The sequence below is a fragment of the Eilatimonas milleporae genome (assembly GCF_003688555.1).
In the GTDB taxonomy this organism is placed as follows: domain Bacteria; phylum Pseudomonadota; class Alphaproteobacteria; order Sphingomonadales; family Kordiimonadaceae; genus Eilatimonas; species Eilatimonas milleporae.
The window spans coordinates 1-112,737 of record NZ_REFR01000014.1; the positions used below are offsets into that span (position 1 = coordinate 1).

Here is a 112,737-nt window from a genome sequence, read left to right on the forward strand (position 1 = left end):
GCTCAAATCAAAACGCGCCATCATCCAACTCCTTCAAGGAGCTTGAAGCACAACCCACTCTATTTGGGAACCCTGTTTATGGGTACACTGCCTAGAACGCCGCCTCCAGACCGACCCGCCAGAAAGCCGGCTGTGCGATGGTCTCCAGCCCGGTCCCGCTGATGGCGGACACCACCCGCTCCCCCAGCAGATTGTCCGCGTCGAAACGGACGGTCAGGGTTTCGCCGACAGGTACGGACGCCCGCACATGAACGGTGGTTATGGCCGGCAGGCGCCGCGTGTTCAGGTCGTCGTCAAACTGGCTGGACCGATGACGCACTTCCCCCTCCAACCAGCCCCAGCGGGCCTGGCGCCGTGCCATCAGGGACAGGCTGTGACGCGGCGTCTGCACAGGGCGCAACCCTTCCAGATCCGGATTGCCGGGGAAATCCGTCACCCTGGCACGTGCATAAAGATAGCGTCCTTCAAGGGACCAGCCGGGCGCCAGATCAAGACCGGCGTCCAGTTCCACACCGTCCGTGATACTTTCAGCGATATTGGCGCGCTGGCGCAGCACACCGCCATCGGGCACGAAGCCGCCCAACGGGAAAAAACCGGGCCCGAAGCCGATTGTCACATTGCCCACACCATCCCGCAGCCAATTGCGGAAAGCCGTCACACTGACACGCAGGGTGTTGAGCGGCTCATAATCAAGGCCGGCTTCAATGCCATACAGCTTTTCCGGCTCCAGAAGCGCGTTGGCTTCGGTGATATCGTTCACGACCCGGAAAGGACGGTAAAATTCGTTAATCGTCGGCAGGCGCCAGCTTCGGTAGGCGCCGGCACGCATATCCAGCGCCCCGGTCAGGCCGTAGGACCCGCCGATACGGGCCGACCACTGCCAGTCGCCCCGGGCCGGGACCGTGTCCTCACGCACGACGGACCCGTCGGCAAGGTTGCGTTCAACCCGTGCGCCATTATAGGTCCGGAAACGGTCCAGCCGGACGTTCGCACTGACCGACCCCCATGGGAATGCACGGTCGATCCCGGCAAAGCCGCCGACAATCCACTGGTCCCCGCCTGCCACACGGGACCGGGTAAAGCCGTCGCCAAGATTGCGAAACCGTTCATTGGTTTCACCGCTCAACCGGCGGCCGTCAACGCCGAACTCGATATCGTTCAGGCGAACACGGGCCAAAAGCCCCGCCCCCCATCCCGGTACGTCCGTCTGGTCGAGAACCGGGCGGGCCGTCGTGCGGTTGTCGCGGACACTGGCAAAGGTGTTTTCAAAGGTGCGGTCGCGGTAATACGCCACCACCTCATACGCCGCACCGTCAACGGGATCATGAATGATGCTGAAAGACGCGTCGATCGCCTCCGTGCTGTTGGGGGCGGCGTCCAGGCCGTTGATCCGCTCTTCCTCGAAATAGGCGAGCCTGCCTTTCACCAGCGTATGGTCACCCAGCCGCGTCCCGCCCCGCAGTGACAGGCTCTGAACCTCGCTGGCGGCACGGGCGTCGATAGGGCCACGGGTGTCTTCGTCCACGATGAAGGGACCGTCCGTTTCAAAAAACTGTCCGTCGATGCTGAGAAACCCGCGCTCACCGGCCATATCGGCACCGGCCATGATTTCCACCGTATCGAAGCGTCCATAGGCGATGCGGGCGCGGGCGCCGCTGGTCTCGGGCCGGGTGCTGGTCAGCGCCACGGCGCCGGCAAGGGCCTGCGGGCCGAATGCACCGGCACTGCCCCCTTTCAGGACGGCCGCGCCGTCAAGTGTGTTGCCCGCCAGCGCCGACCAGTACAGCCACCCGCCGAAAGGATCGTTCAACGGGACCCCATCCAGGGTCACCAGCACGCGCCCGGCCGCATTGGCGCCGATTCCGCGCATATTCAGACCCTGAATGGTGGGATTGGCCGTCAGGCTGTCAGCCCGGCGGAAAAGACCGACCCCCGGCAAACGCGCCAGCGCCACGTCCAAACGCCGTGTATCCAGATCGTCCGTATCCAGGCGCACGACAGACTGGCCGCCGATGCCGATGGGCAGACGGTCGCCGGAGACCAGAACCTCAACCAGGCCGCCATCGTCAGCGGCGGCCGGAAGCCCCGCCAGGCCGGGAAGTGTCAGAAGCGCCGCGCAGGCGCTGAACGTCAGCGGCCGTCGCCGGGCCGCCCGTATTGCCGAAATGGGTTCGTACATAAGTCGCGATACTCGCAATATCCTCATCACTCAGATGATCGAAAGCCGGCATTTCGGCATTAAAAAAACTCTCGCCCGGCGGGACGGCGCTGCTGCCCATCAGGATCATTTCAATGACGCCACCGACGGGGCCACCGGCCCGTTCGCTGCCATCCAGCGCGGGCTGCATCATCGGCACACCGGACCCGTCGGGCAGGTGGCAGGTACCGCAATGCTCCAGATAAAGCCGCTGTCCCCTGTCACCGGTTGCCGAAACAGCCGCCGCCGAAACAGCCGCCGACAGGGTCATCACACACAGCAGACCGCAGAGCAAACGCGCCTTACCGGCCTTCATATGTGATCCGCCAGACACGCCCGCCGGACATCAGGCTTGAGATATACAATGCGCCGTCCGTTCCTTCGGCCAGCCCCGTGGGGCGATGTTCGGCATCGCGCGGACTTTTGACCTGTGCCGCCCCCGGAAACCCGTCGGCGAAGATAACCCAGTCACCGGTGACGGCACCGGCGGCATCCATCGGCACGAAGGCCACATTGTATCCCTGCTGCACGGGTGAACGGTTCCACGATCCGTGGAAAGCGATAAACGCGCCCGTACGCCAGTCTGTCGGCAAGACGTCCGTGCGCGGAAACAGGACGGCGTTGGGCGCCCAGTGACCGGGAAAACCGACCAGAGGCAATTGACCGTGATCGCTGACCGTGTTCCCGTCACCGCCATATTCGGGCATCACCATGCGCGCGCCCTTGCGCTGATCATAATAGCTGTAAGGCCAGCCAAGATCGGCGCCCTTTTCAACCCGGTGAAATTCCTCGGCCGGGAGTTCGGCGCTGTCCTCGATGGAATACAGATCGGGGAAAAACTGATGAAGCTGGTCGCGGCCATGCTGCACCAGATAAAGCCCGTCCGCATGCGGATTCCAGTCAATGCCCACCGCATTGCGGTGGCCGGTGGAATATTTGACCCCGTCCGTCCTGAAATCCTGATCCGTCGTATCGGCGTCGAACTGCCATATGGCACCGTGCCATTCAAGTTCGGGACAGGGACGCTGGCCGGGCGACCCTTTCGTGCGCACATCGGCCATGCAGGCATTGGAAGGAACGCCCACATTCACATAAAGATGCCCGTCCCCATCAAAGGCCAGGGGCTTGGCCGCATGAGCCCGTTGAACCGGAAACCCGCCGACGATCAGTTCCGGCTCGCCCTCGGGCACAGGGGCATCACCGCTCAGGCGCCAGCGGACAATCCGGGTATCGTCGCCGTAATAGAGCGCGTCACCGCGCAGCGCGATGCCCGTTCCACGAAGCCCCTTGCCGAAATAACGGATATCATCCGCCCTGCCGTCCCCATCGGTGTCCTTGAGGGCAACGGCACCGAAACCGCCGTCATAGGGGCGCATCAGGGCCACATAGACCCAACCGTCTTTCGAAACGGCCATATGGCGGGCGTAGCCGATACCATCGGCAAAAATACTGGCGCCAAACCCCGGCGCAAGGCGAATACCCGTTTCCGCATCGGGGGATGACCCTGGGTCCACGCCGCGCACATCGGCCTGCACCCCAAGACCCGCCAGGGCCGAAATCACTGCCGCTGAAAGAATTTTTCCGATCACGCCTTTCCTCCCCATGTCCGGTGGCTTAGCTATAGCCGAAAGACTGCCATACGCAAAGCGGGCGCCTTGGACACAAGACCGCCCCGGCGATCACATCTGTGAGAGTGAACATGAGTGAACCTTTGAACACACCATCGTCCGAGGCCTACACACTGTTAATGCGCCGCCGGTCGGTCAGGGCACGCGAGATGACGGGCCCCGGCCCCGATCGCACCACGCTGGAAAAAATTCTGGCGGCGGCAACGCGCGTGCCCGATCACGGCAAGCTGACACCATGGCGTTTTATCGTTCTGGAGGAGGACGAGCGGCGAAAATTGGGGGATCTCATTGTCTGTGCGCTTCTGGAGGAAAACGCCTCAAGCGAGAAAAACGCCGAAGCCATGCGCGGATATGCGACACAGGGTCCGACACTGGTCGTGGCCGTCTATTCCCCAAGCGACCGCAAGCCTATCCCCGAATGGGAACAGCAGCTCAGCATGGGCGCAGCCTGCCAGAACATGCTGGTTGCCGCCACCGCGCTGGGCCATGTGGGGCAATGGCTGACCGGATGGGCCACATACAGCCCGTCCGTCATGCGCGGACTGGGTCTGGGACCGCGCGAACGGATCGCCGGGCTGCTGTTTTTCGGCAGACAGGATGAAGCCCCCGCGGAACGTGACAGACCCGATCTGGACGATCTGGTCACATGGGGCTTTCCCGAAAAGGTCGACGCCTGATGCCGGCCGGTCCGAAATACCGCCCGGAGACACCCTTCACCGACCTGGGCGACGGCTTTGCCGACCCGGTGAACGCCGCGTCTTTTCCGGAGACGAAAATACGGTTCCGCAACGACCGCGCCGCCGCCGAGCTGGGACTGGATACGCTGACCGATGCGGAATGGGCCGCCCATTTCGGCAGGTTCGAACCCCTGGCCGGCAACCTGCCCAAACCGCTGGCACAACGGTATCACGGGCATCAGTTCCGCGTTTACAATCCGGATATCGGCGATGGGCGCGGCTTTCTGTTCGCCCAGATGCGGGACAGCCACGACCGGCTGATGGATCTTGGCACCAAGGGAAGCGGAACGACACCTTACAGCCGGTCCGGTGACGGGCGCCTGACCCTGAAAGGGGGCGTGCGCGAAATCATGGCCACCGAAATGCTTGAAGCCCTGGGGGCCCGTACATCGCGTACATTTTCCCTGATTGAAACAGGCGAAAAACTGCATCGTGGCGATGAACCGTCCCCGACACGCTCGGCCGTCATGGTCAGGCTGAACCATGGTCATATCCGTATCGGCACCTTCCAGCGCCATGCCTATTTCAGCGATACGGAGCGACTGGAAAAGCTGGTCGATTATTGCCTGAAAGTGTATTTTGATACTGAACCGAAAGGAAGTGTCTCTGACAAGGCCTGCCGCTTTGTCGACCTGGTATCGGCCGGTGTTGCCGCACAGGCCGCCGACCTGATGGCTGCCGGATTCGTGCACGGGGTCCTGAACACCGACAATATCAACATCACGGGTGAAATCTTTGATTTCGGTCCCTGGCGGTTCCTGCCGGAAACCAACATGGCCTTTACCGCCGCCTATTTCGATGAGACCGGTCTCTACAGCTTTGGCCGCCAGCCCGAGGCCTTGCACTGGAATCTGTACCAGCTTGGTGGTGCACTGATTGATATCGCCGGTGAAGATGCGTTGAAGGAGGTACTCGCTCCCTTTGCGGCCCGCTATGTGGCTGCCCTGCGCACCCGGCTTTTAAGGCGTCTCGGTGTGACACCGCAGGACGACACGGCCGATGATGCCCTTATTGAAAAGATCAATGCGTTCCTTGTGGAAACGGCAGCACCCTATGAACGTTTCTTTTTCGACTGGCATGGGGGCGGCGCCAGTGTGGACCGGGCCCGCAGGAGTCCCATGGCGCAAACCTATTTTCACCCGAAATACAGCGAGATGGTCAACCTGCTCTCGGCCCGCACGGCAGCGCGGCCGGACAGTCTGTCACATCCCTATTTCAAAGGGGACGATCCCTGCACCATGCTGATTGAAGAGGTGGAAGATATCTGGTCCCACATCGCCGAACGGGACGACTGGACACCGCTTGAGGATAAAATCGCCCGTATCAGGGAAATGGGGGATGCACTGCAAGCGGACTAGACACAATGCCACGGGTATCTATCCGGCAGCCTCGAACAGATCCGTCAGAACCTCGAACGGCAACATGACCGACCCGTGGCGCCCCGGATAGTCCCTGACCGGCGCCAGCACCGCCAGACCGGCCCATGGTTCCGGAAAATCCGGGGCCGCACCCTTGAGCATGTCGGAAAAACGATGATGGACATCGGCCAGTGTCACGGCATCCAACCCGATGACATTCTGTCCGACGATAGCGGCTGACGCCTGCCCGAGCGCGCAGGCTTTCACCTCCTGTGCGAAGTCCGTGATTTTGCCCGCGTCAAGGACGGCCTCCGCCGTCAGCCGGCTGCCGCAAATCCGGCTGGTGCGAGCCGCACTGACCTGCGGATGATCCAGCCGGCCCAGATGCGGAATACGCGTCGTCCAACGCAAAATATCCTTATTGTAAACGTCCATGCGCATCACATAAGGCCTTCGCCATACGCTGCCAAGAGGCCGTCTGAAAATCGCCTCTCCAGACGAGCCTGAACCCGCAAAATCGGTCAAGGCCTTGAACAATGTATGGAAACGCCTAATCTCTCAGAGGCGCCGGCGTCGGAATAATAATGTCATCCGGTGCAACAGTCGGAACGTAAATGACTATCGTGCGTGCAAGCACATCAAAGGAGCGCTCCTCCAACATTTTATCCAAAAGCAAAGGAACATCATATGGATGCCGTACTTGAAAAGGTCCATGACAATGACCTTGAACTGAAGGTATCCCGGCAAAACGCTGATGACCGCCCATCCCGGGCCGAGGCCGAAGCCGCGGTCCGTACCCTCATCCGCTGGGCGGGGGATAATCCATCACGAGAAGGCCTGCTCGACACACCCAAGCGTGTCGCAAAGGCATACGAAGAGTTTTTTGCCGGCTATGGGCAGGACCCTGCCGAAATTCTTGCCAAGACATTTGAAGACGTTAACGGCTATGACGACATGGTGGTAATGAGGGGCATTCAGGTCCAAAGCCACTGTGAACATCATATGGTGCCCATATCGGGTCTGGCCCATGTGGCCTATATGCCGAAGGACCGTGTCGTCGGCATCTCCAAATTGGCCCGTATCACGGAAACCTATGCCAAACGCCTGCAAACGCAGGAAACCATGACGGCGCAGATCGCCGATGCGATCGAAACCTATCTGAAGCCCAAGGGTGTGGCGGTTGTCATCGACGCCACCCATGCCTGCATGGGCTGTCGCGGTGTCAGGCACCCGGACGTCTACACGATCACCCGCCAGTTTCGCGGTGTGTTCAAAGACACGACTGTGGAGCAGAAATTCTGGACACTGGTGCGCGGCTAGGTCAGAACGGGCCCATGAACAATCAGGATGTCAGTCTTGTCATGGGCCCGCGCGATGACCGGAAAGCGATCGAGCATGATCCGGTTCTGGCCCTGAAATTCAATGACGACGGGCTTGTGCCCGTCGTCACCACGGATGCTGCAACCGGTCAGGTTCTCATGCAGGCTTGGATGAATCTGGAAGCCGTACAGAAAACCATTGAAAGCGGCGAGGCACACTACTGGTCACGCTCACGCCGGGAACTGTGGCATAAAGGGGCAACATCCGGCCAGATTCAGACCGTCACGGATTTCCGGGTGGACTGCGATCAGGACAGTCTTTGGCTTGTGGTCGAACAAGCCGGCGGCGGGTGTTGCCATGTCGGCTATGAAAGCTGTTTTTACCGCACCATCCCAACGGGCCGGACGGTGACCGGAACAGTCGCGCTCAGCGATGCCGGGGTGCCCAGAAACGGATCGTGACACCCCCGGTCACTGCCCGGTGTGCGGGGATCACGTCACGACCGCCGCATCCACTTGTTTTCTGAACAGTTTAAGATACAGCCTGTCACGGGCCGGCGCATCGGCCGGATGCACCCAGTCACGGCCCATACGCTTCCAGTCCGCGTCCTCGGGCGCAAGGCCGAGCGTGACGATAAAATGATCGTCCACCACCACGAAATCCTTGCGATAGGCCAGCAGAAATCCACTTTTCTCTCTGCGGATCGCATGGGCCTCTTCATAGGAAGCCAGCCATATATTCCAGTGCACCATGCACCGGTGCGGCACCAGGGCGGTTCCGAAATCATCGACCGGATCGCCGGACAGAACCGCTTTCGCATGCGGCCAGCCCCTGAAACCGGCATCGCCGGCAACGGCTGCAAGAGCATGGCGGCGCCTGACCGAAGCCGCATCCATAGGTCCTGTGAAACGGTTTGACAGATAGGCAAGCGCACCGTCATTGCCCGATGCGGCCAGACGGTGAAGCTGCTTTGCCCGCATTTTGAGGAAAGTCATCGCTTTCGACATAAGGGTTCCCCTTGCGTGTCGGATCAAACCGCTCCCTCAATGATCCGGGGGACCTTATCGAAAGGTCGACTGCATTTTCCATAACGGCAGGGTGGCATTGTCTTTCGGCGGCAGGCACCCCTGCGGCACCTGTCACCCTCTTACTATGGACCGGCATGCAAATGCAAACCCCACAGGAAAATGAACAACCGCTGGAATGCTAAAATACTGAACGCTCGTTTAAATCTATCACACGGCAAGGGAAGTATGATAGCAATACGCCCACCGGATCAGTATCTGGACGCTTAGGGGGCAGTCTTGAATTGGGCAGTTGGAGTGCTTGGCGGCACGCCTTCACGCAGGGCCGTGCAGTGCAGGGCTGAGGGATTTTGTCTTCCGGCAATTCTGATCCCGGCAGTCCTGTTCCTTGTCCTGACAGTTCTTCCCACCGGCCTTACCACTGGCGCGCATGCGGCGGATACAACGGATGATGCAGACTTCATCCCGCTGCGCGGAGAGGTCTGCGAACTGGGCAGCGAGACACGGCTTTTCCCGGAACAGCTCATCGCGCGCAGGGGCGATTTCGTCTGTCCGCCGGAACGGTGGGCCTCCACCGGCAGGCATCTGTATTTCAGGGTCCGCGACCCCGGCCTGCTCCGTCCCGGATCAGGGCGCTGGCATATTCTTTCGGAATTTGTACGGGCCGAAAAGGCAACGGTATCGGCCATCTACAATGACGGGCACATTGAAAGCCAAACCGTCACCGGCGGCGCCCTTCGCGGCCGCTGGGCCGCAGGCAATTATTTGGACTTTCCCTTGCCCGACCGGTCGGCGGGTTTCGCCCATATTTTCATCGGATATGAGAACGTCGCGGTGCAAAGCGGCATGATCCGCAAAATCAACGCTGCGCGCGAAGAGCGGTTTCTCTCGGATCAGCGGATGCTGTTCCTGCTGTACGGCCTGCTCAGCGGTATTCTGTTTGCCGTCTGCGTCTATAATCTGGCGCTTTACGCCTATATCGGAATGCGGTTTCAACTGTATTACTGCCTGACCGCACTGGCATTTCTGGCGCATGGCTCAAGCTGGTCCGGCATTATCGTCTATTTCATACCGGACTACAGCATGGCCTCTCTGGTGCGCACCGCATTCGTGTCCAGCGGCGCAGGCGTATGCGCCAGCACATTCTTTTTCATTCATTTCCTCGAAGACGGCATGTTGCCGCCCTGGATTGTCCGCAGCCTGAAGGTCATGGCACTCGCAGTTTTGTCGCTGACCAGTTTCGCCGCATTCGCTCCGGCGGGCCTGACCATCCTCGGCGACCGGTTGAGCAGCGCGTCGGTTCTGGTGCTGATGGCTTTCGTCCTGACCGCCTTTGTCATCGCATGGCGTGGCGGCAGCCGTGCGGTCTGGTTCGCCGCTGCGGCCTGGATACTGCCCATTATCGGCGGCATTCTCAGGGCGTCACGCGGCAGCGGTCTGCTACCGCAGACGGATATCATCGATACAAGCCTTTTTGTCGGGCTGGCACTTGAAGCCCTGCTGCTGTCCATCGGGATTTCGGACCGGCTCAACGTGTTGCGGCGCGAGGAAACCGCCGGCCGGTCCAATGGCGGCGGGCCTTATCGCCGCCGCGGCGGCTGACAGTCTTTGGGCGACACAGGCCCTGGATGACATGGGCGGTTTTAAAAAAAGCAAATCCGCCCTCAGTCGGCGGGCGTACCAATTGGCGTTATGAACAGTTTACCGCCACCCTCATCCGGTCGGATTTCGGCCCTGCGGCTTGCCGCCTACAGCACGCTGGCCTTTCCCCTGGCCGCGGGTGTGCTGGCCCTGCAGATCTTTGTGCCGACCTTTTACGCGGAAAGCCTGGGCCTCAGCCTGTCCAGCGTCGGACTGATCCTGTTGCTCGCCCGCTTATGGGATACCGTCAGCGACCCCGTCATCGGTGTTCTGTCCGACATCACGCCCATCTCGCTTGGACGGCGGCGCCTTTGGGTGCTGTGCGGGACACCGCTTCTGATTCTGTCGGCCTGGATGTTGTTCAACCCTGCGGGGCCTGTGACAATCTGGTATCTGCTGATCTGGACTGTCGCCATTTATCTGGCCGGCACCATGATGATCGTGCCCTATTATGCCTGGGGCGCGGAACTGACGCCCGACTATCATGAACGCAGCCGCATCAGCGGCGGCCGGGTTTTCACCGGCCTTGCCGCAACCCTCATCACACTGGGTCTGCCGGTTCTTCTGGGCGGGGACGCGAATACCCTGGGGCCGACGCTTCGGGGGGTGATCTGGCTGATGGCCGGCACATTGCTGCTGGCCGTTCTGGCGATCATCCTGTTTGTCCCGGACAGACCGCAAGTGCCGCAGGCAAGTGTCTCGCTTGCCAAAGCCCTGCGCCTGTTTCGAAGGCGTACGCCGCTCAGGCAGTTGCTGGCCGCCTATCTGGTCAACGGCATCGCCAACGCCATCCCGGCAACCCTGTTCCTCCTGTACACAACGCACAAGCTGGACGGTGGCGACCGTTCGGGACTGTGGCTGTTCACATACTTCGCCTGTGCGGCCGTATCGACCCCCTTCTGGGTGTGGCTGGCCGGCCGCATGGGCAAAGACCGTACCTGGCGCAGGGCCGTCATCTTTGCCTGTCTGACCTTCGTATGGACACCGTTTCTGGGGCCGGACGACCATCTGATTTACCTTGTGATCGTCATCCTCGGCGGTTTTGCGGCGGGCGCCGATCTGGTCCTGCCCATCGCCCTTCAGGCCGATCTTGTGGACTGGGACGCCGCCCGCACCGGAAAAGCCCGGCCCGGTATTTTTTTCGCCATCTGGGGGACGACAACCAAACTGGGGTTCGCGCTGGCCGTGGGCATCGCCTTTCCGCTGCTGGACCTGATCGGTTTCAGAACGGACGGCAGCAATACGGGCGCCGCGCTTGCGGGTCTTGGCATCATCTACGGACTTGTGCCCGTTCTTTTGAAGCTGATCGCCCTGTGGATCATGCAGGGCTATCCCATCACGCGGGCCGTTCATGACGGCATACAGCGCCGGCTTCATGCCCGCGGCATAGCCTGGTCGGCCCCCTGACGCCCACCTAGGCGGCAATCGGACGACAGGGGGCCCGCCCCGTGATATGGTTGCGGCCATGGCGGATGAAGTCAGACGCGCATGGCGTGTCGCGGCAATCCTGGTGTTCACAGTGATACCGGCAGGTTCGGCGTCCCTGACATCCGGTGCCGCGACCGTTCCGGCACGGGACGGACTGGGTTTTCTGTGCGGCACATGGGCCGCCGTGCAAGGTCCACGTACAATTTTCGAACACTGGTCCCCCTCGCGCGGCGGGCAACGTCTCGGCTACACCCAGACCATTGTGGACGGTACCGTCAAAACGTATGAGACCCTGCGTATCGACAGGCGGGACGGACAACTGACCCTGACAGCCAGTCCATCAAACCAGACGACAGTATCCTTTGCCCTTGCCCGTCAGTCGGAGGGGGAGGCGGTCTTCATCAACCCCGACCACGATTTTCCGCAACAGATCGCCTATCGCCTGAGGGACGGCAGGCTGATTGCCCACATTTATCGCACAGCGGCACCGGCGGCGGAGCCCGCAGCCAGCTGGCAATATGACCGCGTGGCCCCCTGCCATTAAAGCCGGACCGGAAAACACACCGGTCCCTTCACATCCACGATATATGCGGCATATGCACCGGCATGACGCACCGCGCCTGTCCATACCGGCGCGCAATGCCACTTTCACGGCGGTGCACATTTGCACATGGCCCCCGCACGGTTATAGTGGCGCAATCGGCAAGGGAGGGTCATGATGCTGGAGATTGTTCAACTGCCCGTCCTGCAGGACAATTATCTTTACCTGCTTCATGACAGGGACAGCGGAGAGACCGCCGTGGTCGATCCGGCCGTCGACCAGCCGGTCGAAGCGGCATGCGCCGAGCGCGGCTGGTCGCTCAGCCATATTTTCAACACACACCACCACTGGGATCATACCGGCGCCAATCTGAAGCTGAAGGAAAAGCACGGCCTGACAATTGTCGGCCCGGCGGCCGAGCGCGACCGCATTCCCGGCATTGATATCGCCGTCGGCGACGGCGACCATGTCCATCTGGGCGAAAGCTCCGCCCTCGTTTACGATGTCCCCGGTCATACCAGCGGACATATCGCCTACTATTTCGATGCGGATCAGGCTCTCTTTTGCGGAGACACGCTGTTTTCGATGGGATGCGGGCGACTGTTCGAGGGATCGCCGGAAACGATGTGGACATCCCTGTGCAAGCTGATGCAGCTGCCGGACGAAACGCGGATTTACTGTGCCCACGAATACACGGAGGCAAACGGTCGTTTCGCCCTCAGTGTCGACCCCGCCAATCACAGCTTGCAGGATCGCATGGCCGAGGTACGGGCCCTGCGTGCCAAGGGACATCCGACCATCCCGTCAACGCTGGGAGTGGAAAGAGCGACCAATCCCTTCCTGCGCGCAGCGGATGAAAATTTACAGACAGCACTTGATATGGTGGGGGCGCCGCCCGTGCGAGTTTTCGCCGAGACACGCCGCCGCAAGGATCATTTCTCATAAATGCGAGGGCCACACCCAACGGCCCGGGGGGAGAAGAAAATCATGACACAAACAAAGCCGTCCATACCGGACCCATGCCGCCTGATAAGCCGTCTGATGACCGGCCGGCGCTCCGTCACCCTGACAGCCGTGCTTGCCGCCATGCTGGCGGCATGCGGCCAGCCGGAACAGAACACCGGAAGTACCGAGGAAACACCACAGGACATGACACAACAAACAGTTCAGGACGTGCCGGCGGATCATGCCGGCGACGCCGCACAGGACCCCTATCTGTGGCTTGAAGAGGTCGAAGGCGAAGAAGCCCTTGCATGGGTTGAAGCCCGTAATACGGTCTCAAAAGCACGGCTGGAAGGGCATCCGGCTTTTCAGGCACACTATGACAAGGCCCTCGCGGTTTATAACGCCGAGGATAAAATCCCTTACGGCGAACTGCTGGGCGGCGCGGTCCACAATTTCTGGCAGGACAGCAACAATGTACGCGGCCTGTGGCGACGGACCGGTCTCGACTCCTACCGGGACACGGCCCCGGACTGGCAAACCATTCTTGATCTGGACGCCCTCGCGGACGCTGAGGGGGAAAACTGGGTCTATAAGGGGCGTGACTGTCTGGCCCCCGATTTCAACCGCTGTCTTGTCAGGCTGTCGCGCGGCGGCGGCGATGCCGTCGTCGTACGGGAATTTGACATTGAGGAACGCAGTTTCGTCGAAAACGGCTTTGTCAGCCCGGAGTCCAAGCAATGGCTCGCATGGGTGGACAGCGACACCCTGATGATCGCCACCGATTTCGGCGACGGCACCATGAACGAAAGCGGCTATCCGCGTCAGGTTCGGCTGTGGAAACGCGGCATGCCGCTGTCAGACGCGCGCCTGATCCTGGACAGCGACCCGGCCCTTGTCTTCAATTTTCCCATGAGCAGCCACCGGCGTGACGGCACCTATGCCGGCGTCATCCAGGGGCCCGACTTTTTCACCCAGATCCTTCATTTATGGGTGGATGACGACCTGAAAACCCTGCCCCTGCCGCGCGAGATCGATTTCAAGGGATTTTTCGCCGACTGGATGCTGATCCAGATGCGCAAGGACTGGTCCCTTCCCGGCGGCAAAAAGGCTGCCAGCGGATCACTTGTCGCCGTCAGGGTCGCCGATGCACTGGCGGGCACGCCGGCCGACAGCCTGACCAGTCTGTTCGAACCGGATGACCGGCAATCCATCGATGACGTTCAGATCGGACAGGACAGGGTTTATCTGTCGGTTCTGGACAATGTGACAGGACGCCTGATTTCAGCGGCCCCGCAGGACAGCGCATGGGTTGTCACCGATATTGCCATGCCGGAAAATGGCACATTGTCCCTTGTCAGTGTCGACGAGTGGCGCGATGCCGCCCTGATCGGGTTTGAAAGTTTTCTGCAGGCCGATACGCTTTATCTGGCGGGCAACACGGCCCCGACCGCCATCAAGGCGCTGCCCGCACGCTTTGACGCCGGTGCGTTGATGGTGGAACAGCGTGCCGCCACATCCCGCGACGGCACACGCATCCCCTATTTCGTTATCCGTCCGGAAAATTTCCGCAAAGACGGCAGCGCGCCGACCATGCTGTATGGCTATGGCGGCTTTGAAATCGCCCTGACTCCAAGTTACCTGACCGGTTTCAGCCAGCTTTGGGTCGAGAACGGCGGCACCTATGTCGTCGCCAACATCCGGGGCGGCGGCGAATTCGGGCCGCGCTGGCATCAGGCCGCCCTGAAAGCCAACCGCCAGCGGGCCTATGACGACTTCATCGCGGTGGCGGAAGATCTGGTTGCCGCCGGCTATACCAGCCCGGCCCGGCTTGGCATCCGCGGCGGCTCCAACGGGGGCCTTCTTGTCGGCGCCACCTTCACCCAGCGGCCGGATCTGTTCGGGGCCGTTATCTGCGCCGTGCCGCTTCTGGACATGCGGCGCTACGACAAGCTGCTCGCCGGTGCCTCATGGGTCGGGGAATATGGCGATCCGGACAATCCGGATGAATGGGCCTTTATCAGGGAATATTCCCCTTATCAGAATGTGGCGGCGGATGCCGATTATCCGGAAATCTTTTTCTTTACATCGACCAAGGACGACCGGGTCCATCCCGGTCATGCGCGGAAAATGGCCGCCAAGATGACCGATCAGGGGCATGAGATCATCTACTATGAAAACACCGAAGGCGGCCATGCGGCTGCCGCCAATCTCAAACAGCGCGCCTTCACCGACGCACTGCAGATGATCTACGCCTCGCAAAGCCTGATGAAGAAAGAGTGACGCCTCTGTGACAGGCGGATAAAGAACCGAACCCAGATCGGGTGCAAAGGCTGCCGGCGTAATTACCGGCAGCCTTTTTGCGTGATCGGCACAATCATGCGGCCATGATACGCCCAATCCCCGAAACCCGTATATGGTCGATCTACATCATATCGATAAATTAGATTTCATTTTCTTTTTCACTCCAATAAACTTACTAGAAAGCAAAATTTTTCTAAGCATGCTGCATAATTCTTCTCGTTTGATGCAAAAGGCACCGTGAGCCATTTTTGGCATCGAGCATGGCAGGGCAAAGGTCCGACAGGGTCGGGATCAGGGCTGTTCCGAAAACAGCGCCCGCATATAAAACGAGGAGGCGGTCATGCAGTCTATTCCCATTTTCCTGAGTGCCGAGCACCAGCATGTCCTGATTGTCGGGGCCACCGCGGCCGCAATGGCGAAACTGGCCCTGCTGGCGGAAAGCGCCGTTCGCATCACGCTGATTGATCCGGATGCCGCAAAAGCAGCATCGGCGGCAGGCCTGACATCTGAAAATCTGACATCTGAAAATCTCGCATCCACAAAACAGGCGCCGCTGACGCTTGAACTGATCGACAGGTCCGCGCAGGAAGACGATGTCAAAGGCAAAACCCTTGTCTATATCGCCAGTGATGATGGCCTTGTCGAAGAGCGCCTTATCCGCGCCGCACGAGAACGGGGGGTGCCCCTCAATGTGGTGGACAAACCTGCGAAAAGCAGTTTCATAACGCCTGCGCAATTTCATCGCGGCCCGCTGAAAGTCGCCTTTTCATCAGGCGGTGTGGCACCGGTTTTTGTCCGCCGTCTCAGAAGCCTGCTTGAGACCATCGTGCCTACCTCTCTCGGCACCCTGGCCTCTGCCGCCGGGCGGGCGAAGACCGGCGTGAAAACCCTGCTGCCGGACGGGACGGCACGGCGCCTTTTCTGGGATCGGCTGTTTGACCGCGCGGACGCCTTCGACGGTCTGGACGAGGATGAAGCCGTCCGGAGGATTCTGGACGACGCCCGGACAGCCGCGGGCACGCATGCATATGGACTGGTTCAGCTTGTCGGGGCCGGCCCGGGAGACCCGGACCTGCTGACGATCAAGGCCCACCGCGCCCTTCAGCAAGCGGATGTGATTTTCTATGACCGGCTGGTCAGCCGCGATGTGCTCGCCCTGGCACGACGCGATGCCGAGCTGGTTTTCGTCGGCAAACGCGAAGGCAACCACGGTGTCGGTCAGGATCGCATCAATGCCCTTCTGGTCGAACACGCCCTTGCGGGCAGACGCGTTGTCCGTCTGAAAAGCGGCGATCCGCTGACCTTTGCCCGCGCCGGCGAGGAATTGACCGAACTGCGTGCGGCCGGCATCAGGACCGAGATCGTCCCCGGCATCACCGCCCTGACCGGGATTTCCGCAGCCACGCAGATACCGGTCACCGACCGCACGCATTCGTCCAGTGTTACCCTGGTAACGGGGCATACCAAGGACGGTTCCTATGCCGACTGGGCCGATCTGGCTGGAAAAGGCAGAACGCTTGCCGTTTACATGGGACTGGGCGGCGCCGAAAAAATGACGTCGGAGTTGATCCGCCACGGGGTTGCAGGCAGCACGCCTGTCGCAGTGGTCGAAAACGGTACGCGGCCGGAGGAACGGCGTTTCTACGGCACACTTGCCGATCTGCCGGCACTGGTACGGGATCACAAGGTCAAAAGCCCGGCTCTTCTGATCATTGGCGATGTGGTCACGCTGGCCCGCGACTTTCCGTCAGACGGCACACAGGGCAGCGCCGACGACCGGTTTGATTTCGTCCGCCACGCCCTTCTGGCCGTTGCCTGACGTTTAAGGACAAAGACCATGGCCAAGAAGCTCAAAGGACCGCAATTGATCATCGCCAACCGTCTGGATGACGGACGCGTGGTCTTTCTGACGGAAGCCGGCAGTTGGAGCGTGGAGGCACGGGACGCCGCCATCGCCGAAGACCCGGCCGCCGTCGATGCTCTCGTTGAACGCGCCCGGCTGGCCTCCGACGCCAACCATGTGGTTGATCCGCAACCGGTTGAAGCCGCGCAGTCCGGCGGCGGCACCGTGCCCGCACACATCAAACACGCCATGCAGTCGCGGGGCCCGAGCGTAAGGCCCGATCTCGGCTATCAGGTTGCCCCCGACTGGGAGGGATAAATCAATGTATGCTTATGACACCTATGACCGCGCCATTGTGGATGCCCGCGTCGAGGAATTCCGCGAACAGGTCGGCCGCCGACTGCGCGGGGAACTGACGGAAGAGGAATTCAAGCCCCTTCGGCTTATGAACGGCCTGTATCTGCAACTGCATGCCTATATGCTGCGGGTGGCGATCCCTTACGGCACACTGTCCTCAAACCAGTTGCGCCGGCTGGCCCATATCGCAAGACGGTACGACAAGGGCTACGGCCATTTCACCACCCGTCAGAACATCCAGTATAACTGGCCGAAACTGGTGGAAACGCCGGACATGCTGGCCGAGCTGGCGGATGTGGAAATGCATGCCATCCAGACCTCCGGAAATTGTATCCGCAATGTGACAACGGATCACTTTGCCGGCGCTGCGGCCGATGAGGTGGCGGACCCCCGCCCTTATGCCGAACTGATCCGCCAATGGTCCAGTTTTCATCCTGAATTTTCGTTTCTGCCGCGCAAGTTCAAGATCGCCGTAACCGGTGCACCGAGCGACCGTGCCGCTGTCAAATGGCATGATATCGGCCTGGTTCTGAAACGGGACGATACGGGCCAGATCGGTTTTGAGGTTCTGGCCGGCGGCGGCATGGGACGTACCCCGGTCATTGGCAAGACAATCCGCGATTTCCTGCCGGAGAAAGACCTGCTGAGCTATCTGGAAGCGATGCTGCGCATCTATAACGAACAGGGACGGCGCGACAATAAATACAAGGCCCGGATCAAGATCCTGGTCGACGCTCTCGGCGCCGATAAATATGCCGCGCAGGTGGAAGCGGAATGGGAGAAAATCAGGCATCAGCCGATTGACGTCCCGGAAGAGGAAATCGCCCGCATTCAGGCGTATTTCTCCCCGCCGCCGCTGCCCGTTCTGGACGATGCGGCCGCGACCGTTGATGCCTTCGCGGCTGAAAACGGCGATTTCTCCCTTTGGGTCGCACACAACACCCATGCCCACAAGGTGCCCGGCCATGTATCGGTGACCATTTCCCTGAAACCGCACGGCGGCATTCCGGGCGATGCCACCGACGCGCAGATGGACCTGGTCGCCGACCTGGCGGATGCGTATTCCCAAGGGGAAATCCGTGTCAGTCATGAGCAGAATCTGATCCTGCCCCATGTGGCCCGCAAGGACCTGCCCGGTCTGTGGCAGCGCCTTCTGCCGGCCGCGCTGGCAAGTGCCAATGCGGGCCTGATCACGGATATCATTGCCTGCCCCGGACTGGATTACTGCGCGCTGGCCAATGCACGGTCGATACCCATCGCACAGGAAATCGCCAACCGTTTCGACGATATGAAGCGGATCACCGATATCGGCGCGCTCAAAATCAAGATTTCGGGCTGCATCAACAGTTGCGGTCATCACCATGCGGGCCATATCGGCATTCTCGGCGTCGACCGCAAAGGCAAGGAAAACTACCAGATCATGCTGGGCGGCAGTGGCGCCGAAGACGCCTCGAAAGCCCAGCTCATAGGCCCCGGGTTCGACGGCGAGGCCATTGTGGACGCAGTAGAGACGGTCGTTGCCGTTTATCTGGGCGAACGGACCGAGGAGGAGATTTTCCTCGACACCTATCGCCGCATCGGCCCCGACCCGTTCAAGGAGGCGCTTTATGGCACTCATTAGCTTTAACCAAAGCGGCGCGCTGCTGTGGCGCAAAGACGGTGACGAGGATGCACCGGTCAATGCGCCGAGACTGGTCGGCTTTGACGGCCTTTCCGACAGCGATGCTCCGGAAACGCTGGCTTTGCATATCGATACGGAGACCAGCTTCGCCGCCCTTGCCGATATACCGGACGCTCTGGCCGGCGTGGCCATCGATTTCCCCAAGTTCAACGACGGCCGGGGGTTTTCCCTTGCCGTCAGATTGAGAAAGGATTTCGCCTATCGGGGTGAAATCCGCGCCATCGGCCACGTGATTCCGGATCAGGCCCTGTTCCTGCTGCGGGCGGGTTTCGACAGTGCGGAGGTTCCGCCGCAACGTCTGGATGCCTTTGCCGCCGCGCTGAAGCGGTTCCCCGCTTTCTACCAGACCGATGTGCGCGGGCAGATATCCGTTGCCCACCGCAGGCACACTGCCCGGGCGACGGCAGCGGAATAATCATGACGGACGCAAGCCCCCTTTCCCCGAACATACCCCCGGATGCCGTGGCAGAGACCGTCCCGGGCCCCGACAGCACCGCTGTGCGGGACCGTGCCGGCTCTGACCGTCCGCACGGGGATCTATCCGGGGAAAGCCCGCTGGCCCTGAAGGAAAGCCGCTTTTCCCTGGCACGTTATCTCGCGGCGGAACTGGAAGACAGGCTCGGCAACGCCGAAGCGGAAAGCGTGATCGACGCGGCATACAAACGCTTTGACGGCCGGTTTGCGCTGGTGTCGTCCTTTGGTGCTGACTCCGCCGTATTGCTGCATCTGGCCGCCAAAGTCTCGAAAGATATTCCCGTTCTTTTTCTGGATACGGGTAAACTGTTCGGTGAGACAAAGCGCTACCGCGACACACTTGTGGAAACCCTGGGCCTGACGGCCGTGCGCAGCATCACCCCCGATGACACCGATATCACCGCCAGCGACCCGAATGGCGACCTATGGCTCAAGGACCCCAATCACTGCTGTTTCCTGCGTAAGGTCGCGCCGCTGCACCGCGCCCTCAGCGGATTTGACGCCTGGGGCACCGGGCGCAAGCGGTATCAGGGCGGCAAGCGTGAAGACCTGCGCCATTTCGAGGCAAGCGACGGCCGCGTGAAGGTCAATCCCCTGGCCCACTGGACCCGCGATGACTTGAAAGCCTATGCCGCCGCACAGAACCTGCCGGCCCATCCGCTGGTTTCCGAAGGCTTCCTGTCCATCGGCTGCATGCCCTGCACCGACAGGGTGGCAAACGGCGAAGACGAACGTGCCGGTCGCTGGCGCGGGCAGTCCAAAAGCGAATGCGGTATTCATCTGAGCCTGTCGGAAAACGCCCGTATCGTTGACGGGGCAACGGCCCATCTGTCCTGATACCCGCCGATCGGGCAAAGGCAAAACACTGTCCGGCCATCACATCTGCGCGAGCCGCTACGGGACGCTTCGGATTAGTTTTTCTTATCCAAAAATCATGCTAGCGTGCCCTTTCCGCCTGATCTGAAAGGACTGCCCCCAACCATGAAACGCTCCATGCTGCCCTTGAATGCCCTGCGTGCCTTTGATGCAGCCGCCCGGCATCTCAGCTTCAAAATGGCGGCGGAAGACCTGTCGGTCACACCGGCGGCCATCAGTCAGCAAATCCGGTCCCTGGAGGAATTTCTGGGCGTGGAACTGTTCCGCCGCACCAACCGCTCTCTGGTTCTGACGGAAGCGGCACAGCTTGCCCTCGCGCCCCTGAAGGACGGTTTTGAAAAAATGGAGGAAGCGGTCGACATCCTCACCGCATCCCATTCCGCCAATGTGGTGAAAGTCTCCGTTTCACCGTCCTTTGCAAGCAAATGGCTGGTGCCGCGCCTAGCCAGTTATTATGAGCGGCGGCCGGATGCCATCGTCAAGGTGAATGCCACCATGGCGCTGACGGATTTCAAGGCGGAAGATATCGATCTCGGCATTCGCTACGGTCGCGGCACCTATGACGGTCTGCATGTGGAACCCCTGATGCGGGAAACGGTTTTCCCGGTCTGCAGTCCCGCCCTTCTGGAAGGGGACGACCCGTTACGCACACCAGAGGACCTGCTGGAAAAAACGCTGATCCATGATGACAGTTTTTCCGAGGACGACAGCGCGCCGTCCTGGCCGATGTGGCTGAAGGCGGCCGGCGTTCTGGTGCCCGAGGGGCTGCCCGCCCTGCACTTCAACACCCACGCGCTTGCGGTCGAGGCTGCCGTTGCGGGGCGGGGCGTCGCCCTTGCCCGGTCTTCCATCGCCGAGGAAGACCTGAAAGCCGGACGCCTTGTCCAGCCTTTCGGAGAAGCCATCCCGGTGGACTTCGCCCATTATATCGTCTGCCCCGAAGACAAGCTGAAAGCCGAACGAATCCAGGATTTCATCGACTGGCTGAAAGACGAGGCCGGCGCTTACTGACAGGCGTGATCCCTGCGGAAAACACATGCCGAAAACACATACCGAAAACACATACCGAAAACACAGTGGGCTCCCACCGGATCACCCGGCGGAAGCCCACGATGCGTTCCGTTACAGCCTCAAGCCCGGACAAGGGTCAGTGCTGGTGCTCGGCCCCCGCATCCTCGGCGGTTCTGGCCCTGTCAAAGGCCGTTGAGAAGAATATCGCATTCAGGAACAGTTTCTCGGTCCCCAGATAGGTCGCCCGGAAATTGGGATTGTCCGCGAACAGGATCACGGCACCGTCCCCGACACGCTCGGCCGTCAGCATGGGCGTACCCTTGATCTCACCCACCCGCCTGTCGGATGCGTATCCTGACAGCAACGGCGCATCGGAATACACCGCCACCTGTCCGTATGGGTCTTTCGGCACCGGCAGGGGCTGCACGGTGTTCTTGTTGCTGGCCAGAAGCGGACGGACAATACCGAAGCCCAGGGGGTGGCTCATATCCAGCCGGCTTTCGAAAACAGCGCCGCCGATGATATGCTCGGCATCATTCTGGCCTTTGTCCGCATAGGTCAGGCGGACCGGCGTTTCCGTCTTCTTGCCGTCCTTGTCGGCCTTCTTTTCGGGCGCGAACAGGGTTTTGGCCGCCCAGACGGCGCTCTGACGCTGGGCAATCAGGGTACCGCCGCCCCGTATCCAGCGTGTGACGCTTTTCTCGATATCCTTGGGCAGTTTGGCAGCCCGCCCGCCCGGCAGGATCAGGTGGCTGTAGCGGTTCCAGTCAACGGATTTGAGACGGCTTTGGCGTACCAGCGTGACCCCGATTTCCATCCGTTTGTCCAGCAGGTGCCAGATCTCCCCGGCATCGTAAGCGGAAAAGCCGTCGCCGACGACAATCAGCGGATGCGGTGCATGCAGGTCCCGCACGCTGTTACGGCCCCCCAGATCGCTGCCCGGAGTGGGCGTGCGGCCGGATGTGGCCATGTGAACGGTCAGGCCGTCCTCCTCGGCGATTTCGGTCATCAGGGAGTAAATCGCCTCTTCCGAGACCGTCTGTCTGTCCAGGGACACAATAATCGCACCGCGTTCAAAAGCCGTCGGGCCGGCGGTGGTCTCCACGGTTATGGGGTTCAGGGCCGTACGGACCAGCACACCCGCCGACAGCAGACGATTAACGGCACGCGGCGCGTAATAGTCAGACCAGCGCAGTATGTAGGCATAAGGCGCCCTGTCCGGCATGTCGGCGCGCGGCGGCCGTGTCGGGGCGGGCGTATCCAGCGGTACGCCGATACGTCCCCTCAGCGCCGCATAATCAAGGCCGTAGGCAAGCGGCAGGGTCCAGCCCGACACATCATAAAAAATCCTGTCGGGGAATTCGGTCCGACGTTCGAACATGGCCTTGATCAGCCGGTATTGCGGCTGATTGAGCGGCACGATCAGACCGCCCGCCCCAAAGGTCCGGCCATCCGCCCGCACATCCCGGTCAAGGCTGTAAACCCGGATGTCGTGACGGTCGAGGAATTCGGCGAATTTCGCGAGCCGGGTCGGGTCTTCCGGGGCCGCGACCACATAAGCCGTCTCGCGGTCATCCCGGGCCAGGTCCGGGACAGAGGCGAAAAACCGCGCCTGATAAGCATGCAGACGCGGACGCATGGCGCGGGCGCCTTCAATCGTCGTCAGGCTGGTGCGGAAGTGGACGCGGATATTGTTGGCATATGTCTTCAGGCCCTGATCGCTTTCGCGGGCGATGCCCATCTGCGCACCGGCTTCGAACAGGATACCGACACCGCCATTGACCTGGGGATATGTGGACCCTTTGCCGATATAATAATTGTCGAAGGCTTCCTCGGTGAAATACAGCTTCTTTTCCGCATCCATGAAGCCGGCGTGATAGTCGGCGATATCGACCAGAAGCTCACGGGCTTCGGCGGGAATGCGGGGATTTTTGCGGGTCGGCACCCCGGGGTGAAAATAATAGGTGCTTTCGGGCCCCATTTCATGGAAATCGGCGGAAACCTGGGGCTTCCATTTATGCCAGGCCTTCAGCCAGGCCTGTGATTCCGGCTGGGTCTGCAACAGCCACTGCCGGTTCAGATCGAACCAGTAATGGTTCGTCCGCCCGCCGGGCCAGACACGATTGTGGATCTCGCTTCCCGGATCGGTGATGATGACATTGCTGCCATAGGACGTAACCCAGCCGGCCCGCCGGCTGTGGCCGTCCGGGTTGAAGATGGCCGTGATCAAAATCACGCTTTCCCGCAGCGTCCGCTCGATCTCGGTCCCTTGAGCCGCCGCCAGATGATACAGCGCCGGGACGGCCGCATCCATGCCGCTGGCCTCGGCACCATGCACACCGTAATTGATCCAGGTCACCACGGGCAGATCGCCGGACGCCTGTTCGGCCGTTGACGGGTCGGTCCGCAGCAGGTGCTGCGTGCGGATATCGTCGATACGGGCGTGATTGTCGGGATGCGTGACGACCAGAAACAGAATGGGCCGTTTCTCATGGCTGTAACCGATGGTCTCGACACTCATGCGGGGGCTGGCGGCTGCCAACTGACGCAGATAGGACACCATCAGGTCATGACGGATCGGCTGGTCACCGATATCGTGCCCGAAGACCGCGGACGGTTTCAGCACAGTCTGGTCGTAGGTCACCCCGTCCACCAGATAATAGTCCAGCGGCTCCGCCCGCACGGACAGCGATGGCAGGCCTGCCCACAGTATAGCCAGCACAGCCAGCCTTTTTAAAAAACCGATGGTCATCATGGTCCCCTTGCCCCTTTCTTTCTCAATCATCCGACCGCACCGTATCCGGCTTTGGCTGCGGACATTCAGTGCACATCCTTATTCCGGCACCGTACCGACAAGCGCATCAAAATCGATAGGACCATGCCGGTCCAGTCGGGCGGACACATCCGGCATGGTGTATTTCAGTCCGCTGCCGCAGTTGAACAGAACGGCATCAGCATCCTTCTCAAGCAGGCCGTCCGCAAGCGCTTTGCGGTATCCGGCGTAGGTCGCCGCCCCTTCGGGGCAGAGCAGAAAGCCCTCATCCCGGCCCGCATCCACACGGGCCGTTTCAATATCGGTCTCATCAACCGCGATCGCGGTACCGCCGGACTCCCTGACGGCCCGCAAGATCAGAAAATCGCCCACGGCGACGGGCACGCGGATGCCGGTCGGCGGTCCGGCGGAGCCCTCCCAGGGGGCGGCAAACTCATCCCCTTGCTCAAAGGCGCGCACGATGGGTGCGCAGGACGCGGCCTGGACGGCAAACATCTTTGGCATCCTGCCGGTCACCCAGCCCAGAGCCGCCAGCTCGGCAAAGGCTTTCCACATGCCGATCAGCCCGGTGCCGCCGCCTGTGGGATAGAATATGGCATCCGGCAACCGCCAGCCGAGCTGGGCGGCCAGTTCCAGTCCCATGGTTTTCTTGCCTTCCAGCCGGTAGGGCTCCTTCAGGGTGGACACATCGAACCAGCCGGTACGGGGCGCCCCGTCGCCGACAATCTTCCCGCAGTCATTGATCAGACCGTTGACACGCCAGACGCGCGCGCCCTGAAGGGCGGTCTCCCGGATATTGATGGCCGGGGTGTCGTCTGGACAGAAAACATAGGCCTCCAGCCCGGCACGGGCCGCATAAGCCGCCAGCGCCGCCCCGGCATTGCCGTTTGTGGGAATGGCCAGCCGCGTCAGCCCCAGTTCCCGCGCCATCGATACGGCCAGGGCCAGTCCGCGCGCCTTGAAACTGCCTGTCGGCAAACGGCCCTCATCCTTTATCAGCAGGCGTCCGGTACCGCCGGCCCGGCGCATCAGGCGCGGGCACGCCACAATCGGGGTGTCGATTTCGCCTAGGCGCGTAACATTGGCGTCCTCGCGCACCGGCAACAGGGCGCGCCATTTCCAGAAACCGTCGTCCCGGGACCACACGGCGTCCCTGTCCACATGCCGGCGGACCGCATCCAGATCGTATCGCGTCAACAACGGGCGCCCTTGGCGTGACAAGCCATGCACGCGCCCTGCCTCATAATCGGTCTCACCGTTCAGGCTGCATTCCAGATGCGTTACGAAATGGCCATCCGCCACGGTTTCCCCCCAATCATCACGAGTGCACAGCCAACGCCGGACACTGTTGAAATATCTTATGAAATAGGTGCGGCTGACACTGACGCATCCGCAGGTGACCTGCAAGGTCGCGCACTGATTTTTTACACAACCGTGACTGCAAAAGGCACCGTTGACCGGTTCGCGGATGACTCACGGACGATGGAGTGTGATAAATTCGCATCATGGATACGGCTGACATATGCCCCTTGTGCGGGCGCCCTTTCGGCGGGCGTGTTGAACAGCACCACCTGATTCCGCGCTCCAAGGGCGGACGCGAGACCGTCCCCCTGCATCCGATCTGCCACCGCAAGATTCACAGCCTGTTTTCCGAAACAGTTCTGGCACGCCAATTCAATTCGATCATATCCTTGCGTGCGCATCCGGAAATTGCCAGTTTTGTCAAATGGCTGCGCGGGAAGCCGCCGGACTTTCACCGGCGGACGGCACAGCCGGCGGCAAAGCGGCGCCGGCGGTGACATTTGGCGTTGTCCGGTTATCCTTTGGACACAACACGAGACGGGACAGGCATGCAGGACTCACCCATCAGCTACCAGGAATGGAGAGACGCCGGCACCGAATGGTCATGGGGGCGCCATACCGTCTTTTATCGCATGATCGACCGCAAGGACGACTCAGGGGTACAATCCACGGCCCCCCTTCTGCTTATCCACGGTTTTCCCACATGCAGCTGGGACTGGTCCTGGATGACGGACAGCCTGGCGGAGCATTTTCCCCTGATCGCACCGGATCTTCTGGATTACGGACAGAGCCGCAACCCGTCCGGCAAGGCCTGCAGCATCCATGATCAGGCGGATATGATCGAAGGACTTCTGGAACATCTCGGTCAGGCCCATGTCCATATTCTCGCGCATGATGTGGGGGATACGGTGGCCCAGGAACTGCTGGCCCGCCAGATAGAAAAACGCCTTCCGTTTCAGATATTAAGCTGTGTTTTCCTCAATGGCGGCCTGCTTCCGGACCTGCACCGGCCGCGCCCTGTGCAAAAGGCGCTGGCCGGCCCGTTTGGCTGGTTCATCGCCCATCTGGCCGATTCGCACAAAATGCTGGCCGGTTTCGCCGATGTTTTCAGCGAGGATCATCGCCCGAACGCCGAACAGCTTGAAGCCTTCTGGCCCACGATCATCGGCATGAATGGACGCGGTTCCTTTTCCAGGCGCATCCGCTACATGAAGGAGCGCCGCCGTTTTGCCCAGCGGTGGGTCGGCGCCCTGAAAGGCACGACCGCGCCCCTGATGCTGATCAACGGACTGGCGGACCCGGTGTCCGGTGCCCATGTGGCGGACGGTTTCCGGGTGCGCGTACCCGATGGGCGTATCGCACGTCTGGCCGGGATTGGCCACTATCCGCAGGTTGAAGCACCGGATGAGGTGCTCACGGCCTTTTACGGATTTCACAAAATCGGCCAGACCGTGCAGCCCCCTCCTGAAACCACGGCCAGCGCCCCCTCCGACATGACGGGCCCCGCCGGCAATGCGTCCCTGACCGCAGCCGATTAAAGGATCAAGACCATGTCCCGCATCGCTTATGTAAACGGGGCCTATGTGCCCCTGGCCGGTGCCGCCGTGGGCATCGAGGATCGCGGGTTCCAGTTTGCCGACGGCGTCTATGAGGGCATCGCCGTCCGCAAGGGCCGGCTGATCGACCTGGAGCCGCATCTGCAACGGCTTTGGCGGTCGATGGGGGAACTGGACATGGACGCCCCGATGGCGGTCGGCCCCATGCGTCTGGTGCTTTCCGAGGTTGTGCGGCAAAACCGGATCGCCGACGGGTTTTTGTATGTGCAGGTCACCCGGGGTGAGGCCCGGCGCGATCACGCCTTCCCCGCCTTCAGCCGGCCCAGCCTGATCGTGACCTGCCGGCGTTTTGATTATGACGCCGTTTTCACCCGCGCGGCGACCGGGGTCAAAGCGAAATCCGTACCCGACATACGGTGGGGCCGCTGCGATATCAAATCCATCTCGCTGCTGCCGAACGTTCTGGCGAAACAGGCCGCGCGCAGCGAAGGCGCGTTCGAGGCCGTGCTGATCGACACGGACGGCAACGTCACCGAAGGCAGCAGTACCAATGTATGGATGGTGGACGGCACAAACACCCTTATCACCCGCGCGACGTCGGACAATATCCTGCCCGGCATCACCCGTGCGGTTCTGGCCGATCTCGCCGCCGAACATCAGGTCAGGGTGGACACCCGTCCCTTCAGCCTGGAGGAAGCCTATCAGGCACGGGAACTGTTTCTGACCAGCACGACAAGCGGTGTCATGCCGATCGTCGCCCTGGACGGCCGCACGATCGCCTCCGGCAGGCCGGGCCCGCTGGCGGGGCGTTTGCTGGCCGCGTACAAAACCCACATGGACAGCTGCCCCTGAAAATAACTGAACGCCCTGCGCTCAGGTTTCCATATCCTTCAGGGGAGAGACCGTCTGCATGTCGGCCGGCACTTGGGACTTAAGCTCGACCACGCGGTGCGGATAGGGGAATTCTATGCCGTGCTCATGGAATTTGTCCCAGATCCGCAACATGACCGGGCTTTTGATATTGGCCACCCCGTTCTGCGGGTCCTCGATCCAGAAACGCAGTTCAAGATCCACACCGCTTTCCCCGAACCCCTTGAGAAGCGTGCGCGGCGCCGGGGACCCGACAATGCGGGGTTCTTCCCCTGCCGCTTCATTCATCAGGTCGACGGCCTTTTTCAGGTCTGAGGCATAGGATATCTGCACGGGGATCTTCAAGCGGACCAGACGGTCGCTGTGCGACCAGTTGATAACCGGCTGGGTGATCATGTCCTCATTGGGGATAAGATATTCGGTCCCGTCCCGTGTCACGACGGATGTGTACCGGGCGCCCAGCTTGTTGATGAAACCATAGGTGCCGCCGGTTTCGATCACATCGCCGGGTTTGATGGAACGGTCCATCAGCAGGATCAGTCCGGAAATGAAATTCCCCACCACTTTCTGCAAACCGAAACCGATCCCGACACCGAGGGCACCGCCAAAGACCGCAAGCGCCGTCAGGTCAATGCCCGTCGCATTGAGGCTGACCAGGACCGCGAGGGAGATAAGGACGATGCGCGATACCTTGGCCAGCAATTCCCGCGCATTCACCGGGACCGACTGCAAGCCGCGCACGCGCTTTTCAATCAGGGCGGCGCCGGCCAGGGCCAGCCACAGGAACAGGACGAACAGCACCAGCCCCTGCAAAACGTCGAGAGCGCTGACTTCGGCCTTGCCCACAGGCAAAACGGCCCTGTCCAGAACGTCGGCAAGCGGGCCAAGCAGACCGACAACATTCAATGCCGCGAATGTCCATGCCACACCGGCAATCAGCCGCGCCAGTTCCCGGTTGGCGATCAGTCCGGCCGCCAGACGGATCACGATCCATGCACTCAGAAGGGATGTGGCAATGGGCAGCAGAAACAGGGGGCCGACAACAGGATCCAGAATAAACCGCCCCGTCCAGATCAGGATGAGGGCGATCAGACCAATCATGATGGGATAGAGAAAACGCCGGTCCGCGCGGGCGACCCAGTCATAATCGCCAAAGGCCCGCATGATGCCCTTGTGCAGGGCAGTGGCGCACAAACGCGCCGCGAACAGGCCCGCCAGAATGACGGAGAGTTCGATCAGGCGGGCCGGTTCCAGCACATTCTGCTGCACCCACAGCCAGCCCTCCAGGGCCCAGGCCCGGACTTGCAGGATCATCTCATTCATCGGCGCCATCCATTGGTGAGCCGCCGCCACGGCGTCGGGCGAAAAAGGCTTTCAAAAGACCGGCGGCCGGGGCGTCCAGTATACCGCCGTAAATCTCCGGCCTGTGATGGGTCGTGTCCCTGTCGAAAATACGCGCGCCCACGGTGATCCCGCCGCCCTTCGGGTCGTCGGCCCCGAAATAAAGCCGCCGCATCCGGGCAAAGGCAATGGCCTGCGCGCACATCGCGCACGGCTCCAGCGTGACATAAAGGTCGCACCCAGTCAGACGTTCGGAGCCCAGCACGCGCGCCGCCTGCCGGATCGCGATCAGTTCGGCATGGGCCGTGGGGTCACGATCGGCAATCACCCGGTTATGGCCACGCGCCAGAAGCGCGCCGTCCGCATCGGTGATCACGGCACCGACGGGGACTTCGCCCATGTCGGCGGCGCGGCGGGCTTCCTCAAGAGCCATGCGCATGAAGGGAAAATCATCAATCATGGCAAAAGCCTGTTCCGAAGTGTCGGCGCCGTCAAGGCGCTTTGCCCCTTGATGCCGGCACGACGTTAAGGATAACAGAGTATCTGAACGATTGCGGCCAGGGGGCGCGCGCCCTATGGTGCACCGCATGTCAGACAACCCGCCAGAAATCGACACCGACACGCAAGCGAACGGGGACGAAAGCAACGACCGCATCGCCAAGGTCCTCGCCCGTGCCGGCGTCGGCTCCCGCCGGGAGATTGAGCGTATGATCGCCGACGGGCGCATCAGCCTGCATGGCCGAACGCTGGAAAGCCCCGCCATCAAAATCTCCGGTATCGACGGTATCCTTGTGGACGGCTCTCCTGTGGCCGCGCCTGAGCGCACCAAATTATGGCGGTTCCATAAACGGCGCGGCACCCTGACCACCGCGCGCGATCCGGAAGGGCGCCGCACGGTCTTTGGCGACCTGCCGGCGCATATGGGGCGTGTCGTGACCGTCGGCCGCCTTGACATGAATACCGAAGGCCTGCTGCTTTTGACCAATGACGGGGCGCTCGCCCGCTGGCTGGAACTACCGGACACGGGTCTTGTCCGACGATACCGGGTGCGGGTGCATGGCCGTGTCACTGACCAGCAGCTTGCCGGTCTGAAAGACGGGATCACCATTGACGGTACGCATTACGGCGCCATTGATGCCGCCCTTGAAACAGCGCAGAAACAGGGCGGTGCCAATGCCTGGCTGACCGTCGCCATCCGTGAGGGCAAAAACCGTGAGGTGCGCCGCGTCATGGAGCATCTGGGCCTGAGCGTCAACCGGCTGATTCGTGTGGATTACGGCCCCTTTTCCCTTGGTTCCCTGCCCGCAGGCGGAACGGCCCAGGTGCCGGAAAAACAGCTGCGGGCCTGTCTGCCGGATTTCTTCACCGATGCACCAAAAACCGCAGGCACCCCCGAAAAGACCCACACCCCGTCGCGATGGGCCAAGGCGAAAAAAAAGAACACCGTCCGTCCCGGTTATAAACGCACCCGGACCCGGACCACAGACGGGGACACTGGTCAGAACAGGGATACGGGTAGAGCGGCGCGTCGCCGCACCCGCCCGCGCGGGGATAAAAAATGACCCGGATCATCGCCGGCGCCTTGCGCGGCCGCCGGCTGACCGTGCCCAGGGGGTCCGATATTCGCCCCACGACGGACCGCATGCGGGAACGGCTGTTTTCCATGCTGCAGCATGACCGCTATCCCCCCCTGGCGGGCGCCGGGGTGGTGGATCTCTTCGCGGGCACCGGCGCACTGGGACTGGAAGCGCTGTCGCGCGGTGCGGCGTGGGTGACGTTCGTTGACAATGCCCCCGGTGCCCTTTCCTGTCTGAGAGAGAACATATCGGCCCTCAATGCGGGCGACCGCTGCAAGGTTCTGCGGACGGATGCCAGACATATCGGCACGACAGAGACGGCCGCCGACATTATTTTCATGGACCCGCCTTACCGACAGGGCCTGATTCCGCCAACCCTGTCCCGGCTCAGCGCAGGCGGCTGGCTGTATGACGGCAGTCTTGTCGTGGCGGAACTGGCATCGGACGAGGATATGACAGTACCGATGGGCTGGACGCTCCTTGACGACCGGTCGCAGGGTGCGCAGCGCATCATGTTCCTGAAGCCGGACGGAGACGGCGACTAGGCCCTAGCGTCGTCCGAACAGTTTTTCGATATCCGCCAGTTTCAGTTCCACATAGGTGGGGCGGCCATGGTTGCACTGGCCTGAATGCGGCGTTGCCTCCATTTCCCGCAGAAGGGCATTCATCTCCTCAACGCCCAGACGGCGCCCGGCCCGCACACTGCCATGACACGCCATGGTGCCGCAGACCTCGCCCAGCTTTTCCTTCAAACTCAGCGTTTCACCAAATTCGGTCAGTTCATCCGCCAGATCGCGCACCAGTCCGGCAACGTCGCAGTCGCCGAGAAGCGCGGGCACCTCGCGCACCACAACGGCCCCCTCGCCGAACGCCTCCAGGACAAGGCCAAGATCGGCCAGGTCATCGAGACGGTCCAGCAAACGCGCTGCGGCATCGCCGTCCAGGTCGACCACTTCCGGCATCAGAAGGGCCTGCCGCTTGACCCCCTCGGCGTCGAGGGCGGTTTTCATCCGTTCATAGACCAGGCGCTCATGGGCGGCATGCTGATCGACAATGACGATCCCGTCTGCCGTCTGCGCGATGATATATGTGGCATGCACCTGACCCCGTGCCGTCCCGAGCGGAAAGGCGTCCGGTTGCGGACCGCCCCCGGAGGCCTCTACCATCCCGGCATCGACGGCCGACGGCTGTCCGGACAGACCGGCCATATCGGGCGCGGACGGCGCCGCCAGCCCGGTGCCGGCCTCAAACCCATATTGCGTTCCTTCGCCGAGACCGGCGGCAGCATACGGACGTTCGGCTTCGAACAGACGGTTCACGGCCGCAGCCGACGGCAGGGGCTCTTTCGCCCGTGTCCAGGGCAAGGCCGGCCGTTCTTCCGTCCGGAACGCCCCGAGCGCAGCGCCTGCGACCGTCGTGGCGGCACGGTGCCCGGCCTCTGCCAGGGCATGCCGCAGGGCGGACACGATCAGTCCGCGCACAAGGCCGGCATCGCGGAATCTCACCTCGGCCTTGGCCGGATGCACATTGACATCGACGAAATCAGCCGGGACTTCCAGAAACAAAGCCAGCACCGGATGGCGGTCACGCGCCAGATAATCCTGATAGGCACCGCGTACGGCACCGGCCAGCAGGCGGTCCTTGACCGGACGGCCGTTGACGAAAAGATACTGATGCTGGGCATTGCCACGGCTGTATGTCGGCAGTCCGGCAAAACCCTCCAGACGCAGGCCTTCCCGCTCCGCCAGGATTTCAAGGGCGTTGTCCCGGAACTCCCGGCCCAGAATGGCGGCCAGGCGTTCCAGCCGGGCATTGCCGACCAGATTGGCGACCGGTTCGGCACGGAAAGTGACACGCCGGCCGTCGGACAGAGTGAACGCGGTATCCGGATGGGCCATCGCCAGGCGCCTCAGAACATCCGTCGCCTGAGCGTATTCGGTGCGCGCCGTCTTCATGAATTTCAGCCGGGCCGGTGTGGCGTAAAACAGATCCCGCACATCGATGCAGGTACCGGCCCCAAGGGCGGCGGGTGCCGGCGCGTCAACCTGTCCGCCCTCTACCCTGATGGACCAGGCCGCGTCGCTACCCTGTGCCCGTGAGGTCACATTCATCCGCGCCACCGCCCCGATGGAGGCCAAAGCCTCGCCGCGAAATCCCAGCGCTTCGATATGGACCAGATCACCGTTTTTCAGTTTCGATGTGGCATGTCTTTCAACAGCCAGGGGCAACTGCTCGCGGACCATGCCGCACCCGTCATCCGTCACCTGGATCAGTGTGCGGCCACCGTCTTCGAGAACCACATCGATACGGCCGGCACCGGCGTCGATACTGTTTTCGACCAGTTCCTTCACCGCGCTTGCCGGACGCTCGACCACCTCGCCGGCCGCGATGCGGTTGACGGTCCGTTCGTCCAGGCGGCGAATATCCGGCAGGGCAGCTATATTTGCGGTATGGGGCATGGCTGTCACGCTACCAGCCTTTGGCGGGACGCGGCAAGAACCACGGTCTGATTATCGGGCCGATTATCGGGGCAGGTATTTTCCGGCCGGCTGTCCCTGCCGGTCCATGCTGGTGGCGACACTCCGGACTTAATTGCCGCCCTGTTCAGAGCGCAGCCGTTCGATCAGAATATTATCGGGACGGAACTGGCGGTCATCCGCTTCCAGAAGATCGGACAGAAGCAGAGCCTTCTTCACCACCTCGAGTTCCTTTTGCGCCACATTCGACCGCACATCGGGTTCGGATGGGAACAAGCGCAGAAGCACGGCTGACTCGCCATCGGACGGCGGGGTCTGTCGCCGCAGCCTCTTGCCCGGGAAAAGCGCGTCATAAGCCTGCTGGCCGGGGTCGATTTCCTGCGCGCGGGGCTCACCCGGACGCGGCGGACGCAGCTCGGATTCCGGCGGAATGACCAGCGGCGCACGGTCCACCACCTCAAACTCGTCGGGCGACAGTTTTCCACCGCCGCCACAGGCCGCGAGGGCCCCGCTGACACACAGCAACAGCGCTGTCGTGAAAAGGGGACGGGTCCTGACTGTCATTTTTTTTCTCCCTCGGAACCGGGGCGGGGTCCGCCCATCGCCGTCCGATGCGGCCAGTGGTAGCATGCTCAATAAGTGGCAGCATGCTCAATAATCGGGGCCTTTTTTAGGGCCTGTATCGGAATCCTGCAAGCCGTCCGGGATATCTGTCGCCGTTTTGCCGCGGGACCGCAATCCGTCCAGCACAAGCAGTACAACACTGACGGTGATGGCACTGTCGGCCACGTTGAATACGTAAAAGGACCGGCCCAGTGCATGCAGATGAATGAAATCAACCACGGCACCATGTATGAAACGGTCGATCAAATTGCCGACAGCCCCACCCATAACCCCTGCAAGCGCGATGGCTTCCAAACGGCTGGCAGCGCGCATCAGCCAATGTCCGAGCCAGGCGACAATCGCCACCGTCAGCAGCACCAGCCCCCAGCGCCCGATCAGATTTTCAAGCGGCAGGCCAAGGGAAATGCCCCTGTTCCAGACCATGGTGAAGTTCAGAAAGGGCAGGACGGCCACACTGCCCTTTTCCGGCAGGTGCAAAATCGCCAGCACCCACCATTTGCTGATCTGGTCCAGGACCAGAACCAGCACGGCACATCCCAATCCAAGGCGCGTATGAGACCCTATGGATACCATCAGGCCCGGCCGGCTCACGCGGCCTTGTCATCATGGGCGGCAACCGCATCGGCACAGCGCCGGCATAATGCGCCATGCTCGGCCACTTCGGGCAGAACCACCCAGCAGCGCTGACATTTTTCACCGGCGGCAACAGAGGACACCACCCCGATATCATCGGTGCCTTCCTTACGAAACGCCGTGTCGCCTGGTGCGCCCACGGCAATATCCGCCTGCGAGGTGATGAAGATTTCCGCCGGGTCAAGACCGTCGAAAGCCTGCATATCCGCCGCGTCCGTCACACTGACACTGACCGATGCCTGCAGGCTGGAGCCGATCACCTTATCCCGCCGCATCACCTCAAGCGCCGATGTCACCACGCCCCGGACGCGCCGGATGCGCCGCCATTTCCCGGCCAGGGCCTCATCCCGCCAGCTTTCCGGCGTTTCGGGCCACAGATTCAGATGGACGCTGTCCGCCCCTTCACCGTGGCGGGCGAGCCAGGCTTCCTCGGCCGTAAAGGACAGAATGGGGGCAAACCAGCTGATCAGCCGGGTAAAAATGGCATCCAGCACGGTGCGCGCCGCCCTGCGGCGCAGGGCGTCCGGTCTGTCGCAATACAGTGCGTCCTTGCGGATATCGAAGTAAAAGGCGCTCAGATCGACGATACAGAACTGATACAAGGCATGGAAAATGGGATTATAATCGTAAACGGACGCTTTTTCCCGGACAAGCGCGTCCATTTCCGCCAGGCGGTGCAGAATATAACGCTCCAGTTCCGGCATTTCGGCGGGCGTCACCCTTTCCGCATCGGTAAATCCATCCAGGCTGCCCAGCATATAGCGGATGGTGTTGCGGATTTTACGGTAGGCATCGACCTGGCCCTGAATGATCTGGTCACCGATACGGACATCTTCATGATAGTCCGTCGCCACCACCCAAAGACGCAGGATATCGGCGCCATACTGTTCGACGATTTTCTGCGGCGCCACCACATTGCCGAGAGATTTGGACATCTTGCGGCCATCGCCGTCCTGAACGAAACCATGGGTCAGCACCCCTTTATAAGGGGCGGCGCCACGGGTGCCGCAGGCTTCAAGCAGACTGGATTGGAACCAGCCGCGATGCTGATCGGACCCTTCCAGATAAAGATCGGCCGGCCATGCCAGGTCGTCGCGCTGCTCCAGAACAAAGCTGTGCGTCGATCCGCTGTCGAACCAGACATCGAGAATATCGAAGACCTGCTCATAATCGTCGGCGGCGTGGGCATTGCCCAGGAAATCGGACGCGGGCGTGGCCACCCAGGCATCGGCCCCGCCCCGCCTGACCGCTTCGATGATGCGGGCATTGACCGCGTCATCCTGCAGGATATCACCGGTCTTTTTATGCACGAACAGCGTGATCGGCACCCCCCAGGCCCGCTGACGCGAGATCACCCAGTCAGGCCGGTCGGCAACCATGGCGTCAATCCGGTTGCGACTGCCCGCCGGGAACCAGTCCACCTCTTCCCGGATCGCCTTGAGCGCCCGCGCCCGCAGTCCGGTTTTCTCCATGGAGATGAACCACTGGGCAGTGTTGCGGAAAATCAGCGGCGCCTTGGAACGCCAGCTGTGGGGATAGGAATGGGTCAGGGTGCCCCGCGCCACCAGGGCCTGAACGTCCGTCAGCAGGCCGCATATATGGTCGGCAACCTTGTAGACATGATGTCCCGCCACCAGCGGCACATGATCATAATAGCGGCCGTCCTCGGCCACGGTGAAGGGAACCTCGATGCCGAACTGGCGGTGCGCCACTTCAAAATCATCCTCGCCGTGCCCGGGCGCCGTATGGACAAAGCCGGTGCCGGCTTCAACCGTCACATGGCTGCCCGGCAAAAGCGGCACGTCAAAGTCATACCCGCCATCCGCACCGTCATAACCGGCCCAGGGATGCGCGCATACAGCGTCCTTGAAAGCCGTCCCCGGCAGGCGCGACAGCACCGTATGGGCCACAATGTCGGCACGCCCGGCAAAGGATTCCAGCAAATCCTCGGCCACGACCATGCGCGCACCCTTAACCGCGAGGCCACCGTCAGCGACCTCATCGACACGGACAACCACATATGTCAGGTCCGGGCCGTAGCAGATCGCCCGGTTGCCCGGGATGGTCCACGGGGTCGTGGTCCAGATGACAATGCTGGCACCGTCCAGCAGCGGCTCAGCGGCCTCGGTGACCCTGAAGGCCACATCGATCTGGGTCGATGTATGGTCATGATATTCGACCTCGGCCTCCGCGAGGGCGGTTTTTTCAACCGGTGACCACATCACCGGTTTTGAGCCGCGATACAGCGCCCCCTGCCCGGCGAACTTCAGAAGCTCGCCGACAATCTGCGCCTCGGCATCATAGGCCATGGTGGTGTAGGGGTTGTTCCAGTCGCCGAAGATACCGAGACGGGCAAACTGTTCCTTCTGCCGCTCGATCCATTCCGCCGCGAACTGACGGCATTCCCGGCGAAACTCGACAGGGTCCACATCGTCCTTGTTTTTCTTCTTCTTGCGATACTTTTCCTCGATCTTCCATTCGATCGGCAGACCGTGGCAGTCCCAGCCGGGCACATAAGGCGCATCCCGGCCCATCATCTGCTGGGACTTGACGATCACATCCTTGAGGATCTTGTTCATGGCGTGGCCGATATGGATGTCGCCATTGGCATAAGGCGGTCCGTCATGCAGGATGAATTTCTGCCGGCCCGCCGCCACCTCGCGCAGCCGGGTGTACAAATCCTGCTCGTTCCAGCGACGCAGGAAATCCGGTTCGCGCTTGGGTAGTCCCGCGCGCATGGGAAAATCGGTTTTGGGGAGGAAAACGGTGTCCCGGTAATCCCGGGCGGCACCGGAAGTGTCGGTCGGTTTGCCAGCCATCGCTCGGCGTGCTCCTTAAGGCACAGACATGTCAGAAAATCGGATTAAACAAAAGCACCATCCCGGTCGCTCACAGGAACGCCGGGCCGGTAATTCGTATAATTGCGGCACTGCCATAAGGCACAGACCGCGTTGTGGGCTGGAAACGCTGTTTCATACCGCCCTTCTAGCAATGCCGTTATACGCTGTCGAGCCCCAAGGAATACCGGCGGATAGGGCACGGCGAAAACGGCGACGGCCTTGTAGCGGGTCAGTCCGCGTCACAGATTCACACACAAGCCCCGTCAGGACAGCCAGAACTTGGTCCACACCTTGACAGGGATCAGGCCGTCATCGGCGCTGCGCCGTTCGACGGCCCTTTTTTGCGGTTTGGACGTCCGCCGGCAGGGGCCGTTATAGCTGCTGTTCTGGACAAAGGGCCTCAGATTGGTGAGTACGGCATTGATATGATTGACCAGTGCCTGCCCGGTCAGGGGAAGGGCGACGATCTTGTTGACCCCGGCATTGCGCGCGGCCAGGACGGACTCCCGCTGCGGATCGCTCAAGGCGAAAATGATCGGCGCGACCGAACTCGGCCCCGTCGTCAGGCGGACGAAACGGGCGAAATCCAGTCCGCCCAGTTCGGGAAAATTGTCTTCGATGAAAAAGAAGGTGTAGCGGTGCTGTTCCATCGCGTTGACCGCTGCGATATTGTCGCCGACGATGGCGATCTTTTGGGGACGTTTCTGCCACAGGGCCGCTTTCAGGCCTTGACCCATCTGCAGGTTGCGGCAGGCCAGCAGAAAGCTTAATTCACCGATCTCGACCATGGACTCGAATCTCAACCCCTCATCGAACATAGCATATATCCTTTATGACACCCCGCCTGGGCACGCTACAGATTTCTCTGCAGGCGGCATGCCAAACAGGGCATGCGTGCGATATTTTTGCCGGGGGTTTTCCCCAAATATGCCTGAGGTTTCGATGCGCGTCTCTGAACGGCGCGTTTTGTCAGAACGGTTTGCTACCGCCTTCAAGATATGCGTCAAGACGGGGTCTGCGCAACTGTTCCCGTGCGTTGACGGGTGCGGCAAGCCGGTCACGCGCGGCGGTGCAGTCGGCTGCGATCTGGGTTTTCAAGGCCTCGAGGCCGTCGAATTTCCGCTCGGACCGCAGGAAATCGACAAACTCGACACGCAAATGCGTTTCATAAAGATCGCCCTGAAAGTCAAACAGGTGCACTTCCAGAAGGGGATCGACCTTGTCGAATGTGGGACGCATGCCAAGATTGGCCACACCGTCACAAACCCTGCCGCCGTCATCCTCCATGACGACACGCACCGCATACACACCGAAACGGGGAATAACCGTATCGCCCAGGGCAATATTTGCCGTCGGGAAACCGATGGTACGCCCACGCCGGTCACCGCGGATCACGCGCCCCGACAGACCCCACCAATGGCCAAGAAGGTCGGCGGCGATACGGGCCTGACCGTTTTGCAGGGCACGGCGCACCAGGCTGGAGGAATAGGATTCCCGCTCATACGGTGCCACGGCAATGCGGACGGGGTCGATCACGCTGAGGCCGAACCCTTCCATTTCCCCCATCCAGCCGAGCACATCAACACCGCCGCCCCGTCCTTTGCCGAAACGATAGTCATAGCCGACACAGACATGCAGGACATTCAATCCATCCACCAGGACATCCAAAACAAAATCCTGCGCGGCCATACCGGCCAGCTCCGCATCAAATGGCAGCACCACCAGCTGGTCGACACCGAAGGTCTCCAACAGGCTGGCCCGTTCACGGAAGGGTGTCAGCCGGAAGGGCGGCAGATCCGGTTTGAAAAACCGCACCGGATGCGGTTCCGTCACCACAACCGTCAAAGGTACCCCCATGTCACGGGCGATCCGGCCGGTTTCGCCGATCACCACCTGATGACCGCGATGAAAACCGTCAAAATTCCCCAGGGCGGCGACGGTGCCGCCGGGTGCTGCGGTCAGTTCGGAAATATGTCGAAAAATACGCATTCCGGAATGGCTGGCGCCTGTCCTGTTTTTGAAAATTCTGCCGTATCAGGGGGCGCTCATACACCATCACAGCGACCACGACCAGCCTTCATAAGCTGCATTCAGACCCGTTTAAACCGCGCGAATACGCATTTTGAAAAGGGGACACCCCCTTAAGACCGGTGAAGCGATTGCAAGAACAGCCCGTTTAGGTTAACCAATTTTTTATTGAGGCCAGCTACGGTCCATGGCGCTGCCACACAGGCGGGTTTCTGTCGGTTGCCGTGCAGTCTTCACTATTGTCAAAGCGGATATCGAGGAAAGTATTATGGCCGTTGATATGGGTTTGCCGATCCTGATCGTCGACGACTACAAAACAATGCTGCGAATTGTCAGAAACCTCCTGAAACAACTCGGTTTCGACAATGTCGACGAGGCGACAGATGGCGCGCAAGCCCTGCAAAAGGCCCGCGCCAAGCAATATGGCCTGATTATTTCGGACTGGAATATGGAGCCGATGACAGGCTATGAACTTCTGAAAGAAGTACGCGCCGACAATCAGCTCAAGGATACGCCATTCATCATGGTGACCGCCGAATCAAAAACAGACAATGTCATCGCCGCCAAGAAAGCCGGCGTAAACAACTACATTGTGAAACCTTTCAATGCTGCGACATTGAAACAAAAGCTGGTGGCTGTTCTTGGAGAGTTTTGATGCTCTCTGATGATCTCACACATGAGATAGAGCGTTTGGTCGATCATCTTCGACGCAAGCGTACGTCCAGCATGTCCCTGCTGGACGTTGCGGCTGTCACGGAAGTGCTGATCGGTACGATGCAGGCCTATTTCCGGTCCATAGATACGTCCATCTACCGGGAGTGCCGGGCGCTCAGCGAATATATTTCCAATGCCCGCAAGGAAATCGCCTCGTTGCAGCCCAGCGATCTTGAGAATGCGCGCATACCACGCGCGGGCATGGAACTGGACGCCATCGTCCAGCAAACGGAAGAAGCCACCAACACCATCATGGAGGCCGCCGAGGAAATCATGGCGCTCGACCCGAGCGACATGGAAACCTATCAGGCCACCACGCAAGACGCGGTCATGCGTATTTTCGAGGCCTGTTCCTTTCAGGACATTACCGGACAACGCATTTCCAAGGTCGTCAGCACCCTGACGCATATTGAAGTGCGTGTGCTTGAACTGCGTGATCTCATGGGCGTGACAGAGGACGACATCCGCGATGCCCAGCAACCGGAAATCGTCGAGGATGAAAACAAATCCCTGCTGTCCGGTCCCGCGCTGAAGGGCGAAGGCATCGACCAGATGGCCGTTGATGCCCTGATGACAGAGGCCGGCGCCGCACCGGAAAAAGCCGCCCCAGTAGCACAAGACACAGCACAAGAAACGCCGGAGCCGAAAGCAGCACCGCCGGCCGAGATCAATGCCGATCCGGCACCGGCGGAAGCCTCCAAAAAGGCGGCAGCCCCGAAACCCGCACCGCCCCCGCAACCGGAAGCACCCAAGCCGGTCGATCCCGCCAAACTGGACGCCATGTTCGAGGAAGATTTCGACCCGCTTTCCGACACGCCCAAAAAAGAGGATGCTGACACCCCTGCGGACGAACCGGAAGGCGAGGCCGCAAAAGCGGAAGAAGCCAAACCCGCAAAGGACAAGAAAGCGGAGAGCGCGCCTCCGGCAAAAGACGCTGACCTGCCATCCGGCGAAGAGGTCAGCCAGGACGATATCGACGCCCTGTTCGGCTGACCCCCATCATTTCTTTCCACTTCCCGGTAAAGATGTGCCTGACCCTGCCTTCAGCCTGAGGGCCCTCAGGACGCGCCGGCGACGGAGCCCTGACCGGACCGCGTCTCTTTTTCCTGACCTGACGTGTCCGGATTCGCGGCTTTCGCCTGAATGTCCGGCTTTTTTGTCAGATCCCACATTTGCTTGAAGTAACTGGAGAAATTGGTCCGGCGGTAGATATCGTCTTCGTCGGTTGCCGCCATCAGGCGGTCATGGGCCGTTTCCAGGGCGTGGTAGGGGATGCTTGGAAACAGATGGTGCAGGGCGTGAAACCGCAATCCAACGGGCGCCACGATCAATCCGATCCATTTCGGCCCGACATAGTTGAGAGAATCGAGCAATTGCTCGTCCACCGTCATCGGCGCCAGGTCCAGATTGATGTACCGGTGCGCGGCCAGTGTGCGGATGGCGTTGAAAATCAGCCCCACCATGATCACCCCGACCAGTTTCACCAGAACCAGCGGCGCCAGAACACCCTGATAAATCAGGATCGAAAAAATAACGGTGACCGCAAGCACATAGGCTTCCATGCCGATCAGCAGTTTCTTGTTGGCACGATTACGCCGGTCATAGTGCCAGTTGATCACGAGGGACGACAGCCGCCGCTCCAGATAGTCCGTCCCCTTTGCCGACAACAGGCGCACGGGCAGACCGATCAGCATGCGGATATACAGGATAACCGGCGTCACAAAGGCGTGGTGCAGGATGAACCAGATAATCCCCAGAGCGGAACTGCCGGCCAGCGGCGCATACTCAGGATCGTTGTCCGTGGCATACTGTTTGGGCAGATGATGCTCAAGATGGGGTTCATACAGGATGGACGGCAACAGAAAGGGAATACCGACAAGGATATTCCAGCCATATATGAAGCTTCTGAATTTCACCCTGGGCAGGTGCACCACTTCATGCATGTAAATGGCGCAACGATACGCCATCAGCGCCGCCAGAAAGAACCCGGCCACCTGTAGGGACAGGGACGGCGCAAAGAAAAGTGCGGCCAGGCCGCCCAGAAACGCCGCATAAGCGATGAGGAATTCGCGCCAGAAAATGCCCAGATCCGGTTCGAAACAGTCCTTGATCAGAGCGCGGTAATCGCTTCGTTTTAAACTGGTCACTGTGCTTGACCTCTTCAAAAACCTGGTGTCAGACCCCTGCCCCACATTTGCAGCGCGGTTGTTTGCCGCCGAAATGGGGCCGTTTCATGACACTCATTCATAAACGATCCGCGCCAGGGGATCGAACCCAATTCAACGCGACAGATCGTCCCTGCCCATGACATGCAGTTTCAAGCCACATATTGATGCAAATCAGAATTCCGGCGGCATCCGGACACGCCAAAAGGCCGTTTTCCGGGCAGGCCGCCCCTAAGCATCTACCATGACAGACCTGGCAGAATGGCCTGCGGCACAGGGACGCAGGCGCCGAAAAGCGCGCAAAAACGGTCCAGCGGCACCTGCGGCATGCCGCCTTCCAGCAACGGCATCAGATCGCGGCCATGGATACCGGCCGCCACAAGGGCCCCTTCAACGCCGGCCGCAGCAGCTGCCGGCAGGTCGGTCTGAAGGCTGTCCCCGATCAGGAGAACCCGGTCCGCCGGCACGGTGGGCAGGCTGGCTTCCGCCATGCACGCGCTGACCGCCGATTTCAGCGGCTTGCCAAACCATTCAACCGGCCCGCCCATTTCGGCATACAGATCGGCGACGGCACCGGCACAGGGATACAAGGTCTCTCCGTGTCCGACAATCCGGTCCGGATTGGCGCACAGCAGCGGAACCCCCCGTTCCGCCGCACCCCGCAGATACGCCCTGTGGGCGTCCACGCCGTCCACCTCGAGATGCGTCGCCAGGATCACCTCGGCCTCATGCAGGCTGTCCACTTCCCGGACCGGCAGCCCGTCAATGGTTGCCCTGTCCTGCGCGGGCCCCAGATGATACAGGCGGGCATCGCGGTAGGCCGCACGCGCACGGTCCCGCGCAAGACCGCCCGATGTGACGATCCGATCCGTCAGCGCCGGGTCAAGGCCCATTTTCTCCAGCATGGCCCGCACCTCAAAACGGGGGCGTGGTGCGTTGGTCAGAAAAACCGTGCGGACGCCGGCGTCGCGGGTTTTTTGAATGGCATGGACGGCATTTTCGCTCAGATGCCGGCCATCATGCATCACCCCCCAAAGGTCACAGACGACAAGATCGAAACGTTCCACCTGACCGGCAATGCCCGTCCAGACCGGAATGGCACCGCCGCGCGGCGGTAGCGGCGTTCCGGTATCGACCGGTGAAGAGGACACCGTGGACAGAGACGCGGTTGCGGACCTTCGGGAACTCTCGGACAAGGGAACACTCCTGCCGTCGGGAAACGGACTTTCAGGGCTAAAGCGAGCGATTCAATTCCGTCGCCTGGGACGGTTCGCCGAAGATATAGCCCTGTCCGTATTCAAGGCCAAGGTCCAGAACCTGCAAAATCTCCCCCTCGGTCTCGATATGCGTGGCGATCAGACGGATGCCCCGCAGACGCAGGTCCGCCATGACCTCTTTCAGATTGCCCGGCTTCAGTTCGCGGGTCAGCGTTTTCACGTCCGCCTTCATGTAAGCGATGCCGTCCTTGGCCATGGCGGCAAAATCGGCATCAAAATCCCTGGCGTGATCGAGCGAAAAGCGGAACCCGCGCCGCCGCAGCTGTTCCAGGTTGGTGCGGATCGTATCGTCCAGCATGATCCAGTCATCCTCAGTGATTTCAAAGACCAGTCGGCTGGAAAATTCGTAATTGCTCGTCATGAAATCGATCAATTGGCTGAGAAATTCGCCGTCCTCCATGCAGGCCCGTGACAGATTGCAGAAAAAACGGATATCGGGCCGGCGCGGCCCAAGACGGCGGACAAGCTGTATGAGGCGAAACAGCAAAAGATTGTCCAGCGTCCCGACAAGGCCGCGATCCTCGGCCAGCGGCATGAACTGACTGGGCAGTACGACACCGCCGTCCTCATCCCGGACCCGGGAATAGCATTCATAATGAACGGTGCGGCGCGACGGCAGGGCGACAATGGGCTGGATATAAAGGTCGACGCGATTTTCCGACAAGGCATCGCGGAACAGGTCCAGAAGCTTGCCCCTGTTTTTGACGTCAATGACAGGCGCCGGCTGTGTTTCACGCGCGGACGGGGGCTGCGGCTTGCGGTCCTCCTCCTCGGGCGCGGCGTCCTGGGCAGCGCTCTCGCCGGACACCGAGGCCCCGGCGGGCGATTTGGCCGCAGGTGCCTTTTCCCCGGCTTTTTGCTGGGACGCCGGCTTTGCCGCCTTGTCTTTCGCGGTGGAAACCGGTTTCTGCGGCGCTTTTCCGGCTTTGTCGTCCGATGGGTCCGGCATTGCTTTCAAATCAAAATGCGCCTGCCGGTGAATGACCTGTTCCAGAAGGGTTTTCAGAAGGCTCAGTTCGGAAATGACCTTATCGGATTTTTGCGGCTGCCCGGCCTGGGCCTTGACCGTGCCGCTCAGGGTTTCCGTCTCTTTCAGAAGATGGGCGATCTTCTGCTCCAATTTCGCCACATGCCGGGCCTGCTCCGTGCTGCGCCGGGCAAGTGTCAGGGTCATTGTGGTCTGCCATGCGGCAAAAAACACCAGAATCCCGAAAACGGTGGCCGTATCCTGGTCGACACCGGCCATGCGCGGCGGCAATACCGCTGCGAAAACCCCCAGCAGCGCATAGATCAGAAACAGAAAAAACTGCGTCAAGGCGCGCATCGACCTCCCCTTCAGGAGCCTTTTGTCTGTTTGGCCTTCGACAGGCATGTTGTCAAAAAACGCAACACTGCGAAAGCCCTATATCCGCCACAGATTCATGCGATTTTCGACATGTCATGGATGTATGGCTGTATGGCCAAAACCGGATGTACAAAGTTTTGTCATGGTTTTGCACCATGGTTTTAGGCACCATGGGTGCGACATACCGGGTTTTGACAGTCTTTCGCACGTTGGTATCAGGGAGAATAGCATGACGCGCATCATCACCGTTCTTGTCGCGCTTTTCGTCGTCGCCCTTGTGGTGGTTTACTTCCAATTGAACAACCTGATCAAGACAGGCGCCGAAACGGCGGGACCGGATCTGTTGCAGGTCGATGTGGGGGTCGAGGCCGTCGATCTTTCGCTTTTCTCCGGCGAGGCCACTGTCAGGGGACTGAGCATCGGCCAGCCCGACGGCTTCGGCGAGGGGCCGATGGCGTCGCTGGGACAACTGGATATGAAGGTCAGGCCCGCCACCCTTCTGAGCAACCACATCATCATAGATCATATCGTCATCGATGCGCTGCTGCTGGATGCCCGGCTGAAAAGCGGCGCCAGCAACTTTCAGGCCCTGCAGGAAAACATCGCCAAAATGCTGCCGGCGGAGCCGGCCGCCGCGCCCAGCGAAACGGTGCTGACCATCCACCGGATGGAAGTGAGCAGCCCTCGGGTCAAGCTGGACAATGAGGGCATGATCGATGTGAACGAGGACATCACCCTTGCCGGCTTCACCCTGACCGATCTGGGAACCGATGAACAGGGTCTGGCCCCAGGCGAAATCGCCCGCCACGTCATGGATGTGCTGGAGCCGCAGATCGCCAAGGCGATGATAGAGGCCGGCATGAAAAACCAGTTGAAGGACCTGGGCAAGGATCTGGGAAAATCGCTGGATGAGGACACCCGCCAGAAACTGGAAAAGGGGATTGGCGGCGTTATCGGCCTGCTCAAGAAAAAGGACAAAGCGGACGACGGCGGCAACCGCTGAAACCGGCCATCGGCGCGCGGCATCCGACAGCCGCGCCGATGGCCGGTGACTGACCAGTCAGTCACCGGCCGGCTCTTGCAATCGTTACGGCAGTCGGCATTATGCGTTGCGACATATGCGCAAGGGAGCCTAAGCACCGCCCCCATTTGCCCACACCACACCTCCAGAGAGGAAAAAAACATCATGACACTCGACGAACTGACCACCGAAATCCGTAATCGCGTGGGGGCCCATTCACCGCTGAGCGCCATCGTCAAGTTTGACTTCGGTGATGACGGCGTCATCCGTATTGACGGCAAGGCGTCGCCGACCGTCGTGGACAACGCCGACAGCGACGCCGACTGCACGGTCAAGGTTTCCAAAAGCGATTTCGGCGAAATCGCCTCCGGCAGCCTGAACGCACAAATGGCCTTCATGACCGGCAAACTGCGCGTTGAAGGCGATATGAGCCTGGCCATGCAATTGGGCAGCATTCTCGGCTGATCCCCCGAAGACCCAGGCACCAGACCCAGGCACCCGCCGCGGTCCCGCGGGACTGCGGCGGACCGACAGGCCGGTCCGGTTATGAGCCATTGGTCTGCAACCGTTACCCTAAGAACCGCCCATAGCCGCCCATAACGACTGAGCCCGTTTCATGCTGGACAAATTCCGGACCTACGCAATCGGTTTGAGCGCGATCGTTTTCATCGCCGGCATCGCTTTTTACGCTTATGTCAGCATGGGTGGCGGCGGCGGCCTTTTTGGGGAGCGCGGCGCCGCGCTCACCGATGTGGACTTCGCAACGCTGGACTATACCGGCGATGACCCCGCCTATCTTCTGTGTCCCGCTGATCTGTGCGGCACTGCGGTTCCGGATGCCGATGCACCGGTTTTCAATGTCCCGGCGCAAACCCTGCGACGGGCCGTGGCCGATTTCACGGACAATATGCCCACCATCAACACGTTGCGGTTCGATCTTGCGCGCAATCAGTTCGACTTCACCGAGCGCCTGCCCGGACAGTCTTTTCCCGCGGCCATCACCGTTCGCATTCTGGAAGGGGGACGGATCGCAAGCGGCTTGCCCCGGTCGCGCCTGGTCATATACAGCCGCCAGCCGGTCGGACAAAGCAGCAAGCAGGATCACCGCGACAGGGTTGAACGCTGGCTGCGCCTGATCGAAGCCCGCCTGACAGGATAAACACGGTTTTGCACAGGGTCCCGGCCTGCCGGCCTGGCATTTTACGGCGGGTTTCGCACCGCCCCACCGCGATCAACTGACCGCGCGCTCCGTCCCGGCCAGTGCCGGCTGCGGGCTAAAACGGGCCAGGGCCGCGAGACTGCGGGCATCCCGGCTGCCCTTAAGATAAGCCGCGTGCGCCTGGTCGAGACGTGAGGGGGCCGGATTGTGCCGGGCCACGATGATTTCCCGGGTCTGTACCTCCGCCAACAGAAAGAGCACGCTGCCGGCCAGGCTGACGGGATTGGTAAAGCCCGCCACGGGACGGTGCGGACCGCCGGCGACCGGGGCCTGCATGCCGATCCGCTGCCTGCCGTCCGTGTCCGTGAGGGGCGCGTCGCCCACGATATCCGATATATTTGCACTGGAAGGTCCGGATGTGCCGGCACCGCCGGTCACGTCGCCGCCGTCATGACGCGGCGCAAGTTCGGCGGCGAAAAGCGTGCCACGCTCTATCAAAGCCGGCCCGCCCTCCCGGTCCGCGACGCCGCGCCGTCTTCCTTCGTCCGCACGGGACTGTGAAGGAGGGGACGGCGCCCTCGGGGCAAAAGCCGCCTCCGCCATACCGCCTGCACCCTGTTTTTAATGCACCCAGGCGGAATCTTAAGGCAACAGGGCCGCAGGGGCCATGCAAAAGCATGTTCCGGCGCCCGATTTATACATAGTGCGACTGGAAATCGACCGCTGGCCTGTGCTATCGCTCGCCGCAGACATCAAACCGGATGTCCAAACCAACGGCGCGATACGGTTTGGCACCGGATGACACGAGTGACACGAGGGGCTCATGGATACCAATACGCTTGCCATCTATATCCACGAACTGCGCAATCAGTGCCTGCACATCCAGACGGCGTACGATCTGTTCAACCAGGCCGCCCGCAACAGGGCGGGATCGGGTATTCTGTATGGCGGCCAGTTGGTGTTGAGCTCGGCAAGTCAGATTTCATCCATTCTGTGGCCGAGCCGTGCCCGTGCGCGCGGACGCGGTGACTCCCTGCGGTCGGTCCTGAAACTGACGGAAAAGCACCCGCTGAACGACCGCCGGCTCAGCGAACTGTGGGAACGGTCCGACGAAAAACTGGAAGAATGGATCGCGCGGACCAAGGGCAAACAGGTGGCCTTCGACTTTGTCGGCGACCCGACACAGCTTGGCGACGGTGTCGGCGACGACTGCATTTTCCGGGGCTACAATCCGAACACCCGCATCTTTTACCTGCGCGGGGTCGCCTACAATCTTCAGGCACTGGCCGACGCCATTTCCGATGTCGGCGGACGTGTCAATGCCGTCTACAAACAGCTTTTCCCGGAACAGGCCGCGCGTGAGGCCGAGGCCGCCGCCCGCGCCGCCGAAGCCCAAAAGGCCGCCCAGGAACAGGCCGCTCAGCAACAGGCCGCTCAGCAACAGGCCGCTCAGCAACAGGCCGCACAAGGACAGGCTGTCCAGCAACAGCCGGCACAAACAACGGGGCAGGCGGATGCAGGCGCCGACGTCGCACAGACAGCGGCGGCGCAGGAAGCCCCTGTCCCCATCGACCTGACGGACGGTTCAGAGAACGGCGGTGCACAGAACGACGGCGCCGGTGAAACGCCGGCCAAAAAGACACGCACCGCGAGCCGCAAAGCCCCGGCGAAAAAGACCGCTGCGGCAAAAGCCCCGGCAAAAAAACCCGCAGCGAAAAAACCGGCTGTCCGCAAAACGGCGGCAGGCAAAAAACCGGCCACCGCGAAAGCGGACAGCCCAAAGGCGGAGAGCTGACAGACCCGGCGCCCGGTTACGGGCAGTGGGCCGGCTGACAGAAACCTGACCGGTTGTCGTCCATCCATGGAAAATGCCCATGCATCGAAAATCATCGTCCTTGGCTCTTGGATTCCGGCTCGTTTTTGATTAAATATCATCATATCCGGTATTGATAAAATACATGATGCGGAGATCAAGGGATGATTGCACGGCTGGCCATGGGCGCATTTCTGCTGGCAGGACTGGCGGAACTCCAAACCGATTCCGCTTTTGCAACCGATTGCGGCGAACCGCCGATGCAAGGTCCGATCATCCCCAAGGGGGAAACGGCCACGCCGGACGACCTGCGCGTGGCACGGGAATCCATTGTCGTCTATTCCGGCAAGGTCGATACCTATCTGACCTGCATGGATCGGCGCGGCGCGCAATTGTCGCCTTACATGACCAAGGAACAGCGTTCCCGTTATGACGAGGATCTGAATGCCGTTCACGAAAGACGCCGGCAGGTGCAACTGGACCTGAACGAGCAGATTCGCGTTTGGCGGCGCAATCGCCAGAACGGCTGATATTCCGCCGCCAGACTATCCAGGACAAAACGGCGCCCGGTTTTCCGTGGCGCCTTTTTCATGACGGCCGGTTTCTATGTGCCGGTGCTTTGCCGCCCCGACAACCTGCCCGATACCGTTTGCCGCGAACGCCACAGCCAATAATAATGGCCAATAATAGTAGACCGGCAAGTCCAGTTTCATTGACAAGGCCGTACCCCCCGCCCATCATCACGCCACGGATCCATCCGCGCCCCGGACAATGGGCGCACATCAATGAAAACGCAAATTGGTCAACCAGGGGAGGGAACGCCATGCTTGCCAAACGGACCGTTTACGACGAAGAACATCATATTTTCCGCGATGCCGTCCGCAAATTCTATGAGCAGGAAGCCGCCCCCTACCGCGAGGACTGGTCCAAGGCGGGCCAGGTTCCGCGTGACTTCTGGAACAAGGCCGGGGAAGCCGGACTGCTGTGTCCGCAAATGCCGGAGGAGTATGGCGGTGTCGGCGGGGATTACCGTTTCAACTGCATCGTCAATGAGGAACAGGCCTATAACCGCGCCGGCGGCGCCGGGCTGGCCGTTCACAGCGATATTGTCGCGCCCTATCTGCTGAATTACGGCACCGACGCCATCAAGAAAAATATCCTGCCGAAAATGGCCACGGGCGAGATGGTCGGCGCCATTGCCATGACCGAACCCGGCACCGGCAGCGACCTGCAAGGGGTGCGCACCACCGCCCGGCGCGAAGATGGCGAGTATGTGATCAACGGATCGAAGACCTTCATCTCCAACGGTCAGAATTGCGACTTCGTCATCGTGGTGGCCAAAACCAATCCGGAGGAAGGCGCGAAGGGCACAAGCCTGATCATCGTCGAAGCCGACAGGCCCGGCTTCCGCCGTGGCCGCAACCTGGAAAAAATCGGCCAGCATTCCTCGGACACGTCCGAGCTTTTCTTCGACGATGTGCGGGTGCCGGTGGAAAACCTGATCGGCCAGGAAAATGCCGGCTTCGTTTATCTGATGCAGGAACTGCCGCAGGAGCGGCTGTCTATCGGTGTCATCGCCATGGCCGGGGCACAGCGCGCCTTCGACATCACCAATCAGTATATCAGGGAACGTCACGCGTTCGGAAAACCGATCGCCGCGTTCCAGAACACCCGTTTCAAAATGGCGGAAATGAAAACCGAGCTCGAAGTCGGCTGGGCGTTCATCGACCAATGCCTCGGCCGCCATATCGAGGGCAAACTGGATGCCGTCGGCGGTGCCATGTCAAAACTGTGGTGCAGCGAACTGCAGGGCCGGATCGCCGACCAGTGTCTGCAACTGCACGGCGGCTACGGTTTCATGGCCGAGTATGAAATCGCCCATCACTTCACCGATGCCAGGGTCCAGCGCATCTATGGCGGCACCTCGGAAATCATGAAGGAACTGATCAGCCGGTCCCTTTAGACTGGGACGGCCGCGGGAGGGACGGCCTGTCGGACTTGGCGACACCGCACCGCGTGTGCTAGGGGCGGGAGACCATCCTGGAAAGGTGCGGCCCCGCCGCATCTTTTCACGGCTGGCCTGCTCTTATGATCAACCGACACGCACTGAACCGGAAACGACCATGGCGCTTATGAAAGTCACCCTTCAGGCAACCCTGAAACGCGGCACCTTTTACTGGGTTGCCGACGTCGACGCCGATACGGAAGACGAGGCCGTTGTGGCGGCGGAAAATCTGTTCCTGGCGGAACTGGAAACAGCCGCCGACTGGTCCTTCAATGATTATGACGTCAGCCCTGCCTGAGGCAGGGCTCAACCCTCTGAACAGGGCTGCGGGTCATAGCCGATCCAGCGGCCAAGCGCGTCAAGCGATGTTTCCAGACGGCCCTGGCGCGCATCGGTGTAGAGAAAGGCCCAGAAACGGTCACGGTAAGCCGTCGCGCGTATCCATTCCATCATGATCACACGGGTCCGGCACGGCCCTTCGGGCACCAGTTCGATACGCATGCGGCGATCGTCCCGGTCCGATTGCTGGATGACCTCGAAGACCCTGGTGCGGACGACCTGTTCCGTCCTTTCAACGGCACTCCAGCGCCGGCCGTCCTCGCGCCAGAACAGCAACCGCGTCGAGGCGGGCTCCGCCGGCGCACCGGTCAGACGGGATATATCCACGATGCCCGCCTGCCAGCGCACCCGGTCCTGCGTGGTGGTCACCCAGGGCCACATCATCTCGGGCGTGGCCTCGAACACCCGCGCGCTTTCATGATAGACATCGCCGCCGTCGACCGCGGTGACGGCCCGCAGCAGCACCGCGACAAAAAACGCGGCCAGAACGGCAACCACGCTTTTGTGGTACAAATTCCAGTCGGCAAAGGGCAGTTTCGCGGCTTGCGCGTTCATCCGGATCAGAACATCCCTCTTCAGCTTCATGCGCGGCGCACTCCATACCCTTCTGTTCGGACAAGATGTGCAGGGATGCCCCTGCAAGCGGCCGGCACGCATATATCGGCGCACCGGGCTTGACCCTGTGGAAACGCCCCCATACCGTTGCCCCGGCCTGTTCGGACAGGGCAGTCATATCATATGGTGGGGAGGACCAAAATGACCATTACACTGATCACCGCAGGCCTGGCGGGTCTCATTCTGATCTGGCTGTCGCTCAAGGTATCCCTGTGGCGGGTGAAAACCAAAACCCTGATCGGCTCGGGCGGCTCCGCCGAACTGGAGCGCGCCATCCGCGCCCAGGGCAATTTCGTCGAATACGCCCCCCTGATGATGATCCTGCTCGGCCTTCTGGAAACCGGCGGCGCGCTGCCCCTGTTCGTGCTCATCCTGGCGGCGACGTTTCTGGTCGGACGGCTTTCGCATGCCCACGGTATCGCCAATTTCGCCAGGGAAAACGCCTTCCGCGCCGTCGGAACCGTCCTGACCTGGCTGAGCGTGGCGGTGGGCAGCCTCGCTGCGCTTCTGATCGGTTTCAACATCCTGTAAAAGGCTGTCCGGTGCCTCGGGCGCGGAAGGCAGAAGAGTTATGACCGCTTTTTCCCTGCGCCGCGCGCCCCTGGTCCTGTTGGACGACTGTCAATCGGCACGGGTAGACGGGCAGCAGGCAGGCGGGCGGCGGGAACGGGAAAGCGGTCTTCTGTTCAGCGATCCCGCCCATATCTTGGAAGCCCGCGGTCTCGATGCTATCCCGGACGCGCTGAACCGGATTGACGCACTGGTGGCGGAGGGCCACTGGCTTGCCGGCTGGCTGTCCTATGAATGCGCCGCCGCGTGGGAACCCCGTGTCCGCCGCGCCATTGAAGACAGCGCCGCAAAGGCGGGACGGCCGCCTTACGCACGGGAACCGCTGATCTGGATGATGGCCGTCCGGGCGCCGCACCGGGTCGATACGGAAAAACTGCTTCACGAGGCAGAGCGGGGCAGCCGGCGGCGGGCCGGACTGTCACTGGGCACGCCCCCCCTCAGTGCGGACGGATATAAAAGCCGGTTCGCCGCGTTGAAGGATTTCATCGCCGCAGGCGATGTCTATCAGGTTAATTTCACCATGGCGCTCGACGCCGCCGTGACCGGTGATCCCATCGCCCTTTACGGGGAAATCCGCCAGCATCAGCTGGCCCCTTACGGTGCATATATCGACACCGGCGACTGGCGGGTGCTGTCCGCCTCGCCGGAATTGTTTCTGGAACGCCGGAACGGCGGCATCCGCGCCTGCCCGATGAAAGGCACCGCCCGGCGCGGCGATAGCGGGGCCGAAGACGCGGCACTGGCGCATGCCCTGGCCGCCGACAGCAAATCGCAGGCGGAAAACCTGATGATCGTCGATCTTCTGCGCAACGATCTCAGCCGTGTGGCGGAGCCGGGCAGCGTCGCGGTGCCGCGCCTGTATGAGGTCAGCGCCTATCCCACACTGTTTCAGATGACCTCGACCGTCACGGCGGACCTGAAACCGGACCTGCCCCCGTCCGATCTGATCCGCGCGGCCTTTCCCTGCGGGTCGGTGACCGGCGCCCCGAAAATCCGCGCCATGGAGATTATCGCCGGCCAGGAAAACGGCCCCCGCGGTGTTTATTGCGGTGCCATCGGGTATTTCGGGCCCGAGGGACGGATGACACTGAACGTCCCGATACGGACTTTCGTTCTGGGGGCGGACGGACGGGGACGTCTGGGCATCGGCAGCGGTATTGTCGCCGACAGCCGCGCCCGCGACGAATATGACGAATGCCTGCTGAAGGCCGATTTTGCCCGGCGCGCATCCGTCGCGGACGGCAGCGACACATCAGGCGGCACGGATAAGCCAGATACAGGCAAACAGGACCCAGAGAAACAGAACAAAGACAAACAGAATACAGGCAAGCAGGACGCACCCCCCCGCTTCCGCGCCGGGACCGCCCTGATAGAAACCATGCGGCTGGACCCTGACGGACATATCCCGCGCCGGGACCGGCATCTGGCCCGCCTTGCCGCCAGTGCCCGGGCCCTGGGTATGATCAGCGATTCGGCCACAATGGAAAACCGAGTGGAAAACCAAGTGGAAAACCGAATCGCCCGGCATGTGGCCGCATTGGGCGCGCGGCGGCACACCCGCCGTATGCGCGTCCTGCTGGGACCGGGTGGCACGGTCAGCGTCACCAGCAAACCGCTGGACGGCACCCCCGATGGCGGGAAGGCGGATACCCCCCTGCCGGCGGTTGCCATTGCCGGAGACCCGCTTGACCATCGCGCGCCCCAGCGCCGGCACAAAACGACCGACAGGGCCATCTACGACATTGCCGCCCGCAAGGCCCGCGAGGACAATCTGGCCGACATCCTGTTTTTCAACACCGACGGGCTGCTGGCGGAAGGCGCGATCAGCACGGTTTTCATCGTCCGCGACGGCCTTTGGCGGACACCGCGAATCAGCGACGGCGCCCTGCCGGGCGTCTTGCGGGCCGAACTGATCGCCCAGGCGGACCCGCCGATTGAAGAAACGGCGATAACACACGATATGCTACGTCAGGCAGACCGCGTTTTTATCGGCAACAGCGTGCGGGGCTTGCGTGAAGTGACGCTGCGCGAAGAGATCGTGGCCTTGCCCGCCATACGCGGAGCGTCAGAGATGACAACAGACCGGACGAACAGGGAAGACGATTGATGGAACTGGCCCGACTCAAGGATGCACAAGGGATTTTCTGGGCGCTGGTGCGCGGGGAACGCTTCCTGCCCGTCGCCGATGCCGGCGGTGCCGCCGCCGATGACCTGTGCAGCCTTTTAAACACGGGTGATTTTGCAGCCATGGCCGGCGAGGCGGAAACCATCGACGCCTGGCAGTCCCTTGAAGATGCAAGCTATCTGCCGCCCCTGTCGGCGCGCAGCCGGATCCTGTGTGTCGGTAAGAATTATGCGGCGCACGCCCGTGAAATGAATATGGCGGAGGGGGCCGCCGCCCCTGCCGCCCCGGATATTTTTGTCCGCTTTGCCTCCAGCTTCACGGGCCATGGCGGCGCCATCGAGGCGCCGGAGGACGAATCGACCTTCGATTTCGAGGGCGAACTGGCGGTCGTCATCGGCACGGGCGGCCGTACGATCCCGGAAAGCCAGGCGCTGGATCATATCTTCGGCGTCACGACCGCCAATGACGGATCGCTCAGACGCACCCAGAAACGGACGAGCCAGTTCACCCTTGGTAAAAATATCGACCGGTCCGGGGCCCTGGGTCCCACCATCCGGCCGGTGGGCGATGTCGGCGATCTGCAAGCGCTCCGCCTGAAAACCTTTTTGAACGATCAGCAGATGCAGGATGGAACAACGGCGGACATGATTTTCAGTGTCGCGCGCATCATCGCCTTTGTCAGCAGCACGATGGCGCTGGCGCCCGGTGACATTCTGCTGACCGGCACGCCTGCCGGCGTCGGAGCCGCCCGCACACCGCCCCGTTTTCTCAAGGCCGGGGACCGCCTGTCGGTCGAGATTGAAGGCCTGCGCCCCCTTGAAGTCAGTGTCCGCGCGACGCCGGGCGCCCTGCTCTAAATCCCTTGTCCGGCTTGGCCGGCCCTTTCATCCGCGACCGGTTTCGGGATGATTTGAGACGACTTGGACATAGCCGTTAACGTCTTTTTTAGAGCTAGGGATTAGCCTCTCCCCTCAAGGCGAAAATCCATCAAAGCCTGTCTCATACATCAGTAACGAGTCCATGAATGAAACAAGGGTTCACTGGATGCATTCAGCTCAAAAAAACCGCACCGGGCCCATGGAAAATACCGGATACGACCATATTTCCGACGGCACACGGACACTTGCGAACACGCTTTCAAGCCACCTCGGCCTCAACAAGGCGCTGGAATTCTGCCGTGACAACCAGTGGCACGGCGTTCTCGCCGCGCTGGAGGAAATTCACAGCCTGACCGACGGCGACAGCTGATAAACGACCGGCGATAGCAACGGCCATACCGGCCGCGCGCTTCAAACGGCGACAAATGTATCCGGGTGCCTGACCGCTATCCGACCCTTTCTTTTACTTCCCACCTCAAAGAGTAAAGGCCGCAGCGCATCGTCGCCGCCTGTCGCCCGCTCGGACATCGTTTCCAGGCATAATTTCCCGGCATAATTTCCAGTCATCAGTCCAGGCCCCGGCACCTCACGCCGACCCTCGGTCTTGACAGGGACAACGCCGCGCTATGCCGTGATCCGTCCGCGACACGGCGACTCAAACCGGTTTGAATATTCACATTTTCCGGTCCAAGGGCGATGCGCCAACCTTCGATCTGGACAAAAGATTAGCCTGACGGCGGCACACGGTCAGGCTGAAAATAGTCGCCCCTTCATCGCGGGCGTGCACGCAAGTCCGCTCCGCCGCCATTCTTCCGGCCCGCCCGCAACCACAAAAGCCTATGGTATTGAAAGGGGTTGTGCGAACCCGACCGGCCCATCCGCAACTAAAAGAACGGCGTGAAATAAAATTACGCATGCACGTCCACAGAAGAAGTTAAAATTTTTTCTTGGAATCATTCGAGATTCTTGGATTATAAGCGCGAGCCGGGCCACCCGGTTAAATCTCGGCTTTTGCGCATGCATGTGGTTGGGGCTTTAAGAAACAGATCATCCGGCATCCTTCGGGGTGAACCGGACGACATATGCGAGGATGCTTCCGGCGGCCTTAGGGCGTCTGAGCTATTCCAGGGTGGTCGGCGCGATTGGGAGAGGTACGGGAAGGTCCCTTATTCAGTGTTCAGTGCAGGACTCAGCAACGGGCTTCTGCCCGGCAGGCGTTTTTGTGCATGAACCGTCTCTCAATGGATGGATGTGAAGATGCAGCCCCTTTCCGGGCGGGATCTTTACTTGGTTGAACCAGCCGCACAAGGGACAGCGTGCCCGACTGGCGGCGCAGTGGAAACCCAAGTGGGCAGAAATATGGATAAGGCTAAAGTGAAACGGATTGCTGTATCGACGGCAGCGGCGGCCTCGGTCCTTCTGGGCGCCTCGATCGCTCAGGCACAGGACGCACGTCTCGACGAAGTCGTGAAGGAAGTTGACCGCTCCAACCTGATCGCCCAACAATCCCAGCAGCGTATTGACGGGATCGCCGATGCGACCTCCCAATTGTTCGGGGAATACAAGGCGGTTCTGAAGACCAACGCCGGCCTGCGTGCCTACAACGCGCAACAGCGCCGCGTGATCGCCGAGCAGGAAAACGAAATCTCCAAAATCGAAATTTCCATCGGCCAGATTGACGAAATCAAACGTCAGGTCACGCCGCTGATGCTGGAAATGATCGAGAACCTCGAAGAATTCGTTCGCGCCGACGTTCCCTTCCAGCTTGACGAGCGTCTGGACCGGATCGCCACCCTGCGCGATGCCATGGACGACCCCAATGTGAACGATCCGGAACGCTTCCGCGTCGTGCTTGAGGCCTACAAGGCCGAAGTCCAGTACGGCCGTACGGTGAATGCCTATGAAGGTGTTCTGGATGATGGCCGTTCGGTCAATTTCGTCCGCCTGGGCCGCGCCGGCTTCTACTATCAGACCAAGGACGGCCGCGAAACCGCGGCCTGGGACGGCGACACGCAAAGCTGGCAGTCTCTCGGCAGCGAATACGCCACACCGGTCCGCCAGCTGCTGAAAATGGCACGCCGTCAGGTTCCCCTCGATGTTGTCGTGCTGCCTGTCAAAGCACCGCAAACCAAGTAACCGGCAACCAGAAAAGCGAGACGTAAGCGATGAAAACTCTGTTTACCACTGCCGCGCTGGTGCTTGGTGTTTCCACCCTGGCACAGGCGCAATCCGCCGACCTCGACGCCCTTTTGAACAAGGTGCGTGAAGGCCGCGTCACGGAAGAAGCCGAACACAAGCAGCGCGAAGCCGAATTCCTGCAACGCCGTGACCAGCAGCAGCAGTTGCTGCAACAGGCCCGCCAGGAACAGCAGCGCCTGGAACGCGAGGCCGAGCGCCTTGAGGAACAGCGCCGCGTCAATGAAGAGCGGATCACGCAGCTTCTTGAACAGCGCCGCGAACGCGCCGGTCAATTGCAGGAGCTTTTCGGCGTTCTGCAACAGTCCGCCGGCGATGCCCGCTCGATCATCTCCACCAGCCACGTATCCATCGACAACACCGACCGTCTTGACGGCATCAACACGCTTGTCGCCAAGGCTGCTGACTCGGCTGAACTGCCGACCCTGGACGAAATCCGGTCCTGGCCGACGCAGATGATGCTGGAAATGATCGAATCCTCCAAGGTCGTCACCTTCCCGCACGAAGTCCGCCGGACGGACGGCACCACGGAAGTGGTCGACCTGACGCGGATCGGTGATTTCACCATCCTCGGCGCCGGCAAATACTACACGCTGAAAAACGACGGCTCCGTCGAGGAACTCCAGCGTCAGCCTTCCGGCCGTATCACCGGCACGGTTTCCAGCTTCCAGTCGGCCACGTCCGGCATGGCGGCCATCGGCGTCGACCCGACGCGGGGCCAGATCCTCAACCTCGAAGTTGAGAAGCCGACCCTACAGGAACGTATCGACCAGGGCGGCACCGTGGGTTATCTGATCCTGGCACTCGGCGCCATCGGCGTTCTGATGGCCGTTGTTCAGTTCCTGTATCTGACGGTTGTCTCCGGCAAGGTCCGCAAGCAGATCCGCAGCGGCACCCCGTCCAAGGACAACCCGCTCGGCCGCGTTCTCTCCGTTTATGAAGAGAACAAGAATGTCGATGTGGAAACGCTGGAACTGAAACTGGACGAAGCCATCCTGAAGGAAACGCCCGCACTGGAACGGTTCCTGACCCTCATCAAGCTGATTTCGGCGGTGGCCCCGCTGTTCGGTCTGCTCGGTACCGTGACCGGGATGATCGAGACCTTCCAGGCGATCACGCTGTTCGGTACCGGCGACCCGACCATGATGGCGTCCGGTATCTCCATGGCGCTGATCACCACCGTGGAAGGTCTGGTCGTGGCCATTCCGACCCTGCTGCTGCACAGCTTCGTCTCGGGTGCATCCAAGTCGGTGATCCACGTGCTCGAAGAGCAGTCGGCTGGTATCATCGCCGTGCATGCCGAGAAGGAACATGCGAATGCTGGGGCTTAATGAAGCCTTTGACGCGATCCGTGGGTTCATGGAACGGGGCGGCGACGTCCTGTTCCTGATCCTGGTCGTCACCTTCATCATGTGGGTGCTGATCGTGGAGCGTCTCTGGTTCTTTACTCTGGAGTACCGCAAGCAGCGCAACCGCGTGATCGATGCGTGGGAAGCCCGCAGCGAGCGGAAATCCTGGTATGCGCATAAAATCCGCTCCGCCATGATTTCGGAGATCAACGACGCGCTGACACGCAATGTCGGCATGATCAAGACCCTCGTCGCGCTCTGCCCGCTTGTCGGGCTTCTGGGTACGGTGACGGGCATGATCGAGGTCTTCGACGTTATGGCGAGCCAGGGGTCCTCCAATGCGCGCGCCATGGCGGCCGGTGTCTCCAAGGCAACCATCCCGACCATGGCGGGCATGGTGGCGGCACTGTCGGGTGTCTTTCTCAGCACCTATATCGAGCGCCGCGCCAAGCGCGAATCAGACCGGCTGGAAGACAGCCTGACGATGGATCACTGATCCGGCGTCATGAGTATGGCCCCGGGCGCGGGGTCGGGTCCGACCACCGCGCCCGGGTTTACCCCCTTATAGCCGCCCGTCGGGCAGAGACCGTGCCCCGGCTGGCAAGTTTGGAGAGAACACATGCGCAAGTTCGCGAAAGGCGGTGAAGAGGCCGAAGTCAACATGACTCCGATGCTGGACATCGTCTTTATCATGCTGATCTTCTTCATCGTCACCGCGTCTTTCGTCAAAGAATCGGGCATCGAGATCAACAAGCCCGAAGACAACCAGACGGAAAATCCGCCGCCGCCTGACGAGGAGAAGCGGGCTATCGCTTTCGTTATAGACAATAACAATCGTATTACGCACGACTTCCGTACCATCGACATTTCGGCTGTTCCCTCTATTATCAAGAAGGAAAGCGTCGAACGTCCGGAAGCCCCGGTCGTCATCCAGGCGGCCGAAGGTGCCTACACCGGCAATGTCATCCGGATCTATGATGATGCCCTGGCGGTCGGACTGCCTGCGAGCAAGATTGTCGTGACGCCCAAGAAATAACCCCGACGGCGCGGATGCGAAGGGCGGGGCTCCTTAAGCTCCGAACCGGTTAAATCGCGCACCGCCAACGGGATGTGGAGAGGTTCCATGCGAGACCACGCCCAGAAAGATGAGGACGAAGCCGAGATCAACATGACGCCGATGCTGGACATCGTCTTCATCATGCTGATCTTCTTCATCGTGACCGCCGTTTTTGTGAAAGAGGCGGGCATTCAGGTTGAAAAGCCCGATGCGGAAATGGCCCGCATCCAGAAACAGGTCAGTATTCTGATCGCCGTTCGACCCAATGACGAGATCTGGATCAACCGCCAGAAGGTCGAACTGAACGCAGTGCGTACCAGCGTCGAAAAACTGCACGCGGAAAACCCGAAAGGGTCGGTCGCCATTCAGGCTGATGAGCGGTCGAAGGCCGGTCTGGTCCTGAAAGTGTATGATGCCGTGCGGGATGCCGGCGTCGAGCGCATTGCCATTGCCGCGGAGGTGAACTGATGCAGACACGTTATCTCCCCGCTCTCGGCCTGTCGGCTGCCGTAACCTTCATCCTGTTTTTCCTGATGCAGAGCCTTGTCGCCTATAATGACGAGGTGCTTCTGGATGAAGACCGCCAGCTGCGCTTTATCGATGTGGTCGAGGACATCGAGGAACAGCCGCCCCAACGGCGTGAGCGCGAAGTGGAAAAGCCGCCGGAAGTGGAAACCCCGCCGCCGGAACTGGACACACCGCAGGTTCAGGTTGACGGGCCCAACACGCTCAACCTCGGCATCGGCCCCGCGAACCTGGGATCCGGCGTGGATCTGGGCTCCATCGATCTCGGCCCCAGCGCCGACGGCGACTATCTGCCGCTGGTCCGGGTGCAACCGCAATATCCCCGCCGGGCGCAGGAACGCGGCATCGAAGGCTATGTCATCGTTTCCCTGACGGTGAATGAAGACGGCACCGTGCCGACCGAATCCATCGAGATCATCGAAGCGGACCCCAAAGGCTATTTCGAACGCGCCGCACGCGCCGCCGCCGGTAAATTCAAATACAAGCCCAAGGTGGTGAACGGCAAAGCGCAGAAAGTGACAGGGGTGAAATACCGCTTCACCTTCGATCTGGCCGATAACTGAGGCCGGCCCGGACGCCACGAAAGGCCTTAAAGATTAAGGCCAAGAGAGGAAAGTGACCGCGATGCCAACTGGCGACATGCCGCACGGCCCCCTGAACGGGGCGGTCACTTTCGGTTCCCTTTTACCGTGCGCCCGAAAACACTCGGGTCGCACGGTCCCTGAGACGGGATTGGCGGGGTCCCGGCCCCTGCCCATAAATCGTCACAGGACTGACGTATCATTCTGTTTTCAATCGGATTGAGGGACGGCAATGCGTGGTATGAAAGCGGATATGACGGGAATGAAGGGGCAAGCGATATGATGAGCCGCGTTCTGCTCGCAGTCGCAATCGCCCTGACAGGGACATTGTCCCTGTTCTTCATGATGGACGGCCTGGTCGCCCAGAATGATGAAGTCATCCTGGAAGAAGACCGCCAGCTGCGTTTCATCGATGTGGTCGAGGATATCGAAATTCAGGAGGCCCGGTCCATAGACCGGGACGTCAAGCCGCCGCCCGAAGTGGTGGAAGCGCCGCCGCAGGATCTGCCGGAGGATCTGCCGCAACAACAGTTCACCGGGCCCAACACGCTGAACATCGGCATTGGCCGCGCGAAAGTGGACAATGGTATCGAACTGGGCGGGCTGGACCTGGGGCAAAGCCAGGACGGCGATTATCTGCCTCTGGTCCGGGTACAGCCGCAATATCCCATGCGGGCCATGCAGCGCCGCGTTGAAGGATCGGTTCTGATCTCGCTGACCGTGTCGGCGGACGGAACGGTCGACAAGGACTCTATTATCATCCTCGAGGCCGTGCCCGAAGGTTTCTTCGAACGCGCGGCCATCGGGGCGGCCTCCAAATTCAAATACAAGCCGAAAATTGTGAATGGCAAGGCGCAGGCCGTGTCCGGCGTCAAGTATCGTTTTACGTTTGACCTGTCCAATGTTCTCCAGACAGGAGAGGAGTGAAGAAAATGGTTCGCATGAAATCCTTATCCATGATGGTTGCAGCGACCGCCCTGCTTGCCGCCCTGCCGACGGGTGATTTCGCCGGCATCGGCAGCAGTGCCGCCGGCGCGCAGGAGCAGCAGCAAAAGCCCAAGCAGAAAACCCGTAAGGTTCCCGCCATGAGCCTGGATGTGCACAAACGCATCCAGAAGGCGCAGGAAGCCATGGATGAAAAGAATTTTCCGGAAGCGAAAATCCGCCTGGCCGAACTGTTGGAAAGCACGCGCATCAACGACTATGAACGCGCCGTTGCCTGGCAGCTCAACGCCATGATCGCCTATGAGCAGGAAGACACTCCCGGCACCATCCGCGCCTATGAGGAAATCCTGTCCTACGCGGAATCCATCCCCGAGGCTCTGGAACTGCAAATCATTTTCGGCCTGTCGCAATTGTATTATTCGACGGAAAAATACGATCTGTCGCTGGAATATGTGAAACGCTGGGAATCCCGCACCGAGATTGTCGGCGTCAACCAGCTGATCTTCATCGCCCAGCTTTACTACACGCTGAATGATTACCGGAACGCGCTCAGCTATGCCTACAAGGCAATTTCCGATGCGGAAGCCGTCGACACGGTCGAAGTCAAGGAAAGCTGGTATCAGATCGCCCTGTCATCCCACTGGGAACTGGGTGAATTCGCCAATGTCCGCGATATCCTTGAAATCCTCATCATCAACTGGCCCAAACCGGTTTACTGGACCCAGCTTGCCGGTGTTTACGGCGAGTTGAAGGAAGAACAGAAATCCTATTCCATCACGGAAGCCGCCTACAAACAGGGCTTTCTCGATGACCGTCCGGTGCAGGTCGTCAACATGGCGCAGATCCTGATGGCCCGTCAGGCCCCGATCAAAGCCGCATGGGTGCTGGAGCGCGGTTTCAAGGAAGAACTGATCGAGGACAATGTCGACAACAAGAAGCTTCTCGGCCAGGCCTATCTGGTTTCGGCTGAATATGCGAAATCCGTCGGCCCGCTGACCGAGGCGGCCAACGGTGAAGAGGACGGTGATCTGTGGATGCAGGTTGGCCAGGTCAACATGCAGCTGGACCGCCTGGATGACGCCGAAGCCGCCTTTGCCAATGCGGAAAAGCAGTTCCGCGAGGACGACAAGAAAACCAAGGCCAAAAAGAACCGGTCGCGCATCTTCAATGCCCTGATGCAACGCTCGGGCGCCCTGATCGAGCTGAAGAAATATTCCGAGGCCGAGCGTGTGCTGAACATGGCGAACCGCATGGCGGATTCCAGCCGGGAACGCGGCAGCGTGCGTGGCTGGCGCGATTATCTCAGGGCGGAAAAAGCCCGCGAGGACATGCTCGCCGGCCGCTGAGGCAAGCCCGTACAAATCAAATCCGACAAAACCGCCTTCCGTATTGGAAGGCGGTTTTTCATTGTCTGACCTGCGCATACGGGCAAGCACCGTAACACGCGCCCCGAAAAACGGACCCGGCCCGGAAACGGAACATGGCATCGCACCGGCATGAAATTTCACGGCGACAGCGGTAACCCGCCCCTGTGAAAAATCAAACCGCTCCGTGACTGACTGGTCAGTCAACGGGTGCTCTTATGAAGAATCTGTATCGCCGACCTAAAGGGCTGATTGATCCGGCAAACACACCACATACTATGGGGACTGCGCCAAGGATTAAGAGGCCACGGCGGCAAGAGGTCACGATACGGTTTTGTGTAGGAGTGGTGCCCCCGGCCCGACTCGAACGGGCACGCCCAAAGGACACTTGATTTTGAGTCAAGCGCGTCTACCAATTCCGCCACGGGGGCCCGTGAGGACGGGTGCATCATACTCATTGCCCTTGAACGGTCAAGAAAGGAAGAAACAGGCGTGATACGATCCCTTTACGACTGGGCCATGCGCCGTGTCAGCGGTCCCGGAGGCGAGCGTTGGCTAGCCGGCCTGTCCTTTGCGGAATCAAGTTTCTTTCCCATACCGCCCGATGTGCTGCTCATCCCCATGGTGCTGGCCGACCGGGACCGGGCATGGCGGCTGGCGACCGTGACGACCGTCGCCTCGGTCATCGGGGCCGGACTGGGATATCTGATCGGCGCCTTTTTTTATGAAGCCGTCGCTGAACCCCTGATCACCCTTTACGGCTATGACGCCAAAATGGCCTCCTTCCGGGATTTGTATGCCCGTTATGGGATCGCCCTTATTCTTGTCGGCGGTCTGACCCCCATCCCCTTCAAGGTGATTACGATTTCAAGCGGACTGGCGGGGCTGAACCCGCTTGTTTTCATGGCGGCCTGCGTCCCGGCCCGCGCTCCGCGTTTCTTTATTGTCGCGGCACTTTTATGGCGGTTCGGTCCGCCCATACGCGCCTTTGTCGAAAAACGCCTGGTGAGTGTGATCACGCTTGTCACACTCGCCGTCATCCTTGGTTTCGTCGCATTGAGGTTTTTGTGATGTCCCTGTTGCATACGCTGAAAGATTTTCTGCAAACGCGTCCCGTGCCGGCAGCCGTATTGGCGGCGGCGGCGGTGCTGGCGGTGGCGTACGGTTTCCAGCTGGCGGGGTATCCCCCGTGTGAAATGTGTTACTGGCAGCGTTATCCCTATATGGGGGTCATTCTCATCGGCCTTGTCAGCCTGCTCCTGAAACAGGACGGAAAAGTCTGGCCCGTGTTTGCCGCCGCCGCCCTGTTCGAGGTGACAGGCTGGATCGCCGGTTTTCATGTGGGCGTGGAACTGGGCTGGTGGGAAGGGCCGACAACCTGCACCGGCCTGCCGGATCTCTCTGGCGATCCCGGCGCCGCCCTTGAGACGATCATGACGGCACCGCTGATACGCTGCGACGAAGTGGCGTGGTCCTTGTTCGGCATCTCCATGGCAGGCTATAATTTTATCGTCGCCATGATCCTGGCCGGTGTGTTCGCCGTGCTGGGTTTCAGAAGGATGAAAACAGCATGACCGCAGCCAAAACGGCCGAGGAAAAGACCGAAGACGCCACCCCCGAACACCCCCTGCCCGGAGACCGCGCGTGGGAGGATGAAGTGGCGCGCATGATTCGCGTCGACCATGCCGGGGAATTCGGTGCCGTTCATATTTACAGTGGCCAGTTGGCCGTTCTCGGCGACAAGCATCCGCGCTCCGGCCTGATCCGCCATATGAAGGAACAGGAAGACGTTCACCTGGACCGCTTCAACAGGATCGTGACGGAACGCGGCGTGCGGCCCACCGCACTGTCACTGCTTTGGGCGCCCGCCGGCTTCGCGCTGGGTGCCGTCACCGCGCTGATGGGCGAAAAGGCGGCCATGGCCTGCACACAGGCGGTCGAGGATGTCATCGACACCCATTATGAAGAACAGCGCCAGCGTCTGAAAGGCAAGGACAGCGAGCTTGAAGGCGTGATCGAACAGTTTCAGGCCGAAGAGGTGGAACACAAAACCCTGGCCGAGGAACACGGCGCCGAGGATGCCTTTGCCTATCCCCTGCTCAGCGGTTTGATCAAGACCGGTTGCCGGACCGCCATCTGGCTGGCGAAACGGGTCTGATCACCCGCCGGAACACACGGCCTGTCGGGAAAACACTTCGCCCGATCAACGCTTCAGCCAGTCAATGCTTCAGTCAGTCTCGGCTTCATTCAATCGTCATGGGCCCGTTGGGCGTTTCCAGAACAACCCGGATGTCCGGTGCGGCGTCCTTCTCGATAAGGATGGGAAGGCTCGCCCCCTCGACAAGGGGATCCAGTTTCGCGGCGGTTTTGCCTGACAGGATCAGATGGCGAAGCCGGACCCCTTGCGGCGAGGTTTCAGCGGGATGCGGCTCTGACAGCCACCGGATGGCAAAGGCAAAGGTCCCTTCGCCAAAATCCAGACCGGACAGATTGACCGTCCGCCATTTCAGCCGGGTCCCGTCGGGCTTTTCACGCCCCCCGTCGCGTGGCGCGCCCACGGACAGCCCCAGCATCTTCAGGGTCTCCGCCGCCTCGTCGCTGTCCCGCATGCCAAAGGCAAAACCGGCCACCGTTCCACGAGCATAGGTCGGGGCCTGATCGCCCAGCATGTCCAGGCTGACACCCTTTTTGGGACCGACGATTTCCAGATAGGAACACGGGCCGAGCGCCACCAGAAAATTGGCGGTGGTGCCATTGGTATGTTCGCCGCCATAAGCCGGGCGCACACCCGCACGGGCGGCGAAATCGGCGGCGGCCGTCTCCAGGTCCGGCACCGTCCAGACAATATGGTCAAGGGAAACGGCACGATCCGGGCAGTCGGCGGCGGCCGCGCCCGTGACGGCCATGAAAATCATGGCGAAAAAGGCCCGAAGAAGCCAGCGAGGCCGGAGAGAAACGGATCTAACTTTCAAGTTCGGTATCCCAGTAAAGATAATCGCGCCAGCTTTCATGCAGATAATTGGGCGGGAAACCACGGCCGTTCTCGTGAAGTTCATAGGTGGTCGGCCGGTACGGCCAGCGTGTGGGCCGCATATCCGCTTCCTTCGGGGTGCGTCCGCCCTTCTTCAGGTTACAGCTGGCGCAGGCGGTCGTGATATTCGTCCAGCTGGTCACACCGCCCTGCGCCCGTGGCACGACATGGTCGAATGTCAGATCCTCCTCGCTGCCGCAATACTGGCAGGAAAACTGATCGCGCAGAAAAAGGTTAAATCGCGTAAAAGCGGGAAATCGCGGTTGCCTGATAAATTTCTTCAGGGCGATAACGCTGGGAAGTTTAATGGCGGTGGACGGCGAATGCACTTCGCGGTCATATTCGGAAACGATGGTCACTCGATCCAAAAAAACGGCCTTTAGGGCCGTTTGCCAGTTCCATAGACTTAAAGGGAAATAACTGAGCGGCCTGTAGTCCGCATTCAGCACCAGCGCCGGACAACTCTCCGGCGAGGGTATCGGACTGGCAAAATGAACGCCCATCGGCGAACCTCCCTTATCCGAGCGGCCCGAAACCAAACCGGGGCATGCTGTCGCCGATGCTGTCATATGACAGGACAAGCATGTCCCCTGATGGTGCCGCGACGCTGACACCATCAAGATACAGTGTTACATGGCGATGACAAAAGATTATCTTGTGTCTGAATCAGTGATTCGCACTATGAGTGAGTCTTTTATGCAACGCGGATTCGTCACAGCGAAAAAGGTCTTTCCTTTGTCGGCAAAGTGTCCAAGGGTGCCATCATCATGATGTCCACGGCCGCACCGCAAACGCCATCAAAGCCTGTCGGGCGCATTGTCACCCGGTTTGCGCCCAGCCCCACGGGACTGCTTCACAAGGGGCACGGTCTGTCGGCGCTGATCGCCCATGGCGTCGCCCGGCGGCTTGGCGGCGATTTTCTCCTGCGTATCGAGGATATCGATGCGGGGCGATGCCGGCCGGAGTTCGCAGCAGCTCTGGAACGGGACCTCACGTGGCTGGGGCTGGACTGGCGGCGCCCGCCGATGAAACAGTCGGACCGTTTCGGCGCCTACGCCGCGGCCCTTGACCGCCTGAAAGCCGACGGCCTGCTCTATCCGTGCTTCTGCACCCGCCGGGAAATCCGTGAGGAAATCGCCCGCAGTCCGTCCGCCCCGCACGGCCCGGACGGACCGCTTTACCCCGGCACCTGCCGGTTTCTCAGCCATCGGGAACGGACTGAAAAGCTCGCTTCCGGTATGGCGCACGCCTGGCGTCTGGATGTCCGCGCGGCAACCGACAGGCTGGATCAGCCGCTGGCCTGGGACGATCTGGGCGCGGGCATCCGCAAGGGCGACCCCGAATGCTTCGGCGATGTGGTCCTCGCCCGCAAGGACACCCCCACCAGCTACCATCTCGCCGTGGTCGTCGATGACGCGGCGCAAGGGGTCAATCTGGTCACGCGCGGCCGCGACCTGTTCGAGGCGACGCATATCCATGTGCTGTTGCAACGGCTGCTGGACCTGCCCACACCCCGCTATTTCCATCATGACCTGCTGACGGATGATGACGGGCGCCGCCTGGCAAAGCGCGACAAGTCCGCAACGTTGGAGACTATGCGCGCGCGCGGCATAAGCGCCGAGGCCCTTTCACGGGACCTGGCGCCTATGGTTGAGGCGGCCATGCATGCCATTACACGACGCTTCGCGGCCTAAACGCGTCTCGATCCTTCAGGGATTTGCCGGATTCCAGTCGGGCAGGGCCGGTGCGGACGGCAGGCCCAGTTCCTCGCGGCTTTCAAAAAAGAAGTTGTTGGCCGGCCAGTCATATTTCGGGTTTCCCACCACCATGTTGCCGCGCACGATCGGGGTCGGCATCGTGTCGCCCACAAGAATGAACTCGGAGCCGCCGGGACGATCCGTGATGACCATATTGCCGACCACGGACAACTGGTTCGTGGCAAAGCGCTGGGCATTTTCCACGCCAAAGGCAATGAACTGCCAGTTGACGCTGTTCGGGCCTTCAATCAGTAGATTTTCCCGGATTCTGACGATGCCGCCGTCGGAAATATCGATCAGACGGCTGTCATCTCCCAGCAGGGATGCAATCACGCTTTTCTCGATCAGGGTTTCTTCCGCCCGGCTTTTGATACCGTGTCCCTGATCCTTGGATGACAGGATAAAGGTCCGGCGCACGATGAGCTTGCCGCCATTGACATAAATCGCATGGGCCTGGCCGCGTTTGCCGTTGCGCTCGAACCGGCTGTCCTCGATCAGGATGGTGCCGGCACGGTCCCAGGCCAGAAGCCCGGATTCATTGTCATGGAAATGTATCTTGCGCAGGGTCAGATCGCCGCCCTCGTGGCGGACACAACTGCCATTGCCGTCCGGTACGGTTATCTTCCGGCAGGCGATATTCTCAATGGTCACATCGTCCGCCTGGACAACGATGGCCGCCTTGTTGTCGGCCGCCGTTCCCTGAAGAACGGTTTGCGACGTCCCGTGGATCAGAACGCCGTTGCGCTTCAAAATCCCCGCCGTCTCGAAAACACCGGGACCGAATCGCACGATGCCGCCATCCGCCACCAGATTGAAGGCAAGTTGCAGGTCACGGACAATCCGGCCATTGACCCAGATCTCGCCTTCGCCCGGCAGGGTCACCGGCTCCTGCGCCAGGGGTGGCCGCATGACGGCCACCATCAGTGCTGTAAGACCCAGCAGGGTTTTCATGACATGTCGCATCATGGTTTCTTCATCCCCCCCCTCATCAGTCCGAGAGGTTACAGGCCCCGTCCGTGATCAGGTCCAATCCTTCTGATCCAATCCCTCTGGCCGGACACGATCGGCAAACCGCCCGGCCAGTGTGCTGGGACAGTCTGTCGCTGTCAAAGCTTTCGGCTGGACGGACCGGGCCACATTTCTATATTGGTTCCTCTCCCTTCAGTACACGGGAACCCGCGCTTATGAAAATCCTGCTTATTCTTGCCGCGCTGCTGGCGATCGTCACGCTGGCGATTTTGCTTGTCGGTGTCGCCGGCATGGCCCGCGGCGGCGATTTCAACAAAAAATACGGCAACAAGCTGATGCGCTGGCGCGTCATCGCCCAAGGGGCCACCATTTTGCTGTTATTTCTTTTGGCACTGGCCGCCACCGCCTGAAGACACATATTGCCTTAAACTGCATATTCACAAGGCCGCCTCCGCTTCACAAGACCGTCTCTGGTTCACTAGACCATCTCTGGCGGCCGGGACCGGACAGATACGGCCGAGACAAGGATAAACCATGGTCAAGCTGACGAAAATATACACACGCGGCGGCGACAAGGGCGAAACCTCGCTTGTCGATGGCACGCGGCTGCCCAAGAACGCCGCCCGCATCGAGGCATACGGAACCGTTGACGAGGCAAACGCGACCATCGGTCTCGCCCGTCTCCACACGAAAGGCGATGATGACGACGCGCTTATGCGGATCCAGAACGACCTGTTCGATCTGGGCGCCGATCTCGCGACCCCCGGCAGCGACTTCACCCCAGGCGAGATGACGTTGCGCATAACGGACACGCAGGTCACGCGGCTGGAACATGAAATCGACACCATGAATGAAAGTCTGGAACCGCTGACAAGTTTTGTCCTGCCGGGCGGAACGCCGGCCAGCGCCTATCTGCATCTGGCCCGCACCGTGGTGCGCCGGGCCGAACGCCTCGCCATTGCCGCCAGCGCGCAGGACAGCATCAACCCGGCCGCCATTCGCTATCTGAACCGGCTGTCGGACCACCTGTTCGTCATGGGCCGGCGTCTGAACGGCAACGGCGCCGAGGATGTTCTTTGGGTGCCCGGCAAAAATCGCGGTTAAGACGCATTGTGCGGCGCATTGACTCGGCATTTATGATGATTTATCGCTGAGACCCCCTCGCGGTCACAGGGCGTTCGCGCCAGTCGGAAAACGGGCTGAAACGCCTGCGGAAGACCCGGCGCACATGGTACCCGGCTGCAGGTTCAATCAGACGTCCGAACCGGCCGTGACAGGACCCGGCCGGGTGGACAGTGGGTGTCGCGCGCGGCTTTCCCGCTGGCTTTAAACAGGCAGGGCGGGCAGGCCCCGGCATGCAAAACCGGGAGAGGAGATCCCATGAAAATTCTGGTCCCCGTCAAACGGGTGGTCGACTACAATGTGAAGGTCAGGGTTAAGTCCGACAACACGGGTGTCGAACTGGCCAATGTGAAAATGTCCATGAACCCCTTCGACGAAATCGCCGTGGAAGAGGCCATTCGTCTGAAGGAAGCCGGCAAGGCGGAAGAGATCGTCGTTGTCTCCATCGGCCCGAAAGCGGCACAGGAAACATTGCGGACCGGTCTCGCCATGGGGGCGGATCGCGGTATTCTCGTCGTCCATGACACGGAGACCGAACCCCTTGCCGTCGCCAAGGTACTGAAAGGCGTGGTCGAGGCGGAAACGCCGGATCTGGTCATCCTGGGCAAGCAGGCCATTGACGATGACTGCAACCAGACGGGTCAGATGCTGGCCCAACTGCTCGGCTGGTCACAAGGCACGTTCGCCTCGAAAGTGGCGCCCGAAGACGGACATATCTCGGTCACGCGGGAGATTGACGGCGGTCTCGAGACGGTCAAGCTGGCCATGCCGGCGGTTGTCACCAGCGACCTGCGCCTGAATGAGCCGCGCTATGCCACCCTGCCGAACATCATGAAGGCCAAGCGCAAGCCGATCGACGAGAAAACGGCCGGCGATTACGGTGTCGACATGACACCGCGGCTGTCCACCCTGCGTGTCGAGGAACCGCCGAAGCGCGAAGCGGGGATCAAGGTTGAAAGCGTCGCCGATCTTGTCGGCACTCTGAAAGAAAAGGGGTTGATCTGATGACTGCTCTGGTAATTGCCGAACATGATCAGTCCGGCCTGAAGGACGCCACCCTGTCCACCGTGACGGCAGCCAAACATTTTGGCGACGTGCATCTTCTGGTCGCCGGCGAAAACGCTTCCGCGGCAGCCGAGGCGGCGGCGAAAATCGATGGTGTCGGCAAGGTTCTTCATGCCGATGACGCCCTGTATGCCCATTCGCTTGCCGAAGAACTGGCCGCGCTGGTCATTTCGCTTGCCGACGATTATGACGCCATTCTGGCACCGGCCACCACAACCGGGAAAAACTTCCTGCCGCGCGTTGCCGCCGCACTGGATGTCGCGCAGATTTCCGACATTATCGAAGTGGTGGACGCAAACACCTTCAAACGCCCCATTTACGCGGGCAACGCCATTGCCACGGTCCAGTCGTCGGACAGCCGGAAAGTCATCACCGTGCGGGCAACCGGCTTCGACAAAGCCGCTACTGAGGGCGGCAGTGCAGCGGTTGAAAGCGTGACGGCCGCCGAGAAAGCCGGCAAATCGGAATATGTCGGCGCGGAACTGTCCGAATCCGACCGTCCCGAACTGACGAGCGCGAACATCATCGTCTCCGGCGGGCGCGGTATGGGCTCGGGCGAGAATTTCGCCCTGATCGAAGCCGTCGCCGACAAGCTGGGTGCCGCGGTCGGCGCGTCGCGCGCCGCGGTGGACGCCGGCTTTGTGCCCAACGATTATCAGGTCGGCCAGACCGGCAAGATCGTTGCGCCGGAACTGTATATCGCCGTCGGCATTTCCGGGGCCATCCAGCATCTCGCCGGGATGAAGGACAGCAAGGTCATCGTCGCCATCAACAAGGACGAGGAAGCACCGATCTTCCAGGTGGCCGACTATGGTCTCGTGGCTGATCTGTTCCAGGCCCTGCCGGAACTTGAACAGTCGCTGTAAAAGCCAGGAACGGGCATGGTGTGACACTGTGCCCGTCTTTTTTTGATCCCGGTCTTCTTATCCCGGGCTATTCCCTTTATTGTTCCATTTTGGCAATGATCTAGATCGGAATGGGCAAAATGATAAAACAGGTCGGGATCGTCGGCGCGGGACAGATGGGCGGAGGGATCGCCCAGGTCTGTGCCGTGTCCGGTTTCAAAGTGGTTTTACACGATATCAGCGCGGACCGCGTGGAGGCCGCGCTGCATCTTGTCGGTGACAATCTGGACCGGCAGATCGCCAAGAACCGTATAGACGCGTCCCTGCGCGAGGAGGCCCTCGCGCGTATTCACACCGGCCTGTCTCTCGGCGATCTAGCCGATTGCGATCTGGTGATCGAGGCAGCCACCGAGGATGAAACCCTCAAGACCAAAATCTTCAAGGATATCAGTCCCCTCTTGAAGCCCGAGGCGTTGCTGGCCTCCAACACATCCTCCATATCGATCACACGTCTGGCGGCGGCGACGGACCGCCCTGAAAAATTCATGGGTGTGCATTTCATGAACCCGGTCCCCGTGATGCAGCTGGTCGAGCTGATCCGCGGGATCGCCACCGATGACGCGACCTTTGAGGTCGTTCAGCAGTTTGCCGTCAGCCTGAACAAGACCACCGCCATCGCCGAGGATTTTCCCGCCTTTATCGTCAACCGGATTTTGATGCCCATGATCAATGAGGCGATCTATACCCTTTACGAAGGGGTCGGCAATGTGGAGGCCATCGACACGGCCATGCGGCTCGGTGCCAATCACCCGATGGGTCCGCTGACCCTTGCGGATTTTATCGGTCTCGACACATGTCTTGCGATCATGCAGGTTCTCTATGACGGGCTGGCGGACAGTAAGTACCGGCCCTGCCCGCTGCTGGTAAAATATGTGGAAGCCGGCTGGCTGGGGCGCAAAACCGGTCGCGGTTTCTATGATTACCGCCGCGAGGACAGCCCGGTGCCCACACGCTAGGCTGTACAGCGCACCCTGAACAAGGCTGTTCCGGCATTACTCTGCAAGGGGAGGGGAATATGGCAGACCTGACCATTGTCATCGGCAACAAAGGCTACAGCAGCTGGTCCATGCGCGGGTGGCTGGCCGTGGCACACACCGGCCTGGATTTCGACGAGGTCATGCTGCCCCTCGACACGCCCACCTTTCAGGAACGTATCGGCGCTTTCAGCCCCACCCGTCAGGTCCCGGTTCTGTTGCACGGCAGTCTCCAGGTCTGGGACTCACTGGCCATCATTGACTATTGCGCCCGGCTCAGCCCGGAGCGCTACTGGTGGCCCGAGGACCCGGACGCCTTTGCGACCGCCCGCAGTGTCGCCGCCGAAATGCACAGCGGTTTCAAGGCACTGCGGACCTATGCCCCCATGAACCTGCATAAATCCTTTGATGATCTGAAGGTGGCGCCGGAAGTGGCGGCGGATGTGGAACGGATTGAAACCATCTGGGCCGAATGCCGCCGCCGTTTCGGCGAGGGCGGGCCCTTCCTGTTTGGCGATTTCAGCGCCGCCGACATGATGTTCGCACCCGTTGTGACGCGCTTCGTCACATATGGCATTAAAATGAGCAAGGAAAGCCTGCGCTACATCGCCGCCGTGCAGAGCCATCCCACCATCGACCGCTGGTATTATGAGGCGTCACAGGAAAAAGACCGCCTGACGAAATATGACGCCGGGCCGCAAGACGGCGTCATAGGCCCCGCCATCAAGGCATTGCATTAACTCACAAAGCATAGGTGACGGCGGCTTGGTCCCGTCAAAGGCGGCGGCTTTTAAAGTCGCCCTTCCTTCAACGCGCGGAAAAGGGTGATCGCTTCCGGGGCATCCCATTTAAGCGGCCCGCGATACCGCGCGATGACAAGGCCGTTCCGGTTTATGACCAGACTGGTCGGCAGGGCCCCCTCGGCCACCTCCGCCGCCATTTTCATGGTGGGCTCCGCATACAGGGCCAGGCCTTCGATCCCCCATTCGGCCAGCGTTTCTTCCGCCTCGGCCAGACCGCCCCGGTCGACATTGATGGCGACGACCTCGAAATCGCTGCCGCCAAGCGCCGTCTGGAGATTGGCCAACTCTTTCATTTCCGCGCGGCAGGGCGCGCACCAGCTGGCCCAGAAATTCACCAACATGGCGGTCCCCCGCCGGTCGGACAATGTCAGCGGACTGCCGTCCGCCGCCATGAAAATCTGGCCCGGCGCCGCCTCGGCCGGGCTGACCGCTTTCAGGGCCCGCATCTCGCCCGTCAGAAACGCCGGCAGACCGGCCCCGTCTTCCTGCGTTGCAGGGGGCACGAACAGAAGATAAGCTGCGCCCGCAATCAGCACCACAAGGGCCACGGACAAAAGAACGGACAGTCGGGTCATCATGCCGGCTCCTTACAACAATACTGGATATCAGAACAGGATGGCAAAGCATCACCATAAGGACACCGCGACCGAAGGCAAGACCGGACATCCGGACAAAAACGGTCCCGCAGGCAGCACCGGACATATGGGGCGCGCGCACCAGCCGGCCGCCGGGCAACAGATGTGGGGCGGACGCTTTGCCGGCGGCCCCAATGCCGTCATGCAGGCCATCAACGCATCCATAGACATTGACAAGCGCCTGTACCGAGAGGACCTGGCGGGCTCGCGGGCCCATGCCGCCATGCTGGCGGATTGCGGCATCCTGTCGGCCGAGGACGCCGCCGCCATCGCCGGCGGCCTCGACCGGATCGAAACGGAAATTGAGGAGGGCCGGTTCCGGTTCGACCCGGCGCTTGAGGATATTCACATGCATGTCGAAGCCCGGCTGACCGACCTGATCGGTGACGCCGGCGCAAGACTGCACACCGCACGGTCCCGCAACGATCAGGTCGCCACCGATTTCCGCCTGTGGGTACGCGGTGCGGCCGATGCCATCGACGGACAGCTTCGCGGTCTTGTCCTGGCGCTTCTGGCCCAGGCGGAGGACCATGCCGACACCCTGATGCCGGGCTTCACCCATCTTCAGACGGCACAGCCCGTCACCCTCGGGCACCATCTGATGGCCTATGTGGAAATGCTGTCCCGCGACCGTGGCCGGCTGGCCGACTGCCGGCGCCGGGTGAATGAATGCCCCCTTGGCGCTGCCGCATTGGCCGGCACCGGCTTCGCCATAGACCGCTTCAAGACATCCGCCGATCTGGGCTTCGACCGGCCCATGGGGAATTCCCTCGACGCGGTCTCGTCCCGCGATTTTGCGCTGGAATTCCTTGGCTGTCTGACAATTCTCGCGACACATCTGTCGCGCTTTGCCGAGGAACTGGTGATCTGGGCGTCCGCGCCCTTTCACTTCATCCGGCTGTCCGACCGTTTTTCCACGGGCTCGTCGATCATGCCGCAGAAACGCAATCCGGACGCGGCGGAACTGGTCCGCGCCAAGGTCGGCGGCGTGGCCGGCAGCCTGCATCAGCTGACCCTCGTCATGAAGGGACTGCCCTTGGCCTATTCCAAGGATATGCAGGAAGATAAAGCCCCCGTCTTCCGGGCCGTGGACGATGTTACGCTGTGCCTTGCCGCCATTGTCGGCATGGTCGAGGACCTGCAACCCGACCGGGACGCCATGGCGGCGGCGGCGGCACAAGGGTTTTCCACCGCCACCGACCTGGCGGACTGGCTGGTCCGCGAGTTGGGCCTCCCCTTCCGGCAGGCGCATCATGTCACCGGAACCGTCGTCCGCATCGCCGAGGAAAAGAACCTGCCGCTCGATGCCCTGCCGCTTGAAGACATGCAGGCCGTCGAACCCCGGATCACCGGGGATGTCTTCTCGGTTCTGAGCCCGGCGGCTTCCGCCGCCAGCCGGACCTCTTACGGCGGCACGGCCCCCGCCAATGTCCGGGCGGCCATTGGCGCCGCCCGCGAACATCTTGCCCGCGAAGATATATCCAGCAAGGACATGTCATGACATCTGCATGGAAAATCGCCCTTCTTGTTTTTGCCGTGACGGCCCTGACTGCCTGCGGCAAGAAAGGGGAACTTCTGCCGCCGGAAAAACCGCCCCAGCCCGCGCCGGAATCAAACCGCAGCCAGCCGTAAGAGCAACCCCCAGGACATTCGGATATGGATCATTTTCAGTATCGCGGCGGGCATTTGTTCGCCGAAGACGTTCCCCTGACCGACATCGCCGAACAGGTCGGCACGCCGGTATATGTCTATTCCACGGCAACGCTGGAGCGTCATGTCAATGTGTTTCGCGACGCTTTCGAGGGCCTTGACGCCCTGATCTGCTACGCCGTGAAGGCAAACAGCAATCAGGCCGTCCTGAAGACCCTGGCGCGCGCGGGCACCGGCGCCGATGTGGTCAGTCTGGGCGAGCTGCGGCGGGCGCTCGCGGCCGGCATCCCGGCGGACAAAATCGTTTTCGCCGGGGTCGGAAAAACGCCCGAGGAAATGGCTGCCGGCCTCGACGCCGGCATTCTCCAGTTCAATGTCGAAAGCGCGCCCGAGCTTGAAATGCTGAACACGGTGGCCGGACAGCGGTCTCGGACGGCGCCGGTATCACTGCGGGTCAATCCGGATGTGGATGCGAAAACACATGCCAAGATTTCCACCGGCCGGTCGGAGAACAAATTCGGTATTTCCTGGACTCAGGTGTCCGGTCTGTATGACCGCATCCGCGACCTGCCGCATTTGGAGGCGGTCGGCGTCGATGTGCATATCGGCTCGCAACTGACCGCCCTCGACCCTTTGAAAGCCGCTTTCACCAAGGTCGTCTCCCTTGTGCGGTCCCTCCGGCAGAACGGTCATGTCATCCGCCATATCGATCTGGGCGGGGGCCTCGGCATTCCGTATGAACCCGGCTCGGCACCGCCGCCCCTGCCCTCGGATTACGGCAGGATGGTCCGGGAGACACTGGGCGGTCTGGACTGCCGCATCATTCTTGAACCCGGCCGCCTGATTGCCGGCAATGCGGGCATTCTGCTGACAAAACTGCTCTATGACAAACACGGGGATGAACGCCGCTTCTACATCGTCGATGCGGCCATGAACGACCTGTCGCGGCCGGCCATGTATGAAGCCTATCATGACATCGTGCCGGTCAACGACCCATCGGGCACGGAGCGCATTCCCGTCGATATTGTCGGCCCTGTCTGCGAAAGCGGGGACACCTTCACGCGCGCCCGGCCCATGCCCGTTGTCCGGCCCGGAGAGCTGCTGGCGATCAAATCCGCTGGGGCTTACGGCGCGGTCATGTCCGGCACATACAACAGCCGTCCCCTCGTGCCCGAGGTTCTGGTCAATGGCACCGACTTTCATGTGATCCGGCCCCGTCAAACGCTTGACGATCTGCTCGCCCTGGACAGGACACCGGACTGGCTGGCGGACTAGGGACGGCCCGGATATCCGGGCCGGTCTCATATGAAAGGTTAAGGGTGCGAAGGGGCCGCCTCAGGCCTGCCCCATACGGCCGATAAAGGGCAATTCGCGGTACCGGTGCCCCACATCCATGCCGTAGCCGATCACAAACACATCCGGGCATTTGAAACCGGTGAAATCGGGCTGGCAGACGGTCTTGCGCCCCAGGCTTTTGTCCAGAAGGATAACGCTGGTGACCGCCGCCGCACCGTGGGACATGAAATGCTCCCGCGCCCTGTCAAGGGTGTGCCCGGTCTCGAAGATATCGTCGATGATCAGCACCTCCCGCCCCTCGACGGGACGGTCCGAGGCCCCGATCAGATCGACCGTTCCCGCCGTACGGTCCTTTTCCAGCCGGATGAAATCCATCTCCACCACCAGACCCCGTGATGACATGGCCCGCAGCAGGTCCGCCGCGAACATGAAGGCGCCGTTCATGATGACTTGCGCCACGGGCTCTTCCTCGAACCAGTCGACGAGGGTGGCGGCCAGTTCCCCCACGCGCACGACGATTTCCTCCGCCGTGAACAAGGCCGTCACGCCGTGATGGGCATCGCCGGCCCGGTCCCATTCGAAAAAATGTTCCATCCTGCTTTATCCCCGTGGCGCACGCAGTCGGGCCGGCTTAACGCGGCGCGGCTTCCGTTTCCGAGCGCGATCCCTCCAGTACGGCAACCGTGGCACTGGCCGCGCCATCGGGCACCGGCGTGCGTGTCGTCGTGAATTCAAGCTGCATGCCCCGGCGGATCACCAGTCCCGGCGGATCGAAAACCCAATTGTCAACGGACGCACCGGCCGCGTCGAGAACATCCACACGCACCTTGGGGACACTGGCCGCCGCCCGGCCGCGATTTTCGACATAGCCCTCGATAATCAGCGTGTCGACACCGTCGATCACCTCAAGACGCGACCGCGTCAGGACGGCGGTGACGATTTCCGGGGCCTCGGCAAGGGGGGGTGTCAGGGTTTCGGCCCCCTCGCGGTACCGGTCGACATCCCGCAGGCCGGCTAGCGATTCATAAAGGACGCTGGACGCCGGCCAGACAGTCCGCACCGTCTCCCCGTGTGCAATCAGGACATATCCGACAGCGACCCAGAACAGCAGCAACAGCGCCCACAGGGCTGTGACAATGCGCCGCTTGCGGCCGGCGGCATCGCGCTCGGCCAGGCGTCTCTGCTCGCCGCGCCTGCGGGCCAGAAAGTCATCATCATCCGAGACAAGACCGTCCATGTCGAAGTCACCGTCGGCGTCACCGGTGGCATCGCCGTCATCGCGCAGCTGCGCGGCCAGACGGTGCAGACCGCCGACAAGCGTGTCGGCGCCGCTGTCGGACAGCTCGTCATCATCGTCAAGATCGTCGCTGCCGTCAGCACCGGCGTCGGCACCGGGTGCCTCGTCCTCTTCCGCGAACATGCGGGATACATCCAGGCCCGGACGGTCATCGTCCAGCGGATCGTCATCGAAAGACGGGGGAGCATCGTCCGCGCCTTCAGGCTCATCCGGCGTCAGGTCATCATCCAGCATCGCCCGGATGCGCGCCATATCGTCGGGCTTTGCCATGGGCGCCGCCTGGCTTTCGGCACTTTCGGCAATGGGGGGATGACCCGCGATACCCCCGGCTGCGGGCGCGGCAGCCGGCACGGGCGCGGCCGGCGGCGGGGGCGCGGCCGGCGGCGGGGGCAGCGGTTCGTCTTGTTCAAGCTGATCGGGCGTGGCCCGCCAGCTTGCCTTGCAATTGGCGCAGCGCACCATCCGCCCGGACGGCGGAATAGCGCCGTCAGGCACGCTGAAACGGGTGTAGCAGGACGGACAGGTCAAAAACATAGCCGATACCCAGACCGTTACGGTTTCCGGATGGCTGGACCGCCACCCCTGCCGACTTTATAGATGGCGGCACCGAAAAGACAAGAACAGCCGGAAAAGGTCGCCGCACACTTGCAATCTTGGAATCATGATTGTGGGACCGGCGGAGAATTCCGGTGCGCCGCTGCCAGCTTTACCTGTTTGTTTGCCTGTGCAATTGTCACCCCTGATGAGGGAGATGAGATGATCCGTTTCGAGAATGTCGGCATGCGCTACGGGCTGGGGGCGGAAGTTCTGCGCGACATCAGTTTCACCCTTGAAGACGGTTCCTTCCATTTCCTCGTCGGACCGTCCGGAGCGGGCAAGACCTCGCTGTTGAAACTGCTCTATCTGGCCCACCGGCCCTCACGCGGGCTGATACATTTTTCGGGCCGGGATCTGTCCTTGCTGACCCGGGACGAGTTGCCGCGCCTGCGCCGGCGCATCGGTGTCGTGTTTCAGGATTTCCGCCTGTTCGATCATCTCAGCGCCTTCGACAATGTCGCCCTGCCCTTGCGCATTCAAGGCGCCCGGCGCGAACAGATCGCCGAACATGTGGAAGAATTGCTCACCTGGGTCGGCCTTGAGGACCGGATGAACGCCCGGCCGCCGACGCTGTCCGGCGGTGAAAAACAGCGTATTGCCATCGCCCGCGCCGTCATCGCGAAACCCGACCTGCTTGTTGCCGACGAACCGACCGGCAACGTGGACCCCACAATGGCACGCAGGCTGTTGCATCTGTTTGTCGAACTGAACAAGCTGGGGACGACAACGGTGGTGGCAAGCCATGATGAACAACTGGTGCGCACCATCGGGGCCCCCGTCCTGCAACTTGACCGGGGCGGCCTGACATATCTGCCCAAGGGCCTGGCGCGCACCATGGCTGACGCCTCGGCCACCAGAAACGCACAAACCGAGGGGCCGCAAAACCGGTCCTCGGGGCATCAGGGGTCTTGAGACGTCATGGCGGGCTTTCCGGAAACACCCATCCCTTTTCTGCCCCGGCACCGTCAGGGCGATGGCCTGTTGCCATGGGTGATCGGGGTGATGCTGTTTCTCTGTACCCTGGCGCTGCTGCTGGGCCTGTCTCTGTCATCGGGGATACGCTCCTGGGGGGCCGGTCTGGAAAGCGCCCTGACCGTCCAGATCGTCGCCACCGATGCCGCGGATGCCGACCGGCAGACGGAAGCGGTGCTCAGACTGCTGCGGGCCACACCCGGCATTGCCAGTGCCGAGATCCTGCCTGAAAACGATATTCTCGATCTTTTGTCGCCCTGGCTTGGCGATGTTCCCCTCGACAGCGGCCTGACCGTACCCGCCCTGATCGATATCCGGCTTGATAACCGCACACCGGTTGACACCGCCGCTCTCGCCGAACGGCTTCAAGCGACGGCTGCCGGCGCAAGACTGGACGATCACAAGGAATGGGTGACCCGCCTGCTTGATCTGGCCCGCATGGTGCAGATGCTGCTTGCCGGCGTGGCGGCCATGGTGCTGCTGTCCACCGTCGCCATTGTGATTTTCGGATGCCGGGCGGGACTGGCCACCCACCGGGACAGTATAGAAATCATGCATCTGATGGGGGCGGAAGACAGCACCATCGCCTATGCCTTCGACCGGCGTTACCTGATCCACGGCCTGAAAGGGGGCGCCGGCGGCGTGCTGGCGGCAACGGCGGTGCTCGTCCTTTTGTCCCGTCTGGCCGACAATATCGGCGACGGTCTGGTCGCGGCGGCGGCACCGTCGGCACCGTCCGTCTGGTGGCTGATCATACTGCCCCTGTTTGCCGGTGGCCTGGCCATGTTCACAGCCCGCCTGACCGTCAGGCGGGCCCTGTCACGGATGGTGTAGGCGGCGAACCCATGGGCAAAGCGCTTGGCATCGGGTTTTTCATGAAACTGCCGCTTTATCTGCTGGTGGTCTGGGCCCTTGGCTTTGTGCTTTTCTACACGGGCCTGCCGGCCCCCCCTGAAGACCTGCCCCCGGATGCAAAGGCGATTGTCGTCCTGACCGGCGGGGCCGGCCGCCTTGAGGCCGGCGTCAGACTTCTGGAGGCGGGTGACGGGCGCCGTCTGTTCATTTCGGGTGTTCACCGGGATGTCTCCACCGCCGACCTGACACGCATGGCCGGCGTGTCGCCCGATCTTTTCGACTGTTGCATCGACATCGACCGCAGTGCGCAAAACACCCTCGGCAATGCCAGGGAAGGGGCTGCCTGGGCTCATTCAAACGGATATGACGCGTTGATCCTGGTGACGGCCGACTACCACATGCCCCGAAGCCTGATCCTGTTTCGCAGGGCCATGCCGGATGTCACGGTGACGCCGCACGCCGTTGACACAGAAGCGCCACTTGGTTTCCTCATTCGTGAATATAATAAATATCTGATCACCCTGCTGCGCGACGCCCTGAACCACTGACCGTCAAACCAGCCGCCAAGGATTCCGTGACACCATGTTGCCTTTTCGCCCCCTGCTGATCGTCCTTGCCGTGGCCGTCATCGGCTACAGCGCCCTTTGGTACACGGTTGCCTTCCGGCTGGAAAAGGATACGGCCGCGCGCCTGTCCGCATGGCGCGACCAGGGCCTCAAGGTGGATTATGACACGCTGGATGTCGGCGGTTTCCCTTACCGTCTTGAAATGACCTTGACGAAACCACGCGTGTCCACGCGGTCCGGCGGTCTGTCGGTCAGGGCCGGCAGTCTACAGGTCATCAGCCATCTGTGGACACCGCGTCTGTGGGTGTTCCTGGCGGACGATGCCGGCGGCAAACTGGCCGGTGATGCCGTCATATGGTCAAGCGTCACCCTGCGCGGCAGCCTGCGCCTGCGCAAGGATGACCGGCTTGATTTACGCTTTGAACCGGCGGCGGACAGTCCTTTGTCACTGGACAGGGCACCGGGGACGGACCGGCCCGTCCGCCTCAATGACGTCTTTCTCGCCCTGCTGACCCATCCGCGCACGGAAATTCCCCGCGATGCCCTGTTCGAAGCCCCCCTGATCGACATTCGTCTGCGCGCCAAGACGGAAAACGGCCTGCTCGACTTCACCGGACAGGTCACGGGGACGGGTATCAGCGACTGGACGGAAAAAACTCTGGGCCGGTGGCGGGACTCCGGCGGCCTGTTCACGGTCACGGCGCTGGACCTCATGGCGGGAGGGACCCGGTTTCGCGGTGAAGGCAGCCTCAGCCTGGATGAGGGATTTCGCCCGCTCGGCGCCTTCAACGGATCGCTGGTTCAGGACGGGCGTCTCAACCGGGACCTCGCCGGTCTCGGCCTGGAGCCCGTAACGGATAACGGAGACATCCGCACCGATACGGGGAACGAGACCAGCCTGATGCTGCAAATGGGTGTTCTCAGCGTGGACGGTATTCCCGTCTCCCGGCTGCCTCCCGTCGTCAGGGACTGAAACAGGCACGGCAGACACACCGGCAAGCGACCGGCGGGCGGTAGACACATCAGTCCTTGTGCGGACGGCCGAAATCAGCCACGGCCGCATCCTGACCCGCATCGACGATGCCGCGCCGGATGTCCCGTGTCCGGTTGAACAGAGTGAACAGGGCGTCCCCGTCCCCCCAGCGGATCGCCCGCTGCAACGCGGTGAGGTCCTCGCTGAAGCGGCCAAGCATTTCCAGAACGGCGTCCCGGTTGTTCAGAAAAACATCCCGCCACATGGTCGGGTCGGATGCCGCGATACGCGTAAAATCGCGGAACCCTCCGGCGGAATACTTGATAACCTCGGAGCGGGTCACCGCCTCCAGGTCCGAGGCGGTACCGACGATATTGTAGGCAATCAGATGCGGCACATGGGACGTGATCGCCAGGACCAGGTCGTGATGACGGGCATCCATGATCTCGACCCGGCTGCCCAGGGCCCGCCAGAAACGGGTCAGCCTGTCCAGCGCCTGCGTGTCGCTTTGAGGCGGGGGTGTCAAAATACACCAGCGGTCCTCGAACAGGCTGGCAAACCCGGCGGCCGGGCCGGACTGTTCCGTTCCGGCCACGGGGTGGCCCGGCAGGATATGGACATGCGGCGGCAAGGTCTGCGTCAGGCTGTCCAGAACGCTTTCCTTGACCGATCCGACATCGCTGACGGTCACACCCGGTTTCAGCGCCCCGGCAATATCGCCTGCAACGGACGCCATGGCACCGACCGGCACCGCCAGGATCACCAGGTCGGCCTTGTCGGCGGCGGCGGCGGGATCGCTGTGGTAGCTGTCGGCAAGGCCAAGCCTCTCCGCATCCGCCAGAATGGATGCATCCGCATCGGCCAGAACGATGTGACCGGCAACACCGGCCTTGCCGGCCGCCCGCGCCACGGAAGACCCGATCAGTCCGGCACCGATAATGGCGAGCCGTTCGTAAAGCGCGTCCGGCATTTGGTGGTCCGGCATCAAGCCGTGCTTTCCGCCAGGCCTTCAACGCCACTGCGTTCAACGCTCATGAAGCTGGCAATCAGGTCCACCACCGCCCTGTTCTGATCGGGCGTACCGATGGACAGACGCAGATGGTCGCCCAATCCCTGAGCCGGCAACCAGCGCAGCAGGTAGCCATGACGCGTCAGATAGGCGTTGGCCTCTTCCGCGGTGTAGGGTTTGTCCTTGGGAAAACCGACAAGGACGAAATTGGTCTGGCTCGGCACCACATCGAGCCCCAGGGCGGTCAGAGACGCCGTCAGCCAGTCACGCCATTCGGCATTGAAGGCCCGGCCCGCTTCCAGATGCGCCTGATCCCTGACCGCGGCAATGGCTGCCGGCTGGCCCGGCAGGCACACATTGAACGGCATGCGGATACGGTTGAGTATGTCGATCACGTCGGCGGGTCCATAGCCCCACCCCACACGCAATCCGGCCAACCCGTACATTTTGGAAAAAGTCCGGGTCATGATCACATTGTCGGCTTTTTCCACCAGGCTTTCGCCCGCCCGGTAGTCGTCGGCGGTGACACATTCGGCATAGGCCGCATCCAGAACCAGCAGGACATGGGCGGGCAGGCCGGCATGCAAACGCTCAACTTCGTCCCATGGCAGATAGGCACCCGTCGGATTATTGGGATTATCGACAAAGACCAATCTGGTATTGGGCGTCACCGCCGCCAGGATACCGTCCAAATCGGCCGCCCAGTCCTTGTTCGGAACCGCGACCGCGGTCGCGCCCACCGCCTTCGACTGAATTGGATAAACCATGAAGCCATACCGGCTGTGGATCACCTCAAGCCCCGGACCGGCATAGGCATGGATCAACAGGGTCAGCAGATCGTCGGAACCGGCACCGCAGATAATACGGTCGGGATCCAGCCCGTGTATCTCGCCGATTGCCGCGCGCAGATCCGTGGATGCCGCATCCGGATACCGGATCAGGTTCTCGCCCGCACGGGCATACGCATCAAGGGCTTTGGGGCTGGGTCCGAAAACGCTTTCGTTCGAGGACAGTTTGACGGGGTTCGCAACACCGTCCACCTTGGCCCGTCCGGGCACATAAGGGGCCAGATCCATGATGTGTTCGTGCGGCTGCGGACCAGTGTTTTCCCCGGTTCTGTCAGACATTTCCCTATACCTTCCATCATATACCGAATCCCCGGCCTGAGCGTAAAGCCATGCCCGTGGCCGGGAACATCAGCGGGACATTAACGGTACAGGCACCGGGCGGCAAGCGGCGCGGCGCATGATGATGTCGCAGGCCGTGACCAGGGGTCGGGCATTGACAAGGTCCGCCTCGACAGGTTTGGTTTGCGCCAGGATCAAAAGACCGGACCCCGCAATATTAAAGACTGGATACCGATGGCCGACCGCCTGACACTGCCCGACACCCTGAAGACGACAACGCTGTTTCAGAGCACGCCGCTGCACCTGGACAGCGGGGCCACCCTGTCGCCGGTCCAGGTCGCTTTCGAGACATATGGCACCCTTAATGCCGACAAAAGCAATGCGGTGCTGATTGCCCATGCCCTGACCGGGGACCAGTTCGTGGCATCGCCTCACCCCATTACCGGCAAACCCGGCTGGTGGGACCGCATCATTGGGCCCGGACGCCTGATCGACACGGACAGGCTTTTCGTCATCTGCAGCAATGTGCTTGGCGGCTGCATGGGAACGACGGGCCCCTCAAGTCTCAACCCCGCGACCGGCATAGCCTTCGGTCTGGATTTTCCCGTTATCACCATCCGCGATATGGTGCGGGTCCAGATGGGGCTGGTCGATGACCTGGGGATTGACCGGCTACAGGCTGTTATCGGCGGCTCCATGGGGGGAATGCAGGTGCTGGAATGGCTCGCCACATACCCCGACAGGCTGCACAGCGCCGTGGCCCTGGCCACTGCCGCCCGTCATACGGCACAAAATATCGCATTCCATGAAGTCGGCCGCCAGGCCATCATGGCGGATCCCAACTGGCAGGGTGGCGGCTATTATGCGGACGGAGACAGCCCGCTCAAGGGGTTGTCGGTTGCCCGGATGACAGCCCATATCACCTATCTCTCCGAAGACGCGCTGACGCGCAAATTCGGGCGCAACCTGCAGTCCCGCGATGCGCCGACATTCGGTTTTGATGCGGATTTCCAGGTGGAAAGCTATCTCCGCCATCAGGGCTCGCGTTTCGTCGAGCGGTTTGATGCAAATTCCTATCTCTATATCACCCGTGCCATGGATTATCTGGACGTCGCGGACGAGCATGGCGGCCGCCTTGCCGACGCCTTTCGCCGGGCGGCGCATGTGCGCTGCTGCGTCATGTCCTTTTCCAGCGACTGGCTGTATCCGACCTCGGAAAACAAAGCCATCGTGCACGCGCTGAACGCGGCGGGCGTCCCCGTCAGCTTTGCCGAAATTCAGTCCGATCACGGGCATGATGCCTTTCTGCTGGACGTGCCGGGCATGGACAGCATGCTCAAGGGGTTCATGACTGCGGCGGCCAAGGCCCGGGGGCTGCGCTTATGACACAGGGTCCCATTGCATCCGCGAATGGTACGACTGCGGAAATACAGCCGGCTTCCCTGCGGCCGGATCTACAGATGATCGCCGACCTCATCACACCCGGTAGCCGCGTTCTGGATGTGGGATGCGGAGACGGCGCCCTTCTGGACTATCTGGTGCGGGAAAAGGATGTGGACGGACGCGGCATGGAACTGGATCAGGACGGCGTGAATGCCTGTGTCGGTAAAGGGCTGTTTGTCGTGCAGGGAGATGCCGACAGCGACCTCGGCGACTATAGCGACGGGACGTTCGATACGGTTGTCCTGTCCCGGACGCTGCAGGCTGTCCACCGGCCGCGTGATGTCCTGGCGCACCTGTTGCGCATTGGACGGCAGGCCGTCGTTACCATCCCGAATTTCGGCTACCTGCCGGTACGGCTGCGCCTTCTGTTCGGTGGGCGCATGCCGGTCACCCGGGCTTTGGATCAAAGCTGGTTCGAAACGGAGAACATCCATTTCTGTACCATCCTTGATCTGTTCGACCTGGCCCGCCTCGAAGGCGCCGATGTGACCGCTTTCCTGCCCCAGGGTCGCAAGGACAGGCCGTTGTCTCTTGGCCCCGGATTATCGAACCTGTTTGCCGAGCAGGCGCTCTTCCGCCTGGAAAAGCAGACCTGACAGACGATACGTGCCGGTATCCGCCCGCATCGCCTGAAAGGGTGGACGGACAGCCCCGCCCCTCAGGACGGAACGGCCATGGCCGGCACCGGCCGACGCAAGCCGCCGACCGGCAAGGCGCCATATACCTGCTTGCGTGCCCGCACAAGCAACGCCCCGCCCATGCTTCTGGACAGGACACGCATGGGCTTTTCAGCCCAGGCGACAAGCCGGGGCAGGCCCAGACGCCCCATGGGCGGCAGCATCAGTGCGGTTGCCCAGCGGTCCGGCGGCAACATGTGATCATTCATCAGCCTGTATAATTGTCCACGCGAATAGGGTTGGCCAAAACCGAAGGGCGTGGACTCCAGCGCCGACCATATCCGCCGCCTGTTGGGCACCAGGACGATCACCTCGCCTCCGGGCGCCAGAATACGCCACACCTCCCGCAACAGATGCGCGGGCCGGTTGGCATGCTCGATTTCATGCGCAAGCAACACCCGGTCCACGGTCGAATCAGCAATCGGCAAATGATGATTTTCAATAAGGGCTGACCGGGACCCCGCGGTGGACGGCCAGTGTATGACGCCCTGTCCGGCGGGCATCAGGGCGTAGGCATCCGCCCCGACGTCCATCAGGGTATCCAGATAAGGCAACGCATATCCGATACCGACAAGATGCTGTCCGGACACATCGGGCCAGAAACGCCGCATCTGCTGACCAAGAAGGTGCGCGGTCACCTGCCCAAGCGGACTTTCGTAAAACCGGTAAAGCTGCAAAACATCCGGACGCATCAGTTTTCCGGCTTTGTGTCATGGGACGGGTCGCCGGCGTGCAGCCAGGTGCACAAGGGCTGCCAAAGCGCCTCTTCCGCACTGGAGCCGACCATCATACCCACATGACCCGCACCGGGCCGGTGGATGTGCGCACCCGCCACCCTGCCGGCCAGTGCAAGCGCGCTGCCCGGCGGCACAAGGCGGTCCCGCAAGGGCACCGCCAGCCATAAGGGACACGCCAGGTCTTCCGGCCGAACCGGCCTGTCGGCAACGGTCCACTTGCCCCGTGCCGGCAGATTGTCCCCGTACCAGCCCGCAAGGCAGTCTTCCGCAACCCTGCGGGCAAGCGGAGGGCCACCATTGACCCAGCGCTCCAGGGTCACGAAAAACGCCGCCTTTTCACTTTCCATATCCATCTCGGCGAAACGGCGGAACTTCACATCATTCTGCATGGGATCAAGAAGCGCGAAAAACACCTGCAACAAATCAACCGGCACCGGCGCCCCTTCCGGCAAGGCCCGAATGGCCGGCAATGCACAGGTGCTGAGCAGACTGCCCAGCCCGCCGCCGCCCCTGTCGGTCCCGTTCTCGCCCTCAGCGCCATCCGCCGCTGCGAAATCCCAGGGCGCGGCCAACAGCGCCAGTCGCGATACATGGTGCCGGGCGGCGTCATGCAGGCTTGCCGCCAGTGAAAGCGTTCCCCCCATGCAATATCCGACAACCGGCACCGGGCGGCCGGAATGGGCCGCCACCCTGGCGATGGCCGGCGCCAATCTCCGGCAGATATAATCGTCCAGACCGAAGCGCTTTTCCTCCGCGTCCGGCGTGCCCCAGTCGATGACAAAGGGGTGGAAACCGCGTGCCTTCAAATGGGCGACCAAACTGCGGCGGGGCATCAGGTCCAGTATGTGTGAAGGGTTCACGAGACTGGGCACCAGCAACACCGGCCGCGCCGGGTATACGGGGCCGTCCTTGCCGACGCCATAATCGCGGATCGTCACGGCCCCTTGTTTGTGGAACGCCCGCCACGGCGTATCCGTACGCTCATAAGGGTGGTTTAGAAACAGTTTGATCCCCTGTAACAGCGCCTTCTGTCGCGCTGCTGCACCGGCCCGGATACGGGCCAGGAAATCATCGTCGTCGACGGCATCGACACTCTGCCGCATGACCGTGGCCCGTTCTGTGAAAGCCCCGGTGAAGTCAAGACGGCCTCTTAAAAATCCTTGCGCCGCCGCAGGCGCGGTGGCCCAGGTGGCAAAGCTGTTCGCCATATGCAGGGGAAGGGGCCTCGGTCCCAGAACTGTCGGAACCGCCGGAACTTTCTGCCGCGCCGGGCCTGAGGAGGCATCAGAATGCCCTGTCTCAGCCATGACCGCTTCCCTCCTTATCAGATGCACCGGCATCATCACCGCGTTTGCCGTGGCAGGGGCGAAAAGACACCATGGACAAGGCTGTCATGGCACTCAAACGCATCTGGTCCTGCCACAGGTCAAGGAAGGCATCCGCCAGATCGCCACACACATCCGCGGACGCGGTGTCAGACGTTCGGGCTCCGTTATCTGTTACGGCATCTGTCACGGTGCCGGTTTCTTGCCTCTTGACCATTGGTTTCATCTTCCTGGTTCAGACAGGATATTTTGCTGCGGAATTATTGCGCAAAAAACGTTTTTTGAGCACCGCATTAATCACTCTTGCCGAGATATCAACTCTCGGCTTAAAATGTGATTATAAAACCCGTTTCTCCAATCTGGCCTGCAATTTTGCTGCGCAGCAATCCACTTCGCGGCAGGGAGGTATTTCATGGCACGCACAAAACGTCAGCCCGGCGAACCCATTATCGTGAAGAAATATGCCAACCGCCGCCTCTACAACACGGATACGTCCAGTTACGTCACCCTCGACCATCTCGCGGACATGATCAAGCGTGACGAGGAATTTGTCGTACGCGACGCCAAGACCGGCGAGGACATTACCCGCAGCGTTCTGGCGCAGATTATCTTTGAAAAGGAATCAAAGGACAAAACCATGTTGCCGCTGCCTTTCCTGAGGCAGCTGATCAGCCTTTACGGGGATGGTCTGCAAGGGATGGTTCCGAACTATCTGGAAAGCGCCATGGCTGCGCTCACCAAAAATCAGGAACAGGTCCGCGACGCCTTCATGTCCGGTCAGGGGGCAAAGGCGTTCATGCCTGTCTTTGAGGAAATGACACGCCAGAACATGGCGCTCATGGAACAGACAATGCAGCTCTTCACGCCCCCAGGCGGTGCACGCACCGATGTGGATGATGGTGTTACGCACAGCAAAAACGCACTTGCTGAAAAAGAACGTGAAGTTGAACAACTAAAAGCAGAAATTGCAGACCTTCAAAGCAAAGTGAGCACCTTGTCGAACAAGTAGGGGCCGGTGTAAGGTCACGACCAAACGCGCCTAATGCCTGCCAATAGTCCCTTGTTGATGTGCCGGCGCGACATTTTTTGGAACGTCGCATGCCGGTTATTCTGTTCGCTGTTTTTATCGACCTTGTCGGATTCGGATTGATCGTCCCTATCCTGCCTTTCCTGACAATGGCCTATGGCGGCGACGCTCTCTCAGGGACGGCTCTGATCTCCATCTACTCGCTGATGACGTTCCTGTCGGGGCCTTTCTGGGGTCGCCTGTCGGATAAAATCGGTCGTCGGCCCGCACTCGCCCTGACCTTTGCCGGTGGAACGCTGTCTTATCTGACCCTGGCGTTTTCCGACAGTCTCGCAATGCTCTTTTTCGCCCGTGCCATGTCAGGGGCCATGGCAGGCAACATCGGTGTTGTCATGGCCGCGATGGCGGACATGACGGATGCTGAAAACCGCGGACGCGCCATGGGGTGGATCGGCGGCGTTTTCGGTCTGGGATTTGCCGTTGGTCCCGGCCTTGGCGGGTGGCTTGGCACCGGCGATGGTACGGTCAGTATATTGTTGCCCGGCCTTGTCGCCGCCGGACTGGCCTTCACCGCGATGCTTCTGACCTTCTTTTTTGTACCGGAAACAAGCCCGGGCCATGTCGCATCCGCTGCTTCCCGCGGACAGGAAGACACCGGAGACAGCAGCGAACCGGCGCCCGGCAGTCTGTCGCGGCGTGACCTGCTGTTCAAATCACCCTGGCGTTTCCTGCTGTTTCTGATGTTCGTCGTCACGGCCATCGGACAAAGCATCAGTTTTTCCATCACCCCTTTCTGGGCCGAAAGCACCTTTGGCTGGACCGGCAGTCAGGTTGGTGTGCTCCTGATGGCCATAGGCCTGTGCGTTGCAGCGGTACAAACACTGGCCGTCGGACCGTTATTCCGCCATCTGGGCGAAGTACGCACCATCTCTCTCGGCTCCATTGTCAGCATTGCCGGCTGCGGGCTGATCATGTTCGGCCCCAGCACACCGCTTGTCGCAATTCTGGGCTTTCCCTTGGTGATGGGCGGTCTGACAGTGGCTTTCCCCGCCCTGAACAGTCTGGTGTCGCTTAGAACCGACCGCCACAATCAAGGGGTCGCACTTGGCATGTCGCAAGGTTTGTCGGCACTGGGCCGTATCGTCGGCCCTTTAAGCGCCGGCGCCGTTTTCAGCACGTCGGCCCCTGGCCTGCCTTTTGTGATCGTGGCTGCAACCGCGGTGATCGCCGGCGGCTGGGCCTTTGCCGAATGGCGGCGCGACACACCTGAAAACCGGTCCTAGCCGCCGCAGATATCCCGGCGTTCCGCCAGCCAGCGGCTCATCTGCTTGGCAATCAATGACATGGAAACATTGAACGCGATCATGACCCGTTCGCCGGACCCGTCGGGGACAGGGCTTTCCACATTGAACATGCGGCGCCCCGCCAGTTCGCTTGTCGTGATATTGACGAGAATGGCGTCTATGGACATGACCACCTCGTCCGCATCCGCCGTTTCACCCGGAACGAAATGCATCTGCCAGATTTTGAGACCAAGGCGGCACCCCGCGGCCACATCCAGTCCGCCCTGACCCAGCGTCTGCACCTGCGCGTCATCGGCCAGGGACTGGACCAGATAATCCCTGATAAGGTCCGTCGCACTGGAGGACCACAAAACCCCGTCCAGCGTCGCACGTTCATATGTGCCGAGCCGGACGGCCACTTCACGGCCACCAAGGCCGTCGGCCGTCAACGGGTCGTCCACATAAACAACCGGTGCCCCCGGCGGGGCCACACCCAGTCCGTCATACTGCAGGCTGTAAACGGTTTGCGCGTTATCGCTGCCAAAGGAAATCAAGGGGCCGCATGCCGCCAGCAGGAAAGGAACCGCAAGCACGGCCGCGAGCGGATGAACGACACGGCCGGAATTCTTCGGAAGCCCTGTGCACCACCCATATATGCGCGAGGCAAACGTCATCAATTCTCTTCCTCCAGGCTACGGTTCTCAAGATCATATGTCCGCTTGTTCGGCCCGAAGAGCACTTCGGCCGGATTTTGCTCGATACGGCTGACAAGCCTCGCCAGGGCGCGGGATGTGATCCGCAGGTCAATGATCATGCGCGACACTTCCGGCAGGCTGCCCGACAGAAATTGTGTCACCGCCTGTTCATTGGCGGCGACAAGGCCGTCGATCCGCGACAGCATGGAATTGGCGGAACGCAGAGCCTCGACCGCCTCGGCAACCATTTGCTGACCGTCGCCGTCCAGCAGTTCCGTGCCGCTGTCCGCCAGCAGGCGGAAGGACTCAGCCGTATCCCTGACCTGGGACAATGTCGCTCTGAGATCGGCCATCAACAGATCCATATCCTCGGTTCCATCGGCCAGATTCCCCGTCAGACGGGCGCTGTTGTCGACCACCGCGCGCAAGGCGGCGATATTGTCGTCGCTGAACAGTTTTTGCACCTGCACCACCGCCAGAATGGCCTGGTTGACCAGATCGGGCGCACTTTGGAAAATCTCCTGGAAAGGGCTGGCCTCGGAAGGGATTTCCGGCCTCGGTGCGCCGGGGTGCGGCTCGATCGGGGGATTGCCAAGCTCGCCGCCGATCAGTTCGATGAAGGCAACGCCTGTAAACCCCTGATAGGCCAGTGTGGCGCGGGTCCCTTCATTGATCGGCACATCGGAACGCAGCCGGACCCAGACATGGATCCTGGCCGGATCAATGGGGGACAGGCCGATATCCATGACTTCGCCCACCGGAATACCCAGATAATAGACCACGCTGCGATTGTAGAGCCCGGAAACCGACCCATGGAAATAGATGTCGTAATCATTGTACTCGGCATCCAGATCCACCTTGGCCAGCCAGATGGTAAAGGCAACGGCCGCCGCCAGAAGGATCAGTACAAACCCGCCGACAAGTATGTGTGAGGCGCGGCTTTCCATATATTCAGTCCCACTCTATTAAGGTCCGATTTACAGGCCGTCTCAGGCAAAATCCGGCCTGTATTTCACTCACGCACGCGCACTACCGGCCGCGCGACCGCGCGGACCATTGAAATAATCCTGCACCCAGGGGTGGTCAAATCGGGCCACATCCTCAAGCGGTGCATTGATCAGGATACGCTTGTTCCCCAGAACGGCAATCCGGTCGCAGACACCGACCAGCGTATCCAGATCGTGGGTAACAAGAAATACAGTCAGGTCAAGGGAGTCCTTCAGCTCGGCGATCAACTGATCGAAAGCGTGGGCACCGATGGGGTCAAGCCCTGCCGTCGGCTCATCAAGGAAAAGAATATGGGGGTCAAGGGCAAGAGACCGCGCCAGCGCCGCCCTTTTACGCATGCCCCCCGAAAGATCGGACGGAAACTTGGACGCGGCATCAAGGGGCAATCCCACCATGGCAATCTTGCTGAGAGCCAGGTCATCCATCAGATTCTGGCTCAGATGAAAATGTTCGCGCATCGGAACCTGGATATTCTGCCCCACGGTCAGCGAGGTAAACAAGGCCCCGTCCTGGAACAATACCCCCCAGTCGCGTTTGCTACGCATCGCAGCGCCTGAATCGGCATCGGACTGGTCGACGCCGTCGATTTCAATGGTCCCCGCCACAGGATGCACCAGGCCTGTAATCGCCTTCAAAAGAACGGATTTTCCGGTACCGGACCCTCCGACCACACCCAGGATTTCACCGCGCCTGACATCAAGGTCAAGCCCGTCATGCACCACCTGCGTGCCGAAGGCTGTCATCAATCCCCGTACCCGGATGACACTGTCCGTAATTGCGTTACCGTCCATTCCGCCCCGTTTCCATTCACCCGGTCATTGTTATTTATGATGCCGATGCGTCGGTTTCGTTACCATCCGATCGCCGTAAAGAAGACAGCGAACAGAGAATCCAGCAGGATGACCATGAAAATCGATTGAACAACCGATTTGGTGGTGTGCATACCGACGGAATCCGCGCTGTTGGCCACGGACAGTCCGTGATAACAGCCGCTGACGGCGATCACGAAGGCAAAGAAAGGTGCCTTGATGATGCCTACGAGAAAATGGATATCGATATCGACGATATCACGGAAATAGAGCACAAAATTCCCGGGAGAGATATTCAGCTGCACCCAGGCGGTCAGCATACCGCCGACCATACCGACCACATCGGCATAAAAAGCCAGAAGCGGCATCACCAACACAAGAGCCAGAAGACGCGGCAGCACCAGAACATCGGTCGGGTTCATGCCCATCGTGTGCATGGCATCCACCTCTTCATGCAGGCGCATGGATCCGATTTGCGCGGTAAAGGCGCTGCCGGAACGGCCGGACACGATGATCGCCGTCATCAGGGCCCCCAGTTCCCGGAAATGAGTCACGGACAACATATCGATGACAAAGATATCCGCACCGAAACGGGCCAGCTGGACGGCACCCTGATTTACCACCACCGCACCGATGATAAAATTGATCAGCCCGACAATACCGAGGGCACGCAGCCCAACCACATCCATCTGATGAATCAGTGGCATCATCCTGAGGCGGCCGGGATGCCACAACAGGCTGATAACCCGGCTGAGAATCATACCGATAAAACTGAGAATATTGCCCGCGCTGACAAAAAAATGCTCCGTGGCTTCACCCACATCGGCAAGCGGCTTCTGGTACCAGATCAAATCATCGGGAGCCGTTTGCGTCGGCGGCGGACAGGCCGTGATCACCTCCAGAAGGCGGCGGTGATACGGCTGTATGTTTGTCAACATGATGACACTGTCGGATTTGATGCTTTCGCTGTAACGGCGGATCAGCACCGCACCCGTCGTATCCAGGCGGTCGACACGGGAACAGTCGATCACTGCCCCGCTGCGCAAAACCGGCAGGGCCCGCTGCATCATGCGGTCAATGGATGCCGCCCTGTCGATCGTCCAATCCCCGATCAAAACCAGGGCCGGCCGGCTGCCGCTGCGGTCAACCTGGTATATTGCGTCGGACCTTCCGTCGATGTGCTGATCGTCCATGCATGCCTCAAGACCGGAGCCCGTGCCCGGAACAATATCGCCGCACCGCCAAAGGCCGGCTGTCACGCGCGCATGGCGGCATATGAATTGCCGTTTGCGCGCTGTAGCCATTATACTATGACATCTTTATCCAACTTTGCAGGCGGACAGTCCAAGCCTTAATCGGACCCCTTGGGTGACTCAACACGGTAAAGTGTTCCAGCCGGATTATGCTGCGCACGACGCCGGTTCCTCGGAAGCAACACACGGATACTCACAGACGCCATGCCTGATACACTGCCATCGTCGACAGACGAAAATCCCCTGCTTGCCTTCGCCCGGTGGGTGGCGGAAACGCTCCCGGACTGGCCGGATCAGGCATGGTCACGGGCCCTTGACGCCTTTATCGACATCGTGGCGGTCATGATTCCGGGGGCCGATGAACCGGCGGTGCAAACGGTTCTGTCCGCCGTCGAACGGTGGGGAAGTGGCGGCGTCACCGTGGTTGGACATGACACGCCGCTGTCTCCACCCCATGCGGCACTTGTCAATGGGACGGCAGCGCATGCGCTTGACTTCGACGATAATTTCGACCCGGCGAAGGCGCATGCAACAGCGGTCCTCGCACCGGCACTTATAGCTCTGGCCGAAGACCGGGACATGACGGGGCGGGCGTTGCTGGACGCCTATATTGTCGGCCTACAGATCATGGGGCGCATCGGACAGGGCCTAAATCCGTTTCACCGGGAACGCGGCTGGCATGCGACAGCCACGGTGGGCACTGTGGGCTGCGCCGCCGGGTGCGCACGGCTGCTCGGTCTGGACGGGCAGCGGGCAGCGCATGCCATCTCGCTGGCGACCAGCATGGCGGGCGGCTTCATGAGCCAGTTTGGCACCATGACCAAACCGCTCCATGCCGGCCTTGCCGCCGAGGGTGGGGTGCGTGCCGCCCTCTTCGCCGAAGCCGGCATGACCGCCGGTGCCGACACCCTGCACGGCAAGACCGGCATGGGCACGCTGATGGTCGGTCCGGACCTGGAGGCATTGCGGGCGGCAATGCGGGGACGCAGTGAACACGGACAGACGATGTCCTTCAAAACCAGGGATATAGGCAAGCCGCTGCACATTCTGGAGTATGGCCTGAAAGTAAAGCGTTTTCCCAATTGCGGCAGTGTACACCGGGCCCTGGACGGCCTGCTGTCATTGCGGGCGACCCACGGGTTTACGGCAGACGATGTCACGGAAATACGTGTCCGGGCACCGGCGGCCCATCTGCGTAATCTGATGTATGAACGCCCCGTGGATCCCATGCAGGCCAAATTCAGCCTGGAATACAATCTTGCTGTCGGCCTGCGGGACGGCACAGTCGGGCTGGATGCCTTTCTGCCGGACAACATCGCACGGCAGGACGCATCGGACCTGATACCGCTTGTCAAAAAAGACTATGTGGAAAAACTGGAATCCGAATTCGACACGGAAGTTCATGTCCATCTTCGCGATGGCCGCACAGTGTCAACCAATATTCATATGCCGGTGGGCAGCAGCGCCCTTCCCCTGAACCGCGGTCAACTCTGGGAGAAGTTTGAAGGGTGTGTACAAAGCCGGCTTGACAAGAGACGCGCAAGTGCGGTTAGAGACGCTTTGTGCGCCTTGGAGCAGAACGGGCCGGTTCGGGGTCTGACCCGTTATCTTGCATCATAGCGCCTTCCGTCGGCCGTGCCGGCGGAAGAGCCGTTCGCTTGTAATGGCAAACCGTTCTTAAGTCAGGAAGCGCACCCCGTCCGCGATATCGTAAAGCCCATAGGGCAGGGATGGGAAACATCATGACAGATCAGCCGCAAGCCACCGCGCTTATCCTTGCCGCAAGCCGGCGCGGTCCTGGCGATCAGGTTGCCCAGCTTCAGGGGGTCAGTCATAAATGCCTGGTCACGCTTGACGGCACCATCATGCTGGAACGTGTGGTGACCGAACTGAAAAACAGCAAGGCCATCAACCGCATTTTCATTTCCATTGAAAACCGCGATTTCATCGAACAGGTCCCGAAACTGAAAGCCATGCTGGATGACGGCACGCTTTTTTTCGTACCGAGCGCGGAGAATCTGTACCTATCGGTCGTCAAGGCCATAGAGATGATCGATACGCCGTGGCCGCTCATGATCACCACCGGGGACAATGCACTGCACACCACCGAAATGATCGATCATTTCTGCCGCGAAACTACGCGCATCAAACCCGATGTCGCCGTCGCCATGACACCGGCGGATGTCATTCTGGATGCATATCCCGAAGGCAAGCGCGCTTTTCACGATCTGAAAGACGGCGGCTGGTCCAGCTGCAATCTTTATGCACTGACAACCCAGAAAGCCATCAAAACCGCCAAGGTGTTCGAGGGGGGAGGACAGTTCGGCAAGAAACCGGAACGTATCCTCAAGGCTTTTGGACTGTTCTTCATGATTCTGTACAAGTTCAGACTTTCGACCATAGATCAGCTTGCCAACCGGCTTTCAAAACGCTGGAAACTGAAGCTGAGCGTCATCCGCATGCCGTTTGCAGATGCGCCTATTGACGTGGACAACCCCGGCGATGTCGCCTTGACGGAACGCATTCTGAAAGCGCGCCGCGGCGCATAACACAATCGCCTGCCCGCCGGGATACAGCTGTTCTTGCACCTCCTCCGGCCACGTCTTAAGCTCTGCCGATCCGGAAACATCCAGCTTGGGCGGCTCTATCGCCGCCAACTGCCAGATGGAAAACTCCGGCAAACAAGAAGACCGTCCCTGTGTTCTAGGAGGAATACGCCGTGCGCGCCGACGCCACGACTCAGTTACGGACACTCTATCCGTCGATCGAGGCCTATCAGACAGACATGCTGTCCGTCGGTCAGGGACACGAAATCTATGTGGAACAGTCCGGCAACCCGGCTGGCATACCGATCCTGTTTATTCATGGAGGGCCGGGGGGCGGCACCAATCCGGTCCAGCGCCGCTTTTTCAATCCGGAAAAATTCCGCATCATCCTGTTCGATCAGCGCGGGTGCGGCAAAAGCCATCCCAGCGCCGGCCTGGAGGCCAACACGACCTGGCACCTTGTCGAGGATATGGAAACGATCCGGCGGACCCTCGGTATTGATCGCTGGGCGCTGTTTGGCGGCAGCTGGGGCAGCACGCTGGCCCTGATTTATGCACAGACCTATCCCGATACTGTCAGCGCCCTTATCCTGCGCGGTATTTTCCTGATGCGGCAGGAAGAACTGGACTGGTTCTACCGAAACGGCACCAGCGCCATTTTTCCCGAGGCATGGGAACGTTTCAAATCCCAGATTCCCGCCGATGAACATCATGATCTGGTGGGCGCCTACTACCGTCGCCTGACCGAAGACCGCCATGCCGCACAGCGGCTTCATTTCGCCCGTGAGTGGAGCCTCTGGGAAGGCAGCACCGTTACCCTCGTGCCTGACGAAAGCCAGCGCAGCCACTCTCTGGACCCTATGTTCGCCCTCGCCTTCGCCCGTATCGAAGCACATTATTTCAAACACAAAGGGTTTCTGGACGCCGACGGTCAGCTGCTGCGCGATGCCGGCAGGCTCAAAAACATCGAAACCCATATCATCCAGGGGCGCTATGACGCGATCTGCCCCCCGCGCTCAGCTGTCGCATTGGCAAAGGCCATGCCGTGGGCCAATCTGAAAATCGTGCCCGTTGCCGGCCACTCAGCTTTTGAATCCGCCATTCAGCATGAGCTGATATGCGCGACCGATACCTTATAGAAAAACGTTCGCCGCTACCATATCAAATCCGCGCCGGAACCAGGGCCCAAAATTCCGGTCCGGCCCCAAATGAAGAGGTTGTCATGCGTCTGCCTGCTACAATCACGGCTCTTTTTCTGTTTGCCGCCGTCCTCTTTTCAGCACCCGCGACTTACGGGGACACACAGGACACTATAACGATAACGGATGCCTGGGTTCGTCCGACAGGCCAGCGCGCCATGTCTACAGCGGTATATATGACAATCGCCAATACCGGTAACGCGGAAGCGGTTCTGATCGGGGCATCCAGCAACGCCGCCGAAATTGTACAAATTCACAAGACATCCGAGGAAAACGGCATCGCCCGCATGCAGCCGGTCGAACGCCTGCCCATTGCCCCCGGTGGAACCGCGTCGCTCAGCCCCGGCGGATACCATATCATGCTGATCCGCCTTGCCGCTCCCCTGTCGGCAGGGGACGTCATCGAAGTCACCCTGAACTTTGACGGTGGCGGGGATATCACACTTCCCGTAACAGCCGGCAGACCGTGACATCGCCTTAGGCCGCACCCTGATCGGGAACAGCCATCGGCGACGCCCGATAGCTCCTAGCTGCCGGACGGCACCCAGCCGGACAGTTCGCGGCGGACAAGACGCTCCAGAACGTCCATTCCGGGGTCCGTGTCATTCAGGCAGGGGGCATAGGCGAAATGCGTGCCACCGGCGGCAAGAAAATCTTCCCGCAGTTCGATGCTGAGCTCTTCAAGCGTTTCCAGACAATCGGCTGAAAAGGCCGGGGCCAGCAACAGAATACGCTTGATACCGTCAGCCGCCAGCGCCTCGACGCTTTCATCGGTGTAGGGGCCGACCCATTTGGTCGGCCCGACCCGGCTCTGATAGGTCGTCATCAGGACACCGTCTTCCAGACCAAGGGCCTGTTGCAGCAGGCGGGACGTTTTCTTGCACTGGCAGGGATAGGGATCACCCTTGTCCCAGTAGGCTTGCGGTATCGAATGATAGGACGCGATGATCCGTTCCGGCTGCCAGTCCAGACCGGCCGTGGTCGCGCGCACCGACGAGGCCAGGGCCTCGATGAAGAAATCGGCATCGTGATAAGGGGGCATTGTCCGCACGGCAGGCTGCCAGCGCATGCGGCCGAGCACCTCAAAGGCTTTGTCGTAGGACGATGCGCTTGTCGTCGCGCTGTAATGGGGATACAGCGCAAACAGCAATATCCGGTCGCAACCTTTTTCCCGCAGGGCCTGAAGACCGGTTTCGATCGATGGCTGGCCATAACGGAACGCCCAGGTCACATGGACCGTATCGCCCATGCGGTCCTGCATCTTTTCCGCCTGTGCGCGGGTAATGGTCCGCAAGGGGGATTCGTAAGGGTCCTCATTCCAGATGGAGGCATAGGCCCGCGCGGAACGGGCGGACCGGAATGTCAGGATGGGGCCGTGCAGGATCGGCAACCACAACAGACGCGGCACCTCGATAACGCGGGGATCTGACAGAAACTCCGCCAGATAGCGCCGGGTCGCCCAGTATGTCGGCGCATCGGGTGTCCCGAGGGCAATCATCAGCACCCCCGTGCGCCCCTGTGCGATTTCGGGATGATCCGCCGGCGCATGTGCCGGAACCGTGGCAAAGGCCGTATCCGGCACAGCTTTCGTCCGCATGTCGGTTTCAGACGCCATTGGCAAGTCTCCTTGAACAAAACATCAGGGAACAAAACACGGGGGCCACCGTCCGACGGCTGTAACAAATCAGCATGTATCTGAGAAGCCTGTTGGGCTTTGGAGTGTCCGTTCTATTTGAGGATACGCACCAGCATCGACCCCGGTTCACGCAAGGGGTCGGTGGCCAGCGCCAGCACCGCGCCCGCATGGGGTGCCGTGTAACGCTCGATTTCGCGTCCAAACGGATCATAAAGGGTCGCGACATGCTGCCCTTTGGCGACAGCCTCTAAAAGGGCGACATGGATCACCGCGATCCCGCCGGTTTTCGTGTAGATATTGCTGTAATGGGTGCCGATGACCGGCTGTTTTTCCGCGTAGACAACGGTGCCGGCGATCATACCCCGCAGCCGCATCACATTTTCCACGCCAGCAATGGCGCGGGAGACCAGCGTTTCCTGAAAACGTTTCGGGGCACCGATCTCGAAAGTGACGGCGGGGACGCCACTGGCCAGAAGCGTTGTCTCAAGGGTGCCGTTTTCTCCGGCGTCCTTTTTGATGATGTCCGGCATCAGGGCCCGGGCCAGGCTTTCCGCCTGTGGATTGTCAAAATCGGCAAACACGAACAGGGGATATTCCAGCCCCCGCGTTTGGGTATGCAGGTCGATTGCCAGGTCGAACCGGCCCTTGAAAATCCTTTTCCACACCGTGCCGGCATAGAGACCCGCCGGTCCGCCCCCCTTGGTCCGTCCCGGCAGGCTGCGGTTCAGGTCCACCATGAAACCGCCCCCGGTGGATCCGACAAAATGCCGGTTGTTGGCAATCATGCCCGGTCTGTTGATACCCGGCACCGCCACCAGAATACCGGCCAGACTGTCCGTGTCCAGACGGGCCGTCAGGCGGTGGATGACGGCGATACCGTTCAGCTCATCACCGTGTATGCCCGCCGCCAGCGCCAGTTTCGGGCCGGGCTTTTCCCCTTTAAGGATGATCACCGGCACATGGACGGGGTCGCCCGTGTTGCGCGCCCCGACGCGCACGTAAAAAAGATGCCGGCCCGGTGACAGGCTTTTCAAATCCAGAGCGCTGACAACAGGCACCCCGAGAAGCCGGTCCCCCGTATCGTGGGGAATCCGGTCCGTAACGATGGTCGTCGGGTCTGGAAGCGGTGTGTCCATAGCGCGCAGCGGCAGTGTCGTGACAGACAACGCCCACAGGACAAATACTCTCAAAAAAAGCGACCTGAACATGAAAGAGCTTGATCTAACCTTTGTCTGAAAAACCGCCATATGGTGGCGGCCCGTATGGATACCGTCAAGTCAGGCAGAGAGCGCAACACCTTGCCAGCAAGCCCTTTGCTGTGCCTTAATTATTATTGCCGTTCGCTGTTTTGCGGCAGGACAGGGAGACATAGCATGGGCGCAGGATGCGCGCATCATGAACCGGTTTTCGATGGGCGCGACCCGGCGTTTCGACGGGCGCTTCTGGCCGTGATCGCCATCAATGCCGGGATGTTTCTGATCGAAATGCCCATGGGATTTGTTGGGGCGTCGCAGGCGCTCAAGGCCGACGCCCTCGATTTTCTCGGGGACACCGCCACCTATGCGATGTCGCTTGCCGTTATCGGCTCCAGCATCATGGTCCGCTCGGCCGCCGCGATGATCAAAGGCATCAGTCTCAGCGTAATGGGGTTGGGCGTACTGGGTCTCGCACTCTACAGGGTCTTTGTTCTGGCGGAACCCGCAGCCCCCATCATGGGGTCGGTTGCCGTGGCGGCGCTGGTGGCGAATCTGGCCAGTGTACTGATTTTGATGCGTTTCCGCGATGGGGACTCAAATGTCCGCTCCGTCTGGCTTTGCAGCCGCAATGACGCCATCGGCAATGTGGCGGTGCTGATCGCCGCCGGGGCGGTATGGCTGACAGGGACACGCTGGCCGGACCTGATTGTCGCCGGTTTCATGGCAAGCCTGTTTCTGCTCAATTCCGTCAGCATCGTCCGGCAGGCCCATGGCGAACGGCAGTCGGCCCGGCTGATATCCCAGCCGGGCGAATAACACCGCCACCCGAAAGGGCTGTGGTCTGCGCCAGGCTTCCCGAAGGGCCAAAATCCGCTGATCCATAACAGGGTTGGACGCGTACCTGTGACCGACGTGTCCTTTATCCTGTTATGTAACATTTGCGGAATCCTGCGTGTGACCCATCCAAAGTATCGAATAGCAATTGTCGGATCCGGCATCGCCGGCCTGTCCGCCGCGTGGCTTCTGTCCAGACACCATGAGGTCCATCTGTTCGAGGCGGACACGCGCCTTGGCGGGCACAGCAACACGGTCACGGTCATGACAGCCGCCGGCCCCCTTGCGATCGATACGGGATTTATCGTTTTCAATGACCGCACCTATCCCAATCTTGTGCCTTTGTTCGACACGCTGGGCGTGACCAGCGTCAAAAGCGATATGTCCTTTTCCGTGTCCAGCGGCGGCGGGGCGTTTGAGTATGCCGGCAGCGATATCCACGGCCTGATGGCGCAGAAACGCAATCTGGTCCGGCCCCGCTTCTGGTCGATGATACGCGACCTGATGCGGTTTTACCGCGAGGCGGCCGAAGACGGGCGGCATCCGTCCGCCATGCAGCAAAGGCTTGGCGCCTATCTGACGGAAAAGGGGTATGGCAAAGCCTTCCGTGAGGATCACATCCTGCCCATGGCGGCCGCCATATGGTCCACCGGCGATGCCCGGATAGATGACTTCCCGCTGGCGGCCCTGACCCGCTTTTTCGATCATCACGGTCTTTTGAACCTGTCGGACAGGCCACAGTGGCGCACCCTTGTCGGCGGTGCGAAAACCTATGTGGCGGAAATGGCCAAACCCCTTGGACGGCGCGTGCACCTTAACCATGCGGTCCGCAGTATCGCGCGGGGCCCCGGCACCGTCCGTCTGACCACCCAGGATGGCATCGCGGATGATTTCGACCATGTGGTCATCGCCGCCCATGCCGACCAGGCCCTGGCCATGCTGGACGACCCGACAGAGGATGAGCGGAACCTGCTCGGCGCTTTTCAATACAGCCGGAACCGGGCCGTCCTGCACAGCGACCCGGCCCTGATGCCGCGCCGCAAGGCGGCCTGGGCCAGTTGGAATGCCCTCCGGGAAAAGGACGGTGCTGACGCCCCCGAAAAGGTCTGTGTCAGCTACTGGATGAACCGGCTTCAGCCCATCGGCAGACAGCAGGATTTTTTCGTCACCCTCAACCCGGTCCATGAGCCGGACGCGGTGCATTACGAGACGCAGTACACGCACCCCCTGTTCGACAGCCGTGCCATGATGGCCCAGCGGGAATTGTGGTCCCTGCAGGGGGGGCGGCGAACGTGGTTCTGCGGTGCCCATTTCGGCTATGGCTTCCATGAGGACGGCGTGCAAAGCGGCCTCGCGGTGGCCGAGGCGATCGGCGGCGTCACCCGGCCCTGGCGGGTACCGGACGAAAACGGCCGGGTGATGGCCCTCGCCGAGGCGAACACCCCGCTCAGGCGGGCAGCGGAATGACGGCGGTCCCGGCAGACGGGACCGACAGCGCCCTTTACGAGGGCGTCGTCACCCATATGCGTCACAAACCGAAGAAACACGGCCTGCGCTACAGGGTTTTTTCCCTGCTGATCGACCTTGACGAGATGGAGGCCCTTAGCCGGCGCCTGCGCTTCCTTTCGCTGGAACGGTTCAATCTGTTCTCATTGTACAGCGGCGATTACGGCACCGGCGGCGACCGCTCCCTCAAGGACCAGATCACAGGCCTGCTCAGACAGAACGGTGTCGATCTTGAGGGCGGGCGCATCCACATGCTCGCCTACCCCCGCATGCTGGGATATGTCTTCAATCCCTTGTGCGTCTATTTCTGCCACGACCGGGCGCACAGGCTGGCCGCCATCCTGTATGAGGTGCACAACACCTTCGGCGAACGTCACAATTACCTGTTCCGCGTGGACGGTGACAGGGACGGTGACACCATTGCCGCCCACAGCGCCGACAAATGCTTTTATGTCTCGCCGTTTCAGTCCGTGGACGGGCGCTATGTTTTCAAACTGGCCCTGCCGGGCGAAAAACTGGCGCTATCCATCCGCGCCGAAGACGCATCCGGCGGGCATCTGACGGCCGCCTTCACCGCCCGGCGCAGACCGCTAACCGACAGAAATCTTCTCGGCCTCGCCATAAAACTGCCTCTCATGACGCTCAAGGTGATCGCCGGCATTCACTGGCATGCCCTGCGCCTGTGGCTGAAGGGTCTGAAAATATACAGGCACGGCGACCGTCATGATCATGGCACCAGCATGGCCTGTCCGGTGAAGACCGATACCACTGAAATGATTGGGGAACAGAATTCATGAGTGACCGCACATTCCGCACCGGCCCGGATATCGCCGCACCCTTCCCGCCCATGGCGCAGCGATTTGCCGCCATGCTCGGCCGGGTGCTGCAAAGGGCGGACACCGGCGCGATCCGGATCGACCTGCCGGACGGCCGCACCCTGAAAAAACAGGCCAGCGGACAGGGCCCTTCCGCCCATCTGGCCATCCGCGACTGGCGCGCCCTGAAAAAATTGTTTTTCGGCGGCCACAACGGCTTCGCCGAGGCCTATATGGACGGCCTGATCGACATGGTGTCGCCGACGGACCTGTTCCATTGGTTTCTCGCCAATGAGCGGGCGCTGGCCGGCGGCACCATGGGTCCGCGCGTCGGCCGGTTCATGCAAAGGCTGTATCACATCATGCGGCCCAACAGCCGCAGGGGCGCCCAGCGGAACATCGCCTACCATTACGATCTGGGAAACAGCTTCTATGAAAGCTGGCTGGATGACAGCATGACCTATTCCTCGGCCCTGTTCGAGCGTATGGACGCCCCCCTCGAAGCGGCGCAGCACAGCAAATACCGCACCCATGCGGACTGGCTGGACCTGACGCCGGGCATGGATGTTCTGGAGATCGGCTGCGGCTGGGGCGGCTTTGCCGAGGTCGCGGTCCGGGAGTACGGCGCCAGACACACGGGCATCACAATTTCCCGCGCCCAGCATGACTTCGCCAAGACACGCCTGACAGCACTCGGCGCGCCCGAGGCAATCCGTTTTCAGGACTACCGCGACACCGGCGGGCTGTATGACCGAATCGCCTCCATTGAAATGTTCGAGGCCATCGGCGAGCGTCAATGGCCGGTTTTCTTCGACACCATCCGCAAAAGACTGAAACCGGGCGGCATGGCCACGGTCCAGGTCATCACGATCGAGGAAGACAGGTTCAAACGCTACCGCGGTGGCGCCGATTTCATTCAGCGCTACATTTTCCCGGGCGGTATGCTGCCCAGCCCCGAACGCTTCCAAGCAGCGGCCGAGGCCGCCGGTCTGGTCATCGACAAAACCCTGACCTTCGGCCGATCCTATGCGGAAACATTGCGGCGCTGGCGCGACCGCTTCGACGCGGCCTGGCCCAGGCTGGTCGATCTGGGATTCGACGAAAGGTTCCGCCGCATGTGGCTGTATTATCTGACATATTGCGAGGCCGGTTTCGACGCGGGCAGCATCGATGTGGCGATTTATCGCCTCAGGCCTGAACCGAACGGCCACCCGGCCGCGTAATATTCCCTGAGAAAAGTATTCCAGAGGACCAAAGCAATGACAGCACGGATGTTGGGCGTGTTCATGATCGTCTGGACGCTGATGGGATGTGCATCCATGAAGATCGAAGACTTCGCCGACCGTCAGCCGGTTTTTGAACTGGAAGAATATTTTCTGGGGCAGACACGGGCGTACGGCCTGTTCGAAGACCGCGGCGGCAATATCAAGGCGGAATTTACCGTCGACATCGTCGGCACGATGGAGGGCGACACCCTGGTTCTGGACGAGGATTTTTCCTATGCCTCGGGCCGGAAGGAACAGCGCACATGGCGTATCCGGCGCACGGGCCCGGCATCCTATGTGGGCACCGCCGCCGATGTGGTGGGCGAGGCCGAGGGCCGCATCGCCGGCAATGCGTTGAACTGGAAATACCTTCTGGACCTGGACACGGGAGACGGCGATACCATCAGGCTGCGCTTCGACGACTGGATGTTCCTGCAGGAAGACGGCGTTCTGCTGAACCGGGCGCGCCTCAGCAAGTTCGGTTTCCATGTCGGCAGCGTCACCATATCCTTCCGCAAGGTGGACGCCGGCTCTTAAAGCCTAATCCCCCTACCCTGATCCTTTCCCATTCTAATCCTGCGACCGGATCAGTTTTTTCGTGATCGCGAAATAAACCCTTCCCGGCAGGATACTGAGAAATTTCAGCGCCCCCACAAAGGGCCAGGGGAAGGCCACATCCCATTTGCCGGCCTTCAGCCCGGCGATGATCCTGCGCGCGGCGTCCTCCGGTTCCAGAAGCTGCGGCATGGAAAAATCATTCCTGTCCGTCAAGCGCGTCCGGACGAAACCGGGATTGACGATCGAGAGCCTCACCCCCGCCTGTGCCAGCTCGTTATGGAGGGATTCGGCCAGATTGATCAGCGCCGCCTTGGTCGGACCGTACCCGGCCGCCCCCGGCAGGCCGCGATACCCCGACGGCGAGGCGACAATGGCGATATGTCCGCGCCGCTCGTCCGCCAGCCTGCGCGCAAGCGGCGCCAGGACATTGACGATGCCCTCATAATTGACACGCATCATCCAGGCCGCTTTTTCCGCGTCGAAGGTGTCCAGATACATGGGCTCGTAAACGGCGGCATTCAGGATCACCAGGTCGGGGACCCGCGTCATGTCGGCGACAGTGCTCTCGCAGGCGGCGCGGTCCACCACGTCCAGCGCCAGGGCGGCGATACGGTCGTTTTCGCCGGCCAGGGCGGCCAGCCTGTCGGCGGACCGGGCGCTGACGACCACCGGGATATCGTCGGCGGCCAGCGCGCGTGCGACCTCGGCGCCGATGCCGGTACTGCCGCCGACGATCCAGGCATCCCGCCACCGTACGGCCATCTAGCCGTCCTTTCCGCACTGACGGCAGACATAGCGCACCGTGGACCCGTCCTTGCCCTTGAACTGCAGCCCGACCCAGCGCCCGGCCTCGTCATACCAGACCTGATTGTCCAGATCGCCTTCATACTGATACTTCAGGGCCCGGCGCGGGCCGGTACCGGTGGGCACGGATTCCCACTGCACCGGGCGAATGTTCACATCGTCCATGGCACCGGTCAGCGTGTTCAGGACCTGGTGCTGATCCACCACGCCCACATGCCAGTGATCCGTGGGATACAGGGTTTCGGGATTGTCGGCGCTGAGGCTTTCGCCTTTCGGCGTGGTCCAGGAAAAAATGTCCCCGTCCCGCAGGCCTTCCAGCACCCGGCGTTTTCGGCCCTGTTTGACCTTTGCTTCGAGCAGCTTCAGGCCGCTTTCATCCCACACCGCTTCGGAATGGTAATCCAGCTTGAACGCGGTGATGAAGAGGACCTTCACCTTCAGGTCCAGATCGTTGACAACCAGCAGGCCGTCGTCGGCCGGTTCGAAACGGGTGACATGTTCTCCGATTTTCTTGCCCTTGCGGATCACGTCGAAAATGATCGGCCCGTCATAAAGAGCCGCCTGATGCGCCGGTTCCGGCACGGCGGCAAAACCGCTTTCGGGCGGGACCGCGGCCGCGGAGACCTCTGTCCCGAGCAGGATAAGACCGGCGATCAGCGATGAAACAGGACCCACGACTTTCGACCTCCACACCATCCACCATACGCGGCGCCGGGCGCGGCGGATGACCCTGCCTGCCAAAACACCCGCCAAGGATCGCCGGGAAAAGGAACGTCGCGGGTCCGTGTCCATCACGGTATACATACGGCACGAGACGGTCTTCCGTTTGACCTTTGCGCCCGCGCGCCCCTAAAAGAGCAGGTTCGGTATTATTGCCGTCCCGGTCACACAATCACAAGCGCGGACGCAACATTGTCGCGAGGGGTCATGATCATCGTGGATCAAAACAAGAAAAAACTGCAAAAGAAAGCCGCCGTTCTGGTAGAGGCCCTGCCCTATATGAAGAAATACGGCGGGGAAACCTTTGTGATTAAATATGGCGGCCACGCCATGGGGGACGACACGCTCGCAAAGCAATTCGCCGAGGACATCGTCCTTTTGAAACAGGTCGGCATCCACCCGGTCGTGGTGCATGGCGGCGGCCCGCAGATCGGCGCCATGCTGAAAAGACTGCGCATCGACAGCGAATTCGTCGACGGCCTGCGCGTCACCTGCGCCGATACGGTGGAAATCGCCGAGATGGTTCTCTGCGGCAACATCCGCAACAGGATTGTCGCCGACATCAACGCCGCCGGCGGCCGTGCCGTCGGGCTGTCCGGCAAGGACAGCAATCTGGTCACCGCCAGCAAACTGACCCGCACAAAGCGCGATCCGGGCTCCAACATCGAACAGGCGGTCGATCTGGGCTTTGTCGGCGACCCCACCCGTGTGGAACCGAAAATCCTCACCCAGTCGGTGGACGCAGGCATCATTCCCGTTATTTCGCCCATCGCCAGCGGCGAGGACGGGCACACCTACAATATCAATGCCGACACCATGGCGGGCGCCGTTGCCGCCGCGCTTGGCGCGCGCCGCTTCTTTCTGCTGACCGATGTCCCCGGCGTTCTTGACCGGAACGGCGATCTCATGACCGAACTGAACCACGCCGACATCGACGCCCTTGTGGCGGACGGCACCATCACCGGCGGCATGATGCCCAAGGTCGAAACCTGTCTGAAGGCGGTCGACGCCGGTGTCGCCGGGGCCGTGATCATCGACGGGCGCGTCTCGCGCGCAATGCTCTTGGAAGTGTTCACCGAGCGCGGCGCCGGCACGCTGATCCGTGCCTGACCGCCCTGACCGCCCTGGCCCTTAACGTCACGGCGCCGCACGGATATGACGGCGCCGCACCGGCCGTCATTCCGTGAAATAGCTGAGATGCCAGTCCAGTTCCACATACGGGATGGGATAGTCGCTGCCGTCCTTGGCGCTGAGCAGCTGCGCGGTCGGCACCAGCGCCAGCCGGGTCTGCAACTGATAGGCCGTGCGCATGGTCAGCCCGGCCTTCCACGCCAGCGCCGTCACCGCCCGGCCGCTTTTTGACCGCAGGATGTTGCGCACCACCTGAACCGGCAGATCGGACAGCAGGGCCAGGCACTGGATGACCAGTTCGCGCCGGTTCTCCTCCACCTGCTGGACGAAAAAATCGTCCGTCAGCATGCCCCGTTCCTGGTAATGGCGTGCCTGTTCCGCCAGCACCTGTTCCTCATCCTCGCCGACCCGTTCATCGGCGATCCGCTCGCGCACGCGTTCCAGAATGTCCTCGGCCTGTTCCTCTTCAAGTTTGGCCTGCTCCAGCATGCTGTGCACCAGCGCGGAGGCGACGAAGCCGGCAATGCGTTTCATCGCCCGGATGGACAGTTGCGGACGCAGGGCCAGCGGGCGGTGCAGGTCCTCGACCGACTGCGCCTGATCGATGATCTGATCCAGCGTGGATTCACGGATCTGCGCATTGCTGTTCGTCAGCAGCGCGGCGATCGCCGGTATGTCCAGCGACGCGGCCAGATCGTCGGCGACCGCTTCACTGACGGCATCGCGGGTGGCAATGGCTTCCAGCGCGCGGCTGCTGGCCCCGGCGGCGATGATCTCTCTCAGATCGTCGTCGTTCAGCAGGGGCGAATATTGCAGGATCGGCGCGCAGACAAGGTCTTCCAGGTCACGGGCCAGACGGTCGACAATCGGCTTCGGGACGATGTTCGACGATTTGATTTCCTCGGCCAGAATGGCGCGCACCTTCGGCAGCTGATCCTCGGCCAGGCGTTGCAGAACGCCGATGGTCTTTTCCCGCAGGGCGGTCGTCTCTCCCTTGGGCAGGCCGGGAATGATGCGGGAAATCTTCCGCGCCAGTTCCCCGCGCACATCGGCGTCCTCATCGTCGGTCAGCTTTTCGTCCGCCTGGATCGGGGTGGCGGGATTTTGCGCGATCTGTCGGCGCACGGCCGGCGACGTGTCATCGGCCAGATAATACAGCACCTCGGGCCGGGCATCCTCACGCGCGGCCAGAAGCTCACGCGTGCGCTCATCCCCGTTTTCCAGGATATTCTGTTCGTCGTCCTCGGTCAGTCTGCTCGGCAACGCCTTGGGCATGGCGTCGTTTTTTCCGAAAAGCGCGCGCACTTTCTTAAACACAGGGGCACCCCCTTTGGTATTGGTCTTGAACCATCCGGGACCTAGGTCCCGGACCCGGCAAAAGCAATGCCGTTCCGTCCCTCCCGCTTCACACTGTACAGGGCCGCATCCGCACGGTCGCTCAAGGTTGCGAAAACCATGTCCTGCCCCGGCACGGACCGGCAGATGCCTATGGATGCCGACAGTTTCAGGTCCGGCGCGCCCAGGTCCCCGCGGATGGCCGGCATGGCATCCAGCAGGCTTTGCGCCTTTGCGGCCGCGTTCTCCTCGCTCATATCCTCAAGCCAGACCACGAATTCGTCTCCCCCGATGCGGCCGGCATAATCGCTGGACCGGATCATCGACGCAATCCGGGTGGCCACCAGACGCAGGGCCTTGTCGCCGGCCGCATGCCCCAGCGTATCATTAACCTCCTTGAAATGGTCCAGATCGATAAAAATCAACACACCGGCCTGCCCGGTGCGGCGCTGGTGCTTCAGGCGGCGCTCAACGGCATCGGTAAAGGCGCGGCGGTTCAACAGACCGGTCAGTTCATCCCGCGCCGACAGTGTTGTCAGACGGTCGATCAGCCTGGCCTTTTCAAGGGCGGCCATCAGCAGGGATCCGATGGCCGTCACCAGGGCCTTCTCCTGATCCGACCACGGACTGACGGACGTGTCGCGGCCGATGATCACAAGGCCCTCGAGACGCTCTTCCTTGACCAGCGGCATGATCAGCTGTTCGCCGTGCGGCGTGTCGTGACCGAAGGGGGTCGGCACGGCATCCCCGACCGGGCTTTTTTCGAACACGCGGGTCAGGGCCCCGATATCCACGGCGCCGTCCTCGCCCCCGTCGAGATAGGCCGGCATCAGACGTCCGTCACTGACGGTCAGAACCGAAACCGTATCGGCGCGCAGCAGGTCGCGGACGGCCCCCGCCGCCTTTTCCAGAAGGTCGTCGGCACTGTCCACGGCGGTCAGAATGTGGGTCAGGCGTTCCTGTATGGACAGGCGCAGATTGGTCAGCCGGGTTTCGCGCGCCCGCACAACCTGTTCCGTCACATCATGCACCGTGCCCCGCACGCCGGTCCTGGCGCCGCCGTCCTCGCCGTGCAGCGGCTGCACGCTGATATCGACCCAGCGCCGTCCAACCCCGTCCGGCCAGACGGCCACCTGTTCAAAGCGGGTCCGGACATCGCTGAAAAAGGGGTTGCGGGCCGGACTGGTCCCGGACGCCCAGAACAGCTGCGTGGCATCCTTGCCAAGCCACGCCTCGGTCTCGAACCCCCAGACGCTTGCCGGTGTCAGGAAACGGAACCGCCCTTCGCCGTCAACCTCGAAAGCAAGATCGACGGCTTCGTCCAGCAGGGCTTTCAACAGTTCCCGGCTGTCGATCAGCGCGCCCGTCACCGTGTCGCTCAGCGTCGTGTCGTTGGCGACAAGCAGCGTGGCGTCCGGCAGTGTCACGGCAACGGCCCACAGGCCGGCGCCGTCCGGCATGGACAGACGGCTTTCCACCGGAACGCCGGGGGCGCGGCGGGCGCCCGCCACCAGATCTTTCAGGGCGGGATAGCCCGCCTCCCAGAACCCGGCCAGACGGGCCGAGGCGGGCGACCTGTCGGTGATCCGGTCCCTGCCGTCGATTTTGAGCGCGATGGTATGGGCCGCGGACAGGCCGCCGTCCTCCGCGCCCTTGTCAGGGCGGCCCTGAAACACCGTTGAAATGCTTTTCCGTACCATAAAAATCGCCATCCGGCCGGACCGGTCCCGTTAAACAGCGCACGGTGCGGACACCGCTCCCGGCCCGCACCGGTGCCGGACTGCCCGTGTCCTTCCTCGAAATCCGGTGTCTTTCCCCTAAATCATGATAAACACCAAATGCCCACGCCGACTAAACCATACCGGCATGGGCATTGCCAGCGCACCCCGCAGACACGTGTGGCGG

General features: G+C 61.2%; 113 protein-coding genes and 1 tRNA gene. 73 read left to right on the forward strand and 41 right to left on the reverse strand.

What is annotated here, in order from left to right; translation table 11 throughout:
* Positions 1 to 91: 91 nt before the first annotated feature.
* Genes BXY39_RS14625 through BXY39_RS14635 form a run of 3 tightly spaced genes read right to left on the reverse strand, consistent with a single transcriptional unit; the run spans position 92 to position 3,786 of the window.
* Positions 92 to 2,179, reverse strand: coding sequence for a TonB-dependent receptor (locus BXY39_RS14625; protein ID WP_170163866.1), 2,088 nt, complete (start codon positions 2,177 to 2,179; stop codon positions 92 to 94).
* The gene (locus BXY39_RS14630) at positions 2,067 to 2,513 is read right to left on the reverse strand and encodes a c-type cytochrome (protein WP_121939646.1); all 447 of its coding nucleotides are present in this window, start codon (positions 2,511 to 2,513) and stop codon (positions 2,067 to 2,069) included. The genes BXY39_RS14625 and BXY39_RS14630 overlap by 113 nt, the downstream gene beginning before the upstream one ends.
* A complete protein-coding gene (locus BXY39_RS14635) occupies positions 2,500 to 3,786 on the reverse strand; it encodes a PQQ-dependent sugar dehydrogenase (protein ID WP_245999251.1) in 1,287 nt (428 codons plus the stop codon). Before BXY39_RS14635 ends, BXY39_RS14630 begins: the two co-directional genes overlap by 14 nt.
* Positions 3,787 to 3,896: 110 nt before the next feature.
* On the opposite strand from BXY39_RS14635, the gene BXY39_RS14640 reads away from it, so the two are divergent.
* A complete protein-coding gene (locus tag BXY39_RS14640; protein WP_121939648.1) occupies positions 3,897 to 4,502 on the forward strand; it encodes a nitroreductase family protein in 606 nt (201 codons plus the stop codon).
* The gene (locus BXY39_RS14645) at positions 4,502 to 5,920 is read left to right on the forward strand and encodes a protein adenylyltransferase SelO family protein (RefSeq protein ID WP_121939649.1); all 1,419 of its coding nucleotides are present in this window, start codon (positions 4,502 to 4,504) and stop codon (positions 5,918 to 5,920) included. The genes BXY39_RS14640 and BXY39_RS14645 overlap by 1 nt, the downstream gene beginning before the upstream one ends.
* Positions 5,921 to 5,938: 18 nt before the next feature.
* On the opposite strand, the gene BXY39_RS14650 is transcribed toward BXY39_RS14645, so the two are convergent.
* Positions 5,939 to 6,355: an iron-sulfur cluster assembly scaffold protein gene (locus BXY39_RS14650; protein WP_147453596.1), complete on the reverse strand. Its 417-nt coding sequence runs from the start codon at positions 6,353 to 6,355 to the stop codon at positions 5,939 to 5,941.
* Between the two features lie 252 nt (positions 6,356 to 6,607).
* On the opposite strand from BXY39_RS14650, the gene folE reads away from it, so the two are divergent.
* A complete protein-coding gene (folE, locus tag BXY39_RS14655; RefSeq protein WP_121939651.1) occupies positions 6,608 to 7,240 on the forward strand; it encodes a GTP cyclohydrolase I FolE in 633 nt (210 codons plus the stop codon).
* Between the two features lie 14 nt (positions 7,241 to 7,254).
* Entirely contained in the window at positions 7,255 to 7,701 is a 447-nt protein-coding gene (hisI, locus tag BXY39_RS14660; protein ID WP_245999259.1) for a phosphoribosyl-AMP cyclohydrolase, read from the forward strand.
* A 30-nt stretch (positions 7,702 to 7,731) separates the two neighbouring features.
* Here the strand turns inward: hisI and BXY39_RS14665 are convergent, their stop codons facing one another.
* Entirely contained in the window at positions 7,732 to 8,247 is a 516-nt protein-coding gene (locus BXY39_RS14665; RefSeq protein ID WP_121939652.1) for a hypothetical protein, read from the reverse strand.
* A gap of 297 nt (positions 8,248 to 8,544) precedes the next feature.
* On the opposite strand from BXY39_RS14665, the gene BXY39_RS14670 reads away from it, so the two are divergent.
* The 11 genes from BXY39_RS14670 to gcvA all read left to right on the forward strand — a co-directional run bounded on the left by BXY39_RS14670 (position 8,545) and on the right by gcvA (position 21,363).
* The gene (locus BXY39_RS14670) at positions 8,545 to 9,867 is read left to right on the forward strand and encodes a 7TM-DISM domain-containing protein (protein WP_147453597.1); all 1,323 of its coding nucleotides are present in this window, start codon (positions 8,545 to 8,547) and stop codon (positions 9,865 to 9,867) included.
* A 90-nt stretch (positions 9,868 to 9,957) separates the two neighbouring features.
* Entirely contained in the window at positions 9,958 to 11,313 is a 1,356-nt protein-coding gene (locus BXY39_RS14675) for an MFS transporter (RefSeq protein ID WP_121939654.1), read from the forward strand.
* 58 nt (positions 11,314 to 11,371) lie between these two features.
* On the forward strand, positions 11,372 to 11,878 hold the full coding sequence (locus tag BXY39_RS14680) for a DUF6265 family protein (RefSeq protein ID WP_147453598.1): 507 nt from the start codon (positions 11,372 to 11,374) through the stop codon (positions 11,876 to 11,878).
* A 174-nt stretch (positions 11,879 to 12,052) separates the two neighbouring features.
* Positions 12,053 to 12,820 carry a hydroxyacylglutathione hydrolase gene (gloB, locus tag BXY39_RS14685; RefSeq protein WP_121939918.1) on the forward strand — a complete coding sequence of 256 codons (768 nt, stop codon included), beginning with the start codon at positions 12,053 to 12,055 and terminating at the stop codon, positions 12,818 to 12,820.
* 42 nt (positions 12,821 to 12,862) lie between these two features.
* A complete protein-coding gene (locus BXY39_RS14690; RefSeq protein WP_245999271.1) occupies positions 12,863 to 15,100 on the forward strand; it encodes a prolyl oligopeptidase family serine peptidase in 2,238 nt (745 codons plus the stop codon).
* A gap of 361 nt (positions 15,101 to 15,461) precedes the next feature.
* Positions 15,462 to 16,940 carry a siroheme synthase CysG gene (gene cysG, locus BXY39_RS14695; protein WP_121939656.1) on the forward strand — a complete coding sequence of 493 codons (1,479 nt, stop codon included), beginning with the start codon at positions 15,462 to 15,464 and terminating at the stop codon, positions 16,938 to 16,940.
* An 18-nt stretch (positions 16,941 to 16,958) separates the two neighbouring features.
* Positions 16,959 to 17,282 (forward strand): DUF2849 domain-containing protein, encoded by a 324-nt coding sequence (locus tag BXY39_RS14700; protein WP_121939657.1) that lies wholly within the window; start codon positions 16,959 to 16,961, stop codon positions 17,280 to 17,282.
* 4 nt (positions 17,283 to 17,286) lie between these two features.
* Positions 17,287 to 18,942, forward strand: coding sequence for a nitrite/sulfite reductase (locus BXY39_RS14705; protein WP_121939658.1), 1,656 nt, complete (start codon positions 17,287 to 17,289; stop codon positions 18,940 to 18,942).
* Positions 18,929 to 19,417, forward strand: coding sequence for a DUF934 domain-containing protein (locus BXY39_RS14710; RefSeq protein WP_121939659.1), 489 nt, complete (start codon positions 18,929 to 18,931; stop codon positions 19,415 to 19,417). The genes BXY39_RS14705 and BXY39_RS14710 overlap by 14 nt, the downstream gene beginning before the upstream one ends.
* A 2-nt stretch (positions 19,418 to 19,419) precedes the next feature.
* Complete coding sequence (locus BXY39_RS14715) at positions 19,420 to 20,313, forward strand: phosphoadenylyl-sulfate reductase (RefSeq protein WP_121939660.1); 894 nt, start codon at positions 19,420 to 19,422, stop codon at positions 20,311 to 20,313.
* Between the two features lie 144 nt (positions 20,314 to 20,457).
* Complete coding sequence (gene gcvA / locus BXY39_RS14720; protein WP_121939661.1) at positions 20,458 to 21,363, forward strand: transcriptional regulator GcvA; 906 nt, start codon at positions 20,458 to 20,460, stop codon at positions 21,361 to 21,363.
* 136 nt (positions 21,364 to 21,499) lie between these two features.
* On the opposite strand, the gene BXY39_RS14725 is transcribed toward gcvA, so the two are convergent.
* Both BXY39_RS14725 and BXY39_RS14730 read right to left on the reverse strand, forming a co-directional pair.
* Positions 21,500 to 24,148: a M14 family zinc carboxypeptidase gene (locus BXY39_RS14725; RefSeq protein WP_245999272.1), complete on the reverse strand. Its 2,649-nt coding sequence runs from the start codon at positions 24,146 to 24,148 to the stop codon at positions 21,500 to 21,502.
* Positions 24,149 to 24,196: 48 nt separating this feature from the next.
* On the reverse strand, positions 24,197 to 25,438 hold the full coding sequence (locus BXY39_RS14730; protein ID WP_121939662.1) for a threonine synthase: 1,242 nt from the start codon (positions 25,436 to 25,438) through the stop codon (positions 24,197 to 24,199).
* Between the two features lie 203 nt (positions 25,439 to 25,641).
* Between BXY39_RS14730 and BXY39_RS14735 the strand changes: the two genes are divergently transcribed.
* The 3 genes from BXY39_RS14735 to BXY39_RS14745 are packed head-to-tail and all read left to right on the forward strand — an operon-like array spanning position 25,642 to position 27,846.
* Complete coding sequence (locus BXY39_RS14735; RefSeq protein WP_121939663.1) at positions 25,642 to 25,935, forward strand: HNH endonuclease signature motif containing protein; 294 nt, start codon at positions 25,642 to 25,644, stop codon at positions 25,933 to 25,935.
* A 51-nt stretch (positions 25,936 to 25,986) separates the two neighbouring features.
* Complete coding sequence (locus BXY39_RS14740; protein WP_121939664.1) at positions 25,987 to 26,976, forward strand: alpha/beta fold hydrolase; 990 nt, start codon at positions 25,987 to 25,989, stop codon at positions 26,974 to 26,976.
* Between the two features lie 12 nt (positions 26,977 to 26,988).
* Positions 26,989 to 27,846 (forward strand): D-amino-acid transaminase, encoded by an 858-nt coding sequence (locus BXY39_RS14745; protein ID WP_121939665.1) that lies wholly within the window; start codon positions 26,989 to 26,991, stop codon positions 27,844 to 27,846.
* 21 nt (positions 27,847 to 27,867) lie between these two features.
* Here BXY39_RS14745 and BXY39_RS14750 read toward each other — a convergent pair whose 3' ends face one another.
* Together BXY39_RS14750 and BXY39_RS14755 are read right to left on the reverse strand one after the other, a co-directional pair.
* Positions 27,868 to 29,187 (reverse strand): mechanosensitive ion channel family protein, encoded by a 1,320-nt coding sequence (locus BXY39_RS14750; RefSeq protein WP_170163867.1) that lies wholly within the window; start codon positions 29,185 to 29,187, stop codon positions 27,868 to 27,870.
* The gene (locus BXY39_RS14755; RefSeq protein ID WP_121939667.1) at positions 29,180 to 29,665 is read right to left on the reverse strand and encodes a nucleoside deaminase; all 486 of its coding nucleotides are present in this window, start codon (positions 29,663 to 29,665) and stop codon (positions 29,180 to 29,182) included. Before BXY39_RS14755 ends, BXY39_RS14750 begins: the two co-directional genes overlap by 8 nt.
* A gap of 127 nt (positions 29,666 to 29,792) precedes the next feature.
* Here BXY39_RS14755 and BXY39_RS14760 point away from each other — a divergent pair, with 127 nt between their 5' ends.
* The gene (locus BXY39_RS14760) at positions 29,793 to 30,767 is read left to right on the forward strand and encodes a pseudouridine synthase (RefSeq protein ID WP_211332273.1); all 975 of its coding nucleotides are present in this window, start codon (positions 29,793 to 29,795) and stop codon (positions 30,765 to 30,767) included.
* Complete coding sequence (gene rsmD / locus BXY39_RS14765) at positions 30,764 to 31,327, forward strand: 16S rRNA (guanine(966)-N(2))-methyltransferase RsmD (protein ID WP_121939669.1); 564 nt, start codon at positions 30,764 to 30,766, stop codon at positions 31,325 to 31,327. Before BXY39_RS14760 ends, rsmD begins: the two co-directional genes overlap by 4 nt.
* A 3-nt stretch (positions 31,328 to 31,330) precedes the next feature.
* On the opposite strand, the gene mutL is transcribed toward rsmD, so the two are convergent.
* The 6 genes from mutL to BXY39_RS14795 all read right to left on the reverse strand — a co-directional run bounded on the left by mutL (position 31,331) and on the right by BXY39_RS14795 (position 39,345).
* Positions 31,331 to 33,241, reverse strand: a complete 1,911-nt coding sequence (mutL, locus tag BXY39_RS14770; RefSeq protein WP_121939670.1) for a DNA mismatch repair endonuclease MutL — start codon at positions 33,239 to 33,241, stop codon at positions 31,331 to 31,333.
* A gap of 129 nt (positions 33,242 to 33,370) precedes the next feature.
* On the reverse strand, positions 33,371 to 33,823 hold the full coding sequence (locus tag BXY39_RS14775; RefSeq protein WP_170163868.1) for a DUF3035 domain-containing protein: 453 nt from the start codon (positions 33,821 to 33,823) through the stop codon (positions 33,371 to 33,373).
* An 87-nt stretch (positions 33,824 to 33,910) separates the two neighbouring features.
* Entirely contained in the window at positions 33,911 to 34,456 is a 546-nt protein-coding gene (gene lspA, locus BXY39_RS14780) for a signal peptidase II (RefSeq protein ID WP_121939921.1), read from the reverse strand.
* A gap of 14 nt (positions 34,457 to 34,470) precedes the next feature.
* Positions 34,471 to 37,335: an isoleucine--tRNA ligase gene (gene ileS / locus BXY39_RS14785; protein ID WP_121939672.1), complete on the reverse strand. Its 2,865-nt coding sequence runs from the start codon at positions 37,333 to 37,335 to the stop codon at positions 34,471 to 34,473.
* A gap of 284 nt (positions 37,336 to 37,619) precedes the next feature.
* Positions 37,620 to 38,174 carry a response regulator gene (locus BXY39_RS14790; RefSeq protein ID WP_121939673.1) on the reverse strand — a complete coding sequence of 185 codons (555 nt, stop codon included), beginning with the start codon at positions 38,172 to 38,174 and terminating at the stop codon, positions 37,620 to 37,622.
* 151 nt (positions 38,175 to 38,325) lie between these two features.
* A complete protein-coding gene (locus tag BXY39_RS14795) occupies positions 38,326 to 39,345 on the reverse strand; it encodes a bifunctional riboflavin kinase/FAD synthetase (RefSeq protein WP_121939674.1) in 1,020 nt (339 codons plus the stop codon).
* A gap of 307 nt (positions 39,346 to 39,652) precedes the next feature.
* Here BXY39_RS14795 and BXY39_RS14800 point away from each other — a divergent pair, with 307 nt between their 5' ends.
* Complete coding sequence (locus BXY39_RS14800; RefSeq protein WP_121939675.1) at positions 39,653 to 40,039, forward strand: response regulator; 387 nt, start codon at positions 39,653 to 39,655, stop codon at positions 40,037 to 40,039.
* Positions 40,039 to 41,091, forward strand: coding sequence for a protein phosphatase CheZ (locus BXY39_RS14805; RefSeq protein ID WP_121939676.1), 1,053 nt, complete (start codon positions 40,039 to 40,041; stop codon positions 41,089 to 41,091). Before BXY39_RS14800 ends, BXY39_RS14805 begins: the two co-directional genes overlap by 1 nt.
* A gap of 65 nt (positions 41,092 to 41,156) precedes the next feature.
* Here BXY39_RS14805 and BXY39_RS14810 read toward each other — a convergent pair whose 3' ends face one another.
* From BXY39_RS14810 to BXY39_RS14820, 3 genes are all read right to left on the reverse strand, one after another.
* Entirely contained in the window at positions 41,157 to 42,245 is a 1,089-nt protein-coding gene (locus BXY39_RS14810) for a fatty acid desaturase family protein (RefSeq protein ID WP_121939677.1), read from the reverse strand.
* A 257-nt stretch (positions 42,246 to 42,502) separates the two neighbouring features.
* A complete protein-coding gene (locus BXY39_RS14815) occupies positions 42,503 to 43,459 on the reverse strand; it encodes a TIGR01459 family HAD-type hydrolase (RefSeq protein WP_121939678.1) in 957 nt (318 codons plus the stop codon).
* A 37-nt stretch (positions 43,460 to 43,496) separates the two neighbouring features.
* Positions 43,497 to 44,864, reverse strand: coding sequence for an EAL domain-containing protein (locus tag BXY39_RS14820; protein WP_121939679.1), 1,368 nt, complete (start codon positions 44,862 to 44,864; stop codon positions 43,497 to 43,499).
* Positions 44,865 to 45,114: 250 nt separating this feature from the next.
* Here BXY39_RS14820 and BXY39_RS14825 point away from each other — a divergent pair, with 250 nt between their 5' ends.
* From BXY39_RS14825 to BXY39_RS14835, 3 genes are all read left to right on the forward strand, one after another.
* On the forward strand, positions 45,115 to 45,888 hold the full coding sequence (locus tag BXY39_RS14825; RefSeq protein ID WP_121939680.1) for a DUF748 domain-containing protein: 774 nt from the start codon (positions 45,115 to 45,117) through the stop codon (positions 45,886 to 45,888).
* A 183-nt stretch (positions 45,889 to 46,071) separates the two neighbouring features.
* Positions 46,072 to 46,371 (forward strand): SCP2 sterol-binding domain-containing protein, encoded by a 300-nt coding sequence (locus BXY39_RS14830; protein ID WP_121939681.1) that lies wholly within the window; start codon positions 46,072 to 46,074, stop codon positions 46,369 to 46,371.
* 151 nt (positions 46,372 to 46,522) lie between these two features.
* The gene (locus BXY39_RS14835) at positions 46,523 to 47,065 is read left to right on the forward strand and encodes a hypothetical protein (protein WP_121939682.1); all 543 of its coding nucleotides are present in this window, start codon (positions 46,523 to 46,525) and stop codon (positions 47,063 to 47,065) included.
* A gap of 72 nt (positions 47,066 to 47,137) precedes the next feature.
* Here the strand turns inward: BXY39_RS14835 and BXY39_RS14840 are convergent, their stop codons facing one another.
* Positions 47,138 to 47,668, reverse strand: coding sequence for a hypothetical protein (locus BXY39_RS14840; protein WP_121939683.1), 531 nt, complete (start codon positions 47,666 to 47,668; stop codon positions 47,138 to 47,140).
* Between the two features lie 220 nt (positions 47,669 to 47,888).
* On the opposite strand from BXY39_RS14840, the gene BXY39_RS19550 reads away from it, so the two are divergent.
* The 4 genes from BXY39_RS19550 (at position 47,889) to BXY39_RS14865 (ending at position 51,181) form a co-directional block, all read left to right on the forward strand.
* On the forward strand, positions 47,889 to 48,860 hold the full coding sequence (locus BXY39_RS19550; protein WP_211332275.1) for a hypothetical protein: 972 nt from the start codon (positions 47,889 to 47,891) through the stop codon (positions 48,858 to 48,860).
* A gap of 182 nt (positions 48,861 to 49,042) precedes the next feature.
* On the forward strand, positions 49,043 to 49,408 hold the full coding sequence (locus tag BXY39_RS14855; protein ID WP_121939686.1) for a hypothetical protein: 366 nt from the start codon (positions 49,043 to 49,045) through the stop codon (positions 49,406 to 49,408).
* 293 nt (positions 49,409 to 49,701) lie between these two features.
* Positions 49,702 to 50,841, forward strand: coding sequence for an acyl-CoA dehydrogenase family protein (locus BXY39_RS14860; protein WP_121939687.1), 1,140 nt, complete (start codon positions 49,702 to 49,704; stop codon positions 50,839 to 50,841).
* 160 nt (positions 50,842 to 51,001) lie between these two features.
* Entirely contained in the window at positions 51,002 to 51,181 is a 180-nt protein-coding gene (locus BXY39_RS14865; RefSeq protein ID WP_147453601.1) for a hypothetical protein, read from the forward strand.
* 8 nt (positions 51,182 to 51,189) lie between these two features.
* Here BXY39_RS14865 and BXY39_RS14870 read toward each other — a convergent pair whose 3' ends face one another.
* Complete coding sequence (locus BXY39_RS14870) at positions 51,190 to 51,807, reverse strand: SRPBCC family protein (RefSeq protein ID WP_121939689.1); 618 nt, start codon at positions 51,805 to 51,807, stop codon at positions 51,190 to 51,192.
* A gap of 171 nt (positions 51,808 to 51,978) precedes the next feature.
* Between BXY39_RS14870 and BXY39_RS14875 the strand changes: the two genes are divergently transcribed.
* The 12 genes from BXY39_RS14875 (at position 51,979) to BXY39_RS14930 (ending at position 63,409) form a co-directional block, all read left to right on the forward strand.
* A complete protein-coding gene (locus BXY39_RS14875) occupies positions 51,979 to 52,368 on the forward strand; it encodes an MAPEG family protein (protein ID WP_170163869.1) in 390 nt (129 codons plus the stop codon).
* A gap of 40 nt (positions 52,369 to 52,408) precedes the next feature.
* Positions 52,409 to 54,514 (forward strand): aminodeoxychorismate synthase component I, encoded by a 2,106-nt coding sequence (gene pabB, locus BXY39_RS14880; RefSeq protein WP_121939691.1) that lies wholly within the window; start codon positions 52,409 to 52,411, stop codon positions 54,512 to 54,514.
* Complete coding sequence (locus tag BXY39_RS14885; protein WP_121939692.1) at positions 54,514 to 55,389, forward strand: fumarylacetoacetate hydrolase family protein; 876 nt, start codon at positions 54,514 to 54,516, stop codon at positions 55,387 to 55,389. Before pabB ends, BXY39_RS14885 begins: the two co-directional genes overlap by 1 nt.
* Positions 55,390 to 55,609: 220 nt before the next feature.
* Positions 55,610 to 55,780 (forward strand): hypothetical protein, encoded by a 171-nt coding sequence (locus tag BXY39_RS19395; protein WP_170163870.1) that lies wholly within the window; start codon positions 55,610 to 55,612, stop codon positions 55,778 to 55,780.
* Positions 55,781 to 56,769: 989 nt separating this feature from the next.
* Positions 56,770 to 57,546 carry a DUF3450 domain-containing protein gene (locus tag BXY39_RS14895; protein WP_170163871.1) on the forward strand — a complete coding sequence of 259 codons (777 nt, stop codon included), beginning with the start codon at positions 56,770 to 56,772 and terminating at the stop codon, positions 57,544 to 57,546.
* 29 nt (positions 57,547 to 57,575) lie between these two features.
* Complete coding sequence (locus BXY39_RS14900) at positions 57,576 to 58,937, forward strand: MotA/TolQ/ExbB proton channel family protein (protein ID WP_121939695.1); 1,362 nt, start codon at positions 57,576 to 57,578, stop codon at positions 58,935 to 58,937.
* The gene (locus tag BXY39_RS14905; protein WP_121939696.1) at positions 58,924 to 59,451 is read left to right on the forward strand and encodes a MotA/TolQ/ExbB proton channel family protein; all 528 of its coding nucleotides are present in this window, start codon (positions 58,924 to 58,926) and stop codon (positions 59,449 to 59,451) included. The genes BXY39_RS14900 and BXY39_RS14905 overlap by 14 nt, the downstream gene beginning before the upstream one ends.
* Positions 59,452 to 59,574: 123 nt before the next feature.
* Positions 59,575 to 59,991, forward strand: coding sequence for an ExbD/TolR family protein (locus BXY39_RS14910; protein WP_121939697.1), 417 nt, complete (start codon positions 59,575 to 59,577; stop codon positions 59,989 to 59,991).
* 87 nt (positions 59,992 to 60,078) lie between these two features.
* On the forward strand, positions 60,079 to 60,480 hold the full coding sequence (locus BXY39_RS14915) for an ExbD/TolR family protein (protein ID WP_121939698.1): 402 nt from the start codon (positions 60,079 to 60,081) through the stop codon (positions 60,478 to 60,480).
* Positions 60,480 to 61,100, forward strand: a complete 621-nt coding sequence (locus BXY39_RS14920; protein ID WP_121939699.1) for an energy transducer TonB — start codon at positions 60,480 to 60,482, stop codon at positions 61,098 to 61,100. Before BXY39_RS14915 ends, BXY39_RS14920 begins: the two co-directional genes overlap by 1 nt.
* A gap of 297 nt (positions 61,101 to 61,397) precedes the next feature.
* Positions 61,398 to 62,045: an energy transducer TonB gene (locus BXY39_RS14925; RefSeq protein WP_147453602.1), complete on the forward strand. Its 648-nt coding sequence runs from the start codon at positions 61,398 to 61,400 to the stop codon at positions 62,043 to 62,045.
* 14 nt (positions 62,046 to 62,059) lie between these two features.
* The gene (locus BXY39_RS14930) at positions 62,060 to 63,409 is read left to right on the forward strand and encodes a tetratricopeptide repeat protein (protein ID WP_121939701.1); all 1,350 of its coding nucleotides are present in this window, start codon (positions 62,060 to 62,062) and stop codon (positions 63,407 to 63,409) included.
* Between the two features lie 363 nt (positions 63,410 to 63,772).
* On the opposite strand, the gene BXY39_RS14935 is transcribed toward BXY39_RS14930, so the two are convergent.
* Positions 63,773 to 63,858, reverse strand: a tRNA-Leu gene (locus BXY39_RS14935).
* Positions 63,859 to 63,919: 61 nt separating this feature from the next.
* Here BXY39_RS14935 and BXY39_RS14940 point away from each other — a divergent pair.
* Genes BXY39_RS14940 through BXY39_RS14950 form a run of 3 tightly spaced genes read left to right on the forward strand, consistent with a single transcriptional unit; the run spans position 63,920 to position 65,585 of the window.
* Positions 63,920 to 64,498 carry a YqaA family protein gene (locus BXY39_RS14940; RefSeq protein WP_121939702.1) on the forward strand — a complete coding sequence of 193 codons (579 nt, stop codon included), beginning with the start codon at positions 63,920 to 63,922 and terminating at the stop codon, positions 64,496 to 64,498.
* Complete coding sequence (locus tag BXY39_RS14945; RefSeq protein WP_121939703.1) at positions 64,498 to 65,001, forward strand: disulfide bond formation protein B; 504 nt, start codon at positions 64,498 to 64,500, stop codon at positions 64,999 to 65,001. Before BXY39_RS14940 ends, BXY39_RS14945 begins: the two co-directional genes overlap by 1 nt.
* Positions 64,998 to 65,585 (forward strand): demethoxyubiquinone hydroxylase family protein, encoded by a 588-nt coding sequence (locus BXY39_RS14950; RefSeq protein ID WP_121939704.1) that lies wholly within the window; start codon positions 64,998 to 65,000, stop codon positions 65,583 to 65,585. Before BXY39_RS14945 ends, BXY39_RS14950 begins: the two co-directional genes overlap by 4 nt.
* Positions 65,586 to 65,670: 85 nt before the next feature.
* On the opposite strand, the gene BXY39_RS14955 is transcribed toward BXY39_RS14950, so the two are convergent.
* On the reverse strand, positions 65,671 to 66,399 hold the full coding sequence (locus BXY39_RS14955) for a VOC family protein (protein ID WP_211332276.1): 729 nt from the start codon (positions 66,397 to 66,399) through the stop codon (positions 65,671 to 65,673).
* Positions 66,389 to 66,961: an HNH endonuclease gene (locus BXY39_RS14960; RefSeq protein WP_121939705.1), complete on the reverse strand. Its 573-nt coding sequence runs from the start codon at positions 66,959 to 66,961 to the stop codon at positions 66,389 to 66,391. Before BXY39_RS14960 ends, BXY39_RS14955 begins: the two co-directional genes overlap by 11 nt.
* A gap of 264 nt (positions 66,962 to 67,225) precedes the next feature.
* On the opposite strand from BXY39_RS14960, the gene gluQRS reads away from it, so the two are divergent.
* Positions 67,226 to 68,152 (forward strand): tRNA glutamyl-Q(34) synthetase GluQRS, encoded by a 927-nt coding sequence (gluQRS, locus tag BXY39_RS14965; protein ID WP_121939923.1) that lies wholly within the window; start codon positions 67,226 to 67,228, stop codon positions 68,150 to 68,152.
* Between the two features lie 15 nt (positions 68,153 to 68,167).
* Here the strand turns inward: gluQRS and BXY39_RS14970 are convergent, their stop codons facing one another.
* Positions 68,168 to 69,181 carry a right-handed parallel beta-helix repeat-containing protein gene (locus BXY39_RS14970; RefSeq protein WP_121939706.1) on the reverse strand — a complete coding sequence of 338 codons (1,014 nt, stop codon included), beginning with the start codon at positions 69,179 to 69,181 and terminating at the stop codon, positions 68,168 to 68,170.
* Between the two features lie 218 nt (positions 69,182 to 69,399).
* On the opposite strand from BXY39_RS14970, the gene BXY39_RS14975 reads away from it, so the two are divergent.
* From BXY39_RS14975 to BXY39_RS15000, 6 genes are all read left to right on the forward strand, one after another.
* Positions 69,400 to 69,594, forward strand: a complete 195-nt coding sequence (locus BXY39_RS14975) for a twin transmembrane helix small protein (protein ID WP_121939707.1) — start codon at positions 69,400 to 69,402, stop codon at positions 69,592 to 69,594.
* 124 nt (positions 69,595 to 69,718) lie between these two features.
* Positions 69,719 to 70,288, forward strand: coding sequence for a cob(I)yrinic acid a,c-diamide adenosyltransferase (locus tag BXY39_RS14980; RefSeq protein ID WP_121939708.1), 570 nt, complete (start codon positions 69,719 to 69,721; stop codon positions 70,286 to 70,288).
* A gap of 276 nt (positions 70,289 to 70,564) precedes the next feature.
* Positions 70,565 to 71,311, forward strand: a complete 747-nt coding sequence (locus BXY39_RS14985; RefSeq protein WP_121939709.1) for an electron transfer flavoprotein subunit beta/FixA family protein — start codon at positions 70,565 to 70,567, stop codon at positions 71,309 to 71,311.
* Complete coding sequence (locus BXY39_RS14990) at positions 71,311 to 72,237, forward strand: electron transfer flavoprotein subunit alpha/FixB family protein (protein WP_121939710.1); 927 nt, start codon at positions 71,311 to 71,313, stop codon at positions 72,235 to 72,237. The genes BXY39_RS14985 and BXY39_RS14990 overlap by 1 nt, the downstream gene beginning before the upstream one ends.
* 119 nt (positions 72,238 to 72,356) lie before the next feature.
* Positions 72,357 to 73,232 (forward strand): 3-hydroxybutyryl-CoA dehydrogenase, encoded by an 876-nt coding sequence (locus BXY39_RS14995; protein WP_211332277.1) that lies wholly within the window; start codon positions 72,357 to 72,359, stop codon positions 73,230 to 73,232.
* 59 nt (positions 73,233 to 73,291) lie between these two features.
* A complete protein-coding gene (locus BXY39_RS15000) occupies positions 73,292 to 73,990 on the forward strand; it encodes a glutathione S-transferase family protein (RefSeq protein ID WP_121939712.1) in 699 nt (232 codons plus the stop codon).
* A 50-nt stretch (positions 73,991 to 74,040) separates the two neighbouring features.
* Here BXY39_RS15000 and BXY39_RS15005 read toward each other — a convergent pair whose 3' ends face one another.
* Entirely contained in the window at positions 74,041 to 74,631 is a 591-nt protein-coding gene (locus BXY39_RS15005) for a TlpA disulfide reductase family protein (protein ID WP_121939713.1), read from the reverse strand.
* Between the two features lie 124 nt (positions 74,632 to 74,755).
* Between BXY39_RS15005 and argH the strand changes: the two genes are divergently transcribed.
* The 3 genes from argH to lysA are packed head-to-tail and all read left to right on the forward strand — an operon-like array spanning position 74,756 to position 77,613.
* Positions 74,756 to 76,189, forward strand: coding sequence for an argininosuccinate lyase (gene argH, locus BXY39_RS15010; RefSeq protein WP_121939924.1), 1,434 nt, complete (start codon positions 74,756 to 74,758; stop codon positions 76,187 to 76,189).
* The gene (gene lptM, locus BXY39_RS19950) at positions 76,186 to 76,320 is read left to right on the forward strand and encodes an LPS translocon maturation chaperone LptM (RefSeq protein ID WP_281270021.1); all 135 of its coding nucleotides are present in this window, start codon (positions 76,186 to 76,188) and stop codon (positions 76,318 to 76,320) included. The genes argH and lptM overlap by 4 nt, the downstream gene beginning before the upstream one ends.
* A gap of 24 nt (positions 76,321 to 76,344) precedes the next feature.
* Positions 76,345 to 77,613: a diaminopimelate decarboxylase gene (gene lysA, locus BXY39_RS15015; RefSeq protein ID WP_121939714.1), complete on the forward strand. Its 1,269-nt coding sequence runs from the start codon at positions 76,345 to 76,347 to the stop codon at positions 77,611 to 77,613.
* Positions 77,614 to 77,673: 60 nt separating this feature from the next.
* Here lysA and BXY39_RS15020 read toward each other — a convergent pair whose 3' ends face one another.
* Positions 77,674 to 78,228 (reverse strand): phosphoribosyltransferase, encoded by a 555-nt coding sequence (locus BXY39_RS15020; RefSeq protein WP_121939715.1) that lies wholly within the window; start codon positions 78,226 to 78,228, stop codon positions 77,674 to 77,676.
* Positions 78,229 to 78,265: 37 nt separating this feature from the next.
* Positions 78,266 to 79,465 carry a zinc-ribbon domain-containing protein gene (locus tag BXY39_RS19555; protein WP_211332278.1) on the reverse strand — a complete coding sequence of 400 codons (1,200 nt, stop codon included), beginning with the start codon at positions 79,463 to 79,465 and terminating at the stop codon, positions 78,266 to 78,268.
* 222 nt (positions 79,466 to 79,687) lie between these two features.
* On the opposite strand from BXY39_RS19555, the gene ftsE reads away from it, so the two are divergent.
* From ftsE to BXY39_RS15050, 4 genes are read left to right on the forward strand one after another with little or no spacing between them, the layout of a single operon-like run.
* Complete coding sequence (ftsE, locus tag BXY39_RS15035) at positions 79,688 to 80,440, forward strand: cell division ATP-binding protein FtsE (protein WP_121939716.1); 753 nt, start codon at positions 79,688 to 79,690, stop codon at positions 80,438 to 80,440.
* A gap of 6 nt (positions 80,441 to 80,446) precedes the next feature.
* Positions 80,447 to 81,334, forward strand: a complete 888-nt coding sequence (locus BXY39_RS15040) for a cell division protein FtsX (RefSeq protein WP_121939717.1) — start codon at positions 80,447 to 80,449, stop codon at positions 81,332 to 81,334.
* 11 nt (positions 81,335 to 81,345) lie between these two features.
* Positions 81,346 to 81,903: a YdcF family protein gene (locus tag BXY39_RS15045; protein WP_211332279.1), complete on the forward strand. Its 558-nt coding sequence runs from the start codon at positions 81,346 to 81,348 to the stop codon at positions 81,901 to 81,903.
* Positions 81,904 to 81,937: 34 nt separating this feature from the next.
* Positions 81,938 to 82,894 (forward strand): DUF2125 domain-containing protein, encoded by a 957-nt coding sequence (locus tag BXY39_RS15050; protein WP_121939718.1) that lies wholly within the window; start codon positions 81,938 to 81,940, stop codon positions 82,892 to 82,894.
* Between the two features lie 49 nt (positions 82,895 to 82,943).
* Here the strand turns inward: BXY39_RS15050 and BXY39_RS15055 are convergent, their stop codons facing one another.
* Complete coding sequence (locus tag BXY39_RS15055; protein ID WP_245999284.1) at positions 82,944 to 83,879, reverse strand: prephenate/arogenate dehydrogenase family protein; 936 nt, start codon at positions 83,877 to 83,879, stop codon at positions 82,944 to 82,946.
* Positions 83,879 to 85,030, reverse strand: a complete 1,152-nt coding sequence (hisC, locus tag BXY39_RS15060; protein WP_121939719.1) for a histidinol-phosphate transaminase — start codon at positions 85,028 to 85,030, stop codon at positions 83,879 to 83,881. The genes BXY39_RS15055 and hisC overlap by 1 nt, the downstream gene beginning before the upstream one ends.
* Before the next feature lie 234 nt (positions 85,031 to 85,264).
* Here hisC and metX point away from each other — a divergent pair, with 234 nt between their 5' ends.
* Both metX and metW read left to right on the forward strand, forming a co-directional pair.
* Positions 85,265 to 86,416: a homoserine O-acetyltransferase MetX gene (metX, locus tag BXY39_RS15065; protein ID WP_121939928.1), complete on the forward strand. Its 1,152-nt coding sequence runs from the start codon at positions 85,265 to 85,267 to the stop codon at positions 86,414 to 86,416.
* Between the two features lie 74 nt (positions 86,417 to 86,490).
* Positions 86,491 to 87,069, forward strand: coding sequence for a methionine biosynthesis protein MetW (gene metW / locus BXY39_RS15070; RefSeq protein WP_245999287.1), 579 nt, complete (start codon positions 86,491 to 86,493; stop codon positions 87,067 to 87,069).
* A gap of 62 nt (positions 87,070 to 87,131) precedes the next feature.
* Here the strand turns inward: metW and BXY39_RS15075 are convergent, their stop codons facing one another.
* Complete coding sequence (locus BXY39_RS15075; RefSeq protein ID WP_121939721.1) at positions 87,132 to 87,842, reverse strand: class I SAM-dependent methyltransferase; 711 nt, start codon at positions 87,840 to 87,842, stop codon at positions 87,132 to 87,134.
* A complete protein-coding gene (locus tag BXY39_RS15080) occupies positions 87,842 to 89,194 on the reverse strand; it encodes an alpha/beta fold hydrolase (RefSeq protein ID WP_211332280.1) in 1,353 nt (450 codons plus the stop codon). Before BXY39_RS15080 ends, BXY39_RS15075 begins: the two co-directional genes overlap by 1 nt.
* An 86-nt stretch (positions 89,195 to 89,280) precedes the next feature.
* Here BXY39_RS15080 and BXY39_RS19195 point away from each other — a divergent pair, with 86 nt between their 5' ends.
* The 3 genes from BXY39_RS19195 to BXY39_RS15095 all read left to right on the forward strand — a co-directional run bounded on the left by BXY39_RS19195 (position 89,281) and on the right by BXY39_RS15095 (position 91,522).
* Complete coding sequence (locus BXY39_RS19195) at positions 89,281 to 89,667, forward strand: hypothetical protein (protein ID WP_147453603.1); 387 nt, start codon at positions 89,281 to 89,283, stop codon at positions 89,665 to 89,667.
* Positions 89,625 to 90,221, forward strand: a complete 597-nt coding sequence (gene phaR / locus BXY39_RS15090) for a polyhydroxyalkanoate synthesis repressor PhaR (RefSeq protein WP_121939723.1) — start codon at positions 89,625 to 89,627, stop codon at positions 90,219 to 90,221. Before BXY39_RS19195 ends, phaR begins: the two co-directional genes overlap by 43 nt.
* Positions 90,222 to 90,310: 89 nt before the next feature.
* Positions 90,311 to 91,522, forward strand: a complete 1,212-nt coding sequence (locus BXY39_RS15095) for an MFS transporter (RefSeq protein WP_121939724.1) — start codon at positions 90,311 to 90,313, stop codon at positions 91,520 to 91,522.
* On the opposite strand, the gene BXY39_RS15100 is transcribed toward BXY39_RS15095, so the two are convergent.
* From BXY39_RS15100 to BXY39_RS15115, 4 genes are all read right to left on the reverse strand, one after another.
* Positions 91,519 to 92,196 (reverse strand): ABC-type transport auxiliary lipoprotein family protein, encoded by a 678-nt coding sequence (locus BXY39_RS15100; RefSeq protein WP_121939725.1) that lies wholly within the window; start codon positions 92,194 to 92,196, stop codon positions 91,519 to 91,521. The two genes, BXY39_RS15095 and BXY39_RS15100, sit on opposite strands and share 4 nt — an antisense overlap.
* Positions 92,196 to 93,164 carry an MlaD family protein gene (locus BXY39_RS15105; protein ID WP_121939726.1) on the reverse strand — a complete coding sequence of 323 codons (969 nt, stop codon included), beginning with the start codon at positions 93,162 to 93,164 and terminating at the stop codon, positions 92,196 to 92,198. Before BXY39_RS15105 ends, BXY39_RS15100 begins: the two co-directional genes overlap by 1 nt.
* Before the next feature lie 69 nt (positions 93,165 to 93,233).
* A complete protein-coding gene (locus tag BXY39_RS15110; RefSeq protein WP_121939727.1) occupies positions 93,234 to 94,016 on the reverse strand; it encodes an ABC transporter ATP-binding protein in 783 nt (260 codons plus the stop codon).
* Positions 94,017 to 94,075: 59 nt separating this feature from the next.
* On the reverse strand, positions 94,076 to 95,227 hold the full coding sequence (locus BXY39_RS15115) for an MlaE family lipid ABC transporter permease subunit (RefSeq protein WP_170163873.1): 1,152 nt from the start codon (positions 95,225 to 95,227) through the stop codon (positions 94,076 to 94,078).
* 264 nt (positions 95,228 to 95,491) lie between these two features.
* Here BXY39_RS15115 and BXY39_RS15120 point away from each other — a divergent pair, with 264 nt between their 5' ends.
* The 4 genes from BXY39_RS15120 to BXY39_RS19400 all read left to right on the forward strand — a co-directional run bounded on the left by BXY39_RS15120 (position 95,492) and on the right by BXY39_RS19400 (position 99,502).
* Complete coding sequence (locus BXY39_RS15120; protein WP_121939729.1) at positions 95,492 to 96,907, forward strand: MmgE/PrpD family protein; 1,416 nt, start codon at positions 95,492 to 95,494, stop codon at positions 96,905 to 96,907.
* A gap of 122 nt (positions 96,908 to 97,029) precedes the next feature.
* Positions 97,030 to 97,836, forward strand: coding sequence for an NTP transferase domain-containing protein (locus tag BXY39_RS15125; RefSeq protein WP_170163874.1), 807 nt, complete (start codon positions 97,030 to 97,032; stop codon positions 97,834 to 97,836).
* 170 nt (positions 97,837 to 98,006) lie between these two features.
* The gene (pip, locus tag BXY39_RS15130) at positions 98,007 to 98,972 is read left to right on the forward strand and encodes a prolyl aminopeptidase (protein WP_121939731.1); all 966 of its coding nucleotides are present in this window, start codon (positions 98,007 to 98,009) and stop codon (positions 98,970 to 98,972) included.
* Between the two features lie 83 nt (positions 98,973 to 99,055).
* Positions 99,056 to 99,502, forward strand: a complete 447-nt coding sequence (locus BXY39_RS19400) for a copper chaperone PCu(A)C (protein WP_281270023.1) — start codon at positions 99,056 to 99,058, stop codon at positions 99,500 to 99,502.
* Positions 99,503 to 99,558: 56 nt separating this feature from the next.
* Here the strand turns inward: BXY39_RS19400 and hemH are convergent, their stop codons facing one another.
* Positions 99,559 to 100,647, reverse strand: coding sequence for a ferrochelatase (gene hemH / locus BXY39_RS15140; RefSeq protein ID WP_245999293.1), 1,089 nt, complete (start codon positions 100,645 to 100,647; stop codon positions 99,559 to 99,561).
* Positions 100,648 to 100,760: 113 nt separating this feature from the next.
* Positions 100,761 to 101,876 (reverse strand): succinylglutamate desuccinylase/aspartoacylase family protein, encoded by a 1,116-nt coding sequence (locus tag BXY39_RS15145; protein ID WP_170163876.1) that lies wholly within the window; start codon positions 101,874 to 101,876, stop codon positions 100,761 to 100,763.
* Between the two features lie 165 nt (positions 101,877 to 102,041).
* On the opposite strand from BXY39_RS15145, the gene BXY39_RS15150 reads away from it, so the two are divergent.
* The 5 genes from BXY39_RS15150 (at position 102,042) to BXY39_RS15170 (ending at position 106,821) form a co-directional block, all read left to right on the forward strand.
* Positions 102,042 to 102,680 (forward strand): cation efflux transmembrane domain-containing protein, encoded by a 639-nt coding sequence (locus BXY39_RS15150; protein ID WP_121939734.1) that lies wholly within the window; start codon positions 102,042 to 102,044, stop codon positions 102,678 to 102,680.
* 138 nt (positions 102,681 to 102,818) lie between these two features.
* Positions 102,819 to 104,165 carry an NAD(P)/FAD-dependent oxidoreductase gene (locus BXY39_RS15155; RefSeq protein ID WP_211332281.1) on the forward strand — a complete coding sequence of 449 codons (1,347 nt, stop codon included), beginning with the start codon at positions 102,819 to 102,821 and terminating at the stop codon, positions 104,163 to 104,165.
* Entirely contained in the window at positions 104,162 to 105,001 is an 840-nt protein-coding gene (locus BXY39_RS15160) for a DUF1365 domain-containing protein (protein WP_121939735.1), read from the forward strand. Before BXY39_RS15155 ends, BXY39_RS15160 begins: the two co-directional genes overlap by 4 nt.
* The gene (locus BXY39_RS15165; protein ID WP_121939736.1) at positions 104,998 to 106,242 is read left to right on the forward strand and encodes an SAM-dependent methyltransferase; all 1,245 of its coding nucleotides are present in this window, start codon (positions 104,998 to 105,000) and stop codon (positions 106,240 to 106,242) included. Before BXY39_RS15160 ends, BXY39_RS15165 begins: the two co-directional genes overlap by 4 nt.
* A 36-nt stretch (positions 106,243 to 106,278) precedes the next feature.
* The gene (locus BXY39_RS15170) at positions 106,279 to 106,821 is read left to right on the forward strand and encodes a DUF3833 domain-containing protein (RefSeq protein ID WP_121939737.1); all 543 of its coding nucleotides are present in this window, start codon (positions 106,279 to 106,281) and stop codon (positions 106,819 to 106,821) included.
* Between the two features lie 33 nt (positions 106,822 to 106,854).
* On the opposite strand, the gene BXY39_RS15175 is transcribed toward BXY39_RS15170, so the two are convergent.
* A complete protein-coding gene (locus tag BXY39_RS15175; RefSeq protein WP_121939738.1) occupies positions 106,855 to 107,604 on the reverse strand; it encodes an SDR family NAD(P)-dependent oxidoreductase in 750 nt (249 codons plus the stop codon).
* Positions 107,605 to 108,321, reverse strand: coding sequence for a DUF6134 family protein (locus tag BXY39_RS15180; protein WP_147453604.1), 717 nt, complete (start codon positions 108,319 to 108,321; stop codon positions 107,605 to 107,607). It abuts the gene before it with no gap.
* Positions 108,322 to 108,573: 252 nt separating this feature from the next.
* Here BXY39_RS15180 and argB point away from each other — a divergent pair, with 252 nt between their 5' ends.
* The gene (gene argB / locus BXY39_RS15185) at positions 108,574 to 109,476 is read left to right on the forward strand and encodes an acetylglutamate kinase (protein ID WP_121939740.1); all 903 of its coding nucleotides are present in this window, start codon (positions 108,574 to 108,576) and stop codon (positions 109,474 to 109,476) included.
* A 66-nt stretch (positions 109,477 to 109,542) separates the two neighbouring features.
* On the opposite strand, the gene BXY39_RS15190 is transcribed toward argB, so the two are convergent.
* Positions 109,543 to 110,814: a DUF2336 domain-containing protein gene (locus tag BXY39_RS15190; RefSeq protein WP_147453605.1), complete on the reverse strand. Its 1,272-nt coding sequence runs from the start codon at positions 110,812 to 110,814 to the stop codon at positions 109,543 to 109,545.
* A gap of 41 nt (positions 110,815 to 110,855) precedes the next feature.
* Positions 110,856 to 112,532, reverse strand: coding sequence for a sensor domain-containing diguanylate cyclase (locus BXY39_RS15195; RefSeq protein ID WP_170163877.1), 1,677 nt, complete (start codon positions 112,530 to 112,532; stop codon positions 110,856 to 110,858).
* Between the last annotated feature and the right edge of the window lie 205 nt (positions 112,533 to 112,737).

Excerpts from the sequence above, each read along its gene's own strand:
- BXY39_RS14625 (WP_170163866.1), bottom strand. The coding sequence starts at position 2,179 with ATGTACGAACCCATTTCGGCAATACGGGCGGCCCGGCGACGGCCGCTG.
- BXY39_RS14630 (WP_121939646.1), bottom strand. The coding sequence starts at position 2,513 with ATGAAGGCCGGTAAGGCGCGTTTGCTCTGCGGTCTGCTGTGTGTGATG.
- BXY39_RS14640 (WP_121939648.1), top strand. The coding sequence starts at position 3,897 with ATGAGTGAACCTTTGAACACACCATCGTCCGAGGCCTACACACTGTTA.
- BXY39_RS14645 (WP_121939649.1), top strand. The coding sequence starts at position 4,502 with ATGCCGGCCGGTCCGAAATACCGCCCGGAGACACCCTTCACCGACCTG.
- BXY39_RS14650 (WP_147453596.1), bottom strand. The coding sequence starts at position 6,355 with ATGGACGTTTACAATAAGGATATTTTGCGTTGGACGACGCGTATTCCG.
- folE (WP_121939651.1), top strand. The coding sequence starts at position 6,608 with ATGGATGCCGTACTTGAAAAGGTCCATGACAATGACCTTGAACTGAAG.
- hisI (WP_245999259.1), top strand. The coding sequence starts at position 7,255 with ATGAACAATCAGGATGTCAGTCTTGTCATGGGCCCGCGCGATGACCGG.
- BXY39_RS14665 (WP_121939652.1), bottom strand. The coding sequence starts at position 8,247 with ATGTCGAAAGCGATGACTTTCCTCAAAATGCGGGCAAAGCAGCTTCAC.
- BXY39_RS14675 (WP_121939654.1), top strand. The coding sequence starts at position 9,958 with ATGAACAGTTTACCGCCACCCTCATCCGGTCGGATTTCGGCCCTGCGG.
- BXY39_RS14680 (WP_147453598.1), top strand. The coding sequence starts at position 11,372 with ATGGCGGATGAAGTCAGACGCGCATGGCGTGTCGCGGCAATCCTGGTG.
- gloB (WP_121939918.1), top strand. The coding sequence starts at position 12,053 with ATGCTGGAGATTGTTCAACTGCCCGTCCTGCAGGACAATTATCTTTAC.
- BXY39_RS14690 (WP_245999271.1), top strand. The coding sequence starts at position 12,863 with ATGACACAAACAAAGCCGTCCATACCGGACCCATGCCGCCTGATAAGC.
- cysG (WP_121939656.1), top strand. The coding sequence starts at position 15,462 with ATGCAGTCTATTCCCATTTTCCTGAGTGCCGAGCACCAGCATGTCCTG.
- BXY39_RS14700 (WP_121939657.1), top strand. The coding sequence starts at position 16,959 with ATGGCCAAGAAGCTCAAAGGACCGCAATTGATCATCGCCAACCGTCTG.
- BXY39_RS14705 (WP_121939658.1), top strand. The coding sequence starts at position 17,287 with ATGTATGCTTATGACACCTATGACCGCGCCATTGTGGATGCCCGCGTC.
- BXY39_RS14710 (WP_121939659.1), top strand. The coding sequence starts at position 18,929 with ATGGCACTCATTAGCTTTAACCAAAGCGGCGCGCTGCTGTGGCGCAAA.
- BXY39_RS14715 (WP_121939660.1), top strand. The coding sequence starts at position 19,420 with ATGACGGACGCAAGCCCCCTTTCCCCGAACATACCCCCGGATGCCGTG.
- gcvA (WP_121939661.1), top strand. The coding sequence starts at position 20,458 with ATGAAACGCTCCATGCTGCCCTTGAATGCCCTGCGTGCCTTTGATGCA.
- BXY39_RS14725 (WP_245999272.1), bottom strand. The coding sequence starts at position 24,148 with ATGATTGAGAAAGAAAGGGGCAAGGGGACCATGATGACCATCGGTTTT.
- BXY39_RS14735 (WP_121939663.1), top strand. The coding sequence starts at position 25,642 with ATGGATACGGCTGACATATGCCCCTTGTGCGGGCGCCCTTTCGGCGGG.
- BXY39_RS14740 (WP_121939664.1), top strand. The coding sequence starts at position 25,987 with ATGCAGGACTCACCCATCAGCTACCAGGAATGGAGAGACGCCGGCACC.
- BXY39_RS14745 (WP_121939665.1), top strand. The coding sequence starts at position 26,989 with ATGTCCCGCATCGCTTATGTAAACGGGGCCTATGTGCCCCTGGCCGGT.
- BXY39_RS14750 (WP_170163867.1), bottom strand. The coding sequence starts at position 29,187 with ATGAATGAGATGATCCTGCAAGTCCGGGCCTGGGCCCTGGAGGGCTGG.
- BXY39_RS14755 (WP_121939667.1), bottom strand. The coding sequence starts at position 29,665 with ATGATTGATGATTTTCCCTTCATGCGCATGGCTCTTGAGGAAGCCCGC.
- BXY39_RS14760 (WP_211332273.1), top strand. The coding sequence starts at position 29,793 with ATGTCAGACAACCCGCCAGAAATCGACACCGACACGCAAGCGAACGGG.
- rsmD (WP_121939669.1), top strand. The coding sequence starts at position 30,764 with ATGACCCGGATCATCGCCGGCGCCTTGCGCGGCCGCCGGCTGACCGTG.
- mutL (WP_121939670.1), bottom strand. The coding sequence starts at position 33,241 with ATGCCCCATACCGCAAATATAGCTGCCCTGCCGGATATTCGCCGCCTG.
- BXY39_RS14775 (WP_170163868.1), bottom strand. The coding sequence starts at position 33,823 with ATGACAGTCAGGACCCGTCCCCTTTTCACGACAGCGCTGTTGCTGTGT.
- lspA (WP_121939921.1), bottom strand. The coding sequence starts at position 34,456 with ATGGTATCCATAGGGTCTCATACGCGCCTTGGATTGGGATGTGCCGTG.
- ileS (WP_121939672.1), bottom strand. The coding sequence starts at position 37,335 with ATGGCTGGCAAACCGACCGACACTTCCGGTGCCGCCCGGGATTACCGG.
- BXY39_RS14790 (WP_121939673.1), bottom strand. The coding sequence starts at position 38,174 with ATGTTCGATGAGGGGTTGAGATTCGAGTCCATGGTCGAGATCGGTGAA.
- BXY39_RS14795 (WP_121939674.1), bottom strand. The coding sequence starts at position 39,345 with ATGCGTATTTTTCGACATATTTCCGAACTGACCGCAGCACCCGGCGGC.
- BXY39_RS14800 (WP_121939675.1), top strand. The coding sequence starts at position 39,653 with ATGGCCGTTGATATGGGTTTGCCGATCCTGATCGTCGACGACTACAAA.
- BXY39_RS14805 (WP_121939676.1), top strand. The coding sequence starts at position 40,039 with ATGCTCTCTGATGATCTCACACATGAGATAGAGCGTTTGGTCGATCAT.
- BXY39_RS14820 (WP_121939679.1), bottom strand. The coding sequence starts at position 44,864 with ATGCGCGCCTTGACGCAGTTTTTTCTGTTTCTGATCTATGCGCTGCTG.
- BXY39_RS14825 (WP_121939680.1), top strand. The coding sequence starts at position 45,115 with ATGACGCGCATCATCACCGTTCTTGTCGCGCTTTTCGTCGTCGCCCTT.
- BXY39_RS14830 (WP_121939681.1), top strand. The coding sequence starts at position 46,072 with ATGACACTCGACGAACTGACCACCGAAATCCGTAATCGCGTGGGGGCC.
- BXY39_RS14835 (WP_121939682.1), top strand. The coding sequence starts at position 46,523 with ATGCTGGACAAATTCCGGACCTACGCAATCGGTTTGAGCGCGATCGTT.
- BXY39_RS14840 (WP_121939683.1), bottom strand. The coding sequence starts at position 47,668 with ATGGCGGAGGCGGCTTTTGCCCCGAGGGCGCCGTCCCCTCCTTCACAG.
- BXY39_RS19550 (WP_211332275.1), top strand. The coding sequence starts at position 47,889 with ATGGATACCAATACGCTTGCCATCTATATCCACGAACTGCGCAATCAG.
- BXY39_RS14855 (WP_121939686.1), top strand. The coding sequence starts at position 49,043 with ATGATTGCACGGCTGGCCATGGGCGCATTTCTGCTGGCAGGACTGGCG.
- BXY39_RS14860 (WP_121939687.1), top strand. The coding sequence starts at position 49,702 with ATGCTTGCCAAACGGACCGTTTACGACGAAGAACATCATATTTTCCGC.
- BXY39_RS14865 (WP_147453601.1), top strand. The coding sequence starts at position 51,002 with ATGGCGCTTATGAAAGTCACCCTTCAGGCAACCCTGAAACGCGGCACC.
- BXY39_RS14870 (WP_121939689.1), bottom strand. The coding sequence starts at position 51,807 with ATGAAGCTGAAGAGGGATGTTCTGATCCGGATGAACGCGCAAGCCGCG.
- BXY39_RS14875 (WP_170163869.1), top strand. The coding sequence starts at position 51,979 with ATGACCATTACACTGATCACCGCAGGCCTGGCGGGTCTCATTCTGATC.
- pabB (WP_121939691.1), top strand. The coding sequence starts at position 52,409 with ATGACCGCTTTTTCCCTGCGCCGCGCGCCCCTGGTCCTGTTGGACGAC.
- BXY39_RS14885 (WP_121939692.1), top strand. The coding sequence starts at position 54,514 with ATGGAACTGGCCCGACTCAAGGATGCACAAGGGATTTTCTGGGCGCTG.
- BXY39_RS19395 (WP_170163870.1), top strand. The coding sequence starts at position 55,610 with ATGGAAAATACCGGATACGACCATATTTCCGACGGCACACGGACACTT.
- BXY39_RS14895 (WP_170163871.1), top strand. The coding sequence starts at position 56,770 with ATGGATAAGGCTAAAGTGAAACGGATTGCTGTATCGACGGCAGCGGCG.
- BXY39_RS14900 (WP_121939695.1), top strand. The coding sequence starts at position 57,576 with ATGAAAACTCTGTTTACCACTGCCGCGCTGGTGCTTGGTGTTTCCACC.
- BXY39_RS14905 (WP_121939696.1), top strand. The coding sequence starts at position 58,924 with ATGCTGGGGCTTAATGAAGCCTTTGACGCGATCCGTGGGTTCATGGAA.
- BXY39_RS14910 (WP_121939697.1), top strand. The coding sequence starts at position 59,575 with ATGCGCAAGTTCGCGAAAGGCGGTGAAGAGGCCGAAGTCAACATGACT.
- BXY39_RS14915 (WP_121939698.1), top strand. The coding sequence starts at position 60,079 with ATGCGAGACCACGCCCAGAAAGATGAGGACGAAGCCGAGATCAACATG.
- BXY39_RS14920 (WP_121939699.1), top strand. The coding sequence starts at position 60,480 with ATGCAGACACGTTATCTCCCCGCTCTCGGCCTGTCGGCTGCCGTAACC.
- BXY39_RS14925 (WP_147453602.1), top strand. The coding sequence starts at position 61,398 with ATGATGAGCCGCGTTCTGCTCGCAGTCGCAATCGCCCTGACAGGGACA.
- BXY39_RS14930 (WP_121939701.1), top strand. The coding sequence starts at position 62,060 with ATGAAATCCTTATCCATGATGGTTGCAGCGACCGCCCTGCTTGCCGCC.
- BXY39_RS14945 (WP_121939703.1), top strand. The coding sequence starts at position 64,498 with ATGTCCCTGTTGCATACGCTGAAAGATTTTCTGCAAACGCGTCCCGTG.
- BXY39_RS14950 (WP_121939704.1), top strand. The coding sequence starts at position 64,998 with ATGACCGCAGCCAAAACGGCCGAGGAAAAGACCGAAGACGCCACCCCC.
- BXY39_RS14960 (WP_121939705.1), bottom strand. The coding sequence starts at position 66,961 with ATGGGCGTTCATTTTGCCAGTCCGATACCCTCGCCGGAGAGTTGTCCG.
- gluQRS (WP_121939923.1), top strand. The coding sequence starts at position 67,226 with ATGATGTCCACGGCCGCACCGCAAACGCCATCAAAGCCTGTCGGGCGC.
- BXY39_RS14970 (WP_121939706.1), bottom strand. The coding sequence starts at position 69,181 with ATGATGCGACATGTCATGAAAACCCTGCTGGGTCTTACAGCACTGATG.
- BXY39_RS14975 (WP_121939707.1), top strand. The coding sequence starts at position 69,400 with ATGAAAATCCTGCTTATTCTTGCCGCGCTGCTGGCGATCGTCACGCTG.
- BXY39_RS14980 (WP_121939708.1), top strand. The coding sequence starts at position 69,719 with ATGGTCAAGCTGACGAAAATATACACACGCGGCGGCGACAAGGGCGAA.
- BXY39_RS14985 (WP_121939709.1), top strand. The coding sequence starts at position 70,565 with ATGAAAATTCTGGTCCCCGTCAAACGGGTGGTCGACTACAATGTGAAG.
- BXY39_RS14990 (WP_121939710.1), top strand. The coding sequence starts at position 71,311 with ATGACTGCTCTGGTAATTGCCGAACATGATCAGTCCGGCCTGAAGGAC.
- BXY39_RS14995 (WP_211332277.1), top strand. The coding sequence starts at position 72,357 with ATGATAAAACAGGTCGGGATCGTCGGCGCGGGACAGATGGGCGGAGGG.
- BXY39_RS15000 (WP_121939712.1), top strand. The coding sequence starts at position 73,292 with ATGGCAGACCTGACCATTGTCATCGGCAACAAAGGCTACAGCAGCTGG.
- BXY39_RS15005 (WP_121939713.1), bottom strand. The coding sequence starts at position 74,631 with ATGATGACCCGACTGTCCGTTCTTTTGTCCGTGGCCCTTGTGGTGCTG.
- argH (WP_121939924.1), top strand. The coding sequence starts at position 74,756 with ATGGGGCGCGCGCACCAGCCGGCCGCCGGGCAACAGATGTGGGGCGGA.
- lptM (WP_281270021.1), top strand. The coding sequence starts at position 76,186 with ATGACATCTGCATGGAAAATCGCCCTTCTTGTTTTTGCCGTGACGGCC.
- lysA (WP_121939714.1), top strand. The coding sequence starts at position 76,345 with ATGGATCATTTTCAGTATCGCGGCGGGCATTTGTTCGCCGAAGACGTT.
- BXY39_RS15020 (WP_121939715.1), bottom strand. The coding sequence starts at position 78,228 with ATGGAACATTTTTTCGAATGGGACCGGGCCGGCGATGCCCATCACGGC.
- BXY39_RS19555 (WP_211332278.1), bottom strand. The coding sequence starts at position 79,465 with ATGTTTTTGACCTGTCCGTCCTGCTACACCCGTTTCAGCGTGCCTGAC.
- ftsE (WP_121939716.1), top strand. The coding sequence starts at position 79,688 with ATGATCCGTTTCGAGAATGTCGGCATGCGCTACGGGCTGGGGGCGGAA.
- BXY39_RS15040 (WP_121939717.1), top strand. The coding sequence starts at position 80,447 with ATGGCGGGCTTTCCGGAAACACCCATCCCTTTTCTGCCCCGGCACCGT.
- BXY39_RS15045 (WP_211332279.1), top strand. The coding sequence starts at position 81,346 with ATGGGCAAAGCGCTTGGCATCGGGTTTTTCATGAAACTGCCGCTTTAT.
- BXY39_RS15050 (WP_121939718.1), top strand. The coding sequence starts at position 81,938 with ATGTTGCCTTTTCGCCCCCTGCTGATCGTCCTTGCCGTGGCCGTCATC.
- BXY39_RS15055 (WP_245999284.1), bottom strand. The coding sequence starts at position 83,879 with ATGCCGGACCACCAAATGCCGGACGCGCTTTACGAACGGCTCGCCATT.
- hisC (WP_121939719.1), bottom strand. The coding sequence starts at position 85,030 with ATGTCTGACAGAACCGGGGAAAACACTGGTCCGCAGCCGCACGAACAC.
- metX (WP_121939928.1), top strand. The coding sequence starts at position 85,265 with ATGGCCGACCGCCTGACACTGCCCGACACCCTGAAGACGACAACGCTG.
- metW (WP_245999287.1), top strand. The coding sequence starts at position 86,491 with ATGATCGCCGACCTCATCACACCCGGTAGCCGCGTTCTGGATGTGGGA.
- BXY39_RS15075 (WP_121939721.1), bottom strand. The coding sequence starts at position 87,842 with ATGCGTCCGGATGTTTTGCAGCTTTACCGGTTTTACGAAAGTCCGCTT.
- BXY39_RS15080 (WP_211332280.1), bottom strand. The coding sequence starts at position 89,194 with ATGGCTGAGACAGGGCATTCTGATGCCTCCTCAGGCCCGGCGCGGCAG.
- BXY39_RS19195 (WP_147453603.1), top strand. The coding sequence starts at position 89,281 with ATGGCACTCAAACGCATCTGGTCCTGCCACAGGTCAAGGAAGGCATCC.
- phaR (WP_121939723.1), top strand. The coding sequence starts at position 89,625 with ATGGCACGCACAAAACGTCAGCCCGGCGAACCCATTATCGTGAAGAAA.
- BXY39_RS15095 (WP_121939724.1), top strand. The coding sequence starts at position 90,311 with ATGCCGGTTATTCTGTTCGCTGTTTTTATCGACCTTGTCGGATTCGGA.
- BXY39_RS15100 (WP_121939725.1), bottom strand. The coding sequence starts at position 92,196 with ATGACGTTTGCCTCGCGCATATATGGGTGGTGCACAGGGCTTCCGAAG.
- BXY39_RS15105 (WP_121939726.1), bottom strand. The coding sequence starts at position 93,164 with ATGGAAAGCCGCGCCTCACACATACTTGTCGGCGGGTTTGTACTGATC.
- BXY39_RS15110 (WP_121939727.1), bottom strand. The coding sequence starts at position 94,016 with ATGGACGGTAACGCAATTACGGACAGTGTCATCCGGGTACGGGGATTG.
- BXY39_RS15115 (WP_170163873.1), bottom strand. The coding sequence starts at position 95,227 with ATGGACGATCAGCACATCGACGGAAGGTCCGACGCAATATACCAGGTT.
- BXY39_RS15120 (WP_121939729.1), top strand. The coding sequence starts at position 95,492 with ATGCCTGATACACTGCCATCGTCGACAGACGAAAATCCCCTGCTTGCC.
- BXY39_RS15125 (WP_170163874.1), top strand. The coding sequence starts at position 97,030 with ATGACAGATCAGCCGCAAGCCACCGCGCTTATCCTTGCCGCAAGCCGG.
- BXY39_RS19400 (WP_281270023.1), top strand. The coding sequence starts at position 99,056 with ATGCGTCTGCCTGCTACAATCACGGCTCTTTTTCTGTTTGCCGCCGTC.
- hemH (WP_245999293.1), bottom strand. The coding sequence starts at position 100,647 with ATGGCGTCTGAAACCGACATGCGGACGAAAGCTGTGCCGGATACGGCC.
- BXY39_RS15145 (WP_170163876.1), bottom strand. The coding sequence starts at position 101,876 with ATGTTCAGGTCGCTTTTTTTGAGAGTATTTGTCCTGTGGGCGTTGTCT.
- BXY39_RS15150 (WP_121939734.1), top strand. The coding sequence starts at position 102,042 with ATGGGCGCAGGATGCGCGCATCATGAACCGGTTTTCGATGGGCGCGAC.
- BXY39_RS15160 (WP_121939735.1), top strand. The coding sequence starts at position 104,162 with ATGACGGCGGTCCCGGCAGACGGGACCGACAGCGCCCTTTACGAGGGC.
- BXY39_RS15165 (WP_121939736.1), top strand. The coding sequence starts at position 104,998 with ATGAGTGACCGCACATTCCGCACCGGCCCGGATATCGCCGCACCCTTC.
- BXY39_RS15170 (WP_121939737.1), top strand. The coding sequence starts at position 106,279 with ATGACAGCACGGATGTTGGGCGTGTTCATGATCGTCTGGACGCTGATG.
- BXY39_RS15175 (WP_121939738.1), bottom strand. The coding sequence starts at position 107,604 with ATGGCCGTACGGTGGCGGGATGCCTGGATCGTCGGCGGCAGTACCGGC.
- argB (WP_121939740.1), top strand. The coding sequence starts at position 108,574 with ATGATCATCGTGGATCAAAACAAGAAAAAACTGCAAAAGAAAGCCGCC.
- BXY39_RS15195 (WP_170163877.1), bottom strand. The coding sequence starts at position 112,532 with ATGGTACGGAAAAGCATTTCAACGGTGTTTCAGGGCCGCCCTGACAAG.